Below are 115,343 nucleotides of genomic sequence, written 5' to 3'. Positions count from 1 at the left end.
ATACGTGTGTTTTGTGCCAATGTAATAAGGTTTTTGCATAGCCTGCGATCGCTACACTGGCAGCTGGGAAACTGGCGAGTTGGCTACGAAATGGCAGTGTTTGATAACAACTTAATTCATCAAGCGCTAATTCTTGCTGGGTTATTTCGATAGCAAAGTACGGGGTATTATTCTCAAGCCCTAAAAAGAGGTGCGGCGCACGCCCTAAAATTGTTGTGACTTGCTTTACACTTAACCACAATAAATCATCAAGGTGGCTAGTCGATAACATCATATCTTGATAAAAAAGCAGTACTTTGGCGTTGTCGCTATTAAGTTGTTGCGTGATAAATTCAGGTTTACTGCGTTCGCGCGAGCAACGCGCCAGTGGCATTTGACTAAAAGGCAGATTTTGCATAGCTAATTTGTTGAATTTAATATGCTTACATTTAAACATAAAAAAAGCGCCAATGGCGCTTTTTAAAACAAAAATGATGTTACAAAATGATCAGTGCTTTAGCTCAGCTAAATATTGTTGTAACTTTTGATTTTCGCCTTCAATGTGCTTGTATAGTTCAGCGTTTACAAGTTTACTTGCCGCTGCTTCGTCAATAACAATCACTGCATCTTGATGGAATTGTAGCGCAGACGCTGGGCATACTGCAGAAACCGCACCTTCGCACATATCACGCACTGCATCAGCTTTATTTTCGCCAGTTGCGAGCAATACCACTTTTTTCGCTTCTAAAATCGTACCAATACCCATGGTAATTGATAAGTGTGGCTGGAATTCACCTTCTGCAAAAAAACGGGCGTTATCTTCTACCGTTTCTTTGGTAAGCGTTTTTACACGCGTTCGCGATGCAAGGCTAGATGATGGCTCATTGAAACCGATATGACCGTTACGACCAATACCTAATAATTGAACATCTACACCGCCGCTTTGTGAGATCTTGTTCTCGTACATTTTACACGCGGTGATCGGGTTTTGTGCATCGCCCGGCGGAACAAACGTGTTACTTTTGTCGATATCAACGTGATTAAATAACTGCTCGTTCATAAAATAACGGTAGCTTTGCGGGTGGTCACCGTCTAAACCTAAGTATTCGTCTAAGTTGAAGCTTGTTACTTGCTTAAAGCTTACTTTATTTGCTTGATTCGCTTTGATCAGTTCTTGATAAAGCGCTACAGGTGTCGAACCCGTTGCTAATCCTAATACAGAATCTTGTTTTCTATTAATTTGATCGATAAAAATCTGAGCACCGTATTCGGCCACTGCAGCTGCATCTTTTAAAATAACTATTTGCATAGGAAAGGCTCTAGTAAGGGGTTAAATAAAAATGGGATCTATGGATATCTGTCCGTGCAAGTATAGATAATCCATAGATCACAAAACCTAATCGGGATACAACGATATTAGGCTTTACCATTATGACAACGCTGTCATTATTGCGTCTATTTACATATTTGTAAAGTAAAAGTGAATAAAAAAGCGTTATAAAATATAAAGAAAATAAAAAAGCAGGCACCGCCTGCTTTTTAAAATAGTAAGCGTTAAACGCTGATTAAAATCTTGCGTTTATATAGCCAATGCAGCACTAACAATTGCACGCCAAGTAAGGCAAACACGCCTATTAAAGGCTGCCAAGGTGCCGGTACCGCAGCAATAAACCCACCAAACACACTGCGTGAAATGTATTCCCAGTTAACTAGGCTTGATGCGAGGTAAATCACAATTGAGTTAGCGCCAATAATTACGAATAGATATGCAGCACGTTGTTGATTAAGTAAATCAACAACAGCATAAAACACTGCCAGTAAAATAAAGCTCCAACCTACCGTTACCATAACAAATGACGACGTCCATAGGTCTTTATTGACTGGAAATACCATATCCCACAGCCAACCCACAGCAAGTGCAACTAAACCTGCAGCAAATAAAATACCTGCAGTTTTCCATTCGCCACGCTCTTGTGCTTGTTTAATATAGCGGCCCGCAATAACACCAAATAACGCGTTAGCAATAGCAGGAATACTCGACAAAATACCCTCGGGATCCATAGGCTTGTTTTGATAAGTAATGCCTGGTAGTAAGTTTGTGTCGAACCATGCGTTCCAAGAACCCGCACCGCCCGCAGATAAATCACCCGCAACACCACCTGGAACAGGTATGAAACAAAGCCAAACCCAATAACCAATCAAGATCCCAGCAAGGGTAAACATTTGTGTTCTAAAGCTGGTATGCCATACCAGCATCGCCGCGACAAACCACGCGACAGCAATACGCCCAAGTACACTTGCGTAACGTACTTCTTCTGGGTTAAGTGGTACCCCAGTGCCCCAGCCATGGTTGTAAAGTACACCAAAAAAGCATAGCAATAATAAACGCTTAAACGCTTTTATATAAATAGGTTTACGGTCAACAAAAGGTAAATGGTCGATACGTTTAGGTGACAACCCCATCGCAACGCCAGATAAAAAAATAAATAAAGGGAAAATCAAATCGTAAAAGGTAAAACCGTGCCACTGACTATGTAATGTTTGCGCCTCAGCAACTTTCCATCCAGCCCAGCCAGTTAAAACAAACAAGGCAGCAAAAATTTTCTCACCGCCTAAAATCCAAAACATGTCAAAGCCACGCAGTGCATCAAGTGATGCTAATCGTTTCTTCGTTTTCTTATTTGTATCGCTCACGACAACCTCGTTTTTATACTTGTAATACCAATGCTGTTACGTGTGCTCTCAGCTCTAGCGCTTAAAAATAATATGCCAAGTAAGCGGAATTTTTCTTATGTAGACATGTTACATAAATAAATTCGAACGCAATAAGCAATAAATTTAGCTCGCTAAAGTGATTAACGCGTTAAGCGAATTGGTACAATAATACCGAGTGAAACAATCCGTTGGTATCACTTAAGTCTAATTACGTGTGTATTTCCCCTAAAAATACACGCTGTTTTTTCACTTTCTTTTAGATAAAAAAAAGCCCCGCTTGTTACTTCAAAGCAGGGTTTTTGCCCAGGAATCAATTATCGCTTTGCACCAGCAACATAGGTTTCTCGTGCATAAAATTCATTGTCCATCACCACAAAGTCAGCATCTGCGCCAACCACTAATCGCCCTTTTCGATTACCTAAACCTAGGTACTGTGCTGGGTAAAGTGATGCCATTCTCAGTGCTTCAGCATAACTAACATCAAGAGTATTAATGGTATTGCGCACCGCACCTGCCATGTCTAACACACTGCCTGCTAATTCACCTGTGGTTGAATTTAATCTATCGCCTGTGCGGATCACTTTACGACCATCAAAGAAGTCAAACTCCATATCGTCAGTACCCACAGGTGGCATCGCATCTGTTACTAGCATAATTTTGCCACGGGTTTTGCTACCGATAGCAAATTTTGCAGATACTGGGTGCACATGATGACCGTCAACAATTAAGCCGCACCATGCGTTGGTGTCAGTTAATGCTGCCCCAACTACACCGGGTTCACGTGAAGTGAATGCACTCATCGCGTTATATAAATGAGTAAAACCGTCGGCACCGGCTTCAAGTGCAGCTAATACCGTTGGATAATCAGCATTAGTGTGACCAATAGATACTTTCACACCCGCTGCAACGAGGCGTTTAATGTCGATGGCAGATACGTTTTCTGGCGCTAAGGTAACTACCTTGATGCCTAAATCTTGGCGCTCAAATACTGCAAATTCGGCTTCCGTAATTGGGCGAATAAATTTTTCGCTATGTGTGCCCTTTTTCGGCATTGATAAATGTGGGCCTTCAAAATGTACGCCTACAATACCCGGCACTTTATCTTTAATAGCCTGAGCTGTGGCATCAGCTGCTCGTTCCATTACTTCAACACTGTCTGTGATAAGTGTTGGTAATAATGCAGTTGTACCAAATTGGCCATGCGCTTTTGCAATCGCATCGACGCAATTTACACTTTGCTCAGCGTTAAAAAATGCACCACCACCGCCATTGACCTGCACATCGATAAAGCCCGGAACAACGGTGCCTTCAAGTACAATCGCATTTTCACTTTGACCTTGCTCAAACGCTGTGATCACGCCATCTTCAACACTAAACGTCACATTTTGAACAAACTGTTCACCGCTAAATAAGCGTGTCGCAAAATACTTCGTAGCTGACATAATTACCCTTTAATTGAGTTTTGCGCAAAATAAACGGCGCCCATTTCTGGCGGCTGCATTGCAGGTTTAACATTTGCCACCACGTCTTTATCTAACCATTCTTGCAATGGCTCGGCTAATCCGCCAATCATTGATAAACGCGGTGGGTTATTTTGTAATAGCTTATTGGCTAAATCGCTGATGTAACGTGCACCATCTTTTACGATTGCAAGTGCAACCTCATCGCCTTTCTTTGCTTCTTCAAGTACTGGACGTGCCAACTGCGCATAGCTGCTTGATGGTTTGCCCGCCATTGCTTCGGCGATGCCCATTGCATCTGTTACTTTAAAATGCGCTAACAGTATATCGGCAAGTGATGTTTTTGGTCCAAGACCATCTAAGCTTAATAATGCTGATTTTACTGCTTCTAAGCCAAGCCATGCACCGCTACCTTTGTCGCCTTGTGCAAAGCCATGTCCGCCTAATATCGTGCTTTGACCATTCACAAATGAAAAACCACACGAGCCAGTTCCGGTAATAATCACTGCCCCATCCTGCCCTTCGTGCGCACCAATACATGCAGTGTGGAGATCAGTTGTCAGAAACATCTTTTTAAATGGATGGTGCCAATCTTGAATTTGTTGATATAAACCAGGCAGATTGACGCCAGCAAGACCAAGACCTGCAACCACATCGTTTACTTTATCGAGGTTTAAGCCTGCGTCTTGAATTGCTAACTGAGTTGAAACCATAATGGATTCAAGCGTGCGATCTAGGCCATGTAACGGGTTAGCAGGACCGCCCAAGCCCGTGCCTAATACCCCATTTTGGCTCGAAAATACGGTTGCACGACACTTTGTACCGCCACCGTCTATTCCAATAAAGATTTGCTCTTTATTTGCACTACTTGCAACCATTAAACAACCTCAATTCTTATAATTTTTCCGTAAAAGCACTAAACACATCTATTTGTTAATTGTGTTTACTATCCACTTTTACGCATTTCCTCAACCCAAGTGTTGATTTAATGTTACACAAATAATGACAGCGTTGTCATTAAATTTTTATAGTTTTTGCTTATCATTAATTAATATCAGCATAACCATATGTTTTATTTAATATTTAATTTAGGCTTATACGACTAATAGCGAACCGACTTTCGCACTTAACAACGATCAAATGATTACTTTTAGTCGTCTAGATTGTATTCAACAAAAAAGCCTATCGTATACTTTTAAATACAATCGTTATCTTAGCTTAGCTTAGCGAACTAGAGTATGTTTACCTTTGCAGTCTATTTATTCAAACAGGTTCAACCCAATGGCAGATACCAACTACTCTTGTAATCCATAGTTAACGCTGCCATTTCAGATTCGCGCTTTGTGCCTAATATGTCAAATTAATAAGCCAAACATTACAATTTCCGGCGCGTAAAAATTAATTGTCATATTTTAGTCTTACCGAGCGCCTATCTCTTTGGCAAATCACAAAGTTACAAACTAAGCTTAAGATAAACAAAGCCAAAAGAGACCGTGCCATGAATTCAATTAAAGTAAAAGATTACATGACGCATCGCGCCGTATCCTTTTCAGTTCATATGACTGTTAGCGAAGCGTCTGAGCGACTGTTAATCTCACATCAAACTGGCGGACCAGTGCTTGATGAACACAAACATGTGGTTGGGTTTTTATCTGAGCAAGATTGCCTTGAGCGTATGCTCGAAGACACCTATCAAAATGAAAGCCATTATAAAGTGGTTGATATTATGCGTACTGATGTACTGGCGATAGATGAAGAACACTCAGTGCTTGATTTAGCGCAGACCATGTTAACAAATAAACCCAAAATCTATCCCGTGGTGGATAGTAGCAAACGCTTGGTTGGGGTGATCACTCGCAGCGATGTGCTTCGTGCAATCGATCAGCACCATCATGCAATTTATGAACAAGGCCACAGACGTTTTGTCTAAAAGCGCTGTAAAATTTTCAGCGAAACAAATTATCGCGCAGTCATTAAAAATGTATTGCGCTTTAAAATTAATCAATAATCGCTAAACAATACAAAAATAACGGAAGAATACATCCAATTTACTAAGATTTTTTAATACGAAATAAGAGTTACAAGGAGAAACTCATGGCGCATATATTAGCAGTGGATGACCAACAAACTATTCGCTCAATGATCCAAGCAATACTAACCGGTGCCGGTTATGACGTAGTAACCGCAGTTGATGGTGTTGATGCAATGGACAAACTGCGCGCACAACAGTTTGATATGGTGATCACTGATATTAATATGCCCAATATGACAGGTTTGAGCTTAATCCCAAAAATTAGGCGACTACCTGAACATCAATATGTGCCAATTCTTATGCTGACCACTGAATCGAGCGGTTATAAAAAAGAAAAAGCCAAAAACAGCGGTGCCAGTGGCTGGCTTACAAAACCATTTGACCCCACGCGTTTACTTACCGCAGTAGAAAAATTGCTTAAAAAGTAAACTTTTTCAATTCATAGTGTATACAAAATACAAATTTCCTGTTACAACTACACTAACTTGGTTAAACGCAGCAACTTAGGCAGGTACAACCAGTTTAAGATAAATACAATTACAATTTGCTGTTGTTAAATTACTGAGTGTAAATTTTCGGTCACTTTTTATAAGTTTTGTATAACTTGACGTGACGCTAACGCAATCACCAATGACAACAGGAATGCAGAATATGGGAAACTCAACAGGCAGTTTATGCCCGCCCGCTAACCGCCAACAACCGGTTAATAACAAACATGCTAGTAAGCCGTTTCAACCGACTCAAGATGAAAAGTGTTTTGAACGCGGTTATAACTAACTAAAAAGCCCGCGGTTGCGGGCTTTTATTTGCTTAATTAACACAATATGGTTTTGTGTTCGCTCAGGTTATTTAACACCCAATTCTCTTAAACGTTCGTTTAAGTACTCATCGGCTGTGTAACGCTCTGAAAGCACGACATTTGGACGAGGGTGTAAGAAAAGCGGCAATGAAATACGTGATTTATCTGACGCTTTACCTGTTGGGTTAATTACGCGGTGAATTGTTGATGGGAAATAACCACCCGACGCTTCTTGCAACATATCACCAATATTAATGATTAAGTTACCAAAGTCGCACGGCACGTCTAACCAACCGCCCTCTTTGTCTTGTACTTGTAAACCTGGCTCATTTGCAGCCGGTAACACAGTTAGCAAGTTAATATCACCGTGTGCCGCAGCGCGAATAGCACCTGGCTCTTCATCACCTGTCATCGGCGGGTAATGTAACACACGTAATAATGTTTGCTCGGAATTTGAAATCATGTCTTTCAAATCAATTGAGAATTTCGCTTTCACATCTGCTGGTGCGTATTCTTGTACCCAACTAAGTAATGTCGATGCAAACTCGTTTGCTAAACGATAGTACTCACGGATCTCAGCTTCTAGCTGCGCAGGTACTCGTCCTTTTGGATAAACGTGATAATATTCCTTGATATCTTTTTTAGTGAAGCCTTTCGCTACCTCAGACACCTCTGGCGGAAAATAACCATCTTGCGTTTCTTTGCTGAATAAAAAGTCGTGTTTTTCATTCGAATTAAAGAATGCCTGCCAATTTTTATAAATAGATTCGACTAATTCTTGCGAAATTGGGTGGTTTTTTAATACACCGAAGCCAGTATTTCGTAACGACTCAACAAACTGCTCAGCCGCGTTTTCAGCGGTATAATCAACCGTAGGTAATTGCATAAAATTCACCAAAATAAAAAAGTGAAGAGCCGTTATGGCTCATACACTTATCAAATAATTTCAAGGGATGTGTTTGCACCACACATTCTTACTAAAGTGATTATAGATTATAAGGACGAATGTCCGCACACATGTTTTGAGTCATCATCTATTGATTTATGTCAATTTACAATGATGACTTAATTACAGCTACTCATTAACAGCAAGTGTGATTAGCAATGCTTCACCTGACTATCTAATTAAATTTGCCATAACGTTTAGCACTTTGCGCTGCTTGTTGCCAAAGCGCGGTTTGTTTCAAATCTCGTAATAAATAATAACTATCTAACTCGCTGATATTTGCTATCTCTTTCGCTATTGAGTACGGATAACGACCATTCTCTAGCTGTTTAAGATCGACGCCGTATTGATGCAATAACCAAATAATTGAAGCCCCCGATTCGTAAAACATGTTAAACGCAAAAAACTGCTCCTTATCACTTTTTGAGCTGATTTGCGTAATACCATGCTGCTCTTGATCAAGTTTTAGCGGATCAAACATCGTAAATGCTTTATCTTCATGAGATTCAATAACTTCGCGCGACATCATAGTATCAACAAATAAAGCACTACCCTCGTACAGCTCTTGTCCAAGAGCATGTTTATAAATCCATCCAGTTGTCTCTCCACCATTGCGTGACGCATCAATGCGTAACATTTCATCTACTAATACCGTGTATTTCTTGATTAACGTTAACGTTTGTTCACTGGTAAGCGTTTTGTTTGGTAAGTCTGAAAAAAGCGCCAACATCACCACTTTTAACGTCAGCATTTGCTCGTCCAGTGGATATTTATCAAATAAATCGAAATCAAGTTGCTGATAACCTTCAGGCTGTTTAAACGCCTCGTGTTGATAAATATGAAACGCTTCATGGTATGCCAGTGCAATACTGGCCGTTGTGAGCTGATCTTCAATATTTACTGAGCGCTCATCGTAGCTTTGTAAGTAATAGTTATGATTTTTTATTTTATAAGTAAAGTCAAAAAGACCATTACCTTCGAGGAGTTTGTCATGAGCGGTAACACTCATATCATTCAACTGTTTAACGTCAATACCATAATCATTATCTAATGCAACAGCATCTTGGATAGTTTCTTTTGCATTGACAATATAGGCATTTTTAACTTGCTTATTCTCAGCATGAATTAAGTACATCCCCACTTTATCAAATTGATAACCTTGCCATGGTGATTGATGCTGCCCTGCATTTTTAATTTGATGAAAAAACGTCTCATCAATTTTACTTGCCGTCCCTGAAGTAGTTGGCGGCTTATCGCCATTATTACTACTTTCATTGTTACAACCAGCGATAGTTGCCAGCATACATGTTACCAACCCAAACTTTTTCATCTATCCTTCCTTTTCTTCAAGAAAAACATAATGATATGCAGCTCGACGTGCAAGGTTAAGTAAGTAACTGTGGGAAAATGTGACCTAGTTGTGATTCAGTGTTTTTATGCTTTTACATTTAACTAAAACCTCACATAAGAAGCGTGATAGATTTAAAATTTACTTTGTTACAACAAAGGACATTAGCGCTGTTAAATGCTATGATTACGCTAAATAAATATCTTTGAAAAGTCCAAAATTACTTTGTGATAAGCCACCTTTTTTAAAGGTGCATTCTTCGCGCTATATTGAGACATTGTGTCAATTCACACACTTTTCAAATCAAATGAAATACGCTTTTTATGAATAACCAAGACCAACCCACAATTTACTGGCACGATTATGAAACTTGGGGAGCAACCCCACAAAAAGATAGGCCAAGCCAATTTGCGGGTATTCGAACCGATTTTGATCTTAATATCATTGGTGAACCACTGGTCATTTACTGTAAACCACAGGCCGATTATTTGCCCCACCCTATGGCGGCGCTAGTGACAGGTATTACACCACAGCACGCAATGAAACACGGCCTATGTGAGGCAGAGTTTATTAACAAGATTCATGTGGAATTTGCCAAAGAGCAAACCTGTGTTGCAGGCTACAACAGCATTCGTTTTGATGATGAAGTATCGCGTTATACTTTTTATCGTAATTTTTACGACCCATACGCAAGAGAATGGCAAAACGGAAATAGCCGCTGGGACATTATTGACTTAGTGCGAGCAACCTATGCACTAAGACCCGAAGGCATTAACTGGCCCGAAAAAGAAGATGGTACGCCAAGCTTTAAACTCGAAGATTTAACCGCAGCAAACGGTATTGACCACGGCAACGCCCACGATGCATTAAGCGATGTAACTGCTACCATTGCGCTAGCAAAACTCATCAAAGACAAACAGCCAAAAATGTACCACTACTATTTTAATTTGCGCTTTAAAAAAGCTGCGCAGGATTTAGTAGATGTATTTAATATGACGCCACTGGTACATGTGTCTTCAAAAATACCAGCAAGCCAAGGATGCACAACCTGGATTGCACCAATGGCGTTTCATCACCAAAATAAAAATGCAGTTATCTGTTTTAATTTAGCACTTGATCCAACGCCTTTAATTGAATTGAGTGTTGAGGAAATTCGAGAGCGTCTTTATACAAAACGTGAAAACCTCACAGATGAGCAACTTCCTATTGGATTAAAGCAAGTTCACGTTAATAAATGCCCATTTATCGCACCGGCAAAAACCCTGTTACCAGAAAACGCAGAGCGGTTAGGCATAGATAGAGAAGCGTGTTTGGCAAACCTTAAGTTGCTGCGCGCCCACCCAGAATTACGTGAAAAAGTAGTTGAAGTATTTAACGACGACAGTCATTTAACCCCTATCACAAATCCGGACTACGCACTTTACCAGGGTTTTGCATCAAGTGGCGACAAATCGAAATTTGATATTATCCGCACCACAGGGCCAAGCCAACTCGCCGGTTTACAACTTGAATTTGACGATGCAAAATACAGCGAATTACTGTTTCGCTATCGCGCCCGCAACTGGCCAGAAAGCTTAAGTCACCAAGAGCTTGAAAAGTGGCGAAAATACTGCCAAGGCAAACTCATGCATGGCGAAGATAACCCGTCAATTGATGCCAATGAGTTTATGTTAAGCCTAGAGAATTTAGCGCACGAACATGAAAGCGATGAGAAAAAAATGGCAATATTAAAAGCCTTGTACCATTACGCTCAAAGCTTGTAGCAAAACAAATGGCTAAGCGTATTTCATGCAGCTTATACGACTACTTTGAAATTGTGTGTATGCGCAATAGCGAAGTAGTTGTATCGCTAAAAAATAAACAACAATTCAGTGGCATCGCAAAAGCACTTATTCATGAAAATGGCACTGAATTTCTCTCTCTTATGCAAAGCGACCAAACCCTAGTAAACATTAATCTCACCGATGTCGCCATCTTGAGTGCCTGCAATAACGCCATAGAACACCATAACTTCAGTGTTTCATTAATATAGTCGCTACTTTCATGCTATTTTTTTGGTTTCGATCACGCCTTTAACTTGCTAATAAAAACAACCGTTAGCTGCTTGAAAAATAGACAACTTGTTCTAAATTTAATATGCCTGCATATCGTTTATCAACAAGGAAGTGCGCATGTTAGACAACCTTTCTTTCAAAAAAGCCATTATCGCAATATCCGTTGTTTCATGTTTGTTTATTTTTTTACTCATAGGTTTTTCTATCCAGGAAGATATAGACAACATAGACAGTGCAAAAGGCGATCAATTACTGCTTGAATTGGCTCTTAAAGCCGACAACGTTGCGCATAACTTTGCAGTAGAAAGAGGCCTGTCAGCGGGCTTTATTGCCGGTGGCGCAGCAAGTCAGTTTACGAAAGTAACAGCGCAACGCAAAAAAGCCGACAACGCATTGCAAGCGCTAAAAAATGCCGATATGAACACCCTCTCTGGTGAAGCAATACTATTGAGAGCACGGCTTGAAAACTACATTGCTAACCGCACAGCTATTCGCCAACAAGTAGATAACCGAAACGGTAAAGAGGCCTTTAATTTTTACTCAGAAGTTAATTTAATGGCCCTTGATTTAGTAAAAGCCATTACTGTTTCAATTGATGATTCACAAACTCGTGCGCAGTTTATGCAGGTTTACTTTTATTCACACCTAAAAGAGCATTTAGGGCAAGTAAGGGGAAAACTCAACGGAATTTTATCGGCAAAAAAATTCAATTCAACACAAGCGCAAGAGGTATCAAGTTACATCGCCAATATTCGACGTTTTAAATTGCTGCTGTCGGATAGCTCAGAGCAATCGCGTTTTTTCGAAGATCCCAGTATTGCCAAATATAACGACTATATTAATAACACCATTAATGATGTCTTTTTAAATCAAAAACCAACAAGTTCATGGCCAGAAGCAAGCGCATGGTTTGCCACAACGACCCAATATATTAATCAAATTAAACAACGCGCTACTGAATTTACCACTCAGATAAATACGCAAAAGCATGCAACGATTAACGGCTATTACCAAGGTTTAACTGGCAAACTTGTGGCATTATTAGTGATTGCCAGTGTCATCGTATGGGCAAATATTCGCGTAATAAAAGGCCTTACGTCAAAAATAAACCATATTAAAGAAACCTTATCGTATGTGTCGGATTCTGGCGATTTAACCATTCGATTAAACGATCAATCTCATGACGAACTCGGTTCCATTAGTCGAGATATTGATAAGTTGCTCAATTCACAAAAGGATTTGGTTGGTCACTTATCAAACGCTCTGCATATTATGAGTGGCAGCATTGACAAAATATCTGATGTCAGTCGCCATGTTATTGATCAGATTGTTAAAAATGATGGCGCACTGCAGAATATCGCCAGCTCAACTGAGCAGCTTTTTCAAACCACGCTAGGTATTAAAAATGAGATGAACGAGTCGATGGATAGCACCTCACAGCTTGACGATGTGTCAAAGCATACCCGCTCCATCACAGAGCAATCAAAAGGCTCGCTCGATACCCTAATCGAGTTAAATGAAAACGCATTTAACTCCACCGAAAGCTTGCACCATAAAAGTCAATCAATCGTATCGATATTAGAAAGTATTAATAGTATTGCTGAGCAAACCAATTTATTAGCGCTAAATGCCGCAATTGAAGCCGCCCGCGCTGGTGAACAAGGTCGAGGCTTTGCGGTCGTTGCCGACGAAGTCAGACAACTTGCTATTCGCTCTAAAGATGCCACAAGCGAAATCAGTGGTGTGTTGGAACTGGTGAAAAATGACGCAGAAGAATTAAAAAGTTTAATGGAAAATATACACGAGTCGAGCAAATTCACCTCAACTAACAGTAACTCATCACTTGAAAATATAAACACACTTTATAATCAAATCAGTAATATTCAGGCACGCTTAAAATCAGTATCAGTGTCAACAGAAGAGCAATCGGAAGCCGCATCTCATATTACCCAACAAGTGAGTGTTATTAGTGAAGAGTCTAATTCCATTACCAGCGATATGGAGCAATTAAATGAATTGATTGAAGGGCTTACACAATCAAATCAACAACTAAAAAGCTCAATTACTCACTATAAAACAGCCTAAGCCGCGAGTTAACTGAAAACGCCACTACTTTGCAACAATTAGCGGCGTTTTATGTGCGATTAGTTTTTGCCTTTACTTGCTTCTAAACGCGCTAATAAGCTCGAGGTATCATAGCGTCCGCCACCCAAGTTTTGAACTTCACTGTAAAACTGGTCAACAATTGCTGTTACTGGTAGCTGTGAGCCATTTTTACGTGCTTCATCTAGCGCAATTCCTAAATCTTTGCGCATCCAATCAACGGCAAAACCAAACTCATACTCGCCCTTAAGCATAGTTTTATGACGATTTTCCATTTGCCATGAACTCGCAGCGCCTTTGGCAATGGTCTCAACCACTTTTTCGCCATCAAGCCCTGCATTCATCGCAAAGTGCATGCCTTCAGCAAGTCCTTGTACTAAACCCGCGATACAAATCTGATTTACCATTTTGCAAAGTTGGCCTGAACCAACCGGCCCCAGTAATTGGCTAAACTGTGAAAATGCCGCCATAACCGGCTGTGCTTTTTCAAACACCGCGTCATCACCGCCACACATTACGGTTAATACACCATTTTCAGCCCCAGCTTGCCCACCAGAAACAGGTGCATCAATAAAGTCATTGCCCTGTGCTTTTGCAAGTTTGGCTAGCTCCTTTGCAACTTCAGCCGAAGTTGTAGTGTGGTCCACAATAACAGCGCCCGGTTTTAATCCAGCAAGTATGCCATCTTCACCTTTCACCACTTGTCGTAAGTCATCGTCGTTGCCAACGCAAATAAACACAAAGTCAGCGTTTTCAGACGCTGCTTTTGGCGTTTCGGCAAAGCGACCCAAATATTCATTAGCCCACTTTTGCGCTTTTGCTGTGGTGCGGTTATAAACACATGTTTCATAGCCTGCATTTTTAAGATGACCCGCCATTGGGTAACCCATTACACCTAGGCCAATAAACGCAACTTTTAACGACATAACTTACTCACTTTTAATCTTTACAAAACTGCGATTGAGTATAATCATTTAACACATTGAATTATAGGCCTACATTTCGCCAAGGATATCTATATGACTACAGCACCATTTCGCATCGCGTTTTTTAGCGCGCAAAAGTACGATATCAGCGCATTTGACAGCCAATTGCCAAACGATATAACAGCTGAATATTTTACGCAGCCACTTAACGAAATCTCAGTAAAACTTGCCGAGGGGTTTGATGCGGTATGTTGCTTTGTTAATGATACGCTCAATGAAACAGTGATTAACGCCTTAAACGAAATTGGCATAAAACTCATTGCCCTGCGCTGCGCAGGTTTTAATAACGTGGATATTCCAGCCGCAAATCAGTGCAAAATCGCCGTGGTGCGGGTGCCTGCGTACAGCCCTGAAGCGGTTGCTGAGCATTGCTTAGCACTTATTCTTACGCTTTCTCGTAAAACCCATAAAGCATATAACCGCGTTAAAGAAAACAACTTTGATTTAAATGGCTTACTTGGTTTTAATCTGCATAACAAAACGGTTGGTGTGATTGGCCTTGGTAAAATTGGCAGCGCTTTTGTTAAAATTTTAAATGGATTTGGTGCAAACGTGATCTATTTTGATCCATTTGCCGAAAGTGAGCTAGCTAAGCCAGTTAGCCTAGAAACCCTCTACCAGCAATCCGATATAATTGCCCTGCACTGCCCGCTTACCAACGACACTTTGCACATCATCAATGAGCAGGCGCTTGAGCAAATGAAACCGGGCGTAATGCTTGTAAACACTAGCCGCGGTGCGTTAATTGATACTGCTGCGTGTATTCGCGCACTTAAATCGCGCAAATTAGGTTATTTAGCGCTTGATGTATATGAGCAAGAGTCAGAACTATTTTTTAAGGATATGAGCTGTGAAATTATCGATGACGATGTATTTCAGCGTCTACTCACCTTTCCCAATGTGCTGATCACTGGCCACCAAGGTTTTTTCACCCAAGAAGCAATGAGCGAAATTGTGGCGACCACACTTGACAATATTTCAGCGTTTCGTTTGCAGCAACCACTTGAGAATGAAGTAAGCTAACCTGTGGTGATGAACACGCAAAGTAGCGGGTAATAGCAGTACACATAATTACAGTTTTAAATACAATTACCCGATATAATTGCGTGCTTATAATGCCAATTACATTCATTAAATGGTTACAGTTCACAGTCGAATAACGCTACCATTAATAAAACATTTGGCTCGCAACAATGGTCGTTTAATTAATAAAGCTTTGTGTGATTTTTCAATCGCCTTTCACACATAAAAAGCACAATATTAAGTTATACACTATGTAACAACATACGTGCTTTCACCCTGAATACGTCAAATTAAAAGGTAAATTTTTATATGATTGACTTTGCAGCAACCTTTATTTTGTTTTTTGCGGTTATCGACCCCATTGGCACAGTACCTGTATTTATTGCTGTGACACGCGGTTTCGACGCCAAAGCAAAACGCAAAATTGCAATGCTTTCCGGACTGGTTTCCGCTCTGATCCTGCTATTTTTTGTAATTGCCGGAGAGTACATTTTAAGCGCCATGGCAATCCCCTTATCGGCGTTTCAAATCGCTGGCGGCATTGTGCTGTTTTTGTTTGCGCTTTCGATGATTTTTGGTGAAAGTAAACCTGAAGAAGAAGTACGCTTGGTAAAGCAGTATCATGAAACTGCCATCTTCCCGTTAGCCGTGCCCTCTATTGCAGGGCCTGGTGCTATGCTTGCGGCAGTACTTGCAACCGAAAATGCCCGCGTTGATTTGTGGCAACAAGCGCAAGTTGCTGGCGTAATGATAGCTGTAGTGTTTTTAGCATTTTTATTAATGCTAATGGCAGGCAAAATTCAAAAACTTATTGGTAATGCGGGCGCTATCGTTATTAGTAAAGTAATGGGTTTAATTTTAACAGCGGTTGCAATCACAAACGTACTCACCGGCTTTAAAAGCTATTTTAACTTATAAAAAAAGCGCGTTTAAAACGCGCTTTTTTGTACCAATAACCTATTACTTAAATGCCACGTTAGCAAACACCGCTAACATTAAGATTGGGCAAATAAAGCGAATATAATTTGCTAGCACTTTATAACCAAGTTTGTTTGATTCGTGCAGTTTGTTACCGCGCTTCCAAAGCCACCCCACAACCACAAAGTAGAATAACCCCATTAATGGTAATTGATATTGGGTAAATACGGTGATCACTAAGCCAAACAACCATTCAAAGTTAACGATAATCACACTTGAACAAATACCCACAATAACCGTTACCAGCCAAGTTGCGGGTTTTCTATCAAAACCATGGTTTTCGACTAAAAACGATACTGGAATTTCTGTCGATGAAATTGTTGACGTTAGCGATGCAATCGACATTAATACAAAAAAGACAAACGCCACCACTAAACCAAAGGCACCTAAGGTAGCAAACAGCTGAGGTAACACAGCGAAAATTAATTGCCCTTCACCAATCAACTTACCACCTTGCATAATCTCAACACCCTGCGCTTGTGCCACATAAAGTGCAGGAATAATCAACAAGCCCGCTAAAAACGCAACGCTGGTATCAAGCATGGCAACCGAAATCGACATTTTTGCAACGTTTGCATCACGTTTTAGATACGAGCCGTAAATCATCATGCAGCCAACACCCAGCGATAACGAGAAGAACGCTTGCCCCATTGCTGCAATAATTAAATCTGGATCAGTGACTTTACTAAAATCAGGCACTAAATAAGCATTAAACCCTTCGCTTGCGCCATCTAACGTCGCAATATAGGCAATTAACGTAAGCAGTAACACCAATAAAACCGGCATTAATCGGCGCGACCACACCTCAATACCCGACTTAACCCCTTTTAAAATAATACTGGCGGTTAATATCAGCATCAGCGGCGTAAAAATAAAGTTGCGCAATATTGAATCTGATTTTAAGAAGTTTGCAATGTCGGTAAGGCCAAAGAATGTGGCGATTGGTTCAAGTGCAAATGCCAGCATCCAGCCAGCAACAATGCTGTAAAAGCTGAGCATAACAATGGCGCCGCCAAGGCCAATATAACCTGCTGCCGCGCCCATTTTCTTGCTGGTAGATTGGCACGCTTCAGCCAACGCCTTTACGGGGTTCGCTTGTGCACTATGGCCAATATAGAGTTCAGTAAAAAGCGCAGGTAACGCCAGTAAAAAAATTACAATAAAGTAAACCAACAAAAATGCACCACCACCGTGGTTTGCCGCTTGTGTTGGGAAGCCCCAAATATTACCTAAGCCGACCGCGGCGCCTGCCGCCGCTAATACAAAACCTAAGCGACTTTGAAAGCCATCTCTAATTTGTGCCATATTGAACTCTTATTTTTATTATCTACACCACGACTTACGTAACCAAGCAAGATATACTGCAGCAAATTGTAAAACTGCGCTTGGCTAAAAGACTAATCTATCGGGTATGGAAACGATTAACAACAAAAAACCACCAATCACAGGCATCTCGCCTGAGCGCGCGCATTTTAGCGTGCTAAGCCCTAAGTCACCAATTAATTTAGTTATAGCCAATAGCCAAGCCCTTAATTTCGACCAAATAAACATCACAAGTTTATTATCTGCGCATGAAATTAGCATTTTAGAAAGGCGTAAGTTAGAAAGCGCTAAACGCGAATACTTAGCCTCGCGTTATTTAATTAAGCAATTAGCGCAACAGTTCTTTGCGTATGAAGCCGCTGAACTCACCACCTTTTTTGATGAACACACTGCACGTTTGGTGATTAAGTATCAAAACAACGCCCTGCCACTTTCACTGGTGATAAGTCATTCCAAAGGCTGGGTTGCGGTATATTTAGCACATGATCCAGAGCGTATGGGCATCGACCTTGAGTTTATGTCGCAAAAGCGCCCTTTTTTAAAATTAGCCAAACACTTTTATCATCAAGATGAAATTCGAGCAATTGAAGCAGCAAACCCTATGTCCGATACTTTTTTTCGTATTTGGACATTAAAAGAGGCCCTTGCTAAAGCTGTTGCCATGCCAATTGCCCAGCTGCTTTCGCCTAATGTATATCACGGTTATGCAAAACATAATTTAGCAGCCTATAGCTGCCAAATTAATGGGTTTGATTTTAGTATGGCAACGCCAATGACTGTTAAACAGCCACCAGCGCTTGTTGAAGTTTCCCTTAAACCCGATTTAACAGGCTTCGAGCAAACGGCTATGAATCGCTTGCACCACGTTATCTGATTCAGTTTGCTCAACTAAGAAACACAGGTTGTGCTTACTTGCACCATGGCAAATTAAACGAATATTAAAATCACTGAGTACACCCATTAAATTAATTTCGCCGTGACGTAATTGAATTTCAGAGCCGATTAATGCCACCAGAGTTAAATTATTCTCGACCGTTACATGACAAAACTCGCTTAACTCATCAAGACAAGCTTGATCAAGCTCCGGGCGTGATGCATTTGGCGCATTATCGAGCGTTAACGCAACACTGATTTCAGAGGTAGTAACTAAATCTACCGAAATATTGTATTTCGCTAAAATAGTGAAAACGCGTGCTAGAAAGCCGCTAGCAAGCAGCATCTCTGGGCTTTTAAGGGTCAATAAAATCTGATTCTTACGCTGGGTTACTGCGCGAATACCGGCTTGCTCAGACTTTTCTTTCTCAATCCATGTACCACCTTGCTCTGGCGCTTTACTTGAACCAACAAACACACTAATGCCACTGCGGCTTGCTGGTAAAATAGTTGCAGGGTGTAACACTTTGGCACCAAAGGTTGCCATTTCTGCCGCTTCATCAAAGCTCAGTTTAGCAATCGGCGCCGCTTTTACACATAAACGAGGATCTGTACTAAAAATACCCACTACGTCTGTCCAAATGTAAACAGCTTTTGCGTCAACCGCTTCAGCCAATAATGCTGCACTGTAATCAGAACCGCCACGGCCAAGCGTGGTTGTGTCACCTTGGCTATTTGCACCAATAAAACCTTGGGTAACTACAATGTTTTCGCTTAATAACGGCAATAAGTTTGCTTGTGCTAATTCACGAGTGCGTTCAACATTCGGTTCTGCTTTACCAAAATGTGAATTGGTCGCTAGCACTTCGCGTACGTCAAAGCGCAGCGATTGTGCGCCTAAGCTGCGTAAAACTTGGGTAAATAAATACGATGATAAACGCTCACCAAAACTTAATAGCTCGTCGCTTGCTTTGTCATCAAATTCGTTTTGTAATGCAAAGGTTTTAAACGCTTCAAGTGTTGCTAAAAAACCTTCGGTAATGTCGTCATCTAATGTGAGTTTTTCAGTAATTTTGTGCTGAATAGCTACCACGGCGTCAATATGTTCTTGGCGCGCAACGTCCGTTAAATCGTCATTTGCAAGGCTTACTAAATGATTGGTAACACCAGAGCTTGCACTTACGGCAACTAAACGGGTGCTTGGGTTTGATATAACAATTTCGGCGCAGCGCACCATAGCGTCATAGTCTGCGACACTGGTACCACCAAATTTTGCTACATTAATACTCGAATTAGACACGGTCTCTCCTTTAAATCTTAATAAGGAGAACTTGGCAAGGAACGTGATTGATTACATCAGGATAGTCTCTGCCAGAAGCTCTCCACCTGTTACAGGTGACAGTCCCGAAGATTCAACTTCTAGAACCGAAGCAAGCTGGCCACAAATCCAGATCACTCCTCGGCAGTTAACCCCCTGATAGACCGTCGTCGGGAATGCGCCCTCGAATCTACTACCTGGTTAATGCACCTCTTCTGTGTTTGAATACTTAATAAGCACACAAACAAAAGCCTTCTAAAAAGAAAGCTTTTGAAATTTACCGTTTAGCCGTCTAGCTGTCAATCACTAATTAAGAAATAAACAACCAACTAAATACGATGATGAATAACCAATGGTGTAGGCAATCATCAAATACATAAACATGCGCAGGTAACTTACAAAGGTCAGTTCCTTAATTTTGCTCATTGCAATAATGCCCGCTGCTGAACCGATAATCAGCATTGAGCCGCCTACACCGGTTGCATAGGTAAAGGTTAACCACTGACGTGTATCCATTACAATATCTGCTTTTAGTAGTGCTGCGGTAAGCGGTACGTTATCTACGGCCGCTGACAAAATACCCATAAAGTAGTTTGCATATTCAGGTGCAAGTACTTCATAAAGGTGGGTAAATTGATTCAACACACCAATCTCTTTCATTGCACCTACAAGTAGTAACACACCTACAAAGAATAATAAGGTGTCGTACTCAATTTCACGCACGTAATCGATAATCTTTTTATTCACGTCTTTTTTGCGCATTAAGAATTGCGCAACTAAGAACATTAGCGATAAACCAAATAAGAAGGTTAATAATGGCGGAATGTGATACCACACACTAAACATCAGCGTCGCTACGATGGTCGAAACAAAAATACAGGCAATGGTAATATCGGTTTTTTCAATGCGGCGCAGTTCGACTTTTTCAAACGTAATGGTGCCTTTCATGCCCAAACTTAGCATCGCGGCTAAAATAAATACCGATAACGCAGCAGGAGCCACAAGTAACAACAAGTTAGCTATGGTGACTTTATCTGCAAGGAAAATCATTAAAGTAGTTACATCACCGGTGATAAGCGATACCCCACCCGAGTTCACTGCAAATACAATAAGCGTGGCATACTTAATAAGTTTTTTGGCATCAAGCTTTAACGACATCACAACCGCCAGTGATATCAATGTTGCCGTGATGTTGTCAGAAATCGACGAGAAGAAAAATGCAAACGCACCGATTAAATACATTAAATTGCGTTCGCTCATTTCACTCGGCAATACCCTATGCACCAAGCTTTGAATAAACCCTTTGGAGTTTAAATAAGCAACAAAGGTCATCGCTGCCATCAAAAACAACCATAAGGTCGCAATTTCTAAAATATTATGATCGAGTTCTTTTTGAACAGATTCTGGGCTTTGCCCATGTAAAGGGGAAATAAAGAGAATAATCCAGCACAAAGTTCCAAAAAATAGCGTTGTTTTGGCTTTGTTTACATGGATAATATCCTCTATAACAATCAGCACGAATGCGATTATTATCAGCGCGAGAATAACACCTGACACCATCTTGTTATTTTAACCTGTAGAGTTGAGTTAAAAATTTGAACGAACACCCAACCTGCGGTCGATAAGAAGCCTGTTGAGCGGCGCGAAGTGTAGCACTGAAGATTACCTAAAACCACTACGGTTTTAGTCTAATTACACATTTTTTTTATAAAAAATTTACTTTTTGGATAGATATCAAGTTAACGTGGATAAATATGATCCCACCTAAAAGAATTCTAGCAACCTTGGTAGACAATTGGTCACTGATTGAAGCCTTAATTAAACGCTTTGATTTTGGCGATTTTAGCTTCCAAGATGCCCAAAGCTTGTTAAAAAAGTTAGAACCAAAACTCTCTTCCGAGGCGGTATTTAAGCAAATTAACAAGTTGATCCAGCTAGAGATCATCATACCTTTAGCTAAATCGTCGCAGCTCGAAATTAACCGAGCAATTGCTGATTTTTCGCAGTTTTTATTGCAAGAAGAAAGCCTTGGCCTCGTTGGCGAGATTCACGTACTCGTTGACGATTTGGCGCGCTTAAACCAACGTTTATCTAACGCTGGCTTTAACGACGATGAAATGGAAATTAAACGAAACGCCCGCATTATGGATGAGCGCGTGCGTAAAATTGTTAAATTATTCCAACATAATCAAAACGCTATTTTTAACCTTGTTGAACAAGCTAAATCTAACGACTCTAATTTAACGCTGGCAAAACGCTATAAAGCGGTCATCGAAGCATTTGATGAATACATTGAACCAATGCTAAATATGGTCGATATTGGCGGCGAATTTAAGCTGTGTTTTGAGCAAATTGAAGCCTCACTGAGTGACTTGATTATTCACTTCACCACCCTTGGCAAATTTAAACACGAAAAGCGCCAGCTAGAGCAATTGCGCAGCCGTATTTTAGATATGTATTTAATTGGTCAGCAATCTCTTACCAAAAGTGCCGATGTATTATTGCCACTGCGTGAAGAACTGCGCCGCAATACCCAGCTAACCAAGCAAACCTCAGAAGTGCTTGCGCTTATTCGTAAACAAGGGGTGGATAAAATCCTTGGCGAATTTATGCCATATTTCAGCTCAGAGGCGCAGCGATTATCGCTTGGTTCTAACAACCAAATCACTGCGTACATGGCTGAGCTTGCAGAATTTGAGCACGACGAATACGAATTACCGGATATGAGTGCGGTAAATCAATACATTGCACCTAATATTCCTGATTACAATCAAGTAAAACAACGCTTTACGCAAGCTAAACGCAGCAAAAAATCGTCTATTATGGATTTCTTAACCACCACCTATGATGAACTAGAAACTGACGAGTTATTATACCTTTACCAAAAACTAGCAAGCGATAATACGCTCGCTATTTCCCACGGCGAGCAAGTGACCATTCAAAGCGGTAATAAGCAGCTTACGCTCAAGCCGTATCTCGCACGTTCAGTCTCATCGGATTAATTTATATGTCTCAAATCGATTTATCATTGCTTTCAGAGCTTAAAGCAATCAATAAAAAACTGGTGTCTGGCTACCATATTTGCGAGCAAGACAGCCAACTATTTCAACAACTTGATCAAGAGTTTGATGCCTATGAAGCGCTTTTTGCCGCACTTGGCCAAACCCTTGTTCACGATGCCCGCGGGTTTTATTACCTGCAAGTGGATGAAGGCACCCCAAATATGGGTAAAATCTCGCGCTCATTTGCTCTTACCATTTATGTGTTGATTGAGCACTACGCCAACCTCGGTAAAGACCCGCTGGTTGCCCTATTCGATAGCGATATCGACCTTGAACTGATGATGACCTTAGTGCAAAACAACAAGCACTTATTTGATCAGCTAGAGATCTTTTCGGGTAGCGATATGCGCCGTGATGTGTTTTTACGTATGGTAAGACTCGGTGTTGCCCGCGAAACTGAACTGGGTTTTCGTATTCTTGCCTCTGCGCACCGCTATTTAGATGCACTAAACGACATTAGCAATTTTCAAAGTCATATGGACGAGGAGCAAGTGTAATGAATGAATTATATGGATTAACTAAACTTGCCCTATTAAATACCGCAGGTTATGCAAAATGCGTGATCCCGCTCAATAAAAGTAGCTCTATTTGTGCGCCTAATAACACAGGTAAAAGCTCAGTTATCAACGCATTACAGTTTCCACTGATTAACGATTTGCGTTTAACCGAATGGGACGGACACGACCTTGACGAAACCCGTAAATTCTATTTTGCATCTGATCAATCGTATATTCTACTAGAAGCAGAGCTTCCCCATGGCCCAGTAGTTATTGGTGTAGCTGGTCTTGGTAAAGTAGCAGGGTATGGTTACCAGTATTTTTGCTACCACGGTAAATTAGATTTAGCCGACTACACGCAAAACAAACGCATTTTGAAATACACTCAGCTATTTAAAGAGTTAGGTGAAAAAGGTTACGCTCCGTATGAGCTTAAAGCACAAGAGCTAAATGCCTTGCTAACTGGCGGCGCAACCCCATTTGATAGCGTGCTTAACCTTAAAATGATCCCGCTTAATCATGCCCATGACGCACCTATTTATAAAGAGATCTTCCGCCGAATTCTTAACTTACATAAGCTTGGTGCGCAAGATGTAAAACGCTTTATGTTAAAAGTGTTTGAGCGTCATATGTCAAATGCCAAGGTGGACTTTTACGATGTGTGGCAACGCGCCTTTGAAAAAGTAAATCGTGCAAAAATAGAATTAAAAGCGCTTGAGCAAAACGGCGAAGCCATCACTGCGCTTGAAAGCATGTTAGAGCATCAAAGTGCACTAAAAGGTAAACTTGCGGCCTTTGCGCCAAAAATTGATAAAGCCTTAATTGATTACAGCGACTTTAACGACAACAAACTGATTGAAATCACCGAACAGCTTGAAGGCATTGAAAGCGAGAAAATCGAGTTTGAACAGCGTCAAAGCCTGTATGTAGGTCAACTACGTGAGATTGAGCGTAAACGCACCCAACTTGATGCTTGGTTTAGTGAATTTTCAACCCTTAAAAATGAATTTGAGCTAGTTAACGAAGCACAGTTAAAAGCCGAGCTTTCACAAGTAAAAAAAGAATACGATGCGCTCTCGCATACCCTTGCCAGCGCCGAAGGGCAATCACTTGTTACCCTAGATTTCCGCATTAAAGATGCCACCAAGCAAATTAAAAGCTTAAAACAGCAGCTTAAAAACCTTGAGTACAACTTGTTCACTCGCATGCGCGAAGACTTATCACTGAAAGAAGTGGAAGATATTTCGTGCCTACTTAATCACGATATTATGACCATGGCAACGTCTGGTAAAAACGACATCACCATTCATGATGAAACGGCATTTAGTGAACTGCTTGATTTAATTTCCCGCTCAATAGAAGGTAATGTAGCCAAATTGCCGGGCATTGATATTCCATTAAAGGGCTTAACCGCGCTTAAAATGCAATCGGGCGATGATAAAGAAACCATTAAGGCACAAATTAATGCGTTTGAAACATCGTTGAAAGAATTACTGGCACAAAAAGAAGTTGCTGTTGATTTAGAAGGCAAAAAGCAAGAAAAAGAAACCCTTTACCAAACAGTCATGGCGCACGAAGCCGCGCTTAGCCAGTATGCTAAATACACCACTATGCTTGCCTCAATTGAAGCGCAAGAATTATTACTGTCACAGCTTGAAAGCGAGCAAGATGAGGTAGAAGGGTTACTCAGTGAAGTGCAAAACGCCGTTGCCACCATTGCCGACAGACGCTCAATTATTAAAGCTAACCGCGATATGCTGGCGCGCCAAAGTGCCCGTTTAGCGCAAGTGAAATCAGAACGTATTGACCATACTCTTGATTTTTACTCAGGTAAGTCAACGCCCTACCCAATTGATATCACCATTGATTTTGATAACTTGGCCGATTTAATTCATGGCTTTAACAAAGACTGTCATGAGCTTAGAAATTTTGCGGTTAACGTATCAAACACCTACCTGCATATTTACAACGCAGGCCTGACAAAATTTGATGGCGAAACCGACGAATACGTAAAGTATCAAAAAGTGATTAATGCATATCATAACCTTGATAACGAGCAACAAGCGGTAGAACGCCAAGCGCGCGTGGCATTGACCGAAGTAGCTGCCACCATTAAAGGGCTGCGCGAAGATTTAGATCGTCTACGCCGTGAAATGAACAGCTTTAATAGCGGCATTAGCCAGCACCGTATTTCAAACTTAAAGAGCTTTAAAATCGAAGTACTGCCGCGCAAACAGCTTATTGAAAGTATTGATACCATTATCGCTACCTCAAATAAGCTCGATAACGGCGACACGCTCGATTTACTTAGTCAACAAGTGTTTGACGAAAAAGAGATTAATCGCGCAAAAGACCACTTAATTGAGCTTGCCACCGGCAATGGCGGTTTAACCTTAAGTGATTTATTTGATATTCGCTTTGTCGTGGTCAACCGCGCAGGCGAGCAAGATACCTTTGATAAAATCGATTCTGCTGGTTCAAACGGTACCCGTATCACCATTAAGCTACTGTGCGGCATGTTATTTATTCGCTACTTATTAGCAGATAAAGAACAAAGCAAATACCGTATTCCTATCTACATTGATGAAGCGGCTGATATCGACCCGCAAAACCAGCAAGCGATTATTGAAACCGCGTACAGTTTTGGTTTCGTGCCGCTATTTGCCTCAGTTAAACCGCAGGTCAGCTGTGAATACATCGTGCCTATTCGCACGGTAAGCGATGGTAAACAAAACTGGGTAGATGAAAACGACTGGATTGCAGTAAGCGATACTGAAAGTGACTTAGTAGCAAGCTAATTCATCACAGCGCAAATTAATTAAAAGCGGCACAAAATAAGTGCCGCTTTTTGTTATAAACTGTTGAGTTATTCGCAGTTCTTGCGTATTTTGGACACAATTTTGTTGTAAAACCGTTAATTATGTTTAATACACTTCTGCCTTTTATTTTTATTTCGGCATACAGTCATATTTACTTTGATAGCTTAAAAAAAGATGCACTCTGTTATATTTTTAAGCCGTTAACCACCATTTTGATCATTTGCCTTGCGTATATGCAAACTAACACCTTTACCCCTGTTCACTATTGGGTATTTGGCGGATTAGTCTTTTCACTTATTGGCGACATTTTTTTAATGTTGAAAAAAGACTACTTTTTGCAAGGGCTTATCGCATTTTTTATCGCGCATGTTGCCTATGTGATTGCCTTTACCGACACTACAGGCTTTGAGTTTAATGGTTGGCTGCTGCTCTTTTTATTAACCTATGCGGGCATACTCATTGCCGTTTTAAATAAACATTTAGGAAAGTTGCGTATTCCGGTTTACGCCTATGCAACGGCACTGACGTTAATGGTGCTTACAAGCTACAACTTCTTCCAGCTATCGTGGCACTACATGAGCCTTTACGCCTTTGTTGGTGCGCTGTTTTTTATGGTGTCGGACTCAATTTTGGCGTATCGCCGTTTTGTTAAAGAATATGCGTGGAGCCAACCTGCTATTTTAGCGACCTACTACATTGCGCAAAGTATGATTGCGCTTAGCTTAACCAATTAGCCTTGAATGGGTTTTTAGAATAAAGAGTATTAACAAGGACTGTTTTAAATGAACGCCGTATTTTGCTTCGATGGCACCTGCAACGAACCCAGTGATGTGGATGATGTATTTTACAACAGCAGCATCAGCAATATTTTAAAAACCCATATTTTTTGCGGTGGTGATTTAATCAATACAAGCCACGCCTTTGAGCAGCAAAAAAGTTTTTATTACGCAGGCATAGGTACTTACGGCAATTGGTTAAGCCAAGTATTCAATACCATGTTTGCACCTGAATACGCTGATTTAGAAAGTATTTACAAGCAAGCCTACAATGACTACCTCACCCTTAGAGGTGATGACCAGATTTTTATTTTTGGTTTTAGCCGCGGCGCCGCAATTGCAAGGCGCTTTGCCAGCAAACTCACTGAGCAAGGTCGAAAAATCACTTTTTTAGGGGTATACGACACGGTTGCGTCTATTGGCATGCCTGATTTAAGCGCACACACTCAGCCTGCAAGCGATGTGGTTTTTGAAAACAACAGTGTAAGCCCGCTAATTCAACAGGCAGTGCATTTAGTTGCTATAGATGAACGCCGAATTGCGTTTCAACCCCTACTGATGGCACCGGGTGCTAATGTAAAAGAAGTGTGGTTTGCAGGTGTGCATGCAGATATTGGCGGCGGCTTTTGGCACGATGGTCTTGCCGATATTTGCCTAAGCTATATGCTTGAAGAGGCAAAGCGCTTTGGTTTACAAGTGCTTGAACTTCATCAAGTCGATTACTCAAAACTTAGTGAGAACGAGGTATCCATCGGCTCTGACGATATCGCCATCTTCCCGCAAATTGATGCCCCACTTCACCAGAAAGCCCGCACTGGTTTTATGTCATCAAAAACCTTAAATCCAAGGCAAGTGCGCGTTGATTGTATGGAAGACTGTATGCCGCTGGTACATTACAGCGTGGTTGAACGCTTTGTTAACATTGCCGATTACCGCCCAATCGCCCTTCGCAATAAACCATTTCAGTTGCTATTACCTAGTGGTGAACGCAGTGGAATGATTTTTGGGATAGAGGGAATGAGGGAATATTCAGTTTTATAGTTTAAGAATATAGCAAAGCTTGCTTCCATGCGGGTATCTTGCGCCATCCATGGCGCCCTCGTTCATTCTTTTTAAACGGCCAAAAAGAACGAACCAAGAAAAAGCCGACCCAAAATCAAACAAATTCTTCAAAGAAAAATTGAAATGAACGCAGACAGCATACAATCGATTTCCCTATCTCAGGTATGCTTTTGCCAGCATCCTTGCTGGCAATTGCTCATCAATTATTCTTTTCAGGTTTGATTAAGGGGAAAGGGAGTGAACTTTAATGTCAATTGCTACTGGATTCTAAGAGCCCGAACCTAACGCTAAAAACGCCGAGCTAAGCGGCGCAGCTTTGCTGCGTCCTTGCTTGAGCGCCTAGTTATGAGTTTTCTATTCATCATATCCGTCATTGTGAGTAATTATAATGTCTGAGTAAAACTGCTTTTCGCTTAAACTACCAGCATTAACAGCTTCTAGAAAATCACTTAGCGGCATACCATGAGATTTGTACTCTTTAGTAATTGGGCCAATAAGGATCATGTTGTTGTATTGATCTAATTCGTCATCGTCTGCGCCGTAAGTAACATATTTTACTGAAGTTCCAGCCATTGCTTTTAATAGTGAAAGAATGTGTTCTTTCTGAAACCCTCGTCCGAACATTATGGCAGGAGCAGTCCACTCCGCAGCTAAACTTTGTGCAAACTCACCTGAGAGAGGGATGTCTAATTTAGCGAGGTTGTTTTTTATACGAATATGGTCGGCGAGGTTTGGGTTAATCAAAACCTGATAAGAAGACCAGTCTATTTCGAGTTTTTCGGCTATATCTTTCGCCTCGCCTTCTTTTTTTGAAGTCACGGCCTGAGGAATCTTTAATTTGCTTTTCGGATCTCCTGACTTGCTAAGAAGATAATCATGATAATAGGAGTCTTCTTGCATCTCGGGTCGAAACTTAGTCTGTAAAAGGAAAATAGCAAATAGAAATACTGGAACATTAATTACAGATGCAACAACTAATAATCCTCGCCCCCAAATTGGTTCATCAAGGGAAATCGCTGTAGTTAAAAAGCTTCCATTTACAAGTATTAGACCAACTAACCAAGCCCCGAGAAGTTGGATTGGCTTGTTGATTTTACTTGGGTCAATTCTATTTTTACTATCCATGCCTAATACTCATAACAGCTTATTAGTGCTCATTTCGATTTAAGGAAGTTATCCACAGCCTAAAACTTGCATACTAATAAGTAATTTTATTTAATATTTTCAGTAGATTATCAGTAGTTTTTGCCCTAGCAATTTATAATTGAGTTTAGATAATCGAGCCGATTAAAATTTTACATTACGTGCCATATTAGTGTTGCTGGTTGTGTACATACTTATTGACGTCAGTTTGGCCAATGACCACTGTTCGCTCATTTGCGACTTTGAAGGCTACTGCTTATCCCCTTTCTCTTATATCAAACCCGTGAATCGAATTTTGAACTGATAACGCGAAGCTTTCCTTCTTAAACTTTGTGATACGAGCTAAGTTTATTCTGACAGCACGGCAATTCTGTCTAAATCTCGACTTGGAAAATCAGGATCGACATATACATACATTCGGCTTATTCTTTTTCCTTCGAACTCAAAGACACTACAAAAACGGCCAATCGATATTTTATTGTCAGGCCAAGCAGTTCCATCACTCATCACACCACCTTCCTGCCCTTCAACAATGACTTTATTTCCTGCCGTTGTTATTTCAAACCCGTCAATATCGTGCCAAATACTCGTTAACGAGCTTCCAATGCGATTGCCAAACTCTACTAGTGCATTTTTACCTTTAGCCTGCCCAAATTTAGGAAAGAAAAAGTCCACATCCTCCGAAAATAAGTCGAGATAACTAACGTCTCCTCCATCTACTTTCTCGAAATACATAATTACTAGCTCGACTAAATCATTTTTTTCCATATTTATTAATTCATCCATAATAACGTTGTGTATAACAAATTACCGAAGGCAGTACTCTACTTTTATCGTAACTTCGGCTATTTGTATTCTGAAGCAATTTATATCATTAACAATTAGTCGTTACTAGTCATATGTTTAATTGATATTTATGAGCTTTGAAATCAGGTCTGCATTTAGCACGAAAACTTTCAAAGCATCTAACTCTTCCTAACTCAGATGTGAGCGATTGCCTCCCCTTAATCAAACCTGAAAACGGATTTTAAATGAGTAATGCGAGACAGGGAGCGTAGCAGTCGAGCAAGCCATACTGATGCATGGGTGAATAGCGTCTAGAGACGAACGAAGTTCGGCTAGCTATGAACGCGAGAAAAGGACTTCGAGCTGGAAAGCGTACAGGGACGTTTAGCGCGCCGATTCATGGCGTTTATGTTCACATTTAAAAGACGTTTGAAGATTAAGTTTGATTTTGGGGGCGCCGAGGGATTCCAAAGGGAGACCGGCGATAGCCTCCCTTTGACTGCTGTCGCCAGCGCGACAAATATACGGCAAATAGAACTCAGTTGCTGAGAGAAAAATCTCATTCCTCATTTCAGCGTTCATTAAAATGATTTGAAACCAATTCACGCAGCATTCTAATTGTCCTAACAGGCAAAAGTTAATTAAATTAGTTAATACAAGAGAATACTTCTTCAGCGCGACAACTCCCCTTTCCATTTTCACAAAAGTCACTTGCAAACTCACATTCAAATACCAACACACCTGAAGACGAAAACCTCAACTTCCCCCTTGGAAATCCCCTCTCAATCCTCTAGTATTACTGCCTAACCGTGTAAAAAAGTATTTCAATGAAATCATTCCCTTCGCTTTATTTCACAAACTTATTTTTGATTGGTGGGACGGGTTTACTCACCACTTACCTAGCGCTTTATTTAGGCCAGCATAATGTCTCCACATTCTGGATTGGTTTACTCACTTCTTTTTATTATTTAGGTTTGTTACTAGGTTCTAAGTTGGGTTACCACTTAATTAAATCGGTTGGTCATATTCGTACTTTTGTGGCAAATACTGCTGCGGTGACGGCTTGTGTTGCAGCGCATGCGCTCAGTGATAATATTTACCTCTGGTTGGCACTTCGCTTAATTGTTGGTCTTAGCATGATGTGTAATTACATGGTGTTAGAAAGCTGGCTTAATGAGCAAGCAGCGCCCGAATCCCGAGGCCGGGTATTTTCGTTTTATATGATCACTTCATACCTAGGTATGGTGCTTGGTCAATTAGCGCTATCGCGTTTTCCAGAGCTCGGTTATGCCCCACTCTTTTTAGTCTGTATGGCGTTGTCGCTTGGTATTATTCCAATTTCTATTACTCGGCGTATTCACCCTAAACCGCTCAAACCAATTCAAGTGAGTTTATTTGGCTATTTTAAAAAAGTACCACAGTCGCTTACGGCAGTGCATTTTGCAGGCATTATTAATGGTAGTTTTTATGGTTTGGCACCTACGTTTGCAAGCCTTTCGGGCTTTAGCGCCCAAGAAATTGCATTATTTATGTCTATCACCATTTTTGCAGGTTTATTGGCGCAGTGGCCGATGGGTGTTATTTCCGACAAAATACGCCGCAGTATTTTAATTCGCAGTAACGCGGTTGCCATTGGTGTGGTGAGTTTGGCCTTATTTTTATTGCCACTTACTCAGTATGTCGCTTATGCCCTAACTTTTGCCTTTGGCTTATTTGCATTTACGCTCTACCCGCTTTCATCAGCGCTAGCAAACTCGCGTGTAGAAGATGAAGATCGTGTAGGTGTATCGTCTGCCTTGTTGATTATGTTTGGCGCAGGCGCCGCGATTGGTTCGGCCGTGAATGCGCAAATTATGGCGTTTTTTGGTCACCAAGCTTTGTATGGTTCAACTGCGGTGCTCACTGTGGTGATGTTTGCACTGCTAAGCTTTATTAACTCTAAGCAAAAAGCGGAACAACCCGAGCCAAGCGATTATGTGGTGGGTACATCCGATGTAACCGCATCACCACTGGCTGCAACTATGGATCCGCGTATTGAAGAAACCACAGCGCACGAACAATTGCTGGTAGTAGATGAGGAAAACACTCACTCTCAAGAAGATTTAGACGATGAAGAGTTTGATGACCAAGAGTTTACTAAGCAGCAACACCCAGATTTAGATGTAAGTTCAGAGCAAACCCTAAAAGCAAATGAAGATAATAAAAATCAAGCTTCAAGCTAACTTATTTAAATAACAAAAAAGCCCGCATTTAGCGGGCTTCTTACTTTTGGAAAAATGTATTACTTCACTTTCCACGTAATTTCATCGCCTGCGCGAATTGGCACAACAACGTCATCGCCTAGTGGGTATGACTCTGGTACTTGCCACGTGTCTTTTTCAAGTGTGACTGTGTCGGTATTGCGTGGTAAACCGTAGAAATCTGGGCCATTAAAGCTCGCAAACGCTTCTAACTTATCAAGTGCGCCTGCTTCTTCAAATGCTTCTGCGTATAGCTCAAGTGCAGCGTGCGCAGTGTAAGAACCAGCACAACCACATGACGCTTCTTTTTTATCTTTTAGGTGCGGCGCTGAATCTGTGCCTAAGAAGAATTTTTTGCTGCCGCTTGTTGCCGCTTTAATTAACGCTTCTTGGTGAATATTGCGCTTTAAAATTGGTAAACAGTAATAATGTGGACGAATGCCACCTGCTAGCATGTGGTTACGGTTATACAGTAAGTGATGCGCCGTAATGGTTGCTGCAACATTGTCGCCTGCTGCCGCGACAAATTCTGCCGCATCTTTTGTGGTAATGTGCTCTAGTACAATTTTCAGATTTGGGAAATCATCCACAATTTTGCACAGAATATTTTCAATAAATACTTTTTCGCGGTCAAAAATATCAATGCTTGAATCAGTTACTTCACCGTGAATTAGTAACAGCATACCTACTTCAGCCATGGCTTCAAATACCGGGTACATGCCTTCAATTGAAGTTACGCCTGAATCTGAGTTAGTGGTTGCGCCTGCTGGGTATAATTTAGCAGCAACAATTTTACCGCTCGCTTTCGCTTTTTTAATTTCTTCTGGCGTTGTTTTATCTGTTAGATATAACACCATTAGCGGTTCAAAGTTGCTGTTATTGTGCGCTTGAATTCGCTCGTAGTAGCTAAGGGCAGAATCAGTACAGGTTGCTGGTGGTACAAGGTTAGGCATAATAATCGCGCGACCCATGTAACGGCTTACGTCACGTACGGTGTCTTTTAACTGGTCGCCATCACGTAAGTGAATGTGCCAATCGTCTGGGCGAGTAATGGTTAATTTAGCAGTTGTGTCTGTCATGATCCTACCTTTTATTGACGGTGAGCGGACGAACGTCCGATTGTGCTGATCTTATTGACTTGTGATGCCGCTGTAAAGCGCTAGCGTAGAGGTTTATCGATAATAATTGTATACAATATCCCTTTTTGATAAGTTAGCGCACACATTAATAAAAATAGAGACCAAAAATGAAACTAACACGCGCTACTTCTCTGTTATTAACAGGGTTACTTGCTTCAGGTTGTGCATCGACAAGCAACGAGCCAACAGCCACGCTTTTACAAAGCCCTATCACAATTAACACACAAGCTTATTGGCAATTAGGTTTAACCAACAGTGACTTTGATGCCCTAGTTACCAATTTAAACGCTGGCGCCGACATTAATGAAACCCTTTATGCCCTGCGCGGTTTTAGCTATTTTGGCAATACGAAGAATTTAACAGCTGAGCAATTAACCGCACTAGACAGCGCGTTGTTTGCCCGTATGCAAACCATCTCTAAAGACGACTATCGCGCCATCGAAAACTACGCGGTAACACTTTACCGTTATTACTACTTTGATGATTTAAAAGATAAATTAGCTAAACACTTACCTTTATTACCAAACCTAGCGCTTAGCGATGCAAGCCCGCTTGCAGCGCAATATGCTAAGTGGGAACAACTTCGTGCTATTGGCTTTTTAGCATTTGAAGCACGCAGTGAAGATGAGATTAAACAAGCGGTACTTGCACAAACTAAGTGGCAGCAAGAATTACTCGACTTGCTTCAAACCGACAACAGCTGGCAGCAAGCGCACGCGGCTTGGGCGCTTGGTTACCTTCATTATATCTTAGATGATGAAGCAGCTGAAAAAGCACTTGATGAAAAAGTGTGGGCGGCACTTGAGCAAAACCCAAACACAAATAAAGAGTTTATCTTTTCACAGCGTTATTTAGTTAATAGCTTCCGTGGTAAATCAGCTTGTGATGAGGAGTTTAAAGGCCGCTGCAGCGAAATTACACTTGATGATGCCCTGCCAATTAACCACAAATGTTCAGATTCGCTGTTTATTCGCGCACAAACTTTGACTACCGAGCAACTTAATATCAGTTGCGAGCGTTTAATTTCGCAAGAATCACATTTCCACGACGTATACGCTACTAAGCGCCAGCCTGTGCCTAACGACTTTAATGAAGCGCTGCGCGTTGTAATTTTTGATAACTACACAGGCTACAACCAACACGGCCAAATGATCTTTGATATCAGCACCGACAATGGCGGTATGTACATTGAAGGTAAGCCGAGCAAGCCCGGTAACCAAGCTACTTTTTATTCTTTTAAAGCTTTTTGGAAAGAAGGTTTTTCGGTTTGGAACCTAAACCACGAATACGTGCACTACTTAGATGGCCGTTTTAATAAATACGATGGTTTTGGCCACTTTCCAAGCCACTTAGTATGGTGGAGCGAAGGTGGTGCTGAATTAATTGCACAGGGTAAAAGCAATGACCGCGTGAATAAGTTGCTGCACGAAACAGAGCAAGCAAAATGGCCTACTTTGCGTGAAGTCTTTGACACTACCTACCAAGATGGTTCAAAACGTGTTTATCAGTGGTCGTATTTAGCGCACCGTTATTTATCAGAAAATGCCATAGATGATTATCGTCAGTTAGCGCACTTTTTACGTACTGACTACTTTGATGGCTACAGTGAACTGCTTGACAGTTTAGTGGCTAAACACAGCGATAAGTTCGCACACTATTTAGCAAGCTATAAGCAAACTAATCCACACCAAGACGCGGCGCAGAAAGAAAAGCCAAATAGACTATATCGTTATTTATATCGCGATTATTTAATGCCTAAAACGCTTAAAATTAACGCCGAGCATAATCATATTTTATAAAGGCAAAACAAACTTTTATTGAGCAAAAGTGCTTGCTGAGTTACATTTGTGTTAATTTCTAATAACACACGGCTAGCAAGCGCTTTTATGCAGTATTCATCGGGCGACAATGTAGACGCAATTACCACCAGAGCTAATCAGTTAAGTATTATTAACGAGTTTGCCTCGTCGCTCATTCGTATTGTTGATCTCGACGAGCTCTACGACTACGTAACGCATCAAGTAGTTAAACGCCTCGGTTTTGATGAGTGCTCCATTTTTATCGCCGATTTAGAAAAGCAAATACTCAACCAAGTTTCATCCATTCATAAACACAATGATATTGAAAACGAACAGCTCGCAATTTCGATTTCAGAAGGTATTTGCGGCCATGTGTTTGAAACCGGCTGCGCCGAAATTATTAGCGACGTATCACAAGACAAGCGTTACTTAGATATTAGCGGCAACGTGCTTTCGGAAATATGTGTACCACTAGTTTACGACGGCCAAGTGCTTGGCGTAATTGATTGCGAACACCCTGAGAAAGACTACTACACTGCCGATCATTTAAGTATTTTAACAACCGTTGCGTCAATGCTTAGCGCTAAAATTGACCAGTGCAAAACGGTTGCCAATCTTACCGATACTATTAATCAGCTTAACTACGCACAGCTGCTTGAAAAAGGCATGTTGCAAATTGCTAACTTAAGTTCAGATTCGCAGACCATGGATAGTTTTTATACTGGCCTGCACGACATTGTTAAAACCTTACTGCCCGCCGAAAATCTGTTTATTGGCTATTACAATAAACAAACCCGAGGCTTAGAAATTCCTTACATTATTGAGCATGGCGTAGAGCGTATTACGTTAAAACGCTTTAGCAATGCGCAAATACAAAAAACCGCATCGGTTTATGCCATCAATAAGCAACAAGCCGTGCTAATCAATGGCGATGAATACCAACGCCATATTGATAACGGTGACTTTGATTTAATTGGTGCACAGCCTAATTCTTGGCTTGGTGTACCGTTTGAATTAAACGACGAGCTATCGGGCATTATTGTAGTGCAGAGTTACAACCACAGCGTTAGCTACACCGAGCACGACAAAGACTTATTAACTTATATTAGCCAACAAATTCGCCTTGTGATTAATCGCGTTTTTGCCGAGCAAGCATTGCAGCACAAAGTAATGCATGACGAACTTACAGGCATTGCCAACCGCGCATTGTTAATTGACCATTTAACCCTTGCGATTAACGCACTTGGCCGCAGTAACAACCCTAAAATTCATGCCCTGCTCTATTTAGACTTTGATCGTTTTAAAATGATTAACGATACTTTAGGCCATCAAGTCGGGGATAAATTTTTAGTTAAGATCTGCAACATTATTGGTCAATGTATTCGCGAAACCGATACCTTTGCACGCTTAGGTGGCGACGAGTTTGCTATTTTACTGTGTGATATTTTTGGCGCTGAAGACGTTACACCTGTAATTGAGCGCATAAAGCTCGCGCTGAAAGATCCTATTTTAATTGATGACCATTTACTGCAAGCATCGACCAGCATTGGTGTTGCCTTTGCCAACAAAGACACCGACGAAGCCTATAAAATTTTACAACGCGCCGATGCGGCAATGTATCAAGCAAAATCACTTGGTCGTGGCAAAGTACAGTTTTTTAACGACACCATGCGACAAAAACTAAAAGGCGCAGCACTGTTAGAAAGCGATATTCAAAGTGGTATGAACAAACATGAGTTTGCGCTTTTCTATCAGCCTATTTTTACCATTCAAACGGGCGAAATCATTGGTTTTGAAGCGTTAGTGCGTTGGCATCACCCCGAGCGTGGGTTTATTTCACCTGCTGATTTTATTCCACTAGCAGAAGAAACCGGACAAATCCTCGCCCTTGATTTACATATTTTAGAACTTGCGGCAAAACAATTACGCCTTTGGCACGGCACATTACCTGAAGACTTTAAAGTGACCGTAAATGTGTCATCTAAGCATTTCTCAACGTTAGAGTTTGCTGATTTTATTCAGCGCCTTTACTTTGAGTACAAACTACCGTTAGGCAGTTTATGCATTGAAATTACTGAATCGGGGCTAATTGAAAATCTTTCCCTTGCGACAGAAATAATTGAAAAGCTGAAAACCTGCGGCGTAAAACTGTGTTTAGATGACTTTGGTACGGGTTATTCGGCGCTCGGTTATTTGCATCAATTACCTATTCATATTTTAAAAATTGATAAAAGCTTTATTGATAATCTTAACTGCGGCGAAAACCACCCATTGGTTGATGCTATTTTAACGCTTGCCAGCGCCCTTGAATTTGACGTGGTAGCTGAAGGAATTGAAACTCAAACTCAGCTCGATGTGCTGAAACAAACTAAATGCCAATATGGCCAAGGCTTTTTGGTAGCAAAACCTATGCCTGCAAAACAAGCTTTTACCTTTTTAACCACAGGAAAACTGAGTTAATCCAAACTCAGTTTTCCTACATATCACACGTGACTTAAGCGAGTTCTTGTCTGAGCTCTTTTGCTGCGGTTACCATGTTTTTAAGTGCTGCTTGGGTTTCTTGCCAGCCACGGGTTTTTAAACCGCAATCTGGATTTATCCAAAGGCGCTCCACCGGCACTTTCTTCGCTGCCTCTTTCATCAACTGTTTAATCCAGGTTACCTCTGGAATATTCGGGCTGTGAATATCGTAAACGCCAGGCCCTATCTCATTTGGATAATCAAAATCTTCAAATGCGTTAAGCAATTCCATATTTGAACGCGACGTTTCAATGGTAATTACGTCTGCATCCATATCGGCAATCGCCGCGATAATATCGTTAAATTCGGCATAACACATATGGGTATGAATTTGCGTGCTGTCGCTTACGCCAGATGCCGATACACGAAACGCATACGCCGCCCAGTTTAAATAGTCTTGCCACTTTGATGCTTTTAAAGGCAACCCTTCACGAAATGCAGGTTCATCAATTTGAATAATGTTTATGCCCGCTTTTTCTAAATCAACCACTTCGTCGCGCAGCGCCAGCGCTATTTGATTGGCAATGATTGGTTTTGCTAGATCATCGCGGATAAATGACCAAAACAAAATCGTTACAGGGCCTGTTAACATGCCTTTCATCTGTTTGTTAGTGAGTGATTGTGCATATTCGGTCCAGTTAACCGTCATCGGGTGTTTACGGCTAATATCGCCCCAAATAATCGGTGGTTTAACACAGCGTGAGCCATACGATTGCACCCAGCCAAATTGTGTAAAGGCAAAGCCTTCGAGCAATTCACCAAAATACTCCACCATATCGTTACGCTCTGCTTCGCCGTGAACTAGCACATCGAGGTCAACAGCTTCTTGCTGTGCTACGGCATAAGAAATCTCATTTTGCATTTGAGCCGTGTAATCGGCTTCGCTAATATTCCCGGCTTTAAAATCGCGACGCGCCTTACGGATAGCCGTTGTTTGCGGGAAAGAGCCAATAGTAGTCGTTGGTAAAATAGGTAAACCAAGCGCTTGCTTTTGAACCAACTGACGTTTAGCAAAAGGGCTCGTACGCTCACCATCTTGCTTGGTTAGGCTATCAAGGCGTAACTTCACTGCGGCATCGTTTACACGAAGCGATTTAGCACGCGCTTTCACTGGCGCTGAATAATCAATGAGCGAAGTTATATCCCCCGACAGCAAGGCCTGTTTCAATAACGATAATTCGTGCCCTTTTTGTTTTGCAAATGCAAGCCAGGATTTAATTTCACCATCAAGCGTTGTTTCTAAGGCTAAATCAACAGGCGTATGCAACAACGAACACGAAGGCGCTAACCAAACATGCTCACGTGATGAAACCACCGATTGTATTTGGTTGAAAACCGCTTCGAGATCCGTTTTCCAAATATTACGGCCGTTGATAACACCTAAAGACAATACTTTATCTTTAGCTATGCGCTCGTTAATGTTATCTATATCTTGCGCTTCGGCAACCAAATCAAAATGCACGCCGTCTACTGGGTACGCTGCAATATCATCTAGGTAATTTTCTACTGAACCAAAATACGTTGCCAGCAGCAGCTTTACACCTTGTCCTTGCAGTTTATTAAAACTGGCTGTGAGCGCATATAGGTATTCTGGTGTTAGTTCTAACGCTAAAATAGGCTCATCTATTTGCACCCATTCAACACCTAAATCAGCTAATTTACTCAATACATGTTGATACGCTGTCAGTAGACGTGGCAGCAGGGCCAACTTATCAAATTCGCCGACAGTTTTTGCCAAATGCAAATAAGTTACCGGACCAACCAACATAGGTTTCACCTGATGACCGAGCGCTTGCGCTTCTTTTACCTGATCAAACAGCTCTGTAAAGCTAATTTCAAATGTTTGATTTTCAGTCAGTTCAGGTACGATGTAGTGATAGTTGGTATTAAACCACTTGGTCATTTCACTTGCAGCGCATGCACAACCAGACGGTGCTCTGCCGCGCCCAATGCGAAATAAGGTGTCTAAATCTACCGTTTGTGTTTCATTTTGGTGACGCCTTGGTACCACGCCGAACAGCAAAGAGGTACTAAGTACATGGTCGTACCATGCAAAATCCCCTACAGGCAACAACTCAACACCTTGGCTTTGCTGTAATTGCCAATTGTCTTTGCGAATTGCTTGTCCTTGCTCTTGCAATTCTTTGAGTGAACTCTCATTTCGCCAATAGGCCTCAACCGCCTTTTTAAGTTCGCGCTTTTTCCCGATACGGGGAAAACCTAAGTTGTGAATTGTAATTGCCATCTTGGTATCCTTTTTATTTAAGACGTTTAGATGGCTAAATATTAGTGGTAAATTTAATTCAACAAAATCGCAAGTTTTTCCAATTTAACTTGAAATAAATTAATACAAAATAGAAAATCAAATTTTTCCATATAAGCCAAACACCAATTGACAGCGTTATCATAATTTATACATATATATAAAATAGAAATTTATTATTAAAATGACGGCGATATGTACAAATCAACATTGAAACATGAAAAATAAACAGCTAGTATCAAATCTCTCTCACGGTCGTTCAAGTTTAATATGAGTATTCCTAAAGATGATTGATGTAAAACACCTTAAAACCATCGCAACCCTTAAAGAGACAGGGTCTTTGGTTAATACCGCACGAGAGCTTTTTTTAACGCAATCTGCTTTATCTCACCAAATCAAAGATTTAGAAAACAAACTCGATTGCCAGTTGTTTGAGCGTAAAACACACCCCGTACGTTTTACCCCACAAGGTATGTTGTTGTTAGAGCTTGCTAATGACGTACTGCCAAAAGTGGAAGCAACCAAATGCAGATTAAAAGAGAGCTTAAACCAACCTATCTCGCAATTGCGTTTAAGCGTTGAATGCCATGCGTGTTTTCATTGGTTATTGCCAACAATTAAAGAATTTAACAACTTTTGGCCGGATATTAAGGTGGATTACGAGCGAGGTTTTAGCTACGACGCCATTCCGGAGCTGTTAAACGATGAGTTGGATTTAGTACTTACTTCGGATATTCGTGAAACAGAGCGCCTTGAGTTCGCACATTTATTTGATTTTAAGTTAAAGCTAATTGTCAGCCCAGATCATCCGCTAGCTAAAAAAGCGTATGTAACCGCGCTTGATTTAAAAGACGAAACGATTATTTCGTATCCGATCCCACGCGAAAGACAAGATATTTTTAAGCACTTTATTCAAAATGCGCGTTTCGATGGCACCTTAAAAACTGTCGATCAAGGCTTGCTTATTTTTCAGCTTGTAAGCGCCGGTATGGGTGTTGCCGCTTTACCAGATTGGTTAGTAACCCCTTATGAAAGCCAAGGATTAATTAAGTCAATCCCACTAGGTGCGCTTGGTTTATCACGCCCGATGTATTTAGCGATGAAAAAAACCATGAGCGACAATCCAGTTTATCGTCACTTTTTAAATACCTGTAAACAAAAAAAGGGTTAGCAAATGCTAACCCTTTTAACTATTTAACTACAAATTAGCTTTCTAGTTCTTCATTAATTTGCTCTTCGCCACTTAATAACATTGCAAGCCAGCGCCCTTCTTCACTGTTTTCAAGGGCAATTTTCACAACCATGGTAAGCGGTACAGACAGCAACATGCCAACCGTGCCAAGTAACCAGCCCCAAAACAATAATGATAAAAACACGACAAGTGGTGATAAGCCTAAACCTTTACCCATAAAGCGTGGCTCAATCATATTGCCCATTACGGTGTTAATTGCCATGTAACCAATGCCAATTAAACCTGCAACGCCAGGCCCTTGCAGTACAACAGCAAGTAATACCGCCGGAATTGCCGCAATGATAGAACCAATATTAGGAATATAATTTAAGAAAAACGCCAAGACGCCCCACAAAATAAAATAGTCGATGCCAAATGCCCAAAGCATTACCGTAACCAAAACACCGGTCGCTAAACTAACCAGTGTTTTGATAGCGAGATACGAATTAACCGAGTCTAAAAATAGGTCGATTTGTTTTTGCTTCATATCGGGATCATCAAGGGCTAAATGCACTTTTTTACCAATGTAAGGCGCTTCAACAAGCATAAATACGACGGTTAAAATAATTAAAAACAAGTCAGCCATTACGCCACCAACGCCCGCGAGTGTATTCGCCGCAAGATCGATAAGTTTGCCGGGATCTAAAAACGACATAATGCGATCTTTATCGATCAAAATATTATACTCAGCCAACATGGTTAATAAGCCTGAGAACTCGGTTTGTAATTGCTCTTTATACACGGGAACATTTTGCGAAAAGCCATTAACCGATTGACCAACAAGCCCTGCCAGACTGACCACAATTAACATAATTAGTAAAATAACCAGTGTAATTGCTGCGCCTTTTGGTACGCGATAACGTCCCATTAAATTAATCAACGGACTACAAATAATGGCAATAAATACGGAGAGTAAAAACGGAACGACAATTGCGCTTGCTAATTTCAAGCCGGCTAAAACAACGATTAAGGCCGCAAAAATCAATAAACTTTTACTGGCACCAGTAAAATTGGGCTGAACCATAGCTATCCTTAGTTCGTATTATCACTTTGTTCTAATTAGCGCTATGCTACATTATAAGCGTGGCAAATAGGAAGCTATTTGATTTATCTATGAATATTTTAATCACTGGGGCCACAGGCCTAATTGGCTCACACTTGTGTAAGCACTTAGCAAACCATCATAAGTTAATGGTGCTTACCCGCAAAAAAGAAAAAGCGTTTACCATTTTGGGACACCATGTAAATGCGTTTGAAACCCTAGAGGATATTGACTTTAACCAGCTTGATATTGTGATTAATCTTGCCGGCGAACCGATAGCCGATAAACGCTGGAGCAAAGCGCAAAAACAAAAAATTGAATCTAGCCGCTGGCACATTACTGAACAAATCACCGACAAAATTAACGCAGCAGATAACCCACCACATACTTTTATCTCGGGCAGTGCGATAGGCTATTACGGCAGGCAAACCGAGTCGGTTGATGAACAGCATAACCAACCTTTTAATGAATACAGTCACTACCTTTGTAAACAGTGGGAAACGCTTGCCAAAAAAGCGCAATCGGATAAAACTCGCGTATGTATTTTGCGCACCGGTGTGGTGCTGGCAAAACACGGTGGCGCACTGAAAAAAATGGTACCACCATTTCAGTTTTGCCTAGGCGGCCCTATTGCAGATGGTACACAGCAAATGTCGTGGATCCACATTAACGACATGGTAAACATTATTCTGTTTTTAATCGAAAACAAATCGCTAAACGGTGTGTTTAACGCAACGGCGCCTAATCCGGTTTCGAATAATCAATTCTCCGAAAGTTTGAGTGAAACGTTAGAAAAGCCTAACTTTTTTAGAATGCCTGAATTTGTATTGCGATTAATGTTTGGTGAGATGGCTGATTTACTAGTATTTGGTCAAGCGGTTAAGCCAAAAGCGCTGCAAGACGCAGATTTTAAATTTCATTTTCCACATTTAAAACCTGCCCTTGAAAATATATTAGGTGGGCGATAACGCCCACTTTTTTATAGCGCCCTAACAAGGCCTTGAGTGTTTTTTCGCAGCGTTTTTGCCACTAAACTATAGCCAAGCACAGCTACAAATAAGGCACCAACTACAGGCCCGTAAAGCCACATTGTTGGGTGCAAATTACCAATTTGCTCAAACATACGGTACTGCACAACGAGTAATGCAATATCGCTAAACAGTGCTGCAGAAATGCCCGCAAATAAACCCAGCAATACAAATTCGTAAAGCACCGCATTTTTAATAAGCTTGGCTTTAGCACCAAGGGTTCGCAATATCACCACTTCTTGCATGCGGTCGTGCAAACTTGCCTGCACTTGCGACACCAATACTAACGCACCGCAAATCACCACAATAATCAGTACAAAACTAATGGCCGTTGCAACTTGGTCGATAGTTGAGCGCACCTGCTTTATCATTGAATCTACATCAATAATGCTCACACTAGGGTGATTGCGCACCAGTTGCTGCAACGCACGTTTAGATTCGGTCGGTGTGCTAATGGCAGAAATATACGTTGCCGGAAATTGTGACAGCACTTTAGGACTTAAAATAATAAAGAAGTTGGGCTGCATGGTAGACCAGTTCACCTCACGCAGGCTGGTAATTTTGGCACTAAAACGCTGTGAGCCAATTAAAAACTCAAGCTCATCGCCAATTTTCACACCTAACCGCTCAGCCATAGATTGCTCCATGGAAAGCTCGTTGGCATCTGGGTTTAACCACTCACCTTCAACAATTTCATTGTGTTTCGGCAAGGTATCACGCCATGTTAAGTTAAGCTCACGACCAACACCCGAACGCGCTTCTTCATCGCGTTTTTCGTTTTCTTGTGCCGATACAGAACGCGCTACTTGCTCACCGTTAATACTATTTACGCGACCGCGCACCACAGCATAAAAATCGGTTTGCTGAATGTTGTTTTCGGCTAAAAAATCGGCGATATCACTGCGTTCATATTCGCTAATATTTACCAAAAAGCCATTTGGCGCGTTTTCAGGTAGTTGCGATTGCCAATCGGCAATTAAATCGTTCTTCATTACTACTAAAAATAAAATGAGCTTGATTGCAAGTGCAAAGCTAATTACTTGCACCGCATTAGCGTTTGCGCGTTTTTGTAGTGACGCAATTGCCAAAGACCAGCTATTACTTGGCTTTAATCCCAGTTTACGTGACGAGGTAAACAGTAATCGGCTTAAACCAAATAACATACCCGCTAAAAGCGCACATGACACAAACATAATACCCGCAATCACGACACTGCGACTAAATAAACACATCAAGCCAAACACGGTAAGTGTTGCAAGTAACAGGTGCAGTTTTGATACTTTAAGGGAATCCCCTAAATTACGGCGCAGCACCCGCATTGGTGGAATATCAAATAAGTCCATTAACGGTTTAAGCGAGAACATAACGGCACAGATCAAACCGGTAAAGGTAGCTAGTCCAAGCGGCCAAAGTGATGCTGGCGGCAGGGCTTTACCCATTTTTTCACTCAGCACATCGATTGCGATAACTTGTAAAATAAAACCTAGCAACAAACCAATAATGACCGAAAAAACAGTCACTAACAGTAAATGTACAATGTAGATATTACGAATAGTCGTGCGCGAACCGCCCAGTGTTTTCATCATTGCAACGGGGTCGTACTGACGCTCACAGTAGCGCCTTGCAGACACGGCAATTGCTACCGCCGCAAGCATAATGCCGAGCAAGCCTGCCAGTAATAAAAATCTCTCAGCGCGGTTTACAGAATCAGATACTGGACCTTGACGATCTTTTACGCCATACCAACGCTGGTTTTCAAGTAATTGCGGTTTGAGCCAAGCGTAATAATCATTAAGTTGCTGCTCGGTGCCGGCATATAAATAACGATAAGAAACGCGGCTACCTGGTTGGATCACTTGTGTTTTTTCAACATCGGCGATATTCATAAGTACCCGACGCGAACTTGAAAAAATCGCAAATGGTGCATCAGGCTCTTCAGCAAGAATTTTTTCTGCAATGAAATTGGCTTCACCAATTTCAACCACGTCCCCTACTTCAATATTTAAGCTGTAAAAAACCGTATCGGACAACCATATATTGCCAGGCGCTGGGTGCGCCTCGGTAACATACTCGGGCCCTTCAAAACTGTCTTTAAGTTTTAATTGGCCTTTTAGTGGGTAGCCTTCGTCGGTTGCCTTAATGTACGCTATTTGCATTTCATCATTGGCAAACAGCATGCTATCAAAACCATACCAAGTGGCCGTTTGCAGGCCGTCATCAATCGCTTTTGTGAGGAATTCTTGTGGCAGCTTGTGGTTACTTTGCAAGCCACGGTCTGCGGCTATAAACTCGCTACTTTTTTGATTGATAGAAAGACCGATGCGATCAGTGATTGAAGACAATGTCATTACCGTCATGACAGCGAGCGCAATCGCCAATAAAATAATATTGAGTTCGCCTCGTTTTAATTCTTGGCGAAATAATTTAAACGCTAATTTAGCCCACATCAGCCTGTACTCCGATACGGTCATCGATTAATTGGCCTGCATCAATATGAAGGGTGCGTTGGCACTTTTCAGCAAGGTGTTCGTCGTGCGTAACCAATACTAAGGTTGTGCCGGCGACTTTATTTAAATCAAATAAAAGTTCTTCAATGATGCGGCCATTTTTGCTATCAAGATTAGCCGATGGTTCATCTGCGAATAGCACCTTAGGTTCGCCAATATATGCGCGCGCAATCGCAACGCGTTGCTGCTCTCCACCCGATAGTTGTGAAGGAAAATGATGTAAACGGTGTGAAAGCCCAACTTTTTCAAGCAGTTCTTTGGCTTTTTCTTCAGCGTTTGTTTCACCTGCAAGCTCCGCAGGTAGCATTACGTTTTCAAGCGCCGTTAGGCTTTGCACCAACATAAACGATTGGAAAATAAAACCGACACTCTTAGCACGTACCGCTGCACGCTGCTCTTCATCTAAACTATGTAATGGCTCGCCATCTAAAAATATTTCACCTTGGGTGACGCTATCAAGGCCCGCAAGTAGCGCAAGCAAGGTAGATTTACCTGAGCCCGATGCTCCGACAATCGCAATTGACTCGCCTGGCTTGACATTAAAACTGATGCCAGAGAGGATAGTTAGGTCGCCATCAAGTGTTGCGACAGTTTTTTCAAGGTCTTTGACCTGAATCACATTCATTTGCGAAAGCTTATTCATAGGACTCTCAATGTTGTTACGTAGTTTATTCGTTATCTTACTTGTTATTAGTTACACGGCAATCGCCAACACCGATCACACTGATGGTAAAAGCGACAAAAATCAAGTAACTAAATTACTTATCTTAGGTGACAGCTTAAGCGCAGGCTATGGTCTAAAACAAGAACAAGCGTGGCCTCAGTTGTTACAAAATGCGTACAACCAAGAAAAATCCCCTATCACATTGATAAATGCAAGTATTAGCGGTGAAACCAGTGGTGGTGTATTGCAACGTCTTCCCGCTTTATTAGATGAACATTCGCCAAACTGGGTATTAGTAGAAATAGGCGGTAACGACGGTTTACGCGGCTACCCGGTGAAATTACTCAAGAATAACTTACGCCAAATTATTGATAAAAGCTTAGCTGCGAACGCAAACGTCATTTTAATGGAAGTAGCTATTACTCCTAATCTCGGTAAGCGCTACGCAACACTGTTTCAAAACGCCTATAAGCAGGTCGCAAGTGAAAAATCTGTACCAACCATTCCATTTTTTATTGAATCGGTGGTGACCAAGCCTGAGCTTATGCTACCCGATGGCATTCACCCTAATGCAAAAGCACAACCTTTATTAGTAGAGATAATGAAACAACATTTTGCAGATTTAATTTTAAATAATTAACGATTAGTAATAATTGGCTTATATTTGCAATAACGTTAACTGACAAAATACAACAATCGAATTTAACTAAGCTGTTGAGTAAAAGAATATTGATTTAAATGAGTTATCAGGCTTGTTTTTAAATACTCTTGTTTGTTGATTGATTAAATTAATGAGTCTTGATAGTGAGCCGCGATAAAATATCTCTCTTTGTTTAGACGAAGAACACATGTATTCGATGTATAAGGTAAAACAATAACAATCGTACGTGACCAGTTATATTCAAAATATAACAGCTAACACTTTCATTAAATCGTATATTTATCACGCAGTTAAACCTAGACTAGTTGCTTTTACATAAATCCGAGAATACACTAGCAACTATGTCGGCATATAGCGCAGCTTGGTAGCGCACTGTCATGGGGTGTCAGGGGTCGCAGGTTCAAATCCTGCTATGCCGACCATTCTTTTCTCACCCTAATCAGATACTTCGAACTTTTAAATAAGTAAGTAAGAATTATAAAATTAAGCAAATTTAAATTTAATCAAACAGCTTTAACTCTAATCCCCACAAAACTACATAAACCGTTTGTTTAAAATCAACAATCCTTGACTATTTAGCCCACTGCTTTAAGTTATTTATGCTATCGAGGTTGATTATTTAAAGGACTAAACCATGCCGGGTGCATTTGCACACATTACAGCGGTTAATTTCGCTACCGAAAATAAATCGCTACACCAATTAGACATACCCAAAAAAGCCAAATTAATTTTAAGTAAAAACAAAAAATATCTGGAATTAGGCTGTGTTTCACCAGATTACCCTTATTTGGTGGTGGGTTTAGATAAAAAGCTACAAAATAAATGGGCTGATCTTATGCATTACGAGCGCACAGGAGACGTCATTAAAGCCGCTATTGCCTATTGCAAAACTCTGGAAGGAAGCGCGCAAGAAAAATCATTTGCTTGGCTGTGTGGCTATATGGCTCACGTTGCCGCAGACATTACTATTCACCCTGTCGTTGAATTAAAGGTGGGGCCGTACGAGCAAAACCAAAAAGCACATAGAGTTTGTGAAATGAATCAAGATGCCTTTATTTGGCAACGGCTTAATCTTGGCGAAATTGGTTATGCTGATCGGGTCGAGCTCAATATTGGCTCATGCACTAATGCAAATAACGAATTGGATGACGATATAAAGCAAATTTGGCGTTTTTGTTTAGAGCAAATTCACCCTGAATATACAAAAAATGTAGAACCTGATTTTGATGCATGGCAGTCAGGCTTTCAGCTTGTAGTTAATAATGCTGAAGAGAGCCACCGGCTTTTTCCTTGGGCACGACATGTAGGTGTTGACCATGGTCTAACCTATCCAATGTTTGAAGAAGTCGATTTAGATTTCATTTCCCAACTTGAAACGCCTCACGGCAAAATGCATTACAACGATGTGTTTGATTTAGCTATTGAAAATATCAAATACTATATTAGTATTGTCGCCAACAGTGTATTTGAAGATATGCCTTGCGACGCTATTTGTAATTGGAATTTAGATACCGGTAAAGACGAAACTAATAAGTTAACTGCATGGGAGCACTAGTATGAAACACCTTATTGTAATTATGGGTATGCTCTTTTGCATAGCATGTGCCAACAAGCCAAATGAGTATGAGCCTGAAAAAATGGCGGACCTAGCGTCACAATTAAAAGACATTGCAGCAGCACTAGACGGCACATTGAAGTTTAGCGACACACATTACACTGAAGGACAGCAGTTGCTACAAGACGCAATTGATAATGATGCCAATCGGTTAGCGCCGTTTAACCAATTCCAGCTTCACGTTATTATTGATGAAACCAACGCAGCCTTGCTGCTTTGTGATAACAACACCTTACTAATTGAAGATGCTGGCTGTACGGCGCAATCAGATGTGCAACACTGGCGCCAGCCTAACAATGAATGCAAAGCAACGTTAGCGCTAAGCCAAGTATGCAACTAAAGATACTAGATAAAAAACGCAGCCAATTGGCTGCGTTTTTTTATTTTGATAATTAGTTTTTGGCTTTCGCTTTAGATTTTGGTTTTGCTTTCGCCTTTGATTCTTCTACCCACTTGCCATCAACGAATTGTGCCGTCCAACCAGTTGCTTTACCCTCAACTTCAGACATTACATATTGTGATTTAGCTTTGCGGCTATAGCGGATAATCGCGTCATTACCATCTGGATCTTTCTCTGGCGCGTCTGCTAAGTAATAAAACTTAGGTGAAATACGATCGCGAAAACGTTTTAACTCAGACACTTTAGGCGCTCGCGTTTCACGTGATTTCGGGAACGTTGACGCAGCCATAAAGATACCTGATGCGCCGTCACGTAGCACAAAGTATGCTTCCGACTTTTCACACGGTAACTCAGGTAGGTGTACCGGATCTTCTTTCGGAGGCGCAGCTTCACCATTTTTAAGCAGTTTACGGGTATTTTTACATTCCTCGTTAGTACAACCAAAGTATTTGCCAAAACGACCCGACTTTAATTGCATTTCAGACTGACACTTGTCGCATTCGATAACAGGGCCGTCGTACCCTTTAATTTTAAAGCTACCGCTTTCAATTAAATAGCCATCACAGTCTGGGTTATTACCACACACATGCAATTTTCGCGTTTCGTCAATGAGGTAAGAATCCATCGCTGTTTCGCATTTAGGACAGCGTTTCATCTGACGAAGCACTTCTGTTTCTTCGTCTTCCACATCTGCGGCCACCGCTTCTTCACCCGGTACCAAATTCATCGTTTGCGTACAACGTTCTTTAGGTGGCAATGCGTAACCTGTACACCCTAAGAACACACCTGTTGAGGCGGTGCGAATGCCCATATTGCGACTACATGTAGGACACGACAAATCGATTTCAACCACTTGGTTGGTACGCATGCCACCTTCATTTTCATCTGAACTGGCTTTATCTAAATTTGCTGAGAACTCTTGGTAGAACTTATCAAGAACCTGTGTCCACTCACGCTCGCCTTCTGCGATATCATCTAAACGCTCTTCCATTTTCGCGGTGAAATCAAAATTCATTAAATCGCTAAAGCTTTCAACCAAGCGCTCATTAACAATTTCACCCATTTTTTCTGCAAAAAAGCGACGATTTTCTACACGCACATAACCACGATCTTGAATCGTAGAAATAATTGATGCATACGTAGATGGACGACCAATACCACGTTTTTCAAGCTCACGTACCAAGCTCGCTTCACTAAAGCGTGCAGGAGGCTTGGTAAAGTGTTGTTTAGGATCCAGTTCAACAAGTTTTAATACATCACCCGTTTTAACCTCAGGCAATGCTTGTTCTTCTTGATTTTTCTTTTTAACTGACGGCTGAACACGTGTCCAACCATCAAACTTCAGTACTCGACCCTTAGCTTTTAATTCATAGTCATTAGCGGCAAGGGTAATTGTTGTTAAGTCATACTCTGCTGGTGTCATTTGGCATGCCACAAACTGACGCCAAATCAGCTCGTACAGTTTCTTCGCGTCAGCCTCGACACCGTCTAAATGGCCCGACAAAATAGCAACATTAGATGGACGAATTGCTTCGTGCGCCTCTTGCGCACCATCTTTTGACGAATAACGAATTGGCGATGCAGGTAAATATTTATCACCAAACTCATTTTCGATATAGCCTCTACAAGCCTCTACAGCGTCATTTGATAAATTTGTAGAGTCAGTACGCATGTACGTAATAAAACCAGCCTCATAGAGCCTCTGAGCGAGCATCATGGTCTTTTTAACACCATAACCTAAGCGCGTACTCGCTGCCTGCTGCATTGTTGAAGTAATAAATGGCGCTGATGGTTTGCTTTTGCTTGGTTTTTGTTCGGTTGCTGCAACCTTATATTCCGCAGCTTTTAATTTGGCAACGGCTTCATCTGCATCTGATTTATTCTTAGGTTCAAACGCCTTGCCTAAATATTTTGCTACCGCAAAACGAATTTGATCTTCATGAGATTTCAGCTCTGCGTGAATATCCCAAAATTCTTCCGGAATGAATGCTTTAATTTCACGTTCACGTTCAACTAATAAACGCACTGCTACCGATTGTACTCGACCTGCTGACAAACCGCGTGCTACTTTCGCCCAAAGTAACGGCGACACCATAAAGCCAACAACACGATCGAGAAAACGACGCGCTTGCTGCGCGTTAACCATGTCGGTATTTAATTGGCCTGGCTCAGCAAAGGCATTCTGAATCGCGTTTTTAGTGATTTCATTAAATACAACGCGTTTATACTTTGACTCATCGCCACCAATGACCTGCTCAAGGTGCCAAGCAATTGCTTCCCCTTCTCTATCCAAATCGGTTGCGAGATAAACGTAGTCAGCGTCTTTTGCGAGTTTTTGTAATTCAGCAACAACTTTTTCTTTACCAGGAAGCACTTCATAATGTGGTTGCCACCCTTTATTAGGGTCAATACCCATACGCGCAACTAAATTCGCATAATCTTTTTCTTTGCGATATTTAGCTTTTTCTTCTGGTGACATTTTGCGTACTTCAGCTGGCGATTTAGTAGCGGCTTTGTTCGCTTTCCCAGATGTTGGCAGATCACGAATGTGGCCAACACTGGATTTTACGACGAAATCCTTGCCCAAATATTTATTAATTGTTTTCGCCTTGGCTGGTGACTCAACAATAACTAACGACTTACCCATATTTGCCTATTTTTATTTACGCAATGCGATTTAATTTGTTAACCCATTTAGGGCGCTATTATTAAAGGTATATCGACAAAGTGCCAGCCTGACAAGCATATTTTTAAAAAACTCGCTATTTTTATATGTGTTAGCGTTAAAAATACACGGCTTGATTAAAATTTGAGTAGATTGAACTGGTAGATTTCTGAAGGGAAAATAGATTTAGTGTATAAAAAAAAGCGCCGTTAAGGCGCTTTTTTTTATCTCAAGGATTACCCTTCATCTATAACTAACAAAGAAATTTTCTTTATCGTTGACTTTGGTGTTATAAATTCGAAATAAAATTCGCCTGTTACTTTCTTGTTAGGTTCTCCTTCACGACCAATAATATGGCTTGAATAAGCTGCCCATGTCGTATTTGAGCTGGGAATATCATAGCCACCATCATCCGTCTCACCATTGCTAGCGGTATATGTTACTTTAGTACCCGCTGGTAGTGGATTGTTAAATATGTCGCTATAGTAAAAATTAAAAGGCACATATGACAAACCAACGTCAATTGGTGTATCAACATCACCGACACATATACCGTTTTCAACTACCGCATTAGGCTGGTCACACGCTGCTGGCGTGTTCACATCGTCATCATCATTAATATGAATAAAATAACGAGAGATATCAACTGAGTGTACATCACAGAAATCTTGGGTTTCTGATTCTTCGAGTGCTAGTAAAACTCTAGCATTAGTTGTTCTGTCCATAAACTCCCATGAACCGTTAGCTGGTGGTTCAAGAACTAAATTATCACAATTTCCTGGGATTAAACCTTCAGTACCCAAAACCGGATGAACAAATTTGGCAGATTTACTAATCGTGTAACGACCGAATGCTTCGCTACCCGACATTACAATTTCAATATTTCGACGCAAATCTACTAAACTTTTCGAACAATCTCCATTAGCTTCAGCTTGTTCAGAACACACTAAACCATTAAATTTGCCATCGGCAAGTGAGTACTCACCATCTCCATTGAGATCAACAAACTCTTCGAATTCACCGCCATTAGTGTTTCCTGGTATACAATTAGTGCCAGTGCTACAGTCTACATCACCGTTAAAGACCCCATTTTCATTACTATCTAAGAAAGCTTCTGGAAGGTCAAAAGGTGCATAAAATTCACCACTATCAAACATCCCATTTGCATTCCGGTCAATGTAACTTTCTTCACCTGATGTAGTCGCTAAAATTGTAGCCCGCCCACCAAGTGGTACGCCATTTGAGTTATCGTTTGCATTTAGAAGACCAAACCTACAAGGAGCAGGAAGACCAAACCAAGGGTTACAATTAACTTCATTTGTTACAGGGTTTACACCACTGATAGAGTTTCCCCATTTACTTTCTGTAAATGGTTTTGGATCTTGACTTCTCCATTGAACAGTACAAACACCATCTATCGTTTCACAACGCAATAAGTCACTAAATTGCTCACCATCTATGAGGCCAATAGCACCACCTTCTGCACGCAAATAAACAGGAGTTCCATCAGGAACGAAATTACCAAAGTGGTCAGCCATGAAAATAGTTACATTGGCTGTTACGTTGTCATACTGTAAACCTTCAACATTATAATTGTCAGATGCAACAGTAAAACTATCATTGTCTGGTAAACCTGATGTAATTGTTAATAAATCTGACACACTAGTAATTTGTGAGTCTAACTGAACAAGATTAAGTTGCCCTTCAGGACAGTCTTCCGCTTTTGGTGTTGTTTTACACTGATCAAAAAACTCTTTCCAGCACGTAACGTCGTTAAATGGATAGTCTGACGGTATTTGCTCATCTGGTATGTAACACGCGTGAACGCGCACCGCCATAGGTATTTTGCCAGATGTTACAGTAACTTCTGAAATACCTTGGCTATTTGTATTAATTGAATGCCGATTTAGCGAAACGCCACCGTTGTTAGAACTCAATTTAAAATCAATACGGCTATTAGCAACAGGTTGTTTTAACTCATCGATCAACTTAAATTGAATGTTACTTGATTCAGTCCTATTTTTTCCGCCAGTACCCTTCAAAGCAATTACTGTCTCAGAGGAATCTATGAATTCGATTGACGCCACTTCAGAAGCTGAAAGTGGTAACAGTGTAGAAATAGATTTACCATTTATAAATGCTGTCACTGTATCTGTTGGATTGCCCTCACAACCAAGAGAGCGATATGTGGCAGACGCAATACCACCAATGCTTGTGGCTTTGGTATCAAGTTCGGCACTGCCGGCCTGTTTACACGCTGAGCTAAATTCAACATCCAAAGGAATTAAAAGTAGCTGACCATCAGCATCTCTCAATTCAACCGTAATAACTGTTGTCGCACCCGATGCTAAGGTTTGATACTCTCCCGACCCATCGTTTTTAAGGTGTAACCCATTATTTATGCTTAAAGAAAACTCAGCTACGCCGACACTAAACGCTTTACTCGTTGATACATTACGGACAGTTGCTGTTAATTCACCAGTATCATTTTTGGTACCTGGCTCAAGAGTTAATAAAGCAATGCCATTAGCGTCTGTTACGGCTTTTCCAGACTCTGGTGATAGTTTACCTACTGTAGTGCTAACAGTTGCCAATACATCTGCAAAACCATCGCCTGTTTTAGCATTTACAGCGGAAACAAACACAGTACCAATCTGATCTGAAGAAATATCTCTATTTACGACTGTACAACCTGTGATTGGATCTGTTGGGTCTAAACGGTTGTTATCACGATCAGCATCCCACCCGTCATTACAACCCACCAGTATTTTAACATCTACTATTGTTTCTGCAGTTTCGACCGATGCATCATCACCAGACGAGAAAAAGCCTGTGCTCTTGGTTATAGTTGTACCATCGATTTGTGCTATTACTTTACCCGCACCTTTAAAGTTACCAGAACCAAGTGCGACAGTTGCAATACCATTATCATCTAAAAGTTGAGTTCCAGTATCTGATAAGACTGTTCCCGTATGCTCTGTACTAAAAATCACAAGACCATCCGTGATTGGTAAACCATCACTTTTAACAACCGCACGAACAATTCCCTGATTATCTTTGCTTAAAGGATTTGCTTCTGTGAACTTATTACCATTTTTATCCAAAACGGTCAGTTCTAATGTTACAGCACCACTCACACCGCCATCTGATTCGTCACCAGCACTCGTAAAAGTTAGCGAAACTTGTAACGGGTCGGTATCTGTCGGGGCAAAAGTCGCCGTCACTTTACCAGAACCAACTACTGAGCCTGCACGCAATGTAATTTCGGCGACACCCTCGGAATTTGTTTGTGCGGTACCTATTTCAGGATCCAATTTACCGACAGTATCACCATTAAAGTCTGAAAGAATAAATGAAACCAGTTGATTTGCATACGCTTTACCGTTTTTAGTTAAAGTAGCTTTTAACAAACCAGGTTGAGCAGCAGATACTTGAGAAATACCATTCCCACCATCTGTTGAGTGAAGAGTAACTTTAAGTTCGTAGCTATTCGCTGAACCACCACCATCTGGTGACTCTAAGCTACCACCACCGCCACATGCTGTTAGCATAAAACTGCACAGCAGAGCGAAGAGTAATCGGATCGAAGGCATGACTTCTCCCTTGCATTAAAATTATAATTAGAGTTATTCAGTCTATATTAAACTAATAATCCAACAAAAATCATAGCATTTTTAAAAAAACTTACCGTATTTCCTTTAAATTTTTATGTTCACTGGTAGGCTATGCAGAAAATCACAATAAATATACATACTAAATTATGACATCCACTATTTCACAACCTAAAGGTTTGGGGTTAACAGGCAAGATCCTCATCGGTATGGTTTTAGGTATTATCACCGGCTTTTTGTTCAAAGCGCTAATGGGCGAATCAGGTGATTTCACTCTAACTGCGGGTGAGTTTACGTTTTCGTTTAAAGGCTTTTTTGTTGACGGTATTTTTCATATTGGCGGTCAAATATTCGTTAATAGTTTAAAGATGTTAGTCGTACCTTTAGTATTTATCTCGCTTGTGTGTGGCACGTGTAGCTTAAGCGACCCTAAAAAATTAGGTCGCTTAGGTGGCAAATCAATTGGCTTGTACCTTCTTACAACTGCCATTGCGATTACCATTGCAATGACTCTAGCACTTGTAATAAACCCCGGTGAAGGCATTAATATGCCAAGTTCATCTACGTTTGATGCGAAGCAAGCGCCGACACTTGTTGATGTTATTATAAACATGTTCCCAACCAACCCGATTAACGCAATGTCTAGCGGAAATATGCTACAAGTTATTGTGTTTGCACTGTTATTTGGTATTGCAATGGCACTTAGCGGTGACGCGGGCAAACGTTTGACGGCAGTGTTTGAAGATCTAAATACAATTATTTTAAAACTAGTCACTATTTTAATGAATATTGCACCTTACGGTGTGTTCTTTTTAATGGCGAAGCTATTTAGCTATATTGAAGGCGACTTAATCGTTAAGCTTATCTTTTACTTCGGTACTGTTTTACTTGCGCTATTTATTCATGCACTAATTGTATACCCAATGCTATTTAAAACATTTACAGGGTTAAACCCACAAATATTCCTAAATAAAGTAAAAGAGTTGTCTATTTTTGCGTTTAGTACTTCAAGCTCAAGCGCAACCATGCCAGTAACACTAGAAACAGCCACTAAAAAACTAGGTGCCGATAACAAAGTTGCTTCTTTCACGGTACCATTAGGTGCAACCATTAACATGGACGGCACCGCAATTATGCAAGGTGTTGCCACTGTATTCATCGCACAGGTATTTACTGTTGATTTAGGCTTTACCGATTACTTAATGGTTATCCTAACTGCAACACTTGCCTCTGTTGGCACAGCGGGCGTTCCAGGTGTTGGATTGATTATGCTTGCGATGGTTCTTAATCAAGTGGGCTTACCTGTTGAAGGTATAGCCATTATTATAGGTGTAGATCGCCTGTTAGATATGACTCGCACCGCTGTTAACGTAACAGGAGATTGTATGGTTACGTGTGTTGTTGCTAAGTCTGAAGGCGAATTTGATGATGCGGTATTTAACGATACCAATGCCGGTAAAGAATTTGAAAATATACGCTAACGCTGAGTGTTTATTAAAAAGCCGCTAATTTTAGCGGCTTTTTTTGTCGCAAGAGGTTAATTATTAATGATAAAGCTCTTTGCTTTTTGATAATAATTTGGCAATCACATTATCAATAATTCCTGTCACGCCTAACCCGAGTTTATCTGATAAGCCTTTTTTGGTTTTATAGGTTATCTCAAGCAACTCGAATTGCTCATTTAACGCTAGCAATAAATCGTCACTTGTCTGGATCTCATCAACTAATCCTAACTTGTGTGCATCTGTACCAAACCAAGTTTCACCTGTCGCCACTTTTTCTACATTTAGGTGTGGCCTAGCAGATTGGACATGTTCGCGAAACAATTCATGAATTTGCTCTAGCTCTTGCTTAAACTTTTCACGGCCAATGTCATTATTTTCACCGAACATTGTTAACGTGCGTTTAAACTCACCGGCAGTGATTTGCTCGAACTCTACGTGATTTTTCTTTAGCAATTTGTTGAAATTTGGTAACTGCGCAATAACACCTATGCTGCCAACCATAGCAAACGGGGCACAAACAAATTTATCTGATACGCAGGCCATCATATAACCACCACTTGCTGCAATTTTGTCTACACTAACAATAAGTTCAAGCTTTGCCTGTTTAAGGCGTGCTAATTGCGATGCTGCCAGCCCATAACCATGCACTACGCCACCACCGCTTTCAAGCTTAAGGACCACTTTATCGCTTGGCTTTGCGACCTGAATAATCGCCGTCACTTCATTTCGCAGTGACTCGACTTCCTTCGCATCAACGCCGCCCTTAAAAGACAGTACAAATACTTTATTTAGGTTTTCGTTAGCAATGTCTTTAGATGCTTTTTTTTCGCTCTTCTCAAAATCTTTAAAGGCATTTTTATCAAGCGTTACGCTTAATAGCGCTTTCTTTTGTTGGTCTAACTTTTCGCTTAAGCTTTCAATCGCTAATTCACCTTTACTTGCTTTAGGTTTACTTGAGGCCCCCACAATCAACACAACAATAATGGCAAACGCAACTACAAATGTGACTGTTTTTGCGAGAAATAATCCATATTCGTATAAAAATTCCAAACTTAAACTCCGTAATTAATTTTTTGCGTACTCTAATTAAAATCGAGGCAAAAAAAAAGCCGCACTAACGAGTGCGGCTTGATATTGTGTTTAATATTATTCAGTTACAACAGCTGTATTTGTAACTTGTAGCATTAAGCCTCTGCTCGCTAAGAACGACGCAATCTGGCTTTGCATTTCAGCATTAGCAGCTGCAGCATCCGAAGGTGCTACGCCGTATGCTGGTGCAGGTGTTAAAACCGAACCATGGTGGCCTTTGGTAAATTTAACTAAATAGCTCGCCGGTACTTCAGATACCTGTGAAGTTGCGACAGGTGTCAGCCCCATAAATAAACCCGATGGAACAGTACCCGATACTGGACTTACAGTTGAGTAAGGTGGGATTACAGTATCAGCCGGGTTACCCATCCCGTCACCAACTACTACATTCTGGTAGATAGCTGTGCCTTGAGAAGCCACCTTACTAGCTAACGAGTTAGAATCAGCCGCATCGACAGCTGTTTGAATAGCAAATGCAAATTGACTAATCGTGCCTGAAATATTGGCTAACTTTTCAGTCTCCTCAGCCTGAGCAAGCATAGTTGTATATGCAACAAATGCGCAACCCGCATATTCGCTTTGCGACCCAGCAAACTCTGCGCATACTTGCATACCTTCTTCAGATTGCATAAACGCAATAAACTCAGCTGACTCAGCAGTTCCTGCTGAAGCTAATACTGAACCTTTTATTACGTTACCAAAAGCGTTTGATTCAAGTAAAAAGCCAGCTAAACCACCGCCACCACTTGCAAGTGCCGCTGTGTTTACCTTGAATAGCGGGTCAATAAGAGCTGCTGTTTCTGGGCCTACTAAAGGAGCAACTGACTCATTTGCAGCAGCTAAGAAACCTGGCGCAACCACAGCACCAAGAGAGTGACCAACAAAGCTTACGTCTGTCGGGTTTATGCCTTGTAGGTTTGTCGCCGCTAATGATAAGCGTAAACCGAGTAAGTCAGCCATTGATTGACGTAAATTATCACGCGCCACTAAACTTGATGATAAATTCATGTAATGAAGCACGTTGCCATCATCGCCAGATGCAATGAAATCGAAATTACCATCACCGTCAACGTCAATTCCGCGTTCACCATGAATCGGATGGTCGATGGCAACTGTAACGAACCCTTGTAATGTAAGTGCTGCTGTTATAGCTAACATGCTCTCTTTTGTACTTGTGATACCGTGTTGCAGCATTACAACTGGCCACCCTGTTGCTGGCATTGCAATCGCCGGCATACCAAGTTGCGCCCTTACCGCATTTAAAATAGTTAGGTCATCAGCAGGCGTAGTAACTTGGACTGGCACATTCGCATAGCTATGTGGCATTGGTAGCGGGTTGTATTTAGTGAGGTGACGCTGTTCATCTAGCCCCAAATCACGCAGTAAACCACCGGTTGCATTAAAGCACAGTGCATCTTTCTCATTTATTGGCTCCGCTGGAACAGAACCGCCCTGAGCAACATAACCTGCAATCGTCGCCGCGCCGTCACATAGACCTTTCCAGTAAGTGCTATTTAAAGCACTATCGTCTTGTCCTTCAGGTGTTTTAAGGTAGTGAGGTAATACTACAGAACCACGCTCGTACTTGATTTGATCAAAAACGGGCGAAGGCGGCTGTGCGCCTTGAGAGCGAAATAATACATCACCTACAGTCATACCAGTAGATGGGCCCATCATAAGTTGTGGCATATTTTGTTGTGTAGCTGCACTCATCGCATACACATTTTTAACCATACTCATAACTGAACCAGCTGATTGAATGCTCATTGCGCCAGTATAAATAATATCGTCTTTGGTTAACGAGCCCGATTGCACTACCACGTTCTCGTAACTGTTAATAACCGCTTGAAGCGCTTTTTGCTCGTCAGTTACCAATGGTAATGAATTAATGTCGAGTTTAACTAAACCGTAAGTTTCTGAAGGCTCAAATGACTCGCCTCGAGTATCGCGCAAAGAGTTAGTAACTACATTAATGTAAGCTGACCCCTGATTTAACGGCTTAAGTGGAACAATTGCAATGTTATTGCCGTTTGCTTGCGCAATAAAGTCAACACCAAACGTCAACTCTTTTAAATATTTACAGGCAAGACCAGCTTGGATCTGTGCACATTCAGCGTCAGTAATACTTGCACCCATTACAACTTCAAACAAACGCACTGAATCTGCATTTACGGTACTAGCGTCTAGAATCAAAGTTGCAGGTACATCTAATGCAATTTGATATGGTGACTGTGTTGACCAACCATCAAGAGCGCCTAACGCCGTTTGAGGGTCAGCATAATTAACTTCTTCAGCGACTTCGCCTGGCATGTTGAGCGTACCATCAGTAGTACCTAAAAACAGTAAATCATTTGGTACTGATATCACACCGTTTGAGGGATCAAATGCGACGGAAGCTGTGACCTTAGGCACAACTATTTCTGACTCATTTTTAACATCTTCTAAGCTTTCACCACAGCCGTATAACGCTGTAGCAATCGCCATTGTGAGTAGCACTTTTTTCATTTTATTGCTCCAAACCCGATCTTTTTTATTGTGTGTATTTGATATTAAACATCAAAAATTAATTTGTCGGTGGTTATTATTAAGACATTAGACCAGTTAAAGTTAACTTAAACAAAGCAATTTCTCCACCTAAATTTAAATAAATCACAAAACTATTTTACTTGACTATGGTATGATGGCGAAAAATTTTGAACACCTAAACTAATATGCATGATTATCAAGCAAGTAATGACGCGCTTAACAACAAAGTCATTCTCGTAACAGGTGCCGGTGATGGCATCGGTAAAGTTGCCGCAATTGAATTTGCAAAACACGGCGCAACGGTAATTTTATTAGGTAAAACAGTTGCAAAACTTGAAGCCGTATACGATGAGATTATCGCATTAGGTGCGCCCCAACCTGCAATTGTACCGCTCGACATGAAAGGCGCAACGAAACAACACTATCGTGACTTAGCAGCCACAATTGAAAATGAATTTGGCCGCCTTGACGGACTATTAAATAACGCTTCTATTATTGGTTCATTAGGCCCACTGGAGCATTTCTGCGTATCAACATTCGAAAACATTATGAAAGTGAACGTTACCGCACAAGCTGTGTTAACTAAGTCGCTTTTTCCACTGTTAAGAAAGTCTGATAACGCATCAATAATATTTACATCAAGTGGCGTTGGCCGCGAAGGAAGAGAATTCTGGGGTGCTTACGCAATTTCGAAGTTTGCCACAGAAGGCATGATGCAAACGTGGTCTAAGGAAGTTAGCAAAACGAATATTCGTATCAACTGCATCAACCCAGGTGCAACACGCACAGCAATGCGTGCAATTGCGTTCCCTGGTGAAGATAAAGACAAGTTAAAAACACCAGCCGATTTAATGCCAACATACCTGTACTTAATGTCGGATGATTCAATTGGTGTAAATGGCCAATCGATTGACGCGCAACCTAAAGTATAAGTTGCAAAACACATAAAAAAATAGCGCAGTAATCTGCGCTATTTTTTTTGCCTTTAAGCTTTGACTGTCTCGTGTTGATTCGACATTGACCACGCATTTAGTAACGCTCTCACGAGCGACGCTAACGGTATTGCAAAGAAAACGCCCCAAAAACCCCACAAGCCGCCAAAAAACAATACCGCAACAATGATATAAACTGGGTGTAAGTCTACCGCTTCTGAAAACAGCAGTGGCACCAATAAGTTTCCATCTAACGCCTGAATAACACCATAAGCAATGATCACATACCAAAACTCACTGCCCACACCAAATTGAAATAACGCCACAAGCGCTACAGGGATTGTTACCAGCGCCGCACCTACAAACGGAATAAGCACCGAGAAACCAACTAACGTGCCAAGTAACGCCGCATAGCGTAAGTCTAATATTGTAAAAGTAATAAACGTGGTTGAACCAACAATTAAAATTTCAAAAATTTTGCCACGTATATAGTTCATAATTTGCTGGTTCATTTCCTGCCAAACCTGACTTATTAGTTTTCTCTCTTTTGGAATAAACTTTTCAAAACCCGCGAGTAGCAAATGTTTATCTTTCAGCATAAAAAACACTAAAAGAGGCACAAGAATCAAATAAACTAACCAAGCCACCACATCTTTTAATGAATTAAGTGACGTAGATAGCACCGTTTGACCAATCGTCACTGCATGCCCTTCCACAGACGACAATATCGATTTAACTTGCTCAGGGTTAACCAATTCAGGATAATTACTCGGAAGCGTCATTAAATACCCTTTTCCCTGCTCTAACATGGAAGGCAAATCTTGCACAAAATTTGATAATTGGTGCCATAACACCGGTATAATACCAACCACAATAGATACAACTACACCACTGAATATCAACATCACCAAAGTGCTAGAAATAACGCGAGACACGCCCGTATGCATTAGTTTTTGTACCGGCCAATCTAATAGATATGCGATAACTAAAGCCACCATAACCGGAATAATATACGTACCAAAAAAATAAAATGCCGCAGCTAAACCCAGCGTCAGCATTAATAATGTAATTGAATTTGGATCTGAAAACTTGCGCGAGTACCATTGTTTAAAAATATGTAACACTAATTCGCTTCCTCAATGGGGTTAGTTACAGTTAATACATTAGATTGCCATGTATAGGTTCGCTGTTGGTTGTCAAGATAGCGAAATACATCGTTAAGCTGTGCATCTTGAGCAAACTTAAACACCACATAATTGGCCGTATTGTTTTGTTTTAATAGATATTTAAATTGAACAAATAATTGAGGACATTTCAGCCCTGTTAAATCTTTCATACAGAATAAAAAACATGTCTTTTACGCAATTAACGTTATCACAAAACGCACCATGAAACAGCTTGATAAAGCAGTTACCGCTCAGTAATTTACAAAGCGCAAGCATGTTTTTGATGATTATGCTAAATTCACAGTATACAAGCCGAATTTGATCATATTAGCTTTCTGTTTATGACAAAACAAAATAAAAAAAACGAACTACCGAAAAACCCCACGTTAAAAGACATTAACTGGTTTAAAAAACAGTTAAATTGGGGTGAACTACCGCCTTTTTATCATTTGGTGGCAGCTTCTGTAGGTGAAGCTGAAGGTGTATTTAGTCATGGCTTTGATAACGCGATTAAGCGTATTACCGATAAACGCAACTGGAACTTAGCACTCCTTGGTGGCGAAGAACTCGAAAACGGTGAAATTAAATGCGATAACCCACCAAGACTTGCCCTTTACCAAGTATTTACGGAACGTGGTTTTGAACTTTTTGCCTTTCCTTATGCCAAAGACAAAGAAATCGACCAATACGTAAAAGAAAATAAATTGATGGAATTTAAAGTATGGGATCCCCATGCAATGCGCAATGTGCTGCGAATTAATCAGCTCCATAAGTACATCCAGTTTTATTTTCAACGCGGTGATGAAGCAGACAAAGCGTTAATTTTGCATTCACATAAAATAGTGCATAAAACCATTGAATTTTTAAAGAGCGAACTAAACGTTATAAAAGTATCGGGTGTGTCGATTAAAGAATACTACCAAAAAGCAGAACGCACAGCCGACGCTTGTGAGGATGAACTTGCACTCGCTCATTTAATGGCAAATGAAATGCTACAAAAAAAGGAATAACATGCCAAAACCCAGCCTTTTAAAAAAGCTAACGTGCTTTTGTTTCGCACTATCGCTTCCTGTTGTGGCTCAAAGTAATTTTAAGTTACCCGATCTCGGCACCTCTGCAGTACAAGTATTATCTATCGAAAAAGAACGCGCCATTGGCGATATTATGATGATGCAAGTGCGTGGCACCTCACGCGTAATGCAAGACCCCGCACTTGATGAATACCTTACCAATATTGGCAATCGTCTTGTTGCTCATGCTGATGACATTCGCTTCCCGTTTGAGTTTTTCTGGATTAATAGCAAAGATATAAATGCGTTTGCCTTTTACGGCGGTCATGTTGGCGTGCATACGGGCCTAATTATGAACGCCGATAACGAAAGCCAGCTGGCGTCAGTACTTGGACACGAAATCGCTCACGTAACACAACGTCACTTAGCAAGGCGTTTACAACAAGCCAAAGACAATCAAGGACTCACCATCGCAGGGATGATAGCCGGCATTTTAACAACCATGATTGCCCCCGACGCAGGTATGGCTATTTTGGCTGCAAGCCAAACACAAGCGCAACTAAGTCAGTTAACGCACAGCCGAGGTGCAGAACAAGAAGCTGACCGCGTTGGCATGCAAACACTAAATAGCGCCGGATTTGATCCCAGAGAATCAAGCGAATTTTTAGCAAAACTTGCCGATCAAATGCGTCATATGCCAAAACCACCGGCATTTTTACTGACTCACCCATTACCCGATTCTCGTGTTTCAGATGTGCGTATGCGCGCACTACAATACCCTGAACGCTTTATCGATTCGTCGTTAGATTTTTCGTTCGCAAAAGCACGCGTGATTGCACGCTACGGGCAAGAAAGCGCGAAAGCAGAACAAGAATTTCGTAAGCATTTACGCATTAACCGTTTTGCACTTACCACAGCAGCAGAGTACGGCCTTGCCTTAACACTGATAGACCAAGAGAAATATGATGAAGCAGATGACCTTCTCACTAATTTAGAGAAAAAAGTACCGGGCAGCTTGTTTATTCTTGATTCTAAAACCGATTTATTACTCGGTCAGAAAAAATACGACGAAGCTCTCGCCATGCTAAAAAAAGAATACCAACGCCAACCTAATAATCAGGTGGTCACGCTCAACTATGCTAATGCGGCTATAACTGCAGGTAAACTCGATTTAGCACACCAATTACTTAAGTACTTTTTGCTCGAAAAACCAGAGCATGTATTAGGTAAAGAACTGCTAGCACAAACTTATAAAGAGCAAGATGACAAAGCGTCTTACCATGAATTAAGAGCCAGCATTTACACTGACTATGGTGCCTATGCTCAAGCTTCAAACGAAGTACAAAAAGCATTGAATCATGTGGATACGGAAGATGAAATTAAGCAGCAACGCTTAAAAGCGCGATTAAAAGAATATCGCCTAATGCAAAAAGAGCTCGCGAAACTTTAATTTCATCTTTAAGCACATTACAATCACGCAAAAAATAGATTTGAGAATCCTATGACTGTTAAAATTTTTCACAATCCTCGCTGTTCAAAATCACGTGAAACCCTTGCATTGCTTGAAGAGAATGCCGTTTCTCCTGAGATTGTTGAATATTTAAAAGATGTGCCAAGCGCGCACGATATTAAGCAACTTTTATCCCTATTAAATTTTGATTCTGCGCGTCAATTAATGCGCACTAAAGAAACAATTTACAAAGAGCTTAATCTAAAAGATGAAACAAGCGAAGACGCATTAATTGATGCAATGGTTGCTAACCCTAAATTAATTGAGCGCCCAATCGTTATCAATAATGGCAAAGCAGCAATTGGCCGTCCACCTGAAAGCGTGCTTGCAATTATCTAATGCCTTATTTATTAGTGCTGTATCATTCTCGTACCGATTCAGTAAAAAATATGGCGTACGAGATCAGCGACGCAGCACAACACGCCGGCATCGACGTAAAAATTCGCTGTTTCAGCGATGATTCTGACGACCTAGTTGTGACCATTGACGATTTAAAAAATTGTGCGGGCCTTGCCTTTGGTAGTCCAACACGGTTTGGCACGATGGCCTCTCCAGCAAAACAGTTTTGGGAAACTACTAGTGATTTATGGTTAGCCGGTCAATTGATTGATAAACCCGCTGCTGTATTTACGTCATCAAGCAGTCAACATGGCGGTAATGAATCTACGTTACTGTCAATGGCATTGCCTCTGTTGCATCACGGCATGCTGTTATGCGGCGTACCCTACGATGTGCCTGCGTTATCAGCCACACAAACTGGTGGCACCCCGTACGGTGCAAGCCATGTATCTGGGCTTACAAATTCAAGCAATTTAAGTCAGGACGAAATCGCCATTTGCCAAAGTGTTGGCAATCGACTCGCTAAACTAATTAAGCAATTACAATGAGTAAAATAGAGAAACAAGCAATTACAAAGCGCTATCAAAAAATTGCGCTATTCGGTTACATTGGGTTATTAATTTTAATGCCAACCTGGTTACTCTGGTTATCACCACGTGAAGGTTACAGCACAGGGTTCGTTATTGGCCTTTACATTGTGCCTTTATTACTACCACTAAAAGGTATTATTCAAGATAAACCTTACACGTATGCTTGGGCTAACTTTATTGTCATTATCTATTTTTTGCATGGCTTTACCTCCTTATGGGTGACGCAAAATGAGATGATTTTTGTTTTGCTTGAGCTGCTTTTTGCCAGTTGTATGTTTATTGGTTGTACATACTACGCTCGCTATCGTGGCCAAGAGTTAGGGCTTAAAATTAGAAAGCTAAAAGAAGAGCTTGCTGAAGAAAAAGCAGCCTTTGAAGATAAAGAATAAAAAAAGCGGCAAATATGCCGCTTTTTTTCAATCTCTCACTAACAATTACTTATCTAATGTTTCAAGCAGTGAGTTAAACCAAGGTGCCGCCACCGGCAAAGGATCAAAGTGTTCGCTCGCATCGACCTTTAACAGATCTATCACTTCATTTCCTTGCAACTCAATGAGTAACTCTCTAAATTTTCTGCCAGCACCACAGTAAGTTTCGCCATAACTACTGTCTCCCATTGCAATCACAGCAAATGGCTTATTAGAAATTAACGGAAACTCCGATTTAAGGGCCAAATACAAAGATTCAAGCTCAAAAGGAATATCCCCCTGCCCAGTTGTTGATGTAACTACCAAAATCACATCACTTGAAACAAAGTCAGCGATACTGCCTGGGTTATAGAGTTCAAATCCATGACCTTTTGACTGTGCAATTGACTCTAGTTGTTCGGCAAGGGCTTCTGCCCCCCCGTAAACGGTACCAATAAAACACCTAATATTTGCCATTTTCTCTCCTAGTGTTAGTGCCCTAATCCAACTTCATTAATGTGTAATGCCCCACATCTTTAACCTCGCAGATGAGGTAGTTAACTTACTCCCAAATTAATAACGCTGGCACCAAAATCAGTTTAGGCAATCAGGTGTTATTTTAGCAACCGATAATCTTTTTCTTCACCTGGCCAGCCTAAGCGCTTAAATAGTTCAAGCTGCGGCTCGCCTATCGAGGCCTCAATATGAATTGTCTGCTTACTAAAGGGATGCTCAAAAGTGAGTTCTTTAGCAAATAGCATCAAGCGATTTAAACCAAACTCTTGCTGGAAAAAATGATTCTGCTTGTTATCACCATAATTTGCATCATTCAAAATAGGATGATTAATATGGTTTAAATGGCGCCTAATTTGGTGCTTACGGCCAGTTTTTGGTAAACACTCTACCAGTGAATAACGCACCGTTGGAAACTTACCAAGTGGTTTATTGATCACAGCTTGGTGTAAACACTTAAAGTCAGTTTGTGCTTCTTGCGCTGGTTTTTCTTTATCGGCAAACTTATCGGCAATCTTATCGTGTTTATATTTGAGTGCATGATCCACATGTAACGACTCTGGCGCAAACCCACGTGTTAGGGCTAAGTACCGCTTGCTGATCTTATGCTCTGAAAAGAGTGAACTTGCGGTACGCGCTACATCACTACTTAAACCAAATAACAACACACCAGAAGTAGGCCTGTCTAACCGATGAAGCGGAAACACATGTTGATCAATTTGGTCGCGTAGCATCTGCATCGCAAAATGAGTTTCACGTTTATCTAAAAAAGAGCGATGCACTAATAAACCCGACGGTTTATCAATCGCAATAAAGTGTTCATCACGATATAAAATCGGTAATTCACCAAACATTAATTAAGCGCCTTATCTAATTTTTTAATCACATCAATCACTTTTGGATAATCGCCTAACATTTGCTCTGCCATCGGCGTGATATTGGCACCTTTTGGCAACGGTTGATTTGCGGCAACGAGTTGCTTCATTTTGATAATAAATACAAATTGTAACCATTGTTCAAACCGCATTGTGTCATAACAAAATGGCGCAGTAGATGCGAATGCTGCAGTATTTGGTGGTGTGTTTGACCACAGTTGATGTACTTTTAACGTGTCACTTAATTCGTCGAGCAGTTGAATGATCATATCGGTGTTATATTACTTAGCTATTCACGTATTTTATCAAAACTTCGCTGCTTTTCATTGTATAATGAGCAAAATGCTCGAATGGATTATTATTAATGCAACACACTATCTCAAGCCTTGGCGAACTTCTTGATAATGCAGGCACAACATGGCGCGTTTTTGACATGGGTCGCCGCATTCAAAAAATTGATAAGCAAACATTTTCGCAAATAGAAAATAATCAAATCCCCTATCCATTTCCATTGCAACAACATGCGTTTTTAGCGATTCAATTTTGGAATAGCCACGAGACAGAAACGCCCTACATTTGGTTTTTGAAAATGCCGCTCGACGAACAAAGTAAACTGGTTCAAGCAAGCCGCAATCATTTTGCATCTATGGTACTCGAGGCACTTGGAAATCAACTTACGGGTAATGATGAAGCGCAAAGCCAGCTCGATAATAACCCGTATGTATTTACACCAAACGCAAATAAACTCGCGGCGTTTAATGCCATTATTAAAAAAGAACTAAAACAAAGTGCATCAACCTACTATGAACATGTAGAACTTTATTTTAGCGGTAAGCTTGGTTTTAATGAATGGCAGCAACTTGGCTTGCAAGGCATCGCTGATTTTGCAATGCGCTTAACAGATACCAATCAAAACAACTTAATAAAAGCATTAGATCAGTTACCACAGCCCGTTGTTAATTCATTGGCTGCAACCCTTGAACACAGTGCAATTTCGGTTGCTTTAACTGAAGCGTTGTACGTTCAGTTTGAAAACGCCGTTAAACAACAAAACAGTGAAAATATCATTAACTACTTACGCATGATGTCGAATACTTCTGCCACTGGTATTTTAGAACGTGCTGTCGCAATATTAGTAACGACACCAACCTTGCTTAACCTTGATACTGTGTTAACGCTCACAGGACGCTGCTGGCATGTGCTCGAAAATCATGTTGTCGCTCTTATGGATTACCTTGCATCAGAGCACGACCAAGATGTTTTTGGTGGCATTTTTGCTGATCTTGTTGCAATTCCAAGTTTACGCCCTCATATGTTAGCAATGATCCGAATGCAAAATAGAAGCGAAGCCCTTTCGCGTGCAATTGGAAAACTATTTCAACAATAATTATTAGGTAACGTTATGGCGTCAATTTGGCTTATTCTGGCGGTTGCTACACTGATCTACTTATTTTGGCTTGACCGACAAGCTGCTGAAAGTGCAAGAGAATATGCCAATCGCCATAGCAAAAAACTGAATGTACAGTTTCTTAGTATTGCGTGTACCAAAAAACGTATCGGTATTTTAAAAAATGGAAAACCAGGGCTTAAATCAACTTTTGTTTGGGAGTTTTCGAGTAATGGCGAAGACAGTTACAATGGCGTCGTTAATTTAGAAAATGACAAAGTAATTAGTGTTGATGTGCCGCCACATAAAATAAACTAATTTTTAGTACGTCAGAAAAAGCTAAGGCGCAACATAATGCCGCGCCTCAAATTCGAAAAAACATCCATTTTTCCTTGGTTATCCATCACCATTTATGCTTTCGCACATCCATTTCTCATCCATTGAAGGAAACCAATCCATGCTTCCCTGGCTATCCTTGTCCCAATTCCTACCCTCATCCTGAGGTGTCCTCTTTGCTCCTAGCCTTTCCCTGTATTTTGGTTTTTCCTAAACCATCCTTTAAACGCTCCTGCGTTTATCCCTTTTGCATCTTTGCAAAACACTAACTCATTTAGTGCACCGCCATCCCTGCATCCTTGTCCTTTGTTCCCTTGATACGCCCTGTATCTATGCCTAAATTCCATTCCTTGGCATAAAACATACTTCCTGTATGTTTGCTTCCTTGTTGATGTTAATAATAGTGAGAATTTGTGACTAATGTAATGAGGTAAATTGATTCTAAATTTATTAATCTTTTATACATATTATAATTTTTCTTGTATTACATAGAGTTAAATGAAAATAAGTGCTATTTACAGCACTTAAAGCATCACAAACTCACATCATTGTGAGATATTTCCTACACACTATTTGTCAGAAAGCGACTTAGCCCTTTTGCTTAACAAACAGTTTTCCAGACACTTTGGTAAATGTAAGTTCAGTTTCACCTTGGTAACCTTCACTTATAAATAAATCGTGAAAACGTTCCCGTGTAATGAACACCGCACTTGCTTGCGCCCCATCAGATTTAACAACGTCATCAATTGCCCTTAATAAGTAGCGGCCGATACCTTGGTGTTGCACATGAGGATCGACTGCAAATAAGCTAATAAAGCAGCAATCAGTGAAGCTTGCGACGGCTTGGTGGATTGCTTTTTCTTTTTCGATAAGCTGATTGGTAGATAATACTCCGGTGTTGAGCATTAATTTTAAGCGCCAGTGCCATACTCTGTCCGCAGCTAAAGCATCATTGGCTTTTTGCACACAGCTAACCGCGAGCAAATTGTCACCGGCAAATACGCCGATAATATGCTGATGGCTTTGCCAAAAGCTAGCTAGCTCTTCACGTATTAATAAGCGGAGTTTTTTCTCGTAAGCACCTTTATTTGCTTTATCGTATCCCAAGATTTGCTGAAATAACTCATCATCGTGATACGCTTGATACAATACACTTGCTGCGATTTTGCAGTCTTCTGCGGTTAAATAGCTGGCTTTTAATTCGGTATCTAACGCTGGGGTTGCTAATGTTTCAGCGGCCATAATATCTTCCTTTATTATTATTGTTCACACTTCAAGTTAGCACATTATTTGAGCTATTCTATAGTTATAGCGTTAAAACAACCTTCTTTAGCAAACATAGGAGCAATATTATGGAATCAGGTTCGCATGCAATGAATGATCTGTTTTCACAACTTGGGCTCGATTCGACAGATGAAGCGATTGAACAATTTATCGCTACCCATAAAATTTCACCAAGCCTAATACTTGCCGATGCGCCATTTTGGAGCCAAAGCCAAGCGAGCTTTATTAAAGAATCAATCGAGCAAGACGCTGATTGGTGTGAAATTATCGATCAACTCGATAGCCTGCTCCGTTAGATTACAGTAAAATTGCCCAATGGTTTTAAAAGGGCACATTTATGCAAGATATCGTCATCGCAACTATCAGTAAGCTGTTAGCTGCCAACAAGCAACCCAACGTTGCACTCGTAAAAGCAAATTTACCTCAACCGGTGCCAATGCCTATCATTATTGATGTGCTTGCACGTTATAAACAAAGCCCAAGCGATTTTGAACGTCAAACACTAAAGCAAGTGCAACAGCCAGAACAAACCTCAAGTGCGTCGCAAACGCAACTCGATCGTATCGAAGCTAAGCTCGATAAATTGTTATCCCTGCTAGAAAATAAATAATCCCATGTACATTGTCGACCTTACCTTTGATTGCTATCAAGACACCACACTCGATGCGGCTGAACAAGCCATAGTGCGTTTAGTTAATGCACTGCGCTTTAATGGCCAAATTATCGGGGAAGAATTTCCAACAACGCTAAAAGATGGCTTTTTTATTACCCGTGTTATGTGCCCAGAAGAAGACGCACTGCATCCATTAAATCACAGTCCATTTGTAAAATTTAGCTTAGAGAAACTCAATGAAGCTGGCTTATTACAGCCAAAAGTAAAAGTAATTGGGCAAGATATTCATTCCAATGGCTCTGACGCTTGCTCATCACCATCGAGCTATATTTTATATACTACCTATTTGCATACCTGTAGCCCGCTATACTGTGGTGACGACTTTATGCCCGTACCACTCTATAAAGTGCCTGCTGTTGCCAATGGTGACTTTAAAGCCCTGCTAAAGTGGCAAGAAGATTGGCAAGCCTGCGACCAAATTCAAATCAATGGTGCAACACGCTGTGAATTTGCAGCAATTAAAGAATTAGCCGATATTGATAGTGACCTTTTTAGACGCGGGATGGATTTATCAAAGCGCATTCGCTTCCTTACGAAAAAACCGGTGTATTACTATTTATACCGAGTGGGCGGGTTATCAAAAGAGCAAGAGTTGTCGCGTAAATGCCCAAAATGTGACGGTGATTGGCGCTTAGAGGAGCCATGGTTTGGCTTGTTCGATTTTCGCTGTGATACCTGTGAGCTGGTATCTAATATTTCATGGGACTTTCAGTAATTTCAATAAAGCAATAAGGCGCAAAGCGCGCCTTATGATAGTAATTACATTAATTACCGCTTTTTCTTCGACAAAAACGATTCTGCAACAGAGCGAAAATTTTGACTGTTGCTGTCACGGCAATTTTTCAACGTAGGTGATGGTGCTTTGGCTCGCAAGCACGACCACATAGTTAATCACCTTGATATTAAACGTTATTGTGCGTAGTAGAGACCAGAGCAGTCAGCTAAAAATGCTTCCATTGAGTCTGCTAATTTATGATGTGGTTCTTTGCCAAGGTATTCAAGCCAGATACTTGCATCCTCTAATTTCATTACAAGTAGCAAATCATCTTCTTCACAGGTTGCAAAAAATACCGTATCAGCCTGTTTTAATCGGCGCTTCATAAGCACATGGCCGGTTATATTTTGCTGCAACCGATCAAAGTCTTGTTCGCTCCAAGCTTGCAACAAACAAAGATTATGTTCTTGATAGCTGGCAAATAAATTATCGCTGTAAAAGCTGCCAAAATAGGCCTGAAGTGCCGCTGGAAATTGTGTTTCAAGGGCTTTTTCTAACGCCTGCATATTGCCGTTTTGCGCCACTTGCTGCCAAGCAACCGAATCATTTTCGACACTATTTGGTATTTCACATGGACTTGCCCAATCGCTATCGTGAAACACACGTGGTGCCTGCCCTGTTTTTTGCTGTGCTAATTGCGTAATTTCCGTGTACACGCGTTGTAAGTTTTCGCTAATTGACATACTGCCTTTGCCCAATTTATTCGTTACAATAGTTAATTATTTTACCGATTTTAATCTGATTATGTCACATTACCAAGACGCGCCTGAATTAAAAGGTGCATTACTCGGACAACAAACCGAATATAAAGACAGTTACGATGCATCGTTACTGTTTCCCATTGCACGAAAACTTAATCGCGACGATTTAAATATCGATGAAAGTGCATTGCCATTTAAAGGCGAAGATACATGGACAGGCTATGAGCTTTCTTGGTTAAATCAAAAAGGTAAGCCAGTCGTTGCAGTTGCTGAGTTCATTTTCCCAGCCACCAGCAGCCATATTATTGAATCAAAGTCATTTAAACTGTATTTAAACAGCTTTAACCAAACTAAATTTGATTCTATGGCGCAGGTTCAGCAAATTCTAACCAGCGATTTATCTAAATCGGCAAATTGCGATGTGGTTGTAAAACTTTTCAATGCCGACGATTTCGATTGCTTAATGCCAACCCCGTTTACTGGCACGTGTTTAGATGACTTAGATATTGAAGTAAGTGAATACGATCTCAATACCGAGCTACTCAAAGCTGATGCGAGCAATGAGATTGTGACTGAGACACTGTATAGCCATTTATTAAAGTCTAACTGCTTGATCACATCACAGCCAGATTGGGCATCGGTGGTGATCCGCTACACCGGCAAAAAAATATGCCATGAGAGTTTACTCAAGTACCTTATTTCATTTAGAAATCATAACGAATTTCACGAACAATGTGTCGAGCGCTTGTTTTGCGATATTCAGAATAAGTTTTCTATGACGCAACTTGAAGTATTTGCACGCTATACACGTCGTGGTGGTTTAGATATCAACCCGTATCGCTCTACCGATTTTGCGACAACACAATTTAAGTTAAAAAGTAACCGCCAATAAGCAGTTACTTAAACTATCTTTATTTTTCTGTGGTTTTTACGCGCTTAGGCACATTTAAGCCACAGACATCGATGTAATTTGCTTGGTGGTGAAACCAAGGTTCCGGGCGATTGCGTCGTGATTCAATATACTGCTTAAAACTATCACTGTTGGTTTTCATCACTTCAATATTATGCGCTGGCGAATCGCTTAAATCTGCTGCCACAACAAAATTGCGAATTGGATTAAAGCTAACATCTTCAATAGTCGTTTTTGGTTTTCTATCTAGTCGTTGAATATGCTCAATACCCGTTACAACGCGTCCAAACGATGTGATATTTAAATCTAAATAACGGTGATTGCCCAAAATCACGTAAAATTCTGTACCACCACTATCAAGCTCGTTGCCTCTTGCCATGGCAAAATTACCAATACAGTGGGTTTGCCATGTTTGGGTGCTCGCCGCATTTTGCGCCACAGCAAAACCATTTAAAAAGCCGGTTTTATCAGCATAACCATCTTGTACATCCACTAGCTGAATCGCGATTGGCTTTTGTGTTGTTTTTACAAATTCCGCGGTGATGGATTTGCTGGCTGTTTTCGGCTGTTTCTTTTCGGAAATATCACCACCTTGCGCAACAAAGCCCTCTACAAAACGATAAATATTTAAGTCTTTATAAAACCCTTCTCGTACTAACTTTTTAAAGTTAGCAACGTGATTAGGAGCAAGCAACGGGTTTAGCTCAATTACTACATCGCCAGTGTTTAGCGATAGTATTAACGTGTTTTCTAAATCGAGCGCACGCCATTCATTTTGGCTTGATTGTGCTATCACTTTGGCAGGTGATAATGGCTTATCATTGCTTTGGCTTGCTGTGCTGGTAACAGCCAACGCGCCTACAACCAGCGATATTAGGGTTTTTCTTATCATTATTAGTCCCAATCAAATTTATATAAAATATCGAGCGAATCATTTAGGCCACTAATCGCTTCAATATACAGTTTTGGTAGTAATTGATAACGCACTGCAACTTCGCTCATCGAATCAAATATGCCAATACTGTATCGCACTTGAATGCCGGGCGCGACATAACCTGAAATCTCTACTTTGGTTTCTTCACCACTGCCGCGTGATGATAACGACACATCTTCAATACCGATTGCTTCACCGATTTTTGTAATACTGCCCTCACCACGCGCAAGACCGCGCGATAATAAAAGCTGGGTTAACATGCCATCACTCGATGAATTAGAATCGCTAAGCGGACGCCCTGACAATAAATAAGACAGCGCCATAGCTTGATCCATTTTGGGATCTGAAAATACTTCAAGGCGTGGTTGTTCAACACCACCGGTGAGTTTTATGCCAGCAATAACACCGTCTTCAGTAAGGTCAGGATTACGAATAGCTCTTACATTCAGTAGCGGTTTATCAACCGCACCATTAAAGGCGATTTGCCCTTTTTCGATTTGTAGCTCCTGCCCTAACCCGCGATAGTAACCTTCTAATAACGCCACTTCACCCGTTGCAATCAGCGGCGTATCGCCTACTTGTTTAAATAGCACATCGCCCTTTAACTTTGAACGTAAACCAAACGAATCAATACGCACATTGTCATCAATGACAACTGAAAGGTCGATACCGTAGCGAATTGGTAACGGTTTCTTTGTTTGTTTAGCAGCATCGACAATAACTTCATCATCGGAAACACTTACAGCACCTTCAGGTAGTTCTTTTACTTTAATGCGGCCATCAACGACACGGACTTGCCCTGAGACATTGGCGAATTGCTGTTCATAGGTCATATTAATATTTGGTGATATTGCAAACCACAAATTCGGCTCAAGGGCGATTTTAAAACCATTGCCTTTAATATTAGCACTCACACTCGGTTCGCCTTGCCAATTTGCTTGGCCATCAAGCGCTAAGCTGCCTTTATTGCTATCAAATAATTCGCCGTTGAGATTAGCACTGTGATCATTAAAGTTTATAGCCATATTGCCTTGTTCAATGCTCAATGGCGTCCATGGCGCGAGAAACGCAAGCCCTTGCAAAGCTAGTTTTCCGTTTACTTGTGGCGAAAACGCGCTACCTGATAAAGTAACATCGGCATTAAGTTCACCGTCGAGCTTATCAATTTGCTGGCTAAAGCCGGTTAAATTACTAAAATCGAGCGCTTGTAATTGTATTTTGCCGGTTAACGCACGTTTTCCGGTCACATCAGTAATATCGATATCACTAATAATGTTGCCGAGCACGGACGATGCTAAGTTTGCGTCTAGCATTACGTTTTTTTGATCCGCCTTAGCGTTCAAATAAAACTGTTCGATTGGCACTTGCGTTTTAATAAAGCTTTCGTTGATTGCAAAATTAACATCGCTGGATTTGATCTCACTATTTAAACTCAATAATTTGCCATGTTGCCAGCGTGCATCTAAATGGCCGACTAATTGGCCTGCAGGCGCTATGGTTTTAGGAAGCGCTAACGTTAATACAGAAAGATCAAAGTGCTTTAATGCTAACGATAATTCACCTTGCTCGGCCGATGCCGTTAATGGTTTTAAACAAAAGGCTGTATTAGTGCCTTGCCAGCAATGTTCGCTAACATTAACTTGCCCAGAGTTTACGTGATAACTGAAATCTATCGCTTGCTGATTGGTTAAATTGATTTTTTGATTTTTAAGCGCCAGCTTATTTACGCTACCAGCATATTGGTTGTTGATTAAACCACCGTTAATTTGTGATTTTGCATTTACTGTTTCAGATTCTAACGATAGCTTAGCCAGATGTTGCTTTAAGTCGCCCTCTATCGAAACAGAAACCGCATGAATTGGCTGATCATCAAGTGAGATCCCTTTGGCATCAAATGCAATCTTACTTAAATAATTTTTTGCAACATCAACATGGCCTTCACTGCTTAGCGCATCAATTCGGTACTCTTCAAATGCCAACTGTTTTAAATTTGCTTGCCAGCGCGCTTTTGGTTTTTCGAGTTCGCCAGTAATTTTAAACTCAGCGTTTCCGTGTCCTGACAGCCTTGGGTCAAGCGTATCGGGGTTTACTAAATTCAGGTTACCTGAAATATCCCACTCTTTTGTTATTTCACCGTGTAACGTTAATTGATTTTTGTCACTGGTAATCTGTAACTTAGATATTGACGCTTTTAGGCGATCATCAACTTTCATCGCAACAATCGCATCGATAGGCGCATTGTTTATTTGACCGGCAACGGCAAATTCCGGAATATCGAGTTGCCACTTGTTACCATTTGCGTGTACCGCCAAGTCACCTTTTAGCGCTAAATTAGAAGCAACCGAAGGCAAAAATTCCTCAGTGCTAATATTCTCAGATAATACTGAAATAGAGGCATCAACGCCTTGTTGCCAATTGACCTTACCTGCGAGTGTTAATGTACTCTTTTCACTTTCGATACCCAAGCGTTCAATATTGAGTTCAGAGAAGTTACCTTTGCCCTCACCATCAATCGCAAGCTTTGGCATATCTGTAACACTTAGCTTTGTGTTCAAACTATAGTCAAAAGCGGTCAAATCGCCTTTTGCACTAACGCTTGCGTCATCTACGGCGATTGTTTTATCGTCTTGTACTAGCTCTAAGTGCTTTGATAAAACGTTCAGTTCAAACGGTAATTGCTCATTCAGCAGCGATGCACTGCCATTAAGTGATGCACTGTATAAGCCCGTTAATTCACTGCTTATTGTTAATGCACTTAAATCACCTTCAAGATTCGCCTTAATAGCGTGTTTTGGGTGTTCAACGGTTGCGGTTAAGCTTATTGGGTTATGGTTTGCTAGTGACAACGCGCCGTTCAGTGCCGCACTGATGTCCTGATAATCAAGGCTTAAGTGAATAACATTTAAATCACTTGCTTGCTGCTTTGCCTGCAACGATACATTGCGGATCACTTGCGATACGTCTGCTTGCGCTAGTTCGAATTGCGATACACGTAGCGCGTTTATTTGCCAATCAAGTGGGGTTTCAAAATGCAGTGGCGATATTTTTGGCATCGTTATTGGCGATGTTGTTTTTGTAGCACTGGTTTCTTTATTTTGTGCAGGCAACGCTAACTTAATCTTATTTACAGCTAAGCGTTCAACGGTCAGTTCACTCTTTTGCGCATTAAGTTGGGTAAAAAACTCAGTGACATCAAGCGCCAACTCGCCTTGGGTAAAACGAAATGATTTTATTGAAAATGTTTTTACCGCTAGCGACATTGGCAGCTCTATTTTGCCAAGTGGCGATTGCGTATCAGGCTCTTGGGTATTTTTACTTGCTGCTAACTCAACCGCAACAGATTGCGCGTTAAACTGCTTCACACATATTGCCGCACAACTATAAAAACGCACATCAAGCTGCGCATTAACTAACGTAAGCGCTAACTGTTCATTTTTATAATTAACGCTAAACTGACCGCCGCGTAACAAAGGATCGTCTTTCATGGAAATAGAAAGATTTGGCACCAGTTTGTTTGCACCATAGACTATCAGTTGATTACCAACACCACTGAATACCAGCGCGACTAATCCAATAAGCAGTACTAACAAAGACCAAAATAGATTACGAAACACGCGTAAAACCGTTTTCGTAAGCGGGGTTTTAGTTACCGTTTCACTCATATTTCTGGCCCTATGGTAATACTAAAGCGACCTGTACGCGTGTCATCAGTAACAGCAAAGGCATAATCAATTCGTACCGGGCCAATTGGCGTTAACCATCGCAAACCAAGGCCTGTACCTACCTGAATTTTATCTTCGAAATCGTTGGTTGCAGTACCAGCGTCAATAAATAACGCGGCCCGCCAATTCGGTAAAAAGCGATAGTTATATTCGGCACTGGTAGTCGCTAAGTACTGCCCACCAACAACTTGATCATTAATTTTTGGTGCCACCGACTCGTAACGATAACCGCGAATGCTTTTATCACCACCAGCAAAAAAGCGCATCGAAATTGGTACATCATTAATATCGTCGGTGATTATGGCGCCTATATTAATGCGGCCAAATAACATATGACGCTCAGCAAAGGTGGTAAGACGTTGACCTAATAGCTGCACTTTTACTAAGTCTGTATCGGATGCGAGGCTTTCACTGGCAAACTCGGTAGAAATTAACAACTGCTCACCCCAATATGGCGTAGTTCCACCTAACGTACGTTTTCTTGCGTAACTAATGCCCGGTAGTACCATATTGCTGTGATAATGCGTGCTGTCTATTTCATAATTTTCGATTTCATACTTTAAAAACGCAGTACGGATCCAATTACTCTCTGTCAGCCATTGTCGTTGTGCTTGCACAGTTGCTTTTCGAGATAGTTTATTATCGTCATAAATATAACCCGCGCCAAAACGCCAAACATCATTATTCGGATCGTTCACCGGAATGGTATAGCTAATACGTGCTTGTGGGTCTACTTGACTGGCTTCAATATTGGTTTCAAGGTAATGGCCATTTTCGCTGATCCATGGTTTAGTCCATTTAAACCGTAACTTTAAACCGTTATCGTCGGTGCTTACACCACCACCGACCTCGAAACTGTTCTCAGGTTTATGCAGCAGTTGTACGATAACCGAGATCTCACCATTTTCACGATTAATAATATCGGGATATACACGCACACTTTTAAAGTAAGGCATGTTTGACAGTTGAATATTAAAATCAGTTACCGTGTTGTTATCATATGGATTGCCAACAACCATTGGATTTAAACGGTGCACCAACTCGTACGCTTTTATTTCTTTATCTAGTACAACAGGGCCAAATTTATAGCGAATTCCCGAATCCACATGTAAGCGAATAACCGCGCTGTAAGTACCACGGCGTACTTCAATGGCATGCTTTAACCACTTTGTGTCAAAATAGCCATATTCGAAAAGCACTGAGCTGATCTGGCTTTTTGCTTTTTCATACGCGCTATGATTAAGCGCCTGACCAACCGCCAAGTTAAGTTTTGCAATCTGTTCGTTAATTTCTTTTTGCTTTGCAGCGTCACCAAAAATCTGAATATCGAGCTGGCTAATCTGTGTCACCGTTTTTGCATCGACATTAACAACGAGGTGTACTTGCCCGCCGTCATCTTGTGCTTTAACGTCAATGGTGGGTAAGTAATAACCGAACGGTTTTAACGCATTTTGCGTAAGCGTTTTGGCTTTTTTAATGATGCTTGGAGAAAATGACTGTTGTTTGAGTTCATTTAAATATAACTCGACGTTGCGTTTTAACCCGTCGTTGTCTGTTTTTACAGTTATGCTCGAAACAATTGGCGATGCCAATACTGAGCAAGAGAACAAACATAACACTGTAAAAATAAGAATGCTGCGGAACAATTTATACTCAATTAATTTTAATCATGAATTCGGAGGCGATTGATTCTTTAAACGCGTATCAGCCTTTAGTTATTGAAGCTCACGTAAATTACACGGCGAAACATCAAACTCCGCGATAGAAACACGCTCAACGAGCACAAAAATAGAACGTTAAAAATCAACCGTACCTATTCTAACCTGCCAAAATGTGCGAATAAACAAAAACATTCACGATTACATATTTACCCCGTTTCACGCACGCAGTAAACTTAGCGCTATAAATTATTACGTGAGTACCTTGATGGATTTTCCAACAGACGACAATGGGCAAATTTTGGCCGAGATGCACCAAGAAGGTGTCGATTTAACCAAGACACACACGCTAGACTTTTTTATTCTTTTTGAAAAAGTCAGTGATGCAGACAAGTTTGCCAAAGTTATTAGCGAGGACGATCTTGCACCTAATACCAAACAACAAAAATGCCCAGATACGGGTGTGTTTGAAGTTTTAGTGAGTGTAGAAATGGTACCGGACCATCAGCTTATTACTGATTTAGAGAACTATCTAGAATCGGTTGCTAATCCGCTTAATGGCTACGGCGACGGTTGGGGTATTTTAGCTGAGTAAGCTAATAGCGTTAGTAAGTATGTTAACTTGCTAACGCTAAGCCAGCAGAATTACGCCACATTAATGGTGTTTCGCCCTGCTTCTTTTGAACGATATAGTGCTTTATCGGCGTCTTCAATCCACTGTTCGTATTTTGTATATTTACCATCAAACTGCGCAATACCTATGCTTATAGTAAGCGTGATTTCCGACTCTTCGTAATGGATCACCGCATCTTCTATGGTTTTACGCAAGCGTTCGGCAAATACTTTAGCGCCATCTAAGTCGGTATCAACTAACGTAACAGCAAATTCTTCACCGCCATAACGCCCTGCTACATCTGACTCGCGCAGCACTTTTTTCAACGTTTGTGATACAAAACACAGCGCTGCATCGCCACCTTGGTGACCAAATAAATCATTGATCTTTTTAAAGTGATCGATGTCGAACATTAACAAGCTACTTTTTGCCTGACTGCGTTGCTGACGCTTAAATTCTTTTGAAAAGCTTTCTTCCCAAAAACCCCGGTTATAAAGGTTCGTTAACCTATCAACTCGGCTTAACTCTTCTAGTTTTGCATTCGCTTGTTCAAGCTCTAGTTTGTTAACCGCCTCATCAGTCACGTCGTAAATAATCACGCACAAGTGAGAGACTTCGCCTGTGGTGTTCGTCAGCGGAATAAGAGTGCCATTTTGGTACATGTAATCTGCTTTACCGGTGATTGGTCGGTAATTTTTAAACTTAAAAATATACGGGTGTTGTTCCCAAATGGTGAAAGAACGGGTTTTTAACACAAATACCGATTCGGCTTTTGAACGAAACCATGTTTCATCGATGCCTGGGAAAGCATCGAATACGTCTTTACCTTTTACTGCACTGGGTAACAAACCAGAATGAGCTTCCATAAAGCCATTCCAAACACAAATATTGTATTTTCTGTCTAACACCACCAAACCGACGTCTATGGTGTTAAACATATCCATCATCCAGTGAATTTCATTGAGTTCAAAGTCTACGCTCATAGTGTTAGTCTTCTAATAAGTATTGTGTTTTAAACTTGAGTGTTTTTAGTGAGTCTTCAGTAAATAACAGCATTAGATCACAGTTTACGTTGTGATTTTCAATGCCGTAACTGATCTCAATTGCTAACGTACGCTGCCAACGATCTTGGTTAGTACTGACTAAATCGGCTACGTTACAATGCTGCCCCATTACCACAGGATGCCCTTGTGAAAAGTGCATATCAAGCTGCTTAGCAAGCCCCGTTAATACTGCGCCAATGAGAATATTCCCCACATCCATTAACAGCTCTAGCTCTACTTTTTGATTCAGTTCACCTTCGTAATTCATTAAAGATGCGATTTCAACAAAACTTGAATCATTGAGTAGCAATAATGCTTCACCCGATACGCCACCGCCTATAAAGCCCTGACATACTCCAGATGTGGATGCATTGGTATCAATTGATTGCAGCGCCATTGAAAGCTCATTGACTTCCAATACATTAACGTTGGGAATAGGTAGTTCAACAAAGACGTTAAGCAAACGTGCTAGTAAGTTACCCGCTTGCCCCATCGCTACGTTAGTGATCTCTTGATAGATATCTCGCAGTTCAGGATCGAGTTGCTCGCCAAGAGAGTGCTGCAAGCGCTCGCGCATGGCTTTATCTTTAATGCCATGCTTTTCAATAATCTCTTCTAGCTTAGCGCCATCACACGGCTTAGTTATAAAATCAATCGCCCCCAGTGCCATCACTCGTTCATGGGCCGTTGGCTGAATATCACCAGACACCACCACCACCAGCACGTGCAAATTCTCTGCTTTAATTGCTTGCAGCACTTCGTAGCCATCCATTTGTGGCATATTGAGATCGAGGAACAGAATTTCAGGTTGAATCGCTTTTATTTGCTCTAAACAATGAAGACCATTTTCAGCGTATTCAATTTGTATGTCCCAATCATCTGGTAGCGAACGAGCGAGCTGTCGCCGCGCCAAACGAGAGTCATCACATATTAAAACTGGGGTTGCCATACTATCACTCTTATTTTTTGTCTTTATAAGTTTAGAGCAGGAAGTAGGTTTTAACTAGCACTGCATGAAATCTAAGACTATTGTGCTAAAAATTGTAACAAATTACAAAAGTTTCGTTCACAAAGTTGCATATTTCACCAAATTGTTAAGTTTTGTATCGCGTGTCGAAAACCATTATTAGATAACTATTATTATCACTTTATCGGTGTCTTACACGTGTGCTAAATTAACATTACTTATAGCAGAAACTGTGTTTTTATTATGTTAAAAAATTTAATGACGTTAACGGGTTTAATTAGCGCATCTCTTTTGTCTTTAAACCTAGCGGCAGCGCAATATCAATTACCTCTGAATCAAACTGATTCTGGTAAAATTTCAGCCAACAGTAAAATGCTTACCTTGCGTGGTAATGCGGTTGAGCTAGGACTACAAGCGCCCGATTTCAAAGCGGCAAACAATAAATTTGCACCTGTCTCTTTAAGCGACTTTGAAGGAAAAGCGGTAATGATTAGCACAGTGCCAAGCCTAGACACTGGCGTATGTAGCTTACAAACAAAACACTTCAATGATAAGTTTGCAGCGAATTACAGTGACGTGGTGATGCTTACTATCAGTATGGATTTACCATTTGCACAAAGCCGTTTTTGTAAGGCCGAAAACATTACCCAAATGCATACTTTATCAGACGCGGTATGGCGTGAGTTTGCCCAAAATTATGGCTTGCTAATACAAGATATGGGGTTATTAGCGCGCGGTGTGATCATCTTAAATAAAGACCACAAGATTGTTTATAAGCAGTTAGTGACTAATTTAGCAAAAGAACCTGATTATGTCTCAGTAGAGTCAGCTCTTAAGAAGTTATAATTAACGTTCAGATATAAAAAAACCGCCGAGATGGCGGTTTTTTTATTTATTGGGTATTAGCCCAGTAAATCTGCAAGTTGTGCACTGACTGCTTCAACTGCTTGTGTACCATCTAATTTGTGGTACTGTGTGTTACCTGCGTCTGCTTCAGCACGGTAGTAATCAACTAATGGCTTAGTTTGTTCGTGGTAAATTGCTAAGCGTTTACGTACTGTTTCTTCTACGTCGTCATCACGAATAATTAAGTCTTCGCCTGTTACGTCGTCTTTACCCTCTGTTTTAGGTGGGTTGTAAACAACGTGATAAACACGACCAGAACCTGGGTGTACACGACGGCCGCCCATACGTTCAACAATGATTTCATCTGCAACGTCAAACTCAATACAGTGATCAACTGTAATGCCGTTTTCTTTCATTGCATCTGCTTGAGGAATTGTGCGTGGGAAACCATCTAATAGGAAACCGTTTTCACAGTCAGCTTTAGCAACACGCTCTTTTACTAGGCCAATGATAATTTCATCAGAAACAAGCTGGCCTGCATCCATTACTTTTTTAGCTTCAAGACCAAGTGGTGTACCCTCTTTAATCGCAGCGCGTAACATATCGCCTGTCGAAATTTGTGGGATACCGTACTTATCCATTAAAAATTGTGCTTGCGTACCTTTACCTGCACCTGGCGCTCCTAAAAGAATAATGCGCATGACTTTTCCTCAAGATGTTTTTTAATTGGGGGAATTCTTTCACAGTGGCAGTTGATTCTCAATAGTGATTAGCCAAAAGTTTAACCTTTGTTTAACCAAGTAACTGCAAAGCCATTATTTCGCGTATTTTTGCTTAAGGGCTGACGAGCTTTGTTTAGGGTCTGTTGACCTTTCAAGTTCGTTTTTGCAGCAGTTTGATTGGGTTTTATACAAGGCGGAGGCTGCGTGGCATAGTTATTCTATGTGAGCCAGCCGATAACACAGTAGAAAAGCCAAGCAAGCGCTGCCGAACGGTTCTTTTGAGCGCACTTTTCTCATTGTTGCCTATATGGATGTAGGTAAGGGGCGTGAGCAGGACGCGGAAGCTTTGCTCGATATTCGCTTAGATTACTAGGCCACACACCGAGCGCCGCGATAAAAGCACGCTTAAAAAGAACAAAAATAGAACAGCAAAGGTCAACAGGCCCTAATAATCAAGCTAAAAATATAAAGGAGCTCAAGCCAAAGCGAAATAAATAGCGCCGTGTTATGCCAAAGTCTCAGGCCAAACACTTGCTTTTACAATATGCTGCTTTAAGCTGGTTTAAATAATAATCAATTATAAGGAACACCTATGCAATCTGTCGTTATTGTATTGCTCGGCATTATCGGCATGCTGTTTGGCTGGTTTGTCTATTCTAAGTTTATTGCAAGTCGCATTTTCCAAATGGATGACAAGTACATTACCCCAGCTCATCAAATTAATGATGGCGTTGACTTTGTACCAACCAAAAAAGTGGTACTTTGGGGTCACCACTTTACCTCTGTTGCTGGCGCTGCACCGATTGTTGGTCCTGCCATTGCGGTTTATTGGGGCTGGGTACCCGCTGTTATTTGGGTAGTACTCGGAACTATTTTCTTTGCCGGTGTTCACGATATGGGCGCACTTTGGGCGAGCAGTCGCCACAAAGGTAAATCAATTGGCGCACTATCAGAAGAAGTTATCGGTAAACGCACCCGCGCTTTATTTATGATAGTGGTATTTTTAGTGCTGTTAATGGTTAACGCGGTATTTGGCGTGGTGATTGCCAACTCATTTGTTAGCCAACCAACTGCAGTATTGCCAGCCTGGGCTGCGATTGTGTTTGCCTTAATTATTGGTCAGTTAATTCGCCGCAACTTTAACTTAGTGTTTTTGTGTTTGTTGGGAGTAGTCGCGCTTTACTTAACCGTGTATGCAGGTAGCGAAATGCCATTGGCACTGCCAAAAGAAATGTTCGGGTTAAGTGACAAAGCTAACTGGATAATCATTCTATTTATATATGCCGCTGTCGCATCATTATTACCTGTGTGGGTGCTGCTACAACCTCGTGACTTTATTAATGGTGTTCAATTATTGGTGGGGTTAGTGTTACTTTACGGCGCCGTATTTATGTTTATGCCTGACATTACCGCACCTGCTTTTAATAGCGAAGTTGCAGAGTCTACGCCCAGTATTATCCCACTATTATTCGTTACGATTGCCTGTGGTGCGGTATCTGGTTTCCACGGTATTGTATCGAGCGGCACCAGTTCAAAACAATTAGATAAAGATACCGATGCACGGTTCGTTGGTTATTTAGGTGCTGTTGGTGAAGGTTCGCTTGCCCTTATTACCATTGTTGCTGTCAGTGGTGTAACACTCGCAATGAGCCCGCAGGAGTGGCACGAAGTATATAGCCATCTCGGTGCTGGCAGTGTTGGCGCATTTATTCAAGGTGGCTCAAACCTAATCTTCCAAGGTTGGGGCATTCCATCTGAACTTGCGTCGACCTTACTTGCTGTAATGGTTGTATTGTTTGCTGGAACAACAATGGATTCAGGTGTTCGCTTACAACGCTATATTATTCAAGAATGGGGCGAGATATATCAGATCAGCGCATTTAGAAATGGCATTATTGCTACACTGATTGCTGTTGCGTGTTGTTTATTATTAGCGTTTGGTGCAGGCGGTTCGTCTGGTTCGGGCGGCATGATCATTTGGCCATTATTCGGCTCAACTAACCAAATCCTTGCCAGTTTAACACTGTTAGTTATTTCTGTGATGTTAATAAAGATGGGGCGACCTGCTCGTTACACATTAGTGCCCATGCTATTTGTGCTAGTGATGGCATTTTTCGCCGGCATACTTAAACTGCAAGAATACTACAATGCGGGTAATTGGTTATTAGTTACCTTAGATATTATTGTGTTAGTCGTTTGTGTTTTAGTAATGCTCGAAGCGTGGACAGTTATCAAAGCGCAAAAGCAGCAATTAGCGCCAACGACCGAAGAAAATGACTAATTTAACGACTTAACACTTACAATAAAAAAGGGCGCTTAGCGCCCTTTTCTTTTAACCAGATTGATTACTTGCTTAAATCTAACATTAGTTTGTTTAAGCGAGAAACAAAGCCTGCTGGGTCTTTTAAGCTACCGCGCTCTGCTAGTAATGCTTGGTCAAGCAGTACATCAGCCCATTGTGCAAAGTTGTCTTCATCTTGCACATCATTTAAGTGCTTAACAAGTTGATGCTCTGGGTTTAACTCAAACACTGGCTTAGTTTCAGGTGCTTGTTGACCAATTTGCTCCATTAGCTTTTGCATTTGCGAGCTCATGTCGTGTTCATCGGCAACCACACAGGCTGGCGAGTCTGTTAAACGGTGAGTAAAGCGCACTTCTTTTACTTTATCACCCAGCGCTGTTTTAACACGCTCAATTAAGCCTTCGACTTCTTTTTCAGACGCTTCTTGCTCTTTCTTGCTCTCTTCGTCATCCAGATCACCAAGGTCTAAATCACCACGAGTAATTGATGCAAGCTGTTTACCGTCAAATTCCGTCAGATGACTCATCATCCATTCATCAACACGGTCTGAAAGCAGTAACACTTCAATGCCTTTCTTACGGAAGATCTCAAGGTGTGGAGAGCTTTTCGCTGCTTGGAAGCTATCAGCCACAACATAATAAATCTTATCTTGACCTTCTTTCATGCGTGCAATGTATTGTTCAAGCGATACATTTTGTGTCTCAAGATCAGAGTCAGTCGACGCAAAACGAAGTAGCTTAGCAATGGCTTCTTTGTTTGCCATATCTTCAGCCGGACCTTCTTTAATCACTTGGCCAAACTCATTCCAGAATGTTTGGTATTCTTCTGGTTTGTTTTTACCCATGCGATCAAGCATCTTAAGCACACGCGATGTACAGCCTTTACGAATTGCTTGCGTCACTTTGTTGTCTTGTAAAATTTCGCGCGACACATTAAGTGGAAGGTCATTTGAATCTAGTAAGCCTTTAACAAAACGTAAGTAGTTAGGCATAAACTGCTCAGCATCATCCATAATGAATACGCGTTGCACATACAGTTTTAAACCGTGTTGACGTTCGCGATTCCACATATCAAATGGCGCTTTTTTAGGAATATAAAGCAGGCTTGTGTATTCTGTTTTACCTTCAACTTTATTGTGAGCCCATGTTAGTGGCTCTTCCCAATCGTGACCAACGTGCTTATAGAATTCTTTGTATTCTTCATCAGAAATTTCTGATTTATCACGAGTCCAAAGCGCTGTTGCTTTGTTAATTGCCTGCCACTCACCTGGCGTTGCTGGAATTTTCTCGCCATCAGGACCTTCTGACTCTTCCGTTGGCGCTTGATACATTTCCACTGGAATTGATACGTGATCTGAGTATTTAGTTACGATTGAACGTAAACGGAACTCTTCTAAAAATTCTTTTTCATCGTCACGTAAGTGCAGAATAATTTCAGTACCACGCTCGGCTTTTTCAATATCCGCTAGCGTGTATTCACCTTCACCTTGTGAATGCCATTCAGTTGCTTGCGCTTCACCCGCTTTACGAGTGCGCACAGTCACACTATCAGCAACGATAAACGCTGAGTAAAATCCCACACCAAACTGACCAATCAGTTGTGAATCACGTGCTTGATCGCCCGTTAAGTTTTGGAAAAATTCAGCCGTGCCTGATTTTGCGATAGTACCAAGTGAACTAATCACTTCTTCGCGACTCATACCAATACCGTTATCTGAGATAGTTACGGTGTTTGCATCTTTGTCAGCGCTAATACGAACGCGTAACTCGCCATTACCTTCGTAAAGGTCGTTATTCTCTAATGCGAGAAAGCGCAGTTTATCTGCTGCGTCGGATGCGTTTGAAACAAGTTCACGTAGAAAAATCTCTTTATTTGAATAAAGAGAGTGGATCATAAGCTGTAGAAGTTGCTTTACTTCGGTTTGAAAACCAAATGTTTCTTTTTGGGCAGACATTGAAAACTCCGTCAAAATCTTAGGTTTTTGCTATGTTGCAATTGGATATAGGGTTGAGTTTCGAGATTTCAAGAGTAAACGTTAAAATCCGAAATAGTTGCCGAAATTAAGCGCAATCAGACTTACACTTGTTTTAAATATTCCCCGTAAACGATACAATCACCGACCAAGCTGTATTGAGTTAATAACAACAATGACAATCGCCATTCGTACTCTGATTTTTATACTAATTATTTGTTGCACAGCCTTCGTTTATTCAGCGATTCATAATCGTGACGTGCATTTAAGCCACTTTGATTTTCTGACAAGCCATCAGATTTTATCGGTAAAAGAAAAGCCTGAAGTTAAACATTGGTATTTTACAGCTTACCCAAACAACAATTACCACTATGGACTTTCGAACAATGAAGTAATCGAAGGTAAATCAAGCTTGTTTATCGTTAATAAGCTTCCCAGCAAAGATGGCGCTGCCTCAATCAGACAAACTATTCAGGCTGCAAGTTTTAAAAATCAAAAAATCGAATTATCGGGTTATGTCAAAGCGAGCAACCTTGATGGAGAAATTACGTTGCAGTTGGATATGCTTGATCACGATGACAATATTGTTCGCCGCGCTGATGCCAAGTTTATTGGCACTAATACAGAGCTTGATTGGCAACGCTTTTCAATTGTCGCTCAGGTCCCTGCTGATTCATCTGCGCTATCTTACGCTGGCATACTCCGTGGCTCTGGGCAAGTGTGGTTTGATAAGTTTGAACTTAAACTCGCGCCAAATGAAGCGAAAGACAACAGTTATGCCTATGGGTACACAATGCCAAAGGAGGAAGCGCCCAGCCCTGCTCGCACTAGATACCTGAATATCGTTGGTTACAACACCCAACCCTTTGGTACCTTAACCAAAGGAGCACAACCTATAAACCACTCAACATGGGAAATAAGTGATGAACTAGATGGTGAATACCAAATTAGTAACGACACGGGTACATTGCTGCTCGAGAGCATAGTGGATGAACCTAATTTTGGTGTAGTGCTAAAGCGCTTTGACTTTAACGCAGCAAACGCTATTAAAGAAAACATTACTGGTATTCGGTTTCGTGCACAAATAAAACACCAGTTTGTAAAGTCGATAGCCAGTATTTGGATGCGCATTGAAGATAAACACACCAACGCATTGGCGTTTGATAATTTACGTTACACCAGTGGCGGAGGCACTCGCGACTGGCAAGATATCGAAGTAACACTGCCCATTACAGAAAATGCTGCAATTGTGTCGTTTGGTGCGCTTTTGATAAGTCGCGGTAAACTTTGGTTACGTAACCCCCATATCGAGTACGTACATGAACCGGTGCAGCGCAATACGCAGTTATTGGCAAAGCCGAGTAATCTTGGCTTTGAGTAATTGGCTCATTTAGTAACTTAGTGTATGTTATAGCAAAATTGGAAAACTCAAACTCCTTATGAAATTAACATCAGGCGTAAGCCAACTTGTTGAAGCCTTGCGCTGCTTGCCTGGCATCGGCCCAAAATCAGCGCAACGTATTGCATTTCACCTGTTAGAACATGATCGCGATGGCGGTCGTCAATTAGGTCAAAGTTTAACGTTTGCAATGGAAAACGTCGGCCATTGTAAAACTTGTCGAACTTTTTGCGAAACCGATCAATGTGATATTTGCTTAAGTACAAAACGCCAAGATTCCGGTCTGTTATGTGTCGTTGAATCACCAACGGATATTCTAGCGATTGAGCAAACGGGGCAATTTCAAGGCCGTTATTTCGTTTTAATGGGTCACTTATCGCCACTTGACGGCATCGGACCAATGGAACTTGGTCTGGATGTGTTTGAGCAACAATTAAAGTCGGGCACCATTGAAGAAGTTATCTTAGCGACAAACCCAACGGTAGAAGGTGAGACAACGGCGCATTATATTGCCGATATGTGTGCTAAAAATAACATTAGTGCATCACGTATTGCCCATGGCGTGCCGGTTGGTGGTGAACTTGATTTAGTAGACGGTATGACACTCTCCCATGCGTTTTCAGGCAGAAAGAAAGTCAATTAGCCTTAACAAAATAAACACAAAACAGCCCGCAATGCGGGCTTTTTTGTTTTAACTTTGGCGTAAAATTTTTAGTTTAGTAACTTAGATTCAATACGTTGCGCTGCAACATAACAAATCAGTTTAACAATAGCACCGTAGTAAAACGTCAAAATTGATACAGCAAATGCAGGGCCAATTACACTGCTAAACTCTTGTGCACTAATATTTGATGCCATCGCCACCCAACCAATCAAGGTCGTAATGCCGCCACACCACAAAGCAGAATTTCCTAGTACCGAAAAAACACGCTTTGATTGCACGAGTTCTCTCTCACTAAAGCTTCTTTCATCACTTACCACGCAACCAAATGCAAAGGTAAATTCTTGCCAAGACGTAGCAGCAATAGCAAAAAAGATAGCTGGAGGAAACACCAACATTGCTGATGGCACATCAATAAACGCGGTTACATCCGCACCCATAACCATGCCAAATACCATCATCGACATAAACACAATTAGACTTAAAATAAACATGATTAACCCTCTTTGAGTTGTTGGCATAAAACGGTAGGCTAGATTAAACGTCTGCTGCCAATACCAATATTGAATTGCAATCGGCGCGAGGCCTTGTTGTTGTTTTAAATAATACGTTTCTTCTAAATCGCCAATTACCGCATCGCGTATTGACGCAGGTAAGCTCCAGCTCAGCAGTTTATTTGCTAGCACCATTTCGTGTTTGTTTTTAAGCGGAGATGAACTATGCATAATGTGCTAACTTACTTAACTGCACACCTTGCCATAAGGTATCAAGTGCATTTTTAGCACGATTAAGCGCCTGCTTTCCTTGACCGGTTACAGCATAAAACTTCTTTGCTCTACCACCTCGTTCAGCAATTGCTTCCCCTTGCGAGCTTGTTAACAAACCTTTTTTTTCAAGGCGTTCCAAAGTGGTATACAAGGCCCCTACACTCACATCGCGATCAATTGCTTCAACTAGCATGTCGCGAATAGACACCCCGTATGCATTGTCATTGAGTTTTAAAATGGCAAGCATCACCATTTGTTCAAACTCACCTAGAAACTTCTCTTTCATTGCTATTTAAATATATTATTTTTATCACAATGTAGAATAAATAATATAACCCGTCCAATTAATTCTACAATGTAGTATTAATATACGAATAAAGCGTGAGATAAGATAACGCATATTAAACGTAGTTTGTGCACCAAATTAACCCGAGTTGAGGTTAAATAGAATTTACAGATTCAATGATTTATAGAAAGGTGGACGCAAGTAATAAAGCCAAGCGTGGTTTTAACAGCCTGGCTTCGCTTGATGTATATTTTGTTATTTTTGACTTAGTATATTTTGCAACTCAACAATTTGCGTTGGCGTTAAGTCGGCCGTGTTCAAAAGGTGTTTTAACGCATGAAAAGGTCCATCCGATTCATCGCCTTCAAATTTAAACTTAAATACTTGAGCCTGCTTTTCACCGTCACTCAAAACAAATACATTGCTACCGCTTTGTGACGACCAAGCTTCATCAGCATGGATTTCGATATGCTTTTCAATATCGCCCTCACCACTTTTAAATGCAAATACCTTCAATCCTTGATCATGTTCAACCTCAAGGTTACGTAATAACTCTCGCACCTTTTCTTGTTTTTCAGATGGTAAACCCGCAACTGCATCTTCAATTTGCTGCTCACTCGGCTTGCCATCGAACTGTATCTTAATAGGCGTTGTTGCCCCATCACTTATCAGTTCAATATCGGTTTTGTATTCAATAACTTTTACTTTTTTCTCTGTATCACCCGCCATCGCTGTAGTACATGCAAGTGCTAATGCCGCTAATAGTAAAAAACGTGTTTTTTTTAGTAACATGGTTAATTCCTTGTTTAATTGATTTTGTTGTTAACTCTGTTTGTTACTAAGGAATTTTCATGCCAAAAGTATAATCATTTGATTTAAAATGGTTTTTGCTATTTTTTAATCATTTTAACGAAATTGAGTTTGCCTATATGCGGGTCGCATTTCCTGATATCAGGAATTGTAGTATGAAAACTGTGAGCACTTTTTTAATACTGAATTACATTTGAGTAGTAACTATATAACTTTCAATGTGTTGTAGAGTTATTTTTAATTTAGGCATTAGCTGATAATCTGGTACAAAGTTTGAATTAAGATATGACCACGTGTTATTTACATTCGATAAAAAAGGAAGCCCTCTTTGAGTATCAGAAAACTGTTAATTATTACTTTAGTTGTGTTGTTTGCCAGCGTCGCATTAATTCAAACGGCACTCACTATGTATTTTAAGCAGCAAATCGAAAGTGAAATCTTAAGTAAAAGTGAAGTATTAACAGAAAAAATCTTGGCCTCGACCAAAGATAAAGTTCGTAAAAAGCTAATTGAAATTGCCCCAAAAAGTGGGGATAACAGCGATATCAAATTTGAATTTCATATCGCTGCAGAATCCGATAGCGATGCTCATGCAGCATCTAACGCGCACGAAAACAGTACCACGGTTGTAAAACGCCATGTGGTAATTGATAAAGATAACGAACGCAGTATTGAAATTATTAGTCAGAATGCAGAGCAGATTGAAGCGGTGTTTATGGCGGTAGACGACTTAGACAATATGCAAGTACATCGTCAAATTAGTACCGAATACCTTACCAACAGTGCGAGCTTTGAACGCTTTACGCAGTCAATTCTTTGGAGTATTGCTATTTCCTCTGCCCTTGCATTGCTACTGGCGCTTTGGCTTACCAACAAAATCACGCGGCCAATTAATCAGCTAGTGCAAGCGATGGATGAGCTAGATAACGATAAACTCGGTATTCAAATTCCTGCAAAAGGTGTAACCGAACTTAAGCGTTGTGCACAGCAGTTTAATTCAATGAGCAGCAAACTGGCCGAATTCACTAAAGTACAGCATCAAATAGAACAGAAAAAACACCTAGCGCAGCTTGGTGAATTAAGTCGGGGTATTGCCCATGCACTTCGTAACCCAGTTCACACCCTAAACTTAACCATAGACCAATATTTTAAAGCACCCGAAACAGAGCGTACTAAGCTAGAACAAATTGCGCATACTAAAATCGAGCATATTGATAAAAATATTAATGCACTTCTAACCCTCTCCAAAGATAAAGTCGACAGAAGCACTGAGGTACCGCTTGCTGCCGTACTAACGGATATAAAGCTCGAACTATTATCAGAAAATACACCCATTAACATCAATTGCGATAACAGTATTAAACTCGTTGGCCTCGAAACCGAAGTACGCAGTATTTTACATACGCTTATTGTCAATGGTATTGAATCAGGCGGCGAAAACAACGTTATTGATATTGATGTAAATACACATGAAAAAACGGTAAACGTTGAGATTAATGACAAAGGTAAAGGTGTAAATTCAGCTATTCAAGCGCAATTATTCCAACCGCATGTAAGCGACAAGCCAGATGGTGCCGGCATCGGCCTTTACCTCGCTAAACAGATTATCAATTTGTATTACGCGGGCGATATTCAACTTATTAACACCAGTCAAAATGGTAGTCACTTTCGCGCAATGTTTAAAAGAGAAGTTTAATGGATAACGTACATATTCTATTGGTTGAGGACGATACTGCTCAAAATGAGTTAATCGCTGCAATGTTAAGTGCTGAGGGGTTTACCGTTACAGCGACATTTAGCGTGGAAGAAGCTATTGTGGCGCTTAAAGCTGATAATCGCATTAGCTTAATTTTTAGTGATTGGAAACTAGGCCAATTAAGCGGGCTTGAATTATTAGAGTTTACGCGAAAAAACAACTTCCCTGTGGGTATTGTTATTGCCACAGCTTACGGCTCAATTGATCATGCTGCACTTGCCATTGAAAAAGGCGCGGATGACTATTTAGCAAAGCCATTTCAGCGCCAAGAGCTATTACTGGCACTCGCCAAAGCAAATAAAGCCAATCAGTTACGTTTAACCAACCAAACGCTTAATAGTCAACTGAGCCAACAAGATAGCATGGTCGATTTGATTGGCAGTGCCCCATGTATGCAAAAGGTATTTCAACGTATTGAAAAAGTGGCTTCCACTAACGCAACCGTTTTAATTAGTGGTGAAAGCGGAACCGGAAAAGAGCTTGCAGCGCGTGCACTTCATAAAATTTCACCGCGCAAAAGTAGCCCATTTATTGCGATTAACTGTGGCGCAATTCCTGAATCCATTGCCGAAGCTGAATTATTTGGCGCCAAAAAAGGGGCTTTTACTGGAGCTAATCAAGATAAGCTCGGAAAATTTGCCGCGGCCGACGGTGGTACTTTATTTTTAGATGAAGTAGCGGAGCTTAGCCCGCAGTTACAAACTAAACTACTGCGCTTTTTACAAGAGGGGGTGATCACCCCGTTAGGCTGTCACCAAGAAGTAGCGCTTGATGTACGTGTGATTGCAGCAAGCCATAAACAATTATTAGCACAAGTTGAAGAAGGCCTATTTCGCGAAGACTTGTATTATCGCTTAAACGTTGTGCCTATTCATATGCCAGCACTGCGTGAGCGAAGTGAAGACATCGGCAAGCTTATTCATTACTTTAAAGACAAATTTAGCCAACAGTATGGTGGAGATATTGAGCCATTAAGTGCGCACACGTTAAAACAGCTATTAAGCTACCCGTGGCCTGGTAATGTTAGGCAGCTGTCAAATTGCATTGAGCGTTACGCGCTACTTGGCGATGAGGACGAACTATTAGAGAGCCTTACACACGAAAACGGGCAACTCCAGCAAGGCGGTCAATATATTTTGCCTAGTGAGGGAATAGATTGGCATCAGTTTGAACGCGATATTTTATTGCAATCGCTTAAACGCTGTGAAAATAATAAAACTGCAGCCGCAAAATTATTAGGGCTAAGTTACAAAGCCTTTTTATATCGACTCGAAAAACACCAAATTTGACCGTTTATCATTAAATTTCACATTGTGTATGTTTTTGCATTAAGCTAAAGCCACATTTACTCGAAGGTTAGGAGCGACAATGAGTGGCACAACGATGATTGTGATGATCGTATTTGTCTCAGTAGGTTTTGGCGTATTGGCAGATATGTACAACAAGCACATTAAATTTAAAGAGAAGACGTTAAAACACAATCAAGCAAGTGATGCACAAACAGAAGATTTAAAACAACAAATCACCAAGCTAACTGAACGTGTTCAAGTACTCGAAAAAATTGTAACGGACGATGGCTACCAAGTAGCGAAAGAAATCAATAAGTTATAAAAAAAGCGCTAAGTATTTTACTTAGCGCTTTTTTTGTTTTGCATCGGCTACTTATTTTACGCTAGACGATAAACCAGCGCTTTTAAATTTGCGCCATCTGGCTCTTCAAAACTCGGAGCCGCTGGTAGTCTTTCAACAAAGCTCAGTCGCCCTTCGGTGGCGTCACTTATCATCTCGATAAACAGGTTTTCTGAGACATCAGGGCTGTTAGCACATAACAATAGCTGCGTATTGCTGTGGCATAAATCCGGCAAACGGCGTAAAATTTTTTGATAATCTTTGGTTAGTACGAAACTGCCTTTTTGAAAACTCGGCGGATCAACCACAATTAAATCAAATGGCGCGGCCTTTTTTAATTTACCAAATGACTTCAAAATATCGTGAGGTAAATAACTAATATTTTCCGCCACCTTATTTAATCGATGATTATCAGCCCCCGTACGCAACACTGATTTATTCATATCCATATTAATAACTTGTTGAGCGCCACCTAATTTAGCGACAACCGAAAACGCACAGGTATATGAAAATAAGTTAAGTACTTTTGCATCGTGACTATTATTTTTAACAAACGCCCTGCCCTCACGCATATCAGGAAAAATACCCGTATTTTGCGTTTTGGTTAGTTGTACCCAATATTTGGCGCCAAGTTCAGCAACTTCGAATCGGTCTTGCACCTCACCAAACGGTACAGACACTTGCGTATCACGTCCGGCACGATACTGAAACACAAGCCCTTTTGCGTTAAATCCAGCAGCTTGCTGCGCTTGCCAAACGGCTTCTGTTAGAGCGTTTTGCGTTGTTTCATCAATTATGTTGTAGCACGCAAGAAATAAATACGGCGGGTACCAATCTAAATTGATGAAATTAGTTTCACCTTGGCTATCACCGCGGCCATGGTAAACACGGCACACTTCATCGTTAAACGGTGCGCCTTTGGCAATAGCGCTTAGTAAATTGGTTAAATCGATATTAGGCATTTATTAATTCTTGATGTAATTGTTGAATTTGATCGCGTACGCTTGCTGCCTTTTCAAATTCAAGGTCTCGGGCAAACGCCAACATTTCAGATTCAAGCTGTTTGATTTTCTTGTTAATTTCATCGGCTGATAAAATTTCAGCGGTCGCTTTACTGACCGTTCTCTTACTTGCTTTCGGCGCATCATCAACTTGTTCACCCACGTCCATAATGTCGGTGATTTTCTTATTCAGGGCTTGTGGCGTAATGCCGTTATCTAAGTTGTATTGGTGCTGAATACTGCGTCTACGTTCGGTTTCGTCAATTGCCCGCTTCATCGAATCTGTTATGCGATCCGCATATAGAATTGCGCGGCCGTTAATATGACGGGCAGCACGACCAATGGTCTGAATAAGCGACCGGGTTGAACGCAAGAAACCTTCCTTGTCAGCATCTAAAATCGCCACCAAAGACACTTCTGGCATATCTAACCCTTCACGAAGCAAGTTAATTCCGACCAGCACATCAAATACACCCGCACGTAAGTCACGAATAATTTCAACACGTTCAACGGTATCTATATCAGAGTGAAGGTAACGCACTTTTACATCGTGATCATTTAAATAATCGGATAAATCCTCAGCCATGCGTTTGGTTAATGTGGTAACTAATACACGCTCGTTTAGCTCAACACGCTTATAAATTTCAGATAATAAATCATCCACTTGCGTTCCGACTGGGCGAATTTCAAGTTCCGGATCTAATAGGCCTGTTGGACGAATAACTTGCTCGGCTACTTCGTTATTGGAGCGTTCTAATTCATAATCGCCAGGCGTTGCCGACACATAAATCGTTTGCGGCGAAATCGCTTCGAATTCTTCAAACTTTAACGGACGATTATCAAGTGCCGATGGTAAACGAAAGCCATATTCCACAAGGTTTTCTTTACGACTGCGATCGCCACGATACATTGCGCCTACTTGCGATACAGTTACGTGTGATTCATCAATAATCATTAACGCTTCATCAGGCAAGTAATCAAGCAATGTCGGTGGTGGCTCGCCAGGTGCCCGGCCCGATAAATAACGCGAGTAGTTTTCAATGCCCGAGCAATATCCCAGCTCGCTCATCATTTCAATATCATATTGGGTACGCTGTGCAACGCGCTGCTCTTCAACTAAACGGTTATTATCAAGTAACTGTTTACGACGAATTTTCAACTCTTCTTTAATGTTGTCTATTGCCGCTAAAATCTTTTCACGCGGCGTTACATAGTGGGTTTTCGGGTAAATTGTGGCGCGAATAATATGCCTTTCCACCGCGCCTGTAAGTGGATCAAAAATGCTTAAGCGGTCCACTTCATCGTCAAACATTTCAACGCGAATAGCCATGGTTTCAGATTCAGCAGGAAAAATATCTATTACTTCGCCGCGCACACGATAGGTACCACGTTGAAAATCAATGTCATTGCGGGTGTATTGCAGTTCAGCAAGTCGGCGCAGTAAGTCACGCTGATCTATGGTGTCACCTTGCTTTATCAGTAACATCATCTTTAAATAAGAGTCAGGATCGCCCAAACCGTAAATTGCCGAAACTGAAGCAACAATAATAACGTCTTGTCGCTCAAGCAACGCTTTGGTTGCAGATAAACGCATTTGTTCGATGTGGTCGTTTATTGAAGCATCTTTCTCAATAAAGGTATCACTTGCAACTACATACGCTTCTGGCTGGTAATAGTCGTAGTAAGAAACAAAGTACTCCACGGCATTTTCAGGAAAGAACTCTTTCATCTCACCGTATAGCTGAGCTGCTAGGGTTTTGTTATGCGCCAAAATAATGGTCGGGCGATTTAGCTCTGCAATAACATTCGCCATGGTAAAGGTTTTACCTGTACCGGTAGCACCCAGTAAGGTTTGGTGGGCCAATCCTGCTTCGAGTCCATCAACTAGTTGCGCGATGGCAGTGGGTTGATCGCCATTGGGTTTAAAGGGCGATACCAATTTGAAATCTGAAACATTTTCTTTACTCATATTTCCCTCTAAACAGTGTGTGGCACAATACTATTATGGCATTTGGTTAACTGCTTTTTAAACCATGTGTATGAAACGCATGCTGTGAATAAGTTACCCACTAACGCACCAATAAATAGCCCTTGTAAGTCGCCGATTAAACTACCGACATAGGCAAATGGCAAATAAAACACAAATAAGCGTACAATACTAAGTACCAGCGCGTGCATTGGCTTGTGTAATGCGTTTAATGATGAATTAGTTAAAATTATAATACCCTGCAAACCGTAGCCTAACGGTAAAATGTAGATAAACAGTTTTATCACATCGATAACACTTTGCTCTTCAGCAAATATATGGCTTATCACACCACTTAACGCGATAAGCACTAGGTAAATAACGAACTGCCATATAAGTACAAACTTCAGGCTCGCCATATAAGCTGCCTCAACACGGTCGTAACGATTTGCACCGAAATTTTGGCTAATAAAAGGTGGTAGTGTCATAGAAAGTGCTAACACCACAATACTGGCGATTGATTCGATACGACTTCCCACACCAAATGCCGCCACCGCATGCGCGCCATAGCTTGCGACAATCGCAGTCATAATTGCCATTGCTATCGGCGTTAGCATATTTGCACTGGCTGCTGGTACGCCAATTTTTAGCATTTTTACCGTTGCAGTCATAAAGCTTTGCTGACACTTTTCCCAAGCCACAAGTTTGCGTTTAATAATCAGTAGATAAAGAATAAAGGCAACACCAAATGACCAGGCAATAACACTCGCAATCGCAGCACCTTTAATGCCCATGGCAGGCACTGGTCCAAAGCCAAAAATTAAAATAGGGTCCAAGATTGCGTTTATCACCCCCGCCCCGCCCATAATAATGCTGGGTGTTTTAGTATCGCCGCTAGCACGCAAAACGGCGTTACCAATCATTGGGGTAATAAGTAGCGCGCTGCCGATAAACCAAACCGTCATATAATCACGAATATAAACCAGCAGTTCTGGTGTCGCGCCAAGTAATGTAAAAATCGGTGTGATCAGTAAATAGCCAATAAATGACGTCACCACAACTAACAATGCAGACACGATTAATGCGACTGCACCATCGAAACGCGCTTCAGCGTGATTATTTGCACCAAGTGCTTTAGCAATTATTGCCGATGTGGCGATACTGAGGCCTATTGCAAGGCTGATAACCGTAAATGTAACCGGAAAGGTAAAACTAATTGCAGCAAGTTGTTCTGTGCCCAACATACTGACAAAAAAAGTATCGACAATATTAAACAACATTAAGGTGATCATGCCGAAAATCATTGGCACGGTCATTTTAACAAGTGTTTTTTCAATCGGCGCTTCGAGAAGCGATGCGGCGCTATTTGCTGATTGCGATTTAGACTGTTGCATGAGGACCCTTATATAAGCACCGCAACATTCTAATGAAATGAGCGCGTTGATACCATCGCAAATTAACTTTTTACAAACCCGCCCAACCAATGTAAACAAAAAGTAAACCAAAAGAATTCTATATTTACATTTGATTTATATAAATACACTGATATTCCGATAGATACTCAGTTAGTAACAGCTAACAACCACTGCTCCGACTAGTTTTTACACAACAACTTGCGCAATAAACATACCGAGATTACATTTCGAACAATTTTCAACCAAAAACCATCAAATAAATTAAATCATTGAATTTATTAGCAAATATTTTTTATTTGAAAACTATTGCATTTCTCTTACAACCGATAAATAAAGGGCTTGGTTATGTTCTCAAAGATTCATAAACAGAGTTATCCACAGATTTAGTGGATAACTAAATGTAGCCCTTTATTAATCAGCGATTACAAAAATAAATATGTCATAGAGTGCGCTAATATCAGTATCAAAAAAATTGCCAAGAAAAATATTGATACTTTTTCACTAGTGATTAATTCATTAATCGTTAGGTAAATCAAAATACTTATTATTAGAACCAATTGCGCGTTTTATTTGCTCTTTGCTCTTAGCTCTTAAATAAGTATAAGGCGATTTACAACCGAGTATGTCTTTTTATTAGTGTCGGATAAGCGAAAACGATACTTTTTAAGTTCCCAATCTCCTTATAGTTAAACTAGGCATAGCGTATTGTTTTTTAGCATTACACGTTTTCACTAATTTAATTGTTCTGGGCTTAATTCTAATTATGATGAGTATTTGTGCCTTTTAGCTTCTTTATACACTCGAGTTTGAGATGTATCGCCACCGTTTTGCATTAGCCTGTCAGTTCAGTGAAGCAAATAAATCACAAAGTATTCGTAAATGCTCGCTTTAACATTTTATCTAAAAACACAGTTATAAGCCTGTATCCTATTGAGAATTAGACATTGTGAGTTTGACTCAGTAATCAATAGCTTTTAGATATCCACCAATAATCGCTGATTATTTAAAAGTGTTAAAAGTAAAAACCAAGTTCAGTGTTTATATCATCCGTAAGCACAATTTTAAGGTAATAAAATGAATGGCAAGGTAGCGAGTGTCTAATTTTTGACTTTAGATACTTCATTTTAATATGTAATTTCCATCATTTTTAAAACACTAATGAACAAATAACACACGAAAGCAGTTAAAAAACTAGCAAGTTGCACAACAAATATGCATTCAAACCACTTTTTTAACTTTCTTAATTAATAGTTGTTGACACTTCCCCATGCTGTCATTAATATTTCGCCCCGTTGAGAACAACGCCATTCCCCCTTAGCTCAGTTGGTTAGAGCGACGGACTGTTAATCCGCAGGTCCCCCGTTCGAGTCGGGGAGGGGGAGCCAAGTTCTTAGCATTTAACGATTCCCCCTTAGCTCAGTTGGTTAGAGCGACGGACTGTTAATCCGCAGGTCCCCCGTTCGAGTCGGGGAGGGGGAGCCAATCGTTAATCTACTTTAAGTATGCTTGTTCCCCCTTAGCTCAGTTGGTTAGAGCGACGGACTGTTAATCCGCAGGTCCCCCGTTCGAGTCGGGGAGGGGGAGCCAAAGCACACTGCCTATTGTTGTTCCCCCTTAGCTCAGTTGGTTAGAGCGACGGACTGTTAATCCGCAGGTCCCCCGTTCGAGTCGGGGAGGGGGAGCCAATTCTTACCTTTCTATATTACATTTTATTACCTTTATTAGACTTTTCTTAGAATATAACTTACCATTTCATAAGTGATTTTTTGTATTAGTGACAGAGTTTTGGTCTTGCATAGCTGACAAGTATGCCGATCTATTGTTGTCCCCTATTTCATTTAATACAATCTACCAATTAATACAGCGTGAGATAAGAAAAACCATGGCAGGATTAACTCGCTTTATTACAATCCAAGTATTTTTTTGCTTGCTAGCAACAGCACTTACTGGATATATGCTTAATTCAGCGTTGCATCAATATGCAAACTCGCAACAATTAAAAGTGCAAAGAGCAATCGATCTTGAACTCGCTCAAATAACGACTGAGCAAGATATCGAAGCATTCGCAAAGAATATAAAGTTACAGTACAACCTTGATAAATTAGTCATTAAAGACAAAGAAAATGAAACTATTTTCAGCAATCAAGGCAACTTAAACTACCTGCCCTTTTTAGTAAAACACCTACAAAATTACAAACCGTTTATTCGCTCTCAACATGGCGCGGGAAGCGATTTAGGTCTTAAAATCGAGTTTACGCTACGCCTACAGCAAACCGCTGAAATCGTACAAAATGCGTTTTTGATTTTATTTTTGATCATTTTAGTGCTCACCCTTGTGCCTTTTATCACGTTAAAGCTGACATTAATGCAAGCGTCAAATCGTATGGGCGATGCCATTTCAAATATGGTCGATAAGTACATTGAAAATGACAGTAAAGATGGCAAACTCGACTCATCTCTTGCTGATAACGCAGTGAGCAATATTTTTCCGAGCATTGTTCGCTTAAATGGCTTTTTAAAGCGCAAGCAAAAAGACATTGAATCCTCTGCCCTTGATATTAAACGTGAAGCCTACAAAGACACTGTGACAGGGCTAGGCAACCGTAATTTATTTATAGAGCACTACGAACACCAAATTGAAAACGCCGATAAACCGTGTTTCGGTACCCTTGCCGTTATACGCTGTACTGAATTGAACTTAATAAACCAAACGCGTGGTTATCAGCAAGGCGATGAATACATTAAAGATGTGTCAGATCTCATCACCCAAGCTATTGGCACTTACTCTGGCAGCACCAGTTATCGCTTAAATAGTTCAGACTTCGCGGTACTGTTAATCAACGTACCAATTAAAGAAGCAGAAAAGCTTGGCGAAGTACTGCAAAGTAAATTCACCGAATTTCAACAACATGTTGAACTTACCAGTGTCGCAAATACCGGTATTGTGTCTTTTGAAACAGGCAAGCCACTTAGCCCACTATTAGCGCAAGTAGACACTGCTCTTAGCCTTGCACAAAGTAAAACTACAAATGGCTTCCATATTCAAAAAGAAAGCGACATTATCGATAACGTTTCAGCAAGTTTTGGTAATCAAAATTGGCGTCAAGTGATTGATGATGTATTAAACAACAATCGCATTCAGCTAATGATCCAAACCATTATGCCAACCAGTCGTAGTGCTAAGGCCTACTCTGAAATATTCGCGCGTTTTAAAACGTCTGACGAACACATTTTGCCAACCTCTTCGTTCTTAGCAATGAGTGAAAAGCTCAATCAACATGCACATGTAGACCGCCTTGTTATCGAAGAAGCAATTAATGCAATTAAAACGCGTAACTTGAACGACCAATTTTTCGGTGTAAACGTATCGGCTAAAAGCGCTCACGACGAGCAGTTTTCGATTTGGCTTGAACGTCGCTTACTAAAAGATAATGCCATTGCCGCCAAATTAATTTTTGAAGTGAGTGAATTCGGTTTACAGCAAAATGTAAAAGCATCAAAACGCTTTATTGATATGATCCACCGTGTAGGTGCGCGTATTACCGTTGAACGTTTTGGTGTTGGCTTAACCTCATTTAAGTTTTTCCGCGATTTAAAACCTGATTTTATCAAAATGGATGCAACCTACACGCGCGGCTTAGAAGAAGATAAAAACAACCAGTACTTTATGCGTTTAATGGTTGATTTGGCCCACCGCATTGGCGTTACTGTACTTGCCGAAGGGGTCGAAAGCCAAGAAGAAAAACACATTATTGAACAACTGTGTTTAGATGGTGCACAAGGCTATTACATCGAAAAGCCGAAAGAGATTTAATTTACACCATTTAAAAAGGGGCTTTATCGCCCCTTTTTAACGCCACAATTACCTTTTGTTTAAATTTCACACTAAACTCCCCCACACTACTTTAACAATTGAAACTGAATGAGATTTGTTTAGCGGAATAAGTTGAGCTTTAATCCGAAAATTTGGATAATAAGCGTCAAATGTAGCGCATATAAGATTTCAATGACCGAATACCTACTGTTACTCATTGCCACAGTATTAGTAAACAATTTTGTTTTGGTACAATTTTTAGGCCTGTGCCCGTTTATGGGTGTGTCTGGCAAGCTGGATACCGCAATTGGTATGTCTCTTGCGACCACTTTTGTACTCACTTTGGCATCAGTCACCAGTTACCTCGTAAATCAATATATTCTTATACCGCTAGAGCTCACTTTTCTGCGCACTATGAGCTTTATTTTAGTGATCGCAGTTGTTGTGCAATTTACCGAAATGGTGGTACGTAAAACCAGCCCGACATTGTATCGCTTACTGGGTATATTTTTACCGTTAATCACCACCAACTGTGCAGTACTTGGCGTAGCATTATTAAACACCCGTGAGCAACACTCATTTTTACAATCGGCAATTTACGGCTTTGGCGCCGCAGTCGGTTTTTCATTGGTACTTGTTTTATTTGCCGCAATGCGCGAGCGCTTAGCGGCAGCAGACGTACCAGCCCCATTTAAAGGCGCGTCTATCGCCATGATCACAGCTGGTTTAATGTCGTTGGCATTTCTTGGCTTCACCGGACTGGTAAAACTGTAAATGACTTTATTCTACGCCCTACTCGCCTTAGGCGGTTTAGCGCTGTTATTTGGCGCAATTCTTGGCTTTGCCGCAATTCGCTATAAAATTGAAGGCAACCCTATCGTCGAACAAATCGATGAAATATTACCGCAAACGCAATGCGGTCAGTGTGGCTACCCAGGCTGTCGCCCTTATGCAGAAGCCATTGCTAATGGTGATGACGTTAACAAGTGCCCACCGGGAGGCGAAGCCACGGTACAAAAGCTCGCGGATTTAATGGGAGTTGAAGCCAAACCGCTTGCTGGCGGCGAAGAAAAAGAACCGATTAAAACGGTTGCCTACATTCGAGAAGATGAATGTATTGGCTGTACTAAATGTATTCAAGCGTGTCCTGTTGATGCCATCGTCGGCGCAACACGCCAAATGCACACAGTATTAATTGACGAATGTACAGGGTGCGATCTGTGCGTTGAACCTTGTCCGGTAGACTGCATCGACATGGTGCCAGTTAAAACCACAAGTAAAAACTGGAAATGGGACTTACAAGCCATTCCAGTAACAAATATCGATTAGAGGTTGTTGGTGGAATCTATTTTAGAACAAATTGAACGTGGTAAGCTTTGGTCGATTCCGGGCGGCGTGCACCCTGCCCCGAATAAAGCGAGTTCAACACAACAACCAATTAAGCGCTTACCGTTACCTGAAAGTTTAACTATTCCGCTTAAGCAACACATTGGCGATAACGGGCGTTTGCTCGTTAAAACGGGTGATCGTGTATTAAAAGGTCAAGCCTTAACCGAGCCCGCGGGCCACTGGAGCGTGCCTGTACATGCACCAACCTCTGGTACTATCAGCGAAATCGCGATGAAGCCAACCACACACCCAAGTGCATTGCCTGAGCCGAGTGTAGTATTACTGCCAGATGGTCAAGACACATGGTGTGAACTATCTCCATGGCCTGACTTTTATGCGAAATCTGACCAAGAGATTGTAACGCGTATTCACAATGCAGGTATCAGTGGTATGGGCGGTGCGGGTTTTCCTGCGTATGTTAAAGCCCAGCCTAAAAATGAAATAGAATTTCTAATCATTAACGGTGTTGAATGCGAGCCATATATCAGCGCCGATGACATGCTGATGCGTGAGCATGCTAGCGAGTTAATAAAAGGCATTGAGGTATTACGCAAACTTTATCAGCCAACCAAAATTTTAATTGGTATTGAAGACGATAAGCCTGAAGCGATCGCAGCACTGAAAAAAGCATGTGAAAATGACCACTATACTCAAGTATGCCCGGTGCCAACTAAATACCCATCGGGCGGTGAAAAGCAACTTATTCAACTGTTAACGTCAAAACACGTACCACAAGGTGGGATCCCATCTGATATTGGTATGGTGGTTCATAATGTCGGTACTATTTTCGCTATTTATCAGGCCATATATGAAGGCAAGCCGCTGATTGAGCGTGTTGTAACGGTAACGGGTGAAACAATTTCAACACCCGGTAATGTTTGGAGCTTACTCGGTACACCAATCAAGTTCTTGCTCGAGCAAAGCGGTTTTCAGCCACAGCAGTGGCAACGTGTAATTATGGGCGGTCCAATGATGGGCTTTACCTTACCGAGCGTACGCCTTCCAATTATAAAAACCAGTAACTGCGTGCTCGCGCCGAGCGAACATGAAATGCCGATGCCCGGTGAAGAAAAAGCCTGTATTCGCTGCAGTGCGTGCGCCGACGCTTGCCCTGCTACGCTACTACCACAGCAGCTACAATGGTTTGCCAAAAGTAAAGAATACGACAAGTTAGAAGAACATCACTTATTTGACTGCATTGAATGCGGTGCGTGTGCCTATGTGTGTCCAAGTGAAATTCCACTGGTGCAATATTACCGTGTTGCCAAGGCAGAAATTCGTCAAGAGCGCGAAGATAAGATTAAAGCCGAACGTGCCAAAGAGCGTTTTGAAGCACGTAATGAACGTTTGAAGCGCGAACAAGAAGAACGCCAAAACCGACACAAACGCGCGGCAACACGAACGAACGATGACGCTAAGTCGAAAGTTGAAGAAGCCTCTAAACGAGTTTCGTCAAATGATAAAAGTGCAGCTGTTCAAGCAGCTTTAGCGCGCGCTAAAGCAAAACGTTCAGATAATGGTGAGCCAGATAATTCTGAAATGGCAAAGCTGCGTGAAGAACGAAAAGCACAAGCTCGCGCATATAAAGAAGAAAAACCAGCAGCGACAAATAATGACAGTAAAAAAGATGCCGTTGCAGCTGCAATAGCACGTGCAAAAGCGAAAAAAGCTGAGCAAACAAACGAGCAAGATGTAAAAGATAATACGAGCGACCCGCGTAAAGCAGCCGTCGCCGCAGCCATTGCACGCGCCAAAGCAAAGAAAGAAGCGAAAGGTTCCGATGACGCTGCCAATAATAGCGCTACAAATGATACGGACACATTAAGCGATAACGATCCACGTAAAGCCGCTGTTGCCGCTGCTATTGCTCGTGCAAAGGCTAAAAAGGCTGCACAGCAGGCTGAAGAACCATCAACTGAAGCGCTTGATGAAACCAAAACTCAAGACGCAGATGAAAGCGCCAGTGATGATCCGCGTAAAGCAGCTGTTGCCGCAGCTATCGCTCGTGCAAAAGCCAAAAAGGCAGCAAAGCAGGCTGAAGAATCTTCAGCTGAAGCGCTTGATGAAACCAAAACTCAAGACGCAAGCGAAAGCACCAGTGATGATCCGCGTAAAGCCGCTGTTGCCGCTGCTATCGCTCGTGCAAAAGCCAAGAAGGCTGCAAAACAGGCTGAAGAATCATCAGCAAAAGCGCTAGATGAAACAGAAACCCAAGATGCAGACGAAAGCGCCAGTGATGATTCACGTAAAGCAGCTGTTGCCGCTGCTATTGCTCGTGCAAAAGCTAAAAAAGCTGCAAAGCAAACTGAAGAATCATCAGTAAAAGAGCTAGATGAAACGGAAATTCAAGACGCAGACGAAAGCGCCGATGATGATCCACGTAAAGCCGCAGTCGCTGCCGCTATTGCTCGTGCAAAAGCCAAAAAAGCAGCCAAGCAAGCGGCTGAGCAAAACGACTTGCCACAATCGAACGATAACGATGTGGAGCAACAAGATAACCTAGCTGCAGTTGAGACAACTGAGAAACCAAAACTCGATGCTGAAGCGAAGAAAAAGGCAGCGATAGCCGCTGCAATCGCAAAGGCTAAAGCCAAAAAAGCGCAACAAGATAAAGGATCGGAATAACGTGCAATTATCCTTAAGCAGCTCGCCACACAAACACAGCCATAAGTCGCTCGGTGCACTTATGCTCAAAGTTGCCTTTGCAGCAAGCCTAGGCATTGCCTGTCAGGCTTACTTTTTTGGTTTTGGTGTAATTATTCAATTATTGCTGGCAATTATCACTGCGATTGCGGCCGAAGCTTTTGTGCTAAAACTACGTAAGCGCAATATAAAATCCGCGTTAAGCGATTATAGCGCGGTACTTACTGCCGTGTTACTTGCTATCAGTATACCGCCGCTTGCGCCTTGGTGGGTGATTGTTATTGGTACCGCGTTTGCCATTATTTTTGTTAAACAACTGTATGGCGGCCTTGGTTTTAATTTATTTAACCCTGCGATGGCAGGCTATGTGCTGTTGTTAATTTCGTTTCCGGTACAAATGACAACATGGTCACCTCCCATTGAACTTGCATTTAATCAACATACCCTGTTAGATGAAATTAGCGTTATCTTTACTGGCATAACCCAAAGCGGACTCACAACAGAGCAGTTAAGACTCGGCGTAGATGGCGTGTCTATGGCAACCCCACTCGATACGCTAAAAATTAGTCTTAGCAAAGGGCTCACCACCTCAGAAAGTTTGCAAAACCCAATTTTTGGCGAACTTGCTGGAATCGGTTGGCAATGGGTTAATCTAGCATACCTATTAGGCGGCATTTATTTATTAAAAGCGCGCGTTATTAACTGGCATATTCCAGTAAGCTTTATAGCTAGCCTTGCTATTTGTGCCAGCATTGGTGTGATGTTTCACCCAGGTGTTAGTACCGGTCCTGTGCTTCATTTATTTAGTGGCGCAACCATGTTAGCTGCATTTTTTATTGCCACCGACCCGGTGTCTGCATCAACAACGAATAAAGGCCGTTTAATTTACGGTGCCTTAATTGGCCTGTTGGTTTACCTTATTCGTACTTATGGTGGATACCCTGACGCTGTTGCGTTCTCTGTATTGTTACTCAATATGGCGGTGCCTTTAATTGACTTCTACACGCAGCCAAAAGTGTATGGCGCTAAGGAGCAATAATGTTATCTAAATCAATTTCTAAAAACGCACTAATTTTAGGCGCGTTTGCAATTGCCAGCACTGCGGTAGTAACCCTTACTTACATCGCAACTAAGCCTGCGATTGAACACAATAAACAGCAAAAACTAATGACAACATTAGGCCAAGTTATTAGTGAAAGTGACTACGACAACACACTTTATTTAGATTGTGCGCAGATTAAAGAAGATTATTTAAATCACGCGAGTGTTACCAAAGTTTATCGCGCTAAAAGTGGTGATAAGCCCGTCGCAGTGGTTCTACAATCAACTGCACCAGATGGTTACAGCGGTAATATTGAAATTCTTTCTGCCATTTATATTGATGGCACAATAGCTGGTGTACGCGTTATTGAACACAAGGAAACGCCAGGGCTTGGTGATAAAGTAGAAATTCGTCGCTCAGACTGGATAACCAGTTTTGATGGCAAACGCCCTACTTCAATTAAAGATACGTCATGGGCAGTAAAAAAAGATGGTGGTCAATTTGACGCATTTACAGGTGCAACAATCACGCCTCGCGCCGTGATTAATGCCGTTAAACGTGCAAGTCTTTATACCCAAAATCAGCATCAAGCGCTGTTTAATCAAGATAATTTATGCGGAGTAAATAATGACTGAACAACTGCGCGATATAATTAACCAAGGACTGTGGAAAAATAACCCAGCATTGGTACAACTGCTTGGTTTATGCCCATTATTGGCAGTATCGGCGACCGTAACCAATGCGCTTGGTTTAGGATTAGCCACCTTGTTTGTATTGTTAGGGTCAAACGTCACCGTAGCAATAGTACGTGAATGGGTGCCAAAAGAAATTCGCATTCCAGTATTTGTGATGATCATCGCCGCATTTGTGACAATGATCGAGTTATTAATGAATGCCTTTAGTCACGAGCTGTACTTATCACTGGGTATTTTCATTCCATTAATCGTTACCAACTGCGCCATTATTGGTCGTGCGGAAGCATTTGCCTCTAAAAATTCAGTGCCACTTGCAGCATTTGATGGTTTGATGATGGGACTGGGTTTTCTTGCTGTGTTAATGCTATTGGGCGCGATGCGTGAATTATTAGGACAAGGTACTTTATTTGATGGTGCACATTTACTGCTGGGTGATTGGGCAAAAGTGTTACGCATTGAAATAATGCAAACCGAAACAAAGTTTTTACTTGCGATTCTATCACCAGGTGCTTTCTTAGGCATGGGCTTGCTTATTGCGTTAAAAAATTACATTGACGCTAAACAGCAATCACAACAAGACGAACCAATTACTGAAAAAGCGCCACGCGCACGTGTAACAAGCCTGGACTAAGCACATGAATAAAACAAAACGCCGCGAAATATTAGAGCGTTTACGCGCCGACAACCCAGAGCCTAAATCGGAATTAGAATACTCAAATCCGTTTGAATTATTGGTTGCGGTTACGTTATCAGCACAGGCAACGGACGTTGGCGTAAATAAAGCAACACGTAAGCTATTTCCCGTAGCCAATACGCCAGAAGCCATTGTGGCACTTGGTGTTGAAGGCCTCAAAGAATACATAAAAACCATTGGCCTTTATAACTCAAAAGCTAACAATGTTTATAAACTTAGCCAAATATTAATTGAAAAGCATAACAGCCAAGTACCTGAAAGTTTAGAGGCGTTAGTTGCCCTACCCGGTGTTGGCCGCAAAACTGCAAATGTTGTTTTAAACTGTGCTTTTGGTTGGCCAACAATTGCAGTCGACACCCATATTTTCCGCGTATCAAACCGTACTAAATTCGCCATGGGTAAAGACGTTGATGCAGTAGAAGCAAAACTTGAAAAAGTGGTACCAAAAGAATTTAAAGTAGACGTACACCACTGGCTTATTTTACATGGCCGATACGTATGTGTTGCGCGAAAACCCAAATGCGGCAGCTGTTTAATTGAAGATTTATGTGAATTTAAAGAGAAGATTGATTTGTAGTTCACAGATATTTAATAAAGTAAAAAGGGCATTTTAAATGCCCTTTTTTGCGAGTATTTCACGTAAACAAAGTGATTAAGCACTTACAACTAGGTTGGTGCTCTCAACTTCATTTAATACCACAGTAGCTGCGCGCTTAAAGAAGTTAAAATCTGTTGCCGTACATGAAGTATACGCGCCCATCATAGTTGAGATAATAAGGTCGCCATTTTCCAGTTTAGGTAACATAATTTCTTCGCGGATCACATCAATGCTGTCGCATGTTGGACCTGCAAGTACCGACATAAAACGCTCACCAGTTGTTTGCGCTGAATCAATTTGATACTTAGCTTCGTCAAACATTAAACCGCTAAACGAGCCATATAAACCGTCATCCAAGTAATACCAAGTTTTGCCGCCACGCACTGCTTGCCCCATCACTGATGCAATATTAGTTACTGCCGTTGCCACAATAAAACGCCCTGGTTCAGCAATCACGCGTACTGTTTCAGGTAACTTCGCCAATGCATCACGAATAGGTGCACAAAAATCAGCAATATTTGGCACTTCTGGTGTGTATTTCACAGGGAAACCACCACCAATATCAAGTGTACTCAGTGCAGGTAAACCCGCATCAATTACCGCCAACATAATGTGATGGCATTTGGTAATCGCATCTGCGTATTTCACACCACTTTTGGTTTGTGAGCCAACATGGAACGATAGCCCTTTAATGCGAATACCTAAATCAAATGCATGTTGAATTAGTGTTATAGCATCTTCAGGTAAGCAACCGAATTTTTTCGATAAGTCAGCTAATACCTCAGGGTTTGGAAAGCTAACGCGTACCAATAACTCAACCTGATCTTTGTATTTTTCAAACTTATCAATTTCGTTGATGTTATCAACCACAAACACATTGCAGCCATACGCAAGTGCATGTGAAATATCAATATCACGCTTAATTGGGTGCGTTTGAATTGTACGCTCACTCGGTACACCGACCGATTGTACAAGGTCGACTTCACCGTTTGTTGCTAAATCAAAATACGCACCTTCAGCAAGCAACGTAGTTACAACAGCTGGGTGTGGTAATGGCTTTAGCGCATAGTGCAAATCAACATTCGGTAATGCGGCCTGTAACGCACGATATTGTGTTCTGATCAGATCACAATCTAGCACCATAAGCGGTGAACCAAATTGAGCAACTAATTGTTCAGCTTGTGGTTTTTCAATTACTAAACCGTGACAAGCATCAACATTGGTAATAGGGGCCATTACAGGTGTTAAAGACATAGCGATTCTCCGAGCAGTGTCAATAAAACTAAACTAATCAAATAAACTCATTATGAGTTCGAGCGAGTTAAACATACTTAAACATTCAAGTTCACTCTTGGATAGTTGCTCTATCGCCTTGCTGCAATAAATTGCAATGTACTCGGATTGGCTATCAACAAGAAGCGTGCGAATAATAAATCAGATTTTTTTAGATGCAATCTTTTTTTATTAAAATTTAATAAAAATATTTAAAATAAAATTAAAGCTATAAATATCAATTAACTATGGCGTTTTATAAAAAGTAATAATCAAGCGTAATGCTTAACTTGTAATGTGAGCAAGCAAGAAAATGCCGAAAACAACAAAATACAAGCGTTGCGCGATTTTATTATGAATAATCCGAAAGCAGCCAAATAAACTAGCCTCAACTAGGCGCTAGCAATTTATTTAAAGGCTTTGTCCGCAAAGCCTTTAAAAATAATGTACTGAGCCCAATAATCTATAACAGTAAATTACTGTTTTACGCTTAGCGATAAGCAACAATTTTGTTAAGCGTAAAAATATAAAACCTGTTTATAGGGGCACATATGCGTTTGTTACACACCATGATCCGTGTTGCGGATTTAGATAAGTCTGTTGAGTTTTATACCAAAGTACTCGGTATGAAAGAGCTACGACGTTCTGAAAATACTGAATACCGTTATACGTTGGCATTTGTTGGTTATGGCGACGAAAAAGACAATGCGGTTATTGAGCTAACCTACAACTGGGATACCGACAGCTACGACCACGGTAATGCATTTGGTCACTTAGCCATTGAATATGATGACATTTACGCTGCGTGCGAAGAAATCAAAGCGCTAGGTGGTGTTGTATCGCGCGAGCCAGGCCCAGTAAAAGGCGGCACAACCGAAATTGCGTTTGTCAAAGACCCAGATGGTTACTCTATTGAGCTAATACAAAATAAATTTAAGTAGTAGCCAATTGGCTATCGGTTAGCTCATGATAATCACTGAGCTAACCAAACCAACAGGTATAGTCTTTTATTACACCACCACTACGCCTAAGTAGTTTAGCAATGACGCTTGCTGCCATGGGTTAATTTTAACACCCGTTAAATTTACTCGACGGGGATCTAATCCGTCTAGATCGATATCGGTCAGATCGCAGCCCGTTAACTTAAATTGTCGCCAACTTTCCGGTGAAAATTCACCGCCACTTAGGTCCGAGCCAGACAAAGACGCATCTTGTAAATTAGCGCCAATCCAGCGGTTATTATTGAGCTTACATTTTTCAATGCATTGATTATCGAAATTCGCATACGATAAATTGCAGTTAGTCATTTCAACACTGCAAAAATAGTTTCGGTATGAGATTTGATTTGCAAAACTCGTTCTGAAAAAGTCCGCGCCTTTGAGATCACACTGATTAAACTTAGCACCAAAACAATTTGCACCAATAAACGAGCAAAGAGACAACTGACAACTAATAAACTGAACATCTTGCAATTTGGCATATGAAAAATCACACCCTATTTCATCGCCTTGCTCTATAAATACACACTCAATAAATTGCGTATCTTGCAGTTGTGTTCGTGAAAAGTTGCAGCGCAAAAAATGACATTGATTAAACACACTATGAGTTAAATCTTGTTGAGAGAAATCTTTTTCAATATAAGTCTGCTGTTCAAACATGCCGTTACCCGTTAATTTAGTTAGCGGCAGATTAACATTAGAGAAAGATTATTCAATAAAAATAACTCTTTAAAATACAACAATTTAAAATCGCTCAAATCTGGGTTTTAAGACACCTAATTAACAACTGGAAGCGAGAAAATAATTCAAGCCAAGAAACCGAGCTGAAAAATAATTTATGCGCTTAAACGCGATTCTAGCGTTGATTTAAAAAATTAATTAACGGTTGGCTTTATTTAATTATTAACAACCAGTAAGTACTTGTTGATACACAGGCGGCGTGCTGGCTGATGCGGCTTGGGTATAACGAAAATAGCAATTATCATCGCTTATTTGCGTATCCCCATCAAAATCCCAACCAATATAGGTAAATCTAATACCTTGATATTGGATCTGCAGATCGTCGGATAAGTTAATGCGCTTCTCAATATCTGTGTTATCCAAGTAGCCCCACATAAGTCGCGTCTCAAACGAGCCATTATTATCAAGATCAACATCGAAAAGATCAGGTCGACCAGGGACAGCTTGTGTTGAGTAGCTTTTCATTAGAGATTTGTAGTGAACAAGATCATTGGCTTGTTCAACGCTTACTTGTATTTGATTGATGACTTCACTACGCGCATCACTCGATAGTCCCATGAACCTTGGAATAGCAGTAACAGCTAATACACCGAGTATGACAATGACAATAATCAATTCTATAAGCGTAAATCCACGTGATTTCATAACAGCATTAAATCAATAAGAACTGGGACGTTTATAATATAGCAATTATCTGGTAATTCGAAATTAAATGAGGTGATTGCTTGATTTAGGTTCTGAGAGTTTCAGAAGAATAGATTTAGAATAAGTGGCGTCCCCTAGGGGATTCGAACCCCTGTTACCGCCGTGAAAGGGCGGTGTCCTAGGCCTCTAGACGAAGGGGACGCAGTATCTTAAAGATAATGTGTCACTAGGACTGGTTATTTTCACTCTTACCATACGAGCTTTAATGACTCACCCCACTCTTTTAAAACTAAGCTTAAAAATAAGTGGCGTCCCCTAGGGGATTCGAACCCCTGTTACCGCCGTGAA

The 115,343-nt window shown here is 41.0% G+C and carries 97 protein-coding genes, 6 tRNA genes and 1 riboswitch (1 of these 104 running past the window's edge); of the genes, 57 read left to right on the top strand and 46 right to left on the bottom strand.

The genetic code is table 11. From position 1 onward, the window contains the following. The 5 genes from nudC to nagK form a co-directional block, all read right to left on the bottom strand. Positions 1-397, bottom strand: the beginning of a protein-coding gene (gene nudC / locus ACHSBP_RS10795) for an NAD(+) diphosphatase (RefSeq protein WP_395388833.1). 524 nt of this gene lie to the left of the window's left edge; 397 of the gene's 921 nt are visible here — the first part of the coding sequence; the start codon lies at positions 395-397; its stop codon lies beyond the left edge, outside the window. 90 nt (positions 398-487) lie between these two features. Then, positions 488-1,288 (bottom strand): glucosamine-6-phosphate deaminase, encoded by an 801-nt coding sequence (nagB, locus tag ACHSBP_RS10790; RefSeq protein ID WP_010559914.1) that lies wholly within the window; start codon positions 1,286-1,288, stop codon positions 488-490. A 245-nt stretch (positions 1,289-1,533) separates the two neighbouring features. Continuing rightward, positions 1,534-2,673 (bottom strand): transmembrane glucosamine N-acetyltransferase NagX, encoded by a 1,140-nt coding sequence (gene nagX / locus ACHSBP_RS10785; RefSeq protein WP_394227968.1) that lies wholly within the window; start codon positions 2,671-2,673, stop codon positions 1,534-1,536. A 335-nt stretch (positions 2,674-3,008) separates the two neighbouring features. Continuing rightward, positions 3,009-4,136, bottom strand: a complete 1,128-nt coding sequence (nagA, locus tag ACHSBP_RS10780) for an N-acetylglucosamine-6-phosphate deacetylase (protein ID WP_395388831.1) — start codon at positions 4,134-4,136, stop codon at positions 3,009-3,011. A gap of 2 nt (positions 4,137-4,138) precedes the next feature. Next, complete coding sequence (gene nagK, locus ACHSBP_RS10775; RefSeq protein WP_054980600.1) at positions 4,139-5,032, bottom strand: N-acetylglucosamine kinase; 894 nt, start codon at positions 5,030-5,032, stop codon at positions 4,139-4,141. A 620-nt stretch (positions 5,033-5,652) separates the two neighbouring features. Here nagK and ACHSBP_RS10770 point away from each other — a divergent pair. From ACHSBP_RS10770 to ACHSBP_RS10760, 3 genes are all read left to right on the top strand, one after another. Beyond that, entirely contained in the window at positions 5,653-6,084 is a 432-nt protein-coding gene (locus ACHSBP_RS10770) for a CBS domain-containing protein (RefSeq protein WP_010559910.1), read from the top strand. 164 nt (positions 6,085-6,248) lie between these two features. Continuing rightward, the gene (locus ACHSBP_RS10765; protein WP_010559909.1) at positions 6,249-6,614 is read left to right on the top strand and encodes a response regulator; all 366 of its coding nucleotides are present in this window, start codon (positions 6,249-6,251) and stop codon (positions 6,612-6,614) included. A 223-nt stretch (positions 6,615-6,837) separates the two neighbouring features. After that, entirely contained in the window at positions 6,838-6,963 is a 126-nt protein-coding gene (locus tag ACHSBP_RS10760; protein ID WP_267890898.1) for a hypothetical protein, read from the top strand. 68 nt (positions 6,964-7,031) lie between these two features. Here the strand turns inward: ACHSBP_RS10760 and ACHSBP_RS10755 are convergent, their stop codons facing one another. Further along, positions 7,032-7,871 (bottom strand): isopenicillin N synthase family dioxygenase, encoded by an 840-nt coding sequence (locus ACHSBP_RS10755; RefSeq protein ID WP_395388829.1) that lies wholly within the window; start codon positions 7,869-7,871, stop codon positions 7,032-7,034. Between the two features lie 235 nt (positions 7,872-8,106). Further along, a complete protein-coding gene (locus ACHSBP_RS10750; RefSeq protein ID WP_395388827.1) occupies positions 8,107-9,261 on the bottom strand; it encodes a hypothetical protein in 1,155 nt (384 codons plus the stop codon). A 341-nt stretch (positions 9,262-9,602) separates the two neighbouring features. On the opposite strand from ACHSBP_RS10750, the gene sbcB reads away from it, so the two are divergent. The 3 genes from sbcB (at position 9,603) to ACHSBP_RS10735 (ending at position 13,418) form a co-directional block, all read left to right on the top strand. Next, a complete protein-coding gene (gene sbcB, locus ACHSBP_RS10745) occupies positions 9,603-11,042 on the top strand; it encodes an exodeoxyribonuclease I (protein WP_395388826.1) in 1,440 nt (479 codons plus the stop codon). A gap of 8 nt (positions 11,043-11,050) precedes the next feature. Beyond that, positions 11,051-11,311: a Rho-binding antiterminator gene (locus ACHSBP_RS10740; RefSeq protein ID WP_010559905.1), complete on the top strand. Its 261-nt coding sequence runs from the start codon at positions 11,051-11,053 to the stop codon at positions 11,309-11,311. 139 nt (positions 11,312-11,450) lie between these two features. Continuing rightward, the gene (locus tag ACHSBP_RS10735) at positions 11,451-13,418 is read left to right on the top strand and encodes a methyl-accepting chemotaxis protein (protein ID WP_395388825.1); all 1,968 of its coding nucleotides are present in this window, start codon (positions 11,451-11,453) and stop codon (positions 13,416-13,418) included. A 59-nt stretch (positions 13,419-13,477) separates the two neighbouring features. On the opposite strand, the gene ACHSBP_RS10730 is transcribed toward ACHSBP_RS10735, so the two are convergent. Then, positions 13,478-14,362: an NAD(P)-dependent oxidoreductase gene (locus ACHSBP_RS10730; RefSeq protein ID WP_395388823.1), complete on the bottom strand. Its 885-nt coding sequence runs from the start codon at positions 14,360-14,362 to the stop codon at positions 13,478-13,480. 93 nt (positions 14,363-14,455) lie between these two features. Between ACHSBP_RS10730 and ACHSBP_RS10725 the strand changes: the two genes are divergently transcribed. Both ACHSBP_RS10725 and ACHSBP_RS10720 read left to right on the top strand, forming a co-directional pair. Further along, entirely contained in the window at positions 14,456-15,445 is a 990-nt protein-coding gene (locus ACHSBP_RS10725; RefSeq protein WP_395388822.1) for a 2-hydroxyacid dehydrogenase, read from the top strand. 309 nt (positions 15,446-15,754) lie between these two features. After that, positions 15,755-16,363, top strand: coding sequence for a MarC family protein (locus tag ACHSBP_RS10720; RefSeq protein WP_010559901.1), 609 nt, complete (start codon positions 15,755-15,757; stop codon positions 16,361-16,363). Between the two features lie 42 nt (positions 16,364-16,405). Here the strand turns inward: ACHSBP_RS10720 and ACHSBP_RS10715 are convergent, their stop codons facing one another. Beyond that, on the bottom strand, positions 16,406-17,728 hold the full coding sequence (locus ACHSBP_RS10715; RefSeq protein ID WP_105171255.1) for a sodium-dependent transporter: 1,323 nt from the start codon (positions 17,726-17,728) through the stop codon (positions 16,406-16,408). A gap of 106 nt (positions 17,729-17,834) precedes the next feature. Between ACHSBP_RS10715 and ACHSBP_RS10710 the strand changes: the two genes are divergently transcribed. Continuing rightward, entirely contained in the window at positions 17,835-18,620 is a 786-nt protein-coding gene (locus ACHSBP_RS10710; protein ID WP_395388821.1) for a 4'-phosphopantetheinyl transferase family protein, read from the top strand. Here the strand turns inward: ACHSBP_RS10710 and lysC are convergent. Next, positions 18,570-19,856, bottom strand: coding sequence for a lysine-sensitive aspartokinase 3 (lysC, locus tag ACHSBP_RS10705; protein WP_395388976.1), 1,287 nt, complete (start codon positions 19,854-19,856; stop codon positions 18,570-18,572). The two genes, ACHSBP_RS10710 and lysC, sit on opposite strands and share 51 nt — an antisense overlap. Before the next feature lie 130 nt (positions 19,857-19,986). Then, a riboswitch (Lysine riboswitch) is annotated at positions 19,987-20,160 on the bottom strand. A gap of 83 nt (positions 20,161-20,243) precedes the next feature. Beyond that, a complete protein-coding gene (gene nhaD, locus ACHSBP_RS10700; protein ID WP_395388819.1) occupies positions 20,244-21,497 on the bottom strand; it encodes a sodium:proton antiporter NhaD in 1,254 nt (417 codons plus the stop codon). Positions 21,498-21,691: 194 nt separating this feature from the next. Between nhaD and ACHSBP_RS10695 the strand changes: the two genes are divergently transcribed. From ACHSBP_RS10695 to ACHSBP_RS10675, 5 genes are all read left to right on the top strand, one after another. Then, positions 21,692-22,939: a hypothetical protein gene (locus ACHSBP_RS10695; RefSeq protein WP_395388818.1), complete on the top strand. Its 1,248-nt coding sequence runs from the start codon at positions 21,692-21,694 to the stop codon at positions 22,937-22,939. Between the two features lie 5 nt (positions 22,940-22,944). After that, positions 22,945-23,496: a hypothetical protein gene (locus ACHSBP_RS10690; protein ID WP_038641964.1), complete on the top strand. Its 552-nt coding sequence runs from the start codon at positions 22,945-22,947 to the stop codon at positions 23,494-23,496. Further along, complete coding sequence (locus ACHSBP_RS10685) at positions 23,496-26,294, top strand: ATPase (RefSeq protein ID WP_395388816.1); 2,799 nt, start codon at positions 23,496-23,498, stop codon at positions 26,292-26,294. Before ACHSBP_RS10690 ends, ACHSBP_RS10685 begins: the two co-directional genes overlap by 1 nt. Before the next feature lie 122 nt (positions 26,295-26,416). Beyond that, a complete protein-coding gene (locus ACHSBP_RS10680) occupies positions 26,417-27,049 on the top strand; it encodes a lysoplasmalogenase (protein WP_395388814.1) in 633 nt (210 codons plus the stop codon). 48 nt (positions 27,050-27,097) lie between these two features. Further along, positions 27,098-28,132 (top strand): DUF2235 domain-containing protein, encoded by a 1,035-nt coding sequence (locus tag ACHSBP_RS10675; protein ID WP_010559892.1) that lies wholly within the window; start codon positions 27,098-27,100, stop codon positions 28,130-28,132. A 375-nt stretch (positions 28,133-28,507) separates the two neighbouring features. On the opposite strand, the gene ACHSBP_RS10670 is transcribed toward ACHSBP_RS10675, so the two are convergent. The 3 genes from ACHSBP_RS10670 to ACHSBP_RS10660 all read right to left on the bottom strand — a co-directional run bounded on the left by ACHSBP_RS10670 (position 28,508) and on the right by ACHSBP_RS10660 (position 30,805). Then, positions 28,508-29,278 (bottom strand): hypothetical protein, encoded by a 771-nt coding sequence (locus tag ACHSBP_RS10670; RefSeq protein ID WP_010559891.1) that lies wholly within the window; start codon positions 29,276-29,278, stop codon positions 28,508-28,510. Positions 29,279-29,644: 366 nt separating this feature from the next. Further along, positions 29,645-30,064: a nuclear transport factor 2 family protein gene (locus ACHSBP_RS10665; RefSeq protein ID WP_010559890.1), complete on the bottom strand. Its 420-nt coding sequence runs from the start codon at positions 30,062-30,064 to the stop codon at positions 29,645-29,647. 402 nt (positions 30,065-30,466) lie between these two features. Then, entirely contained in the window at positions 30,467-30,805 is a 339-nt protein-coding gene (locus ACHSBP_RS10660; RefSeq protein WP_010559889.1) for a hypothetical protein, read from the bottom strand. Positions 30,806-30,909: 104 nt separating this feature from the next. Between ACHSBP_RS10660 and ACHSBP_RS10655 the strand changes: the two genes are divergently transcribed. Continuing rightward, positions 30,910-32,304, top strand: coding sequence for an MFS transporter (locus tag ACHSBP_RS10655; protein ID WP_010559888.1), 1,395 nt, complete (start codon positions 30,910-30,912; stop codon positions 32,302-32,304). A gap of 59 nt (positions 32,305-32,363) precedes the next feature. Here ACHSBP_RS10655 and pyrC read toward each other — a convergent pair whose 3' ends face one another. Continuing rightward, positions 32,364-33,401: a dihydroorotase gene (gene pyrC, locus ACHSBP_RS10650; RefSeq protein WP_010559887.1), complete on the bottom strand. Its 1,038-nt coding sequence runs from the start codon at positions 33,399-33,401 to the stop codon at positions 32,364-32,366. 167 nt (positions 33,402-33,568) lie between these two features. Between pyrC and ACHSBP_RS10645 the strand changes: the two genes are divergently transcribed. Next, positions 33,569-35,260: a collagenase gene (locus ACHSBP_RS10645; protein WP_010559886.1), complete on the top strand. Its 1,692-nt coding sequence runs from the start codon at positions 33,569-33,571 to the stop codon at positions 35,258-35,260. 87 nt (positions 35,261-35,347) lie between these two features. After that, positions 35,348-37,720, top strand: a complete 2,373-nt coding sequence (locus ACHSBP_RS10640; RefSeq protein ID WP_010559885.1) for a GGDEF domain-containing protein — start codon at positions 35,348-35,350, stop codon at positions 37,718-37,720. Between the two features lie 34 nt (positions 37,721-37,754). Here the strand turns inward: ACHSBP_RS10640 and metE are convergent, their stop codons facing one another. Then, the gene (gene metE, locus ACHSBP_RS10635; RefSeq protein WP_010559884.1) at positions 37,755-40,025 is read right to left on the bottom strand and encodes a 5-methyltetrahydropteroyltriglutamate--homocysteine S-methyltransferase; all 2,271 of its coding nucleotides are present in this window, start codon (positions 40,023-40,025) and stop codon (positions 37,755-37,757) included. 304 nt (positions 40,026-40,329) lie between these two features. On the opposite strand from metE, the gene ACHSBP_RS10630 reads away from it, so the two are divergent. After that, positions 40,330-41,214, top strand: a complete 885-nt coding sequence (locus ACHSBP_RS10630) for a LysR family transcriptional regulator (protein WP_010559883.1) — start codon at positions 40,330-40,332, stop codon at positions 41,212-41,214. Between the two features lie 34 nt (positions 41,215-41,248). Here ACHSBP_RS10630 and ACHSBP_RS10625 read toward each other — a convergent pair whose 3' ends face one another. Continuing rightward, positions 41,249-42,298: an AI-2E family transporter gene (locus ACHSBP_RS10625; RefSeq protein WP_010559882.1), complete on the bottom strand. Its 1,050-nt coding sequence runs from the start codon at positions 42,296-42,298 to the stop codon at positions 41,249-41,251. 89 nt (positions 42,299-42,387) lie between these two features. Here ACHSBP_RS10625 and ACHSBP_RS10620 point away from each other — a divergent pair, with 89 nt between their 5' ends. After that, positions 42,388-43,284 (top strand): TIGR01777 family oxidoreductase, encoded by an 897-nt coding sequence (locus ACHSBP_RS10620; RefSeq protein WP_010559881.1) that lies wholly within the window; start codon positions 42,388-42,390, stop codon positions 43,282-43,284. 11 nt (positions 43,285-43,295) lie between these two features. On the opposite strand, the gene ACHSBP_RS10615 is transcribed toward ACHSBP_RS10620, so the two are convergent. After that, entirely contained in the window at positions 43,296-45,791 is a 2,496-nt protein-coding gene (locus tag ACHSBP_RS10615; protein WP_010559880.1) for an ABC transporter permease, read from the bottom strand. Continuing rightward, positions 45,781-46,494 carry an ABC transporter ATP-binding protein gene (locus ACHSBP_RS10610; protein WP_010559879.1) on the bottom strand — a complete coding sequence of 238 codons (714 nt, stop codon included), beginning with the start codon at positions 46,492-46,494 and terminating at the stop codon, positions 45,781-45,783. Before ACHSBP_RS10610 ends, ACHSBP_RS10615 begins: the two co-directional genes overlap by 11 nt. A gap of 10 nt (positions 46,495-46,504) precedes the next feature. Here ACHSBP_RS10610 and ACHSBP_RS10605 point away from each other — a divergent pair, with 10 nt between their 5' ends. The 4 genes from ACHSBP_RS10605 to ACHSBP_RS10590 all read left to right on the top strand — a co-directional run bounded on the left by ACHSBP_RS10605 (position 46,505) and on the right by ACHSBP_RS10590 (position 49,131). Continuing rightward, entirely contained in the window at positions 46,505-47,155 is a 651-nt protein-coding gene (locus ACHSBP_RS10605; RefSeq protein ID WP_010559878.1) for an arylesterase, read from the top strand. Between the two features lie 366 nt (positions 47,156-47,521). Further along, positions 47,522-47,598, top strand: a tRNA-Pro gene (locus ACHSBP_RS10600). Between the two features lie 212 nt (positions 47,599-47,810). Beyond that, positions 47,811-48,731: a zinc dependent phospholipase C family protein gene (locus ACHSBP_RS10595; RefSeq protein ID WP_395388811.1), complete on the top strand. Its 921-nt coding sequence runs from the start codon at positions 47,811-47,813 to the stop codon at positions 48,729-48,731. Between the two features lies 1 nt (position 48,732). Then, on the top strand, positions 48,733-49,131 hold the full coding sequence (locus ACHSBP_RS10590; RefSeq protein ID WP_010559876.1) for a hypothetical protein: 399 nt from the start codon (positions 48,733-48,735) through the stop codon (positions 49,129-49,131). Between the two features lie 52 nt (positions 49,132-49,183). Here ACHSBP_RS10590 and topA read toward each other — a convergent pair whose 3' ends face one another. Then, positions 49,184-51,838 (bottom strand): type I DNA topoisomerase, encoded by a 2,655-nt coding sequence (gene topA / locus ACHSBP_RS10585; RefSeq protein ID WP_395388810.1) that lies wholly within the window; start codon positions 51,836-51,838, stop codon positions 49,184-49,186. 254 nt (positions 51,839-52,092) lie between these two features. Continuing rightward, positions 52,093-55,449 (bottom strand): hypothetical protein, encoded by a 3,357-nt coding sequence (locus ACHSBP_RS10580; protein ID WP_021033088.1) that lies wholly within the window; start codon positions 55,447-55,449, stop codon positions 52,093-52,095. Positions 55,450-55,616: 167 nt separating this feature from the next. Between ACHSBP_RS10580 and ACHSBP_RS10575 the strand changes: the two genes are divergently transcribed. Next, positions 55,617-56,948, top strand: a complete 1,332-nt coding sequence (locus ACHSBP_RS10575) for a dicarboxylate/amino acid:cation symporter (RefSeq protein ID WP_395388809.1) — start codon at positions 55,617-55,619, stop codon at positions 56,946-56,948. Positions 56,949-57,011: 63 nt separating this feature from the next. Here the strand turns inward: ACHSBP_RS10575 and sohB are convergent, their stop codons facing one another. Continuing rightward, on the bottom strand, positions 57,012-58,022 hold the full coding sequence (sohB, locus tag ACHSBP_RS10570) for a protease SohB (protein ID WP_010559872.1): 1,011 nt from the start codon (positions 58,020-58,022) through the stop codon (positions 57,012-57,014). Between the two features lie 96 nt (positions 58,023-58,118). After that, a complete protein-coding gene (locus tag ACHSBP_RS10565) occupies positions 58,119-60,566 on the bottom strand; it encodes a VolA/Pla-1 family phospholipase (RefSeq protein WP_010559871.1) in 2,448 nt (815 codons plus the stop codon). Between the two features lie 206 nt (positions 60,567-60,772). Here ACHSBP_RS10565 and ACHSBP_RS10560 point away from each other — a divergent pair, with 206 nt between their 5' ends. Further along, the gene (locus ACHSBP_RS10560; protein ID WP_010559870.1) at positions 60,773-61,519 is read left to right on the top strand and encodes a YciK family oxidoreductase; all 747 of its coding nucleotides are present in this window, start codon (positions 60,773-60,775) and stop codon (positions 61,517-61,519) included. 53 nt (positions 61,520-61,572) lie between these two features. Here ACHSBP_RS10560 and ACHSBP_RS10555 read toward each other — a convergent pair whose 3' ends face one another. Beyond that, complete coding sequence (locus ACHSBP_RS10555) at positions 61,573-62,643, bottom strand: AI-2E family transporter (RefSeq protein ID WP_010559869.1); 1,071 nt, start codon at positions 62,641-62,643, stop codon at positions 61,573-61,575. Positions 62,644-63,026: 383 nt separating this feature from the next. Between ACHSBP_RS10555 and ACHSBP_RS10550 the strand changes: the two genes are divergently transcribed. The 5 genes from ACHSBP_RS10550 to ACHSBP_RS10530 are packed head-to-tail and all read left to right on the top strand — an operon-like array spanning position 63,027 to position 66,523. Further along, on the top strand, positions 63,027-63,695 hold the full coding sequence (locus tag ACHSBP_RS10550) for a hypothetical protein (RefSeq protein WP_010559867.1): 669 nt from the start codon (positions 63,027-63,029) through the stop codon (positions 63,693-63,695). Position 63,696: 1 nt separating this feature from the next. Next, positions 63,697-65,145, top strand: coding sequence for a M48 family metalloprotease (locus tag ACHSBP_RS10545; protein ID WP_395388807.1), 1,449 nt, complete (start codon positions 63,697-63,699; stop codon positions 65,143-65,145). 51 nt (positions 65,146-65,196) lie between these two features. Further along, positions 65,197-65,544: an arsenate reductase (glutaredoxin) gene (gene arsC / locus ACHSBP_RS10540; RefSeq protein WP_395388805.1), complete on the top strand. Its 348-nt coding sequence runs from the start codon at positions 65,197-65,199 to the stop codon at positions 65,542-65,544. Continuing rightward, entirely contained in the window at positions 65,544-66,092 is a 549-nt protein-coding gene (locus ACHSBP_RS10535; protein WP_395388804.1) for a flavodoxin domain-containing protein, read from the top strand. Before arsC ends, ACHSBP_RS10535 begins: the two co-directional genes overlap by 1 nt. After that, positions 66,089-66,523: a DUF2069 domain-containing protein gene (locus ACHSBP_RS10530; protein WP_010559863.1), complete on the top strand. Its 435-nt coding sequence runs from the start codon at positions 66,089-66,091 to the stop codon at positions 66,521-66,523. The genes ACHSBP_RS10535 and ACHSBP_RS10530 overlap by 4 nt, the downstream gene beginning before the upstream one ends. 45 nt (positions 66,524-66,568) lie before the next feature. Here ACHSBP_RS10530 and ACHSBP_RS10525 read toward each other — a convergent pair whose 3' ends face one another. The 3 genes from ACHSBP_RS10525 to ACHSBP_RS10515 form a co-directional block, all read right to left on the bottom strand. After that, positions 66,569-67,018: a flavodoxin domain-containing protein gene (locus ACHSBP_RS10525; RefSeq protein WP_010559862.1), complete on the bottom strand. Its 450-nt coding sequence runs from the start codon at positions 67,016-67,018 to the stop codon at positions 66,569-66,571. Positions 67,019-67,155: 137 nt separating this feature from the next. Further along, complete coding sequence (gene truC, locus ACHSBP_RS10520; protein ID WP_395388803.1) at positions 67,156-67,908, bottom strand: tRNA pseudouridine(65) synthase TruC; 753 nt, start codon at positions 67,906-67,908, stop codon at positions 67,156-67,158. Continuing rightward, positions 67,908-68,198, bottom strand: coding sequence for a YqcC family protein (locus tag ACHSBP_RS10515; RefSeq protein WP_010559860.1), 291 nt, complete (start codon positions 68,196-68,198; stop codon positions 67,908-67,910). The genes truC and ACHSBP_RS10515 overlap by 1 nt, the downstream gene beginning before the upstream one ends. Before the next feature lie 95 nt (positions 68,199-68,293). On the opposite strand from ACHSBP_RS10515, the gene ACHSBP_RS10510 reads away from it, so the two are divergent. After that, entirely contained in the window at positions 68,294-69,316 is a 1,023-nt protein-coding gene (locus ACHSBP_RS10510; protein ID WP_010559859.1) for a DUF3549 family protein, read from the top strand. 15 nt (positions 69,317-69,331) lie between these two features. After that, positions 69,332-69,634, top strand: coding sequence for a DUF3301 domain-containing protein (locus ACHSBP_RS10505; protein ID WP_395388802.1), 303 nt, complete (start codon positions 69,332-69,334; stop codon positions 69,632-69,634). 606 nt (positions 69,635-70,240) lie between these two features. Here the strand turns inward: ACHSBP_RS10505 and ACHSBP_RS10500 are convergent. Beyond that, positions 70,241-70,894 carry a GNAT family N-acetyltransferase gene (locus tag ACHSBP_RS10500; protein WP_010559857.1) on the bottom strand — a complete coding sequence of 218 codons (654 nt, stop codon included), beginning with the start codon at positions 70,892-70,894 and terminating at the stop codon, positions 70,241-70,243. 110 nt (positions 70,895-71,004) lie between these two features. Here ACHSBP_RS10500 and ACHSBP_RS10495 point away from each other — a divergent pair, with 110 nt between their 5' ends. Genes ACHSBP_RS10495 through ACHSBP_RS10485 form a run of 3 tightly spaced genes read left to right on the top strand, consistent with a single transcriptional unit; the run spans position 71,005 to position 72,324 of the window. Further along, positions 71,005-71,232 carry a DUF2789 domain-containing protein gene (locus tag ACHSBP_RS10495; protein ID WP_105171210.1) on the top strand — a complete coding sequence of 76 codons (228 nt, stop codon included), beginning with the start codon at positions 71,005-71,007 and terminating at the stop codon, positions 71,230-71,232. Between the two features lie 41 nt (positions 71,233-71,273). Then, on the top strand, positions 71,274-71,546 hold the full coding sequence (locus tag ACHSBP_RS10490; protein ID WP_010559855.1) for a hypothetical protein: 273 nt from the start codon (positions 71,274-71,276) through the stop codon (positions 71,544-71,546). 4 nt (positions 71,547-71,550) lie between these two features. Then, positions 71,551-72,324, top strand: a complete 774-nt coding sequence (locus ACHSBP_RS10485) for a Zn-ribbon-containing protein (protein WP_010559854.1) — start codon at positions 71,551-71,553, stop codon at positions 72,322-72,324. 194 nt (positions 72,325-72,518) lie between these two features. On the opposite strand, the gene syd is transcribed toward ACHSBP_RS10485, so the two are convergent. Further along, the gene (gene syd, locus ACHSBP_RS10480; protein ID WP_395388801.1) at positions 72,519-73,067 is read right to left on the bottom strand and encodes a SecY-interacting protein; all 549 of its coding nucleotides are present in this window, start codon (positions 73,065-73,067) and stop codon (positions 72,519-72,521) included. 61 nt (positions 73,068-73,128) lie between these two features. Here syd and queF point away from each other — a divergent pair, with 61 nt between their 5' ends. Further along, positions 73,129-73,977, top strand: a complete 849-nt coding sequence (gene queF, locus ACHSBP_RS10475; RefSeq protein WP_010559852.1) for an NADPH-dependent 7-cyano-7-deazaguanine reductase QueF — start codon at positions 73,129-73,131, stop codon at positions 73,975-73,977. A gap of 19 nt (positions 73,978-73,996) precedes the next feature. On the opposite strand, the gene ACHSBP_RS10470 is transcribed toward queF, so the two are convergent. From ACHSBP_RS10470 to ACHSBP_RS10460, 3 genes are read right to left on the bottom strand one after another with little or no spacing between them, the layout of a single operon-like run. After that, a complete protein-coding gene (locus tag ACHSBP_RS10470) occupies positions 73,997-74,887 on the bottom strand; it encodes a peptidylprolyl isomerase (RefSeq protein WP_010559851.1) in 891 nt (296 codons plus the stop codon). Between the two features lie 2 nt (positions 74,888-74,889). Beyond that, positions 74,890-78,591, bottom strand: a complete 3,702-nt coding sequence (locus ACHSBP_RS10465; RefSeq protein ID WP_010559850.1) for a translocation/assembly module TamB domain-containing protein — start codon at positions 78,589-78,591, stop codon at positions 74,890-74,892. Continuing rightward, positions 78,588-80,261: an autotransporter assembly complex family protein gene (locus ACHSBP_RS10460; protein ID WP_395388800.1), complete on the bottom strand. Its 1,674-nt coding sequence runs from the start codon at positions 80,259-80,261 to the stop codon at positions 78,588-78,590. The genes ACHSBP_RS10465 and ACHSBP_RS10460 overlap by 4 nt, the downstream gene beginning before the upstream one ends. A 316-nt stretch (positions 80,262-80,577) precedes the next feature. Between ACHSBP_RS10460 and ACHSBP_RS10455 the strand changes: the two genes are divergently transcribed. Continuing rightward, on the top strand, positions 80,578-80,904 hold the full coding sequence (locus ACHSBP_RS10455) for a ribonuclease E inhibitor RraB (RefSeq protein ID WP_010559848.1): 327 nt from the start codon (positions 80,578-80,580) through the stop codon (positions 80,902-80,904). 50 nt (positions 80,905-80,954) lie between these two features. Here the strand turns inward: ACHSBP_RS10455 and ACHSBP_RS10450 are convergent, their stop codons facing one another. Then, the gene (locus tag ACHSBP_RS10450) at positions 80,955-81,905 is read right to left on the bottom strand and encodes a diguanylate cyclase (protein ID WP_010559847.1); all 951 of its coding nucleotides are present in this window, start codon (positions 81,903-81,905) and stop codon (positions 80,955-80,957) included. Positions 81,906-81,909: 4 nt separating this feature from the next. Further along, on the bottom strand, positions 81,910-82,914 hold the full coding sequence (locus tag ACHSBP_RS10445; RefSeq protein ID WP_010559846.1) for a response regulator: 1,005 nt from the start codon (positions 82,912-82,914) through the stop codon (positions 81,910-81,912). 261 nt (positions 82,915-83,175) lie between these two features. On the opposite strand from ACHSBP_RS10445, the gene tpx reads away from it, so the two are divergent. Next, positions 83,176-83,778 (top strand): thiol peroxidase, encoded by a 603-nt coding sequence (gene tpx / locus ACHSBP_RS10440; protein ID WP_395388799.1) that lies wholly within the window; start codon positions 83,176-83,178, stop codon positions 83,776-83,778. Between the two features lie 56 nt (positions 83,779-83,834). Here tpx and adk read toward each other — a convergent pair whose 3' ends face one another. Beyond that, positions 83,835-84,479: an adenylate kinase gene (gene adk, locus ACHSBP_RS10435; RefSeq protein ID WP_010559844.1), complete on the bottom strand. Its 645-nt coding sequence runs from the start codon at positions 84,477-84,479 to the stop codon at positions 83,835-83,837. A gap of 613 nt (positions 84,480-85,092) precedes the next feature. Between adk and ACHSBP_RS10430 the strand changes: the two genes are divergently transcribed. Then, a complete protein-coding gene (locus ACHSBP_RS10430) occupies positions 85,093-86,781 on the top strand; it encodes a carbon starvation protein A (protein WP_010559843.1) in 1,689 nt (562 codons plus the stop codon). Positions 86,782-86,845: 64 nt separating this feature from the next. Here ACHSBP_RS10430 and htpG read toward each other — a convergent pair whose 3' ends face one another. After that, positions 86,846-88,756 carry a molecular chaperone HtpG gene (htpG, locus tag ACHSBP_RS10425; RefSeq protein WP_010559842.1) on the bottom strand — a complete coding sequence of 637 codons (1,911 nt, stop codon included), beginning with the start codon at positions 88,754-88,756 and terminating at the stop codon, positions 86,846-86,848. A 193-nt stretch (positions 88,757-88,949) separates the two neighbouring features. Between htpG and ACHSBP_RS10420 the strand changes: the two genes are divergently transcribed. Together ACHSBP_RS10420 and recR are read left to right on the top strand one after the other, a co-directional pair. Next, complete coding sequence (locus ACHSBP_RS10420) at positions 88,950-90,155, top strand: hypothetical protein (RefSeq protein ID WP_010559841.1); 1,206 nt, start codon at positions 88,950-88,952, stop codon at positions 90,153-90,155. A gap of 58 nt (positions 90,156-90,213) precedes the next feature. Next, positions 90,214-90,816 (top strand): recombination mediator RecR, encoded by a 603-nt coding sequence (gene recR, locus ACHSBP_RS10415; protein WP_010559840.1) that lies wholly within the window; start codon positions 90,214-90,216, stop codon positions 90,814-90,816. A gap of 68 nt (positions 90,817-90,884) precedes the next feature. On the opposite strand, the gene ACHSBP_RS10410 is transcribed toward recR, so the two are convergent. The 3 genes from ACHSBP_RS10410 to ACHSBP_RS10400 form a co-directional block, all read right to left on the bottom strand. Next, complete coding sequence (locus tag ACHSBP_RS10410; RefSeq protein ID WP_010559839.1) at positions 90,885-91,559, bottom strand: MotA/TolQ/ExbB proton channel; 675 nt, start codon at positions 91,557-91,559, stop codon at positions 90,885-90,887. Beyond that, positions 91,552-91,887, bottom strand: a complete 336-nt coding sequence (locus ACHSBP_RS10405) for a PadR family transcriptional regulator (protein WP_040642776.1) — start codon at positions 91,885-91,887, stop codon at positions 91,552-91,554. Before ACHSBP_RS10405 ends, ACHSBP_RS10410 begins: the two co-directional genes overlap by 8 nt. A gap of 255 nt (positions 91,888-92,142) precedes the next feature. After that, positions 92,143-92,679, bottom strand: a complete 537-nt coding sequence (locus ACHSBP_RS10400) for a hypothetical protein (RefSeq protein WP_010559837.1) — start codon at positions 92,677-92,679, stop codon at positions 92,143-92,145. Between the two features lie 346 nt (positions 92,680-93,025). On the opposite strand from ACHSBP_RS10400, the gene ACHSBP_RS10395 reads away from it, so the two are divergent. The 3 genes from ACHSBP_RS10395 to ACHSBP_RS10385 all read left to right on the top strand — a co-directional run bounded on the left by ACHSBP_RS10395 (position 93,026) and on the right by ACHSBP_RS10385 (position 96,064). Next, the gene (locus ACHSBP_RS10395; protein ID WP_395388798.1) at positions 93,026-94,393 is read left to right on the top strand and encodes an ATP-binding protein; all 1,368 of its coding nucleotides are present in this window, start codon (positions 93,026-93,028) and stop codon (positions 94,391-94,393) included. Then, the gene (locus ACHSBP_RS10390; RefSeq protein WP_010559835.1) at positions 94,393-95,742 is read left to right on the top strand and encodes a sigma-54 dependent transcriptional regulator; all 1,350 of its coding nucleotides are present in this window, start codon (positions 94,393-94,395) and stop codon (positions 95,740-95,742) included. Before ACHSBP_RS10395 ends, ACHSBP_RS10390 begins: the two co-directional genes overlap by 1 nt. A 79-nt stretch (positions 95,743-95,821) precedes the next feature. After that, positions 95,822-96,064 carry a hypothetical protein gene (locus ACHSBP_RS10385; protein WP_054980438.1) on the top strand — a complete coding sequence of 81 codons (243 nt, stop codon included), beginning with the start codon at positions 95,822-95,824 and terminating at the stop codon, positions 96,062-96,064. Between the two features lie 56 nt (positions 96,065-96,120). Here the strand turns inward: ACHSBP_RS10385 and ACHSBP_RS10380 are convergent, their stop codons facing one another. From ACHSBP_RS10380 to ACHSBP_RS10370, 3 genes are read right to left on the bottom strand one after another with little or no spacing between them, the layout of a single operon-like run. Next, a complete protein-coding gene (locus ACHSBP_RS10380; protein ID WP_010559833.1) occupies positions 96,121-97,044 on the bottom strand; it encodes a class I SAM-dependent methyltransferase in 924 nt (307 codons plus the stop codon). Then, positions 97,037-99,052: an excinuclease ABC subunit UvrB gene (gene uvrB / locus ACHSBP_RS10375; RefSeq protein ID WP_010559832.1), complete on the bottom strand. Its 2,016-nt coding sequence runs from the start codon at positions 99,050-99,052 to the stop codon at positions 97,037-97,039. Before uvrB ends, ACHSBP_RS10380 begins: the two co-directional genes overlap by 8 nt. An 8-nt stretch (positions 99,053-99,060) precedes the next feature. After that, on the bottom strand, positions 99,061-100,443 hold the full coding sequence (locus tag ACHSBP_RS10370; protein WP_010559831.1) for an MATE family efflux transporter: 1,383 nt from the start codon (positions 100,441-100,443) through the stop codon (positions 99,061-99,063). Positions 100,444-101,772: 1,329 nt separating this feature from the next. On the opposite strand from ACHSBP_RS10370, the gene ACHSBP_RS10365 reads away from it, so the two are divergent. The 12 genes from ACHSBP_RS10365 (at position 101,773) to nth (ending at position 111,318) form a co-directional block, all read left to right on the top strand. Next, positions 101,773-101,849: transfer RNA gene (locus tag ACHSBP_RS10365), tRNA-Asn, on the top strand. Positions 101,850-101,869: 20 nt separating this feature from the next. Next, positions 101,870-101,946, top strand: a tRNA-Asn gene (locus ACHSBP_RS10360). Between the two features lie 28 nt (positions 101,947-101,974). Next, positions 101,975-102,051, top strand: a tRNA-Asn gene (locus ACHSBP_RS10355). Positions 102,052-102,072: 21 nt separating this feature from the next. Then, positions 102,073-102,149, top strand: a tRNA-Asn gene (locus ACHSBP_RS10350). A 197-nt stretch (positions 102,150-102,346) separates the two neighbouring features. After that, positions 102,347-104,278, top strand: a complete 1,932-nt coding sequence (locus ACHSBP_RS10345; RefSeq protein WP_395388797.1) for an EAL domain-containing protein — start codon at positions 102,347-102,349, stop codon at positions 104,276-104,278. Between the two features lie 192 nt (positions 104,279-104,470). Beyond that, positions 104,471-105,052: an electron transport complex subunit RsxA gene (gene rsxA / locus ACHSBP_RS10340; RefSeq protein ID WP_010559829.1), complete on the top strand. Its 582-nt coding sequence runs from the start codon at positions 104,471-104,473 to the stop codon at positions 105,050-105,052. Beyond that, on the top strand, positions 105,053-105,607 hold the full coding sequence (gene rsxB / locus ACHSBP_RS10335; protein WP_054980443.1) for an electron transport complex subunit RsxB: 555 nt from the start codon (positions 105,053-105,055) through the stop codon (positions 105,605-105,607). Positions 105,608-105,616: 9 nt separating this feature from the next. After that, positions 105,617-108,292: an electron transport complex subunit RsxC gene (gene rsxC / locus ACHSBP_RS10330; protein ID WP_395388796.1), complete on the top strand. Its 2,676-nt coding sequence runs from the start codon at positions 105,617-105,619 to the stop codon at positions 108,290-108,292. A gap of 1 nt (position 108,293) precedes the next feature. Then, entirely contained in the window at positions 108,294-109,349 is a 1,056-nt protein-coding gene (gene rsxD / locus ACHSBP_RS10325; protein ID WP_010559826.1) for an electron transport complex subunit RsxD, read from the top strand. Then, positions 109,349-109,987, top strand: a complete 639-nt coding sequence (rsxG, locus tag ACHSBP_RS10320) for an electron transport complex subunit RsxG (protein ID WP_010559825.1) — start codon at positions 109,349-109,351, stop codon at positions 109,985-109,987. The genes rsxD and rsxG overlap by 1 nt, the downstream gene beginning before the upstream one ends. After that, entirely contained in the window at positions 109,980-110,678 is a 699-nt protein-coding gene (locus tag ACHSBP_RS10315) for an electron transport complex subunit E (RefSeq protein ID WP_010559824.1), read from the top strand. The genes rsxG and ACHSBP_RS10315 overlap by 8 nt, the downstream gene beginning before the upstream one ends. Before the next feature lie 4 nt (positions 110,679-110,682). Further along, the gene (gene nth / locus ACHSBP_RS10310) at positions 110,683-111,318 is read left to right on the top strand and encodes an endonuclease III (RefSeq protein ID WP_010559823.1); all 636 of its coding nucleotides are present in this window, start codon (positions 110,683-110,685) and stop codon (positions 111,316-111,318) included. A gap of 75 nt (positions 111,319-111,393) precedes the next feature. Here the strand turns inward: nth and ACHSBP_RS10305 are convergent, their stop codons facing one another. Continuing rightward, positions 111,394-112,593, bottom strand: coding sequence for a type III PLP-dependent enzyme (locus ACHSBP_RS10305; RefSeq protein WP_010559822.1), 1,200 nt, complete (start codon positions 112,591-112,593; stop codon positions 111,394-111,396). 569 nt (positions 112,594-113,162) lie between these two features. On the opposite strand from ACHSBP_RS10305, the gene gloA reads away from it, so the two are divergent. Then, entirely contained in the window at positions 113,163-113,552 is a 390-nt protein-coding gene (gloA, locus tag ACHSBP_RS10300; protein ID WP_010559821.1) for a lactoylglutathione lyase, read from the top strand. A gap of 69 nt (positions 113,553-113,621) precedes the next feature. Here gloA and ACHSBP_RS10295 read toward each other — a convergent pair whose 3' ends face one another. From ACHSBP_RS10295 to ACHSBP_RS10285, 3 genes are all read right to left on the bottom strand, one after another. Next, positions 113,622-114,269, bottom strand: coding sequence for a Qnr family pentapeptide repeat protein (locus ACHSBP_RS10295; protein ID WP_010559820.1), 648 nt, complete (start codon positions 114,267-114,269; stop codon positions 113,622-113,624). A gap of 243 nt (positions 114,270-114,512) precedes the next feature. Further along, positions 114,513-114,995 carry a prepilin-type N-terminal cleavage/methylation domain-containing protein gene (locus tag ACHSBP_RS10290; RefSeq protein WP_040642778.1) on the bottom strand — a complete coding sequence of 161 codons (483 nt, stop codon included), beginning with the start codon at positions 114,993-114,995 and terminating at the stop codon, positions 114,513-114,515. A gap of 125 nt (positions 114,996-115,120) precedes the next feature. After that, positions 115,121-115,196 (bottom strand) — tRNA-Glu (locus ACHSBP_RS10285). Positions 115,197-115,343 lie beyond the last annotated feature (147 nt).

Origin of the sequence: Pseudoalteromonas sp. XMcav1-K, assembly GCF_044005875.1 — a bacterium.
Classification (GTDB): domain Bacteria; phylum Pseudomonadota; class Gammaproteobacteria; order Enterobacterales; family Alteromonadaceae; genus Pseudoalteromonas; species Pseudoalteromonas spongiae.
This window is presented reverse-complemented; position numbering and strand designations above follow the sequence as displayed.

What these genes read in the sequence shown, in the direction of transcription:
- nagB (WP_010559914.1), bottom strand. Translation starts at nt 1,288, where the DNA reads ATGCAAATAGTTATTTTAAAAGATGCAGCTGCAGTGGCCGAATACGGT.
- nagA (WP_395388831.1), bottom strand. Translation starts at nt 4,136, where the DNA reads ATGTCAGCTACGAAGTATTTTGCGACACGCTTATTTAGCGGTGAACAG.
- nagK (WP_054980600.1), bottom strand. Translation starts at nt 5,032, where the DNA reads ATGGTTGCAAGTAGTGCAAATAAAGAGCAAATCTTTATTGGAATAGAC.
- ACHSBP_RS10770 (WP_010559910.1), top strand. Translation starts at nt 5,653, where the DNA reads ATGAATTCAATTAAAGTAAAAGATTACATGACGCATCGCGCCGTATCC.
- ACHSBP_RS10765 (WP_010559909.1), top strand. Translation starts at nt 6,249, where the DNA reads ATGGCGCATATATTAGCAGTGGATGACCAACAAACTATTCGCTCAATG.
- ACHSBP_RS10760 (WP_267890898.1), top strand. Translation starts at nt 6,838, where the DNA reads ATGGGAAACTCAACAGGCAGTTTATGCCCGCCCGCTAACCGCCAACAA.
- ACHSBP_RS10755 (WP_395388829.1), bottom strand. Translation starts at nt 7,871, where the DNA reads ATGCAATTACCTACGGTTGATTATACCGCTGAAAACGCGGCTGAGCAG.
- ACHSBP_RS10750 (WP_395388827.1), bottom strand. Translation starts at nt 9,261, where the DNA reads ATGAAAAAGTTTGGGTTGGTAACATGTATGCTGGCAACTATCGCTGGT.
- sbcB (WP_395388826.1), top strand. Translation starts at nt 9,603, where the DNA reads ATGAATAACCAAGACCAACCCACAATTTACTGGCACGATTATGAAACT.
- ACHSBP_RS10740 (WP_010559905.1), top strand. Translation starts at nt 11,051, where the DNA reads ATGGCTAAGCGTATTTCATGCAGCTTATACGACTACTTTGAAATTGTG.
- ACHSBP_RS10735 (WP_395388825.1), top strand. Translation starts at nt 11,451, where the DNA reads ATGTTAGACAACCTTTCTTTCAAAAAAGCCATTATCGCAATATCCGTT.
- ACHSBP_RS10730 (WP_395388823.1), bottom strand. Translation starts at nt 14,362, where the DNA reads ATGTCGTTAAAAGTTGCGTTTATTGGCCTAGGTGTAATGGGTTACCCA.
- ACHSBP_RS10725 (WP_395388822.1), top strand. Translation starts at nt 14,456, where the DNA reads ATGACTACAGCACCATTTCGCATCGCGTTTTTTAGCGCGCAAAAGTAC.
- ACHSBP_RS10720 (WP_010559901.1), top strand. Translation starts at nt 15,755, where the DNA reads ATGATTGACTTTGCAGCAACCTTTATTTTGTTTTTTGCGGTTATCGAC.
- ACHSBP_RS10715 (WP_105171255.1), bottom strand. Translation starts at nt 17,728, where the DNA reads ATGGCACAAATTAGAGATGGCTTTCAAAGTCGCTTAGGTTTTGTATTA.
- ACHSBP_RS10710 (WP_395388821.1), top strand. Translation starts at nt 17,835, where the DNA reads ATGGAAACGATTAACAACAAAAAACCACCAATCACAGGCATCTCGCCT.
- lysC (WP_395388976.1), bottom strand. Translation starts at nt 19,856, where the DNA reads ATGGTGCGCTGCGCCGAAATTGTTATATCAAACCCAAGCACCCGTTTA.
- nhaD (WP_395388819.1), bottom strand. Translation starts at nt 21,497, where the DNA reads ATGGTGTCAGGTGTTATTCTCGCGCTGATAATAATCGCATTCGTGCTG.
- ACHSBP_RS10695 (WP_395388818.1), top strand. Translation starts at nt 21,692, where the DNA reads ATGATCCCACCTAAAAGAATTCTAGCAACCTTGGTAGACAATTGGTCA.
- ACHSBP_RS10690 (WP_038641964.1), top strand. Translation starts at nt 22,945, where the DNA reads ATGTCTCAAATCGATTTATCATTGCTTTCAGAGCTTAAAGCAATCAAT.
- ACHSBP_RS10685 (WP_395388816.1), top strand. Translation starts at nt 23,496, where the DNA reads ATGAATGAATTATATGGATTAACTAAACTTGCCCTATTAAATACCGCA.
- ACHSBP_RS10680 (WP_395388814.1), top strand. Translation starts at nt 26,417, where the DNA reads ATGTTTAATACACTTCTGCCTTTTATTTTTATTTCGGCATACAGTCAT.
- ACHSBP_RS10675 (WP_010559892.1), top strand. Translation starts at nt 27,098, where the DNA reads ATGAACGCCGTATTTTGCTTCGATGGCACCTGCAACGAACCCAGTGAT.
- ACHSBP_RS10670 (WP_010559891.1), bottom strand. Translation starts at nt 29,278, where the DNA reads ATGGATAGTAAAAATAGAATTGACCCAAGTAAAATCAACAAGCCAATC.
- ACHSBP_RS10665 (WP_010559890.1), bottom strand. Translation starts at nt 30,064, where the DNA reads ATGGAAAAAAATGATTTAGTCGAGCTAGTAATTATGTATTTCGAGAAA.
- ACHSBP_RS10655 (WP_010559888.1), top strand. Translation starts at nt 30,910, where the DNA reads ATGAAATCATTCCCTTCGCTTTATTTCACAAACTTATTTTTGATTGGT.
- pyrC (WP_010559887.1), bottom strand. Translation starts at nt 33,401, where the DNA reads ATGACAGACACAACTGCTAAATTAACCATTACTCGCCCAGACGATTGG.
- ACHSBP_RS10645 (WP_010559886.1), top strand. Translation starts at nt 33,569, where the DNA reads ATGAAACTAACACGCGCTACTTCTCTGTTATTAACAGGGTTACTTGCT.
- ACHSBP_RS10640 (WP_010559885.1), top strand. Translation starts at nt 35,348, where the DNA reads ATGCAGTATTCATCGGGCGACAATGTAGACGCAATTACCACCAGAGCT.
- metE (WP_010559884.1), bottom strand. Translation starts at nt 40,025, where the DNA reads ATGGCAATTACAATTCACAACTTAGGTTTTCCCCGTATCGGGAAAAAG.
- ACHSBP_RS10630 (WP_010559883.1), top strand. Translation starts at nt 40,330, where the DNA reads ATGATTGATGTAAAACACCTTAAAACCATCGCAACCCTTAAAGAGACA.
- ACHSBP_RS10625 (WP_010559882.1), bottom strand. Translation starts at nt 42,298, where the DNA reads ATGGTTCAGCCCAATTTTACTGGTGCCAGTAAAAGTTTATTGATTTTT.
- ACHSBP_RS10620 (WP_010559881.1), top strand. Translation starts at nt 42,388, where the DNA reads ATGAATATTTTAATCACTGGGGCCACAGGCCTAATTGGCTCACACTTG.
- ACHSBP_RS10615 (WP_010559880.1), bottom strand. Translation starts at nt 45,791, where the DNA reads ATGTGGGCTAAATTAGCGTTTAAATTATTTCGCCAAGAATTAAAACGA.
- ACHSBP_RS10610 (WP_010559879.1), bottom strand. Translation starts at nt 46,494, where the DNA reads ATGAATAAGCTTTCGCAAATGAATGTGATTCAGGTCAAAGACCTTGAA.
- ACHSBP_RS10605 (WP_010559878.1), top strand. Translation starts at nt 46,505, where the DNA reads ATGTTGTTACGTAGTTTATTCGTTATCTTACTTGTTATTAGTTACACG.
- ACHSBP_RS10595 (WP_395388811.1), top strand. Translation starts at nt 47,811, where the DNA reads ATGCCGGGTGCATTTGCACACATTACAGCGGTTAATTTCGCTACCGAA.
- ACHSBP_RS10590 (WP_010559876.1), top strand. Translation starts at nt 48,733, where the DNA reads ATGAAACACCTTATTGTAATTATGGGTATGCTCTTTTGCATAGCATGT.
- topA (WP_395388810.1), bottom strand. Translation starts at nt 51,838, where the DNA reads ATGGGTAAGTCGTTAGTTATTGTTGAGTCACCAGCCAAGGCGAAAACA.
- ACHSBP_RS10580 (WP_021033088.1), bottom strand. Translation starts at nt 55,449, where the DNA reads ATGCCTTCGATCCGATTACTCTTCGCTCTGCTGTGCAGTTTTATGCTA.
- ACHSBP_RS10575 (WP_395388809.1), top strand. Translation starts at nt 55,617, where the DNA reads ATGACATCCACTATTTCACAACCTAAAGGTTTGGGGTTAACAGGCAAG.
- ACHSBP_RS10565 (WP_010559871.1), bottom strand. Translation starts at nt 60,566, where the DNA reads ATGAAAAAAGTGCTACTCACAATGGCGATTGCTACAGCGTTATACGGC.
- ACHSBP_RS10560 (WP_010559870.1), top strand. Translation starts at nt 60,773, where the DNA reads ATGCATGATTATCAAGCAAGTAATGACGCGCTTAACAACAAAGTCATT.
- ACHSBP_RS10550 (WP_010559867.1), top strand. Translation starts at nt 63,027, where the DNA reads ATGACAAAACAAAATAAAAAAAACGAACTACCGAAAAACCCCACGTTA.
- ACHSBP_RS10545 (WP_395388807.1), top strand. Translation starts at nt 63,697, where the DNA reads ATGCCAAAACCCAGCCTTTTAAAAAAGCTAACGTGCTTTTGTTTCGCA.
- arsC (WP_395388805.1), top strand. Translation starts at nt 65,197, where the DNA reads ATGACTGTTAAAATTTTTCACAATCCTCGCTGTTCAAAATCACGTGAA.
- ACHSBP_RS10535 (WP_395388804.1), top strand. Translation starts at nt 65,544, where the DNA reads ATGCCTTATTTATTAGTGCTGTATCATTCTCGTACCGATTCAGTAAAA.
- ACHSBP_RS10530 (WP_010559863.1), top strand. Translation starts at nt 66,089, where the DNA reads ATGAGTAAAATAGAGAAACAAGCAATTACAAAGCGCTATCAAAAAATT.
- ACHSBP_RS10525 (WP_010559862.1), bottom strand. Translation starts at nt 67,018, where the DNA reads ATGGCAAATATTAGGTGTTTTATTGGTACCGTTTACGGGGGGGCAGAA.
- truC (WP_395388803.1), bottom strand. Translation starts at nt 67,908, where the DNA reads ATGTTTGGTGAATTACCGATTTTATATCGTGATGAACACTTTATTGCG.
- ACHSBP_RS10515 (WP_010559860.1), bottom strand. Translation starts at nt 68,198, where the DNA reads ATGATCATTCAACTGCTCGACGAATTAAGTGACACGTTAAAAGTACAT.
- ACHSBP_RS10510 (WP_010559859.1), top strand. Translation starts at nt 68,294, where the DNA reads ATGCAACACACTATCTCAAGCCTTGGCGAACTTCTTGATAATGCAGGC.
- ACHSBP_RS10505 (WP_395388802.1), top strand. Translation starts at nt 69,332, where the DNA reads ATGGCGTCAATTTGGCTTATTCTGGCGGTTGCTACACTGATCTACTTA.
- ACHSBP_RS10500 (WP_010559857.1), bottom strand. Translation starts at nt 70,894, where the DNA reads ATGGCCGCTGAAACATTAGCAACCCCAGCGTTAGATACCGAATTAAAA.
- ACHSBP_RS10495 (WP_105171210.1), top strand. Translation starts at nt 71,005, where the DNA reads ATGGAATCAGGTTCGCATGCAATGAATGATCTGTTTTCACAACTTGGG.
- ACHSBP_RS10490 (WP_010559855.1), top strand. Translation starts at nt 71,274, where the DNA reads ATGCAAGATATCGTCATCGCAACTATCAGTAAGCTGTTAGCTGCCAAC.
- ACHSBP_RS10485 (WP_010559854.1), top strand. Translation starts at nt 71,551, where the DNA reads ATGTACATTGTCGACCTTACCTTTGATTGCTATCAAGACACCACACTC.
- syd (WP_395388801.1), bottom strand. Translation starts at nt 73,067, where the DNA reads ATGTCAATTAGCGAAAACTTACAACGCGTGTACACGGAAATTACGCAA.
- queF (WP_010559852.1), top strand. Translation starts at nt 73,129, where the DNA reads ATGTCACATTACCAAGACGCGCCTGAATTAAAAGGTGCATTACTCGGA.
- ACHSBP_RS10470 (WP_010559851.1), bottom strand. Translation starts at nt 74,887, where the DNA reads ATGATAAGAAAAACCCTAATATCGCTGGTTGTAGGCGCGTTGGCTGTT.
- ACHSBP_RS10465 (WP_010559850.1), bottom strand. Translation starts at nt 78,591, where the DNA reads ATGAGTGAAACGGTAACTAAAACCCCGCTTACGAAAACGGTTTTACGC.
- ACHSBP_RS10455 (WP_010559848.1), top strand. Translation starts at nt 80,578, where the DNA reads ATGGATTTTCCAACAGACGACAATGGGCAAATTTTGGCCGAGATGCAC.
- ACHSBP_RS10450 (WP_010559847.1), bottom strand. Translation starts at nt 81,905, where the DNA reads ATGAGCGTAGACTTTGAACTCAATGAAATTCACTGGATGATGGATATG.
- ACHSBP_RS10445 (WP_010559846.1), bottom strand. Translation starts at nt 82,914, where the DNA reads ATGGCAACCCCAGTTTTAATATGTGATGACTCTCGTTTGGCGCGGCGA.
- tpx (WP_395388799.1), top strand. Translation starts at nt 83,176, where the DNA reads ATGTTAAAAAATTTAATGACGTTAACGGGTTTAATTAGCGCATCTCTT.
- adk (WP_010559844.1), bottom strand. Translation starts at nt 84,479, where the DNA reads ATGCGCATTATTCTTTTAGGAGCGCCAGGTGCAGGTAAAGGTACGCAA.
- ACHSBP_RS10430 (WP_010559843.1), top strand. Translation starts at nt 85,093, where the DNA reads ATGCAATCTGTCGTTATTGTATTGCTCGGCATTATCGGCATGCTGTTT.
- htpG (WP_010559842.1), bottom strand. Translation starts at nt 88,756, where the DNA reads ATGTCTGCCCAAAAAGAAACATTTGGTTTTCAAACCGAAGTAAAGCAA.
- ACHSBP_RS10420 (WP_010559841.1), top strand. Translation starts at nt 88,950, where the DNA reads ATGACAATCGCCATTCGTACTCTGATTTTTATACTAATTATTTGTTGC.
- recR (WP_010559840.1), top strand. Translation starts at nt 90,214, where the DNA reads ATGAAATTAACATCAGGCGTAAGCCAACTTGTTGAAGCCTTGCGCTGC.
- ACHSBP_RS10410 (WP_010559839.1), bottom strand. Translation starts at nt 91,559, where the DNA reads ATGCATAGTTCATCTCCGCTTAAAAACAAACACGAAATGGTGCTAGCA.
- ACHSBP_RS10405 (WP_040642776.1), bottom strand. Translation starts at nt 91,887, where the DNA reads ATGAAAGAGAAGTTTCTAGGTGAGTTTGAACAAATGGTGATGCTTGCC.
- ACHSBP_RS10400 (WP_010559837.1), bottom strand. Translation starts at nt 92,679, where the DNA reads ATGTTACTAAAAAAAACACGTTTTTTACTATTAGCGGCATTAGCACTT.
- ACHSBP_RS10390 (WP_010559835.1), top strand. Translation starts at nt 94,393, where the DNA reads ATGGATAACGTACATATTCTATTGGTTGAGGACGATACTGCTCAAAAT.
- ACHSBP_RS10385 (WP_054980438.1), top strand. Translation starts at nt 95,822, where the DNA reads ATGAGTGGCACAACGATGATTGTGATGATCGTATTTGTCTCAGTAGGT.
- ACHSBP_RS10380 (WP_010559833.1), bottom strand. Translation starts at nt 97,044, where the DNA reads ATGCCTAATATCGATTTAACCAATTTACTAAGCGCTATTGCCAAAGGC.
- uvrB (WP_010559832.1), bottom strand. Translation starts at nt 99,052, where the DNA reads ATGAGTAAAGAAAATGTTTCAGATTTCAAATTGGTATCGCCCTTTAAA.
- ACHSBP_RS10370 (WP_010559831.1), bottom strand. Translation starts at nt 100,443, where the DNA reads ATGCAACAGTCTAAATCGCAATCAGCAAATAGCGCCGCATCGCTTCTC.
- ACHSBP_RS10345 (WP_395388797.1), top strand. Translation starts at nt 102,347, where the DNA reads ATGGCAGGATTAACTCGCTTTATTACAATCCAAGTATTTTTTTGCTTG.
- rsxA (WP_010559829.1), top strand. Translation starts at nt 104,471, where the DNA reads ATGACCGAATACCTACTGTTACTCATTGCCACAGTATTAGTAAACAAT.
- rsxB (WP_054980443.1), top strand. Translation starts at nt 105,053, where the DNA reads ATGACTTTATTCTACGCCCTACTCGCCTTAGGCGGTTTAGCGCTGTTA.
- rsxG (WP_010559825.1), top strand. Translation starts at nt 109,349, where the DNA reads ATGTTATCTAAATCAATTTCTAAAAACGCACTAATTTTAGGCGCGTTT.
- ACHSBP_RS10315 (WP_010559824.1), top strand. Translation starts at nt 109,980, where the DNA reads ATGACTGAACAACTGCGCGATATAATTAACCAAGGACTGTGGAAAAAT.
- nth (WP_010559823.1), top strand. Translation starts at nt 110,683, where the DNA reads ATGAATAAAACAAAACGCCGCGAAATATTAGAGCGTTTACGCGCCGAC.
- ACHSBP_RS10305 (WP_010559822.1), bottom strand. Translation starts at nt 112,593, where the DNA reads ATGTCTTTAACACCTGTAATGGCCCCTATTACCAATGTTGATGCTTGT.
- gloA (WP_010559821.1), top strand. Translation starts at nt 113,163, where the DNA reads ATGCGTTTGTTACACACCATGATCCGTGTTGCGGATTTAGATAAGTCT.
- ACHSBP_RS10295 (WP_010559820.1), bottom strand. Translation starts at nt 114,269, where the DNA reads ATGTTTGAACAGCAGACTTATATTGAAAAAGATTTCTCTCAACAAGAT.
- ACHSBP_RS10290 (WP_040642778.1), bottom strand. Translation starts at nt 114,995, where the DNA reads ATGAAATCACGTGGATTTACGCTTATAGAATTGATTATTGTCATTGTC.